At 69.4% G+C, this 115,343-nt stretch carries 97 protein-coding genes and 2 pseudogenes (2 of these 99 running past the window's edge); 52 read left to right on the forward strand and 47 right to left on the reverse strand.

Annotation, left to right across the window (positions count from 1 at the left end; translation table 11 throughout):
- The 4 genes in view from OH768_RS45865 to OH768_RS45880 are tightly spaced (at most 41 nt apart) and all read right to left on the reverse strand, a layout consistent with a single transcriptional unit that may run on beyond the window.
- On the reverse strand, positions 1-182 hold the start of the coding sequence (locus OH768_RS45865) for a nuclear transport factor 2 family protein (protein WP_406462781.1). 190 nt of this gene lie to the left of the window's left edge; 182 of the gene's 372 nt are visible here — the first part of the coding sequence; its start codon is at positions 180-182; its stop codon lies beyond the left edge, outside the window.
- A gap of 41 nt (positions 183-223) precedes the next feature.
- Positions 224-1,042: an ester cyclase gene (locus OH768_RS45870; protein ID WP_406462782.1), complete on the reverse strand. Its 819-nt coding sequence runs from the start codon at positions 1,040-1,042 to the stop codon at positions 224-226.
- A gap of 10 nt (positions 1,043-1,052) precedes the next feature.
- On the reverse strand, positions 1,053-2,672 hold the full coding sequence (locus OH768_RS45875; protein ID WP_406462784.1) for a GMC family oxidoreductase: 1,620 nt from the start codon (positions 2,670-2,672) through the stop codon (positions 1,053-1,055).
- 25 nt (positions 2,673-2,697) lie between these two features.
- The gene (locus OH768_RS45880) at positions 2,698-3,111 is read right to left on the reverse strand and encodes a nuclear transport factor 2 family protein (RefSeq protein WP_406462786.1); all 414 of its coding nucleotides are present in this window, start codon (positions 3,109-3,111) and stop codon (positions 2,698-2,700) included.
- A gap of 318 nt (positions 3,112-3,429) precedes the next feature.
- On the opposite strand from OH768_RS45880, the gene OH768_RS45885 reads away from it, so the two are divergent.
- From OH768_RS45885 to OH768_RS45905, 5 genes are read left to right on the forward strand one after another with little or no spacing between them, the layout of a single operon-like run.
- The gene (locus tag OH768_RS45885) at positions 3,430-4,269 is read left to right on the forward strand and encodes a type 1 glutamine amidotransferase domain-containing protein (RefSeq protein WP_406462787.1); all 840 of its coding nucleotides are present in this window, start codon (positions 3,430-3,432) and stop codon (positions 4,267-4,269) included.
- Positions 4,270-4,320: 51 nt separating this feature from the next.
- Positions 4,321-5,997 carry a thiamine pyrophosphate-binding protein gene (locus OH768_RS45890; RefSeq protein WP_406462788.1) on the forward strand — a complete coding sequence of 559 codons (1,677 nt, stop codon included), beginning with the start codon at positions 4,321-4,323 and terminating at the stop codon, positions 5,995-5,997.
- Positions 5,998-6,002: 5 nt separating this feature from the next.
- A complete protein-coding gene (locus tag OH768_RS45895) occupies positions 6,003-6,596 on the forward strand; it encodes a DJ-1/PfpI family protein (RefSeq protein WP_019060074.1) in 594 nt (197 codons plus the stop codon).
- 26 nt (positions 6,597-6,622) lie between these two features.
- The gene (locus OH768_RS45900) at positions 6,623-8,611 is read left to right on the forward strand and encodes an alpha-1,4-glucan--maltose-1-phosphate maltosyltransferase (RefSeq protein WP_406462790.1); all 1,989 of its coding nucleotides are present in this window, start codon (positions 6,623-6,625) and stop codon (positions 8,609-8,611) included.
- Complete coding sequence (locus OH768_RS45905; protein ID WP_406462792.1) at positions 8,608-10,032, forward strand: maltokinase N-terminal cap-like domain-containing protein; 1,425 nt, start codon at positions 8,608-8,610, stop codon at positions 10,030-10,032. Before OH768_RS45900 ends, OH768_RS45905 begins: the two co-directional genes overlap by 4 nt.
- Positions 10,033-10,359: 327 nt before the next feature.
- On the opposite strand, the gene OH768_RS45910 is transcribed toward OH768_RS45905, so the two are convergent.
- Positions 10,360-11,715: a helix-turn-helix domain-containing protein gene (locus OH768_RS45910; protein ID WP_406462794.1), complete on the reverse strand. Its 1,356-nt coding sequence runs from the start codon at positions 11,713-11,715 to the stop codon at positions 10,360-10,362.
- A gap of 277 nt (positions 11,716-11,992) precedes the next feature.
- On the opposite strand from OH768_RS45910, the gene OH768_RS45915 reads away from it, so the two are divergent.
- Positions 11,993-12,145, forward strand: coding sequence for a hypothetical protein (locus OH768_RS45915; protein ID WP_158697264.1), 153 nt, complete (start codon positions 11,993-11,995; stop codon positions 12,143-12,145).
- Positions 12,146-12,175: 30 nt separating this feature from the next.
- Here the strand turns inward: OH768_RS45915 and OH768_RS45920 are convergent, their stop codons facing one another.
- From OH768_RS45920 to OH768_RS45930, 3 genes are read right to left on the reverse strand one after another with little or no spacing between them, the layout of a single operon-like run.
- Positions 12,176-15,088, reverse strand: coding sequence for a dipeptide ABC transporter ATP-binding protein (locus OH768_RS45920; RefSeq protein WP_406462795.1), 2,913 nt, complete (start codon positions 15,086-15,088; stop codon positions 12,176-12,178).
- On the reverse strand, positions 15,085-15,981 hold the full coding sequence (locus OH768_RS45925; RefSeq protein WP_406462796.1) for an ABC transporter permease: 897 nt from the start codon (positions 15,979-15,981) through the stop codon (positions 15,085-15,087). Before OH768_RS45925 ends, OH768_RS45920 begins: the two co-directional genes overlap by 4 nt.
- The gene (locus tag OH768_RS45930; RefSeq protein WP_406462798.1) at positions 15,978-16,961 is read right to left on the reverse strand and encodes an ABC transporter permease; all 984 of its coding nucleotides are present in this window, start codon (positions 16,959-16,961) and stop codon (positions 15,978-15,980) included. The genes OH768_RS45925 and OH768_RS45930 overlap by 4 nt, the downstream gene beginning before the upstream one ends.
- 113 nt (positions 16,962-17,074) lie before the next feature.
- Between OH768_RS45930 and OH768_RS45935 the strand changes: the two genes are divergently transcribed.
- Complete coding sequence (locus OH768_RS45935) at positions 17,075-18,760, forward strand: ABC transporter family substrate-binding protein (protein ID WP_406462800.1); 1,686 nt, start codon at positions 17,075-17,077, stop codon at positions 18,758-18,760.
- A gap of 55 nt (positions 18,761-18,815) precedes the next feature.
- Here OH768_RS45935 and OH768_RS45940 read toward each other — a convergent pair whose 3' ends face one another.
- The 6 genes from OH768_RS45940 to OH768_RS45965 all read right to left on the reverse strand — a co-directional run bounded on the left by OH768_RS45940 (position 18,816) and on the right by OH768_RS45965 (position 27,595).
- Positions 18,816-20,033 carry an IS701 family transposase gene (locus OH768_RS45940; RefSeq protein ID WP_406462801.1) on the reverse strand — a complete coding sequence of 406 codons (1,218 nt, stop codon included), beginning with the start codon at positions 20,031-20,033 and terminating at the stop codon, positions 18,816-18,818.
- Positions 20,026-22,185 (reverse strand): AGE family epimerase/isomerase, encoded by a 2,160-nt coding sequence (locus OH768_RS45945; protein WP_406462802.1) that lies wholly within the window; start codon positions 22,183-22,185, stop codon positions 20,026-20,028. Before OH768_RS45945 ends, OH768_RS45940 begins: the two co-directional genes overlap by 8 nt.
- Before the next feature lies 1 nt (position 22,186).
- A complete protein-coding gene (glgX, locus tag OH768_RS45950) occupies positions 22,187-24,334 on the reverse strand; it encodes a glycogen debranching protein GlgX (RefSeq protein WP_406462803.1) in 2,148 nt (715 codons plus the stop codon).
- Between the two features lie 50 nt (positions 24,335-24,384).
- A complete protein-coding gene (locus OH768_RS45955) occupies positions 24,385-25,095 on the reverse strand; it encodes an NAD(P)H-binding protein (protein WP_406462804.1) in 711 nt (236 codons plus the stop codon).
- Between the two features lie 59 nt (positions 25,096-25,154).
- Positions 25,155-26,489, reverse strand: coding sequence for a sugar phosphate nucleotidyltransferase (locus OH768_RS45960; RefSeq protein ID WP_406462805.1), 1,335 nt, complete (start codon positions 26,487-26,489; stop codon positions 25,155-25,157).
- A gap of 173 nt (positions 26,490-26,662) precedes the next feature.
- Positions 26,663-27,595 (reverse strand): YbhN family protein, encoded by a 933-nt coding sequence (locus OH768_RS45965; RefSeq protein ID WP_406462806.1) that lies wholly within the window; start codon positions 27,593-27,595, stop codon positions 26,663-26,665.
- Between the two features lie 138 nt (positions 27,596-27,733).
- Here OH768_RS45965 and OH768_RS45970 point away from each other — a divergent pair, with 138 nt between their 5' ends.
- Complete coding sequence (locus OH768_RS45970) at positions 27,734-29,608, forward strand: ABC transporter ATP-binding protein (protein ID WP_406465707.1); 1,875 nt, start codon at positions 27,734-27,736, stop codon at positions 29,606-29,608.
- Positions 29,609-29,615: 7 nt separating this feature from the next.
- Here OH768_RS45970 and OH768_RS45975 read toward each other — a convergent pair whose 3' ends face one another.
- Positions 29,616-31,067: a purine-cytosine permease family protein gene (locus tag OH768_RS45975; RefSeq protein WP_406462808.1), complete on the reverse strand. Its 1,452-nt coding sequence runs from the start codon at positions 31,065-31,067 to the stop codon at positions 29,616-29,618.
- 322 nt (positions 31,068-31,389) lie between these two features.
- Here OH768_RS45975 and OH768_RS45980 point away from each other — a divergent pair, with 322 nt between their 5' ends.
- A complete protein-coding gene (locus OH768_RS45980; protein WP_406462810.1) occupies positions 31,390-32,190 on the forward strand; it encodes a hypothetical protein in 801 nt (266 codons plus the stop codon).
- Positions 32,187-32,525: a tyrosine-type recombinase/integrase gene (locus tag OH768_RS45985; protein WP_406462812.1), complete on the forward strand. Its 339-nt coding sequence runs from the start codon at positions 32,187-32,189 to the stop codon at positions 32,523-32,525. Before OH768_RS45980 ends, OH768_RS45985 begins: the two co-directional genes overlap by 4 nt.
- 139 nt (positions 32,526-32,664) lie before the next feature.
- Here OH768_RS45985 and OH768_RS45990 read toward each other — a convergent pair whose 3' ends face one another.
- The gene (locus OH768_RS45990) at positions 32,665-33,042 is read right to left on the reverse strand and encodes a hypothetical protein (RefSeq protein WP_406462813.1); all 378 of its coding nucleotides are present in this window, start codon (positions 33,040-33,042) and stop codon (positions 32,665-32,667) included.
- A gap of 476 nt (positions 33,043-33,518) precedes the next feature.
- Between OH768_RS45990 and OH768_RS45995 the strand changes: the two are divergent.
- Together OH768_RS45995 and OH768_RS46000 are read left to right on the forward strand one after the other, a co-directional pair.
- Positions 33,519-34,359 (forward strand): annotated as a pseudogene (locus OH768_RS45995) (aldo/keto reductase).
- 113 nt (positions 34,360-34,472) lie between these two features.
- Positions 34,473-35,357, forward strand: a complete 885-nt coding sequence (locus tag OH768_RS46000) for an alpha/beta hydrolase (RefSeq protein WP_406462815.1) — start codon at positions 34,473-34,475, stop codon at positions 35,355-35,357.
- A gap of 513 nt (positions 35,358-35,870) precedes the next feature.
- Here the strand turns inward: OH768_RS46000 and OH768_RS46005 are convergent.
- From OH768_RS46005 to OH768_RS46020, 4 genes are read right to left on the reverse strand one after another with little or no spacing between them, the layout of a single operon-like run.
- Positions 35,871-36,851 (reverse strand): ABC transporter ATP-binding protein, encoded by a 981-nt coding sequence (locus OH768_RS46005; protein WP_406462816.1) that lies wholly within the window; start codon positions 36,849-36,851, stop codon positions 35,871-35,873.
- Entirely contained in the window at positions 36,848-38,797 is a 1,950-nt protein-coding gene (locus OH768_RS46010; RefSeq protein WP_406462818.1) for a dipeptide/oligopeptide/nickel ABC transporter permease/ATP-binding protein, read from the reverse strand. The genes OH768_RS46005 and OH768_RS46010 overlap by 4 nt, the downstream gene beginning before the upstream one ends.
- Entirely contained in the window at positions 38,794-39,735 is a 942-nt protein-coding gene (locus OH768_RS46015; protein ID WP_406462820.1) for an ABC transporter permease, read from the reverse strand. Before OH768_RS46015 ends, OH768_RS46010 begins: the two co-directional genes overlap by 4 nt.
- On the reverse strand, positions 39,735-41,294 hold the full coding sequence (locus OH768_RS46020; protein ID WP_406462821.1) for an ABC transporter substrate-binding protein: 1,560 nt from the start codon (positions 41,292-41,294) through the stop codon (positions 39,735-39,737). The genes OH768_RS46015 and OH768_RS46020 overlap by 1 nt, the downstream gene beginning before the upstream one ends.
- 1,247 nt (positions 41,295-42,541) lie before the next feature.
- On the opposite strand from OH768_RS46020, the gene OH768_RS46025 reads away from it, so the two are divergent.
- From OH768_RS46025 to OH768_RS46045, 5 genes are all read left to right on the forward strand, one after another.
- Positions 42,542-44,059: a carboxylesterase/lipase family protein gene (locus tag OH768_RS46025; RefSeq protein WP_406462822.1), complete on the forward strand. Its 1,518-nt coding sequence runs from the start codon at positions 42,542-42,544 to the stop codon at positions 44,057-44,059.
- A gap of 93 nt (positions 44,060-44,152) precedes the next feature.
- Positions 44,153-44,320, forward strand: a complete 168-nt coding sequence (locus OH768_RS46030) for a hypothetical protein (protein WP_405988345.1) — start codon at positions 44,153-44,155, stop codon at positions 44,318-44,320.
- 48 nt (positions 44,321-44,368) lie between these two features.
- Entirely contained in the window at positions 44,369-45,334 is a 966-nt protein-coding gene (locus tag OH768_RS46035) for a Gfo/Idh/MocA family protein (RefSeq protein WP_406462823.1), read from the forward strand.
- Between the two features lie 15 nt (positions 45,335-45,349).
- Positions 45,350-45,817, forward strand: a complete 468-nt coding sequence (locus tag OH768_RS46040) for a fascin domain-containing protein (protein ID WP_405988343.1) — start codon at positions 45,350-45,352, stop codon at positions 45,815-45,817.
- A gap of 58 nt (positions 45,818-45,875) precedes the next feature.
- Positions 45,876-46,445: an isochorismatase family protein gene (locus tag OH768_RS46045; protein WP_329549364.1), complete on the forward strand. Its 570-nt coding sequence runs from the start codon at positions 45,876-45,878 to the stop codon at positions 46,443-46,445.
- Between the two features lie 540 nt (positions 46,446-46,985).
- Here the strand turns inward: OH768_RS46045 and OH768_RS46050 are convergent.
- From OH768_RS46050 to OH768_RS46085, 8 genes are all read right to left on the reverse strand, one after another.
- Entirely contained in the window at positions 46,986-48,530 is a 1,545-nt protein-coding gene (locus OH768_RS46050; protein ID WP_406462825.1) for a carboxylesterase/lipase family protein, read from the reverse strand.
- Between the two features lie 62 nt (positions 48,531-48,592).
- Positions 48,593-49,579: a Gfo/Idh/MocA family protein gene (locus OH768_RS46055; RefSeq protein WP_406462827.1), complete on the reverse strand. Its 987-nt coding sequence runs from the start codon at positions 49,577-49,579 to the stop codon at positions 48,593-48,595.
- 56 nt (positions 49,580-49,635) lie between these two features.
- Positions 49,636-50,553, reverse strand: coding sequence for an aldo/keto reductase (locus OH768_RS46060; RefSeq protein WP_406462829.1), 918 nt, complete (start codon positions 50,551-50,553; stop codon positions 49,636-49,638).
- A gap of 38 nt (positions 50,554-50,591) precedes the next feature.
- A complete protein-coding gene (locus tag OH768_RS46065) occupies positions 50,592-51,023 on the reverse strand; it encodes a heme-binding protein (protein WP_329257917.1) in 432 nt (143 codons plus the stop codon).
- Positions 51,024-51,056: 33 nt separating this feature from the next.
- Entirely contained in the window at positions 51,057-51,482 is a 426-nt protein-coding gene (locus OH768_RS46070) for a heme-binding protein (RefSeq protein WP_406462830.1), read from the reverse strand.
- 89 nt (positions 51,483-51,571) lie between these two features.
- Complete coding sequence (locus tag OH768_RS46075; protein WP_329257923.1) at positions 51,572-52,036, reverse strand: heme-binding protein; 465 nt, start codon at positions 52,034-52,036, stop codon at positions 51,572-51,574.
- 72 nt (positions 52,037-52,108) lie between these two features.
- On the reverse strand, positions 52,109-53,326 hold the full coding sequence (locus OH768_RS46080; protein WP_406462831.1) for an MFS transporter: 1,218 nt from the start codon (positions 53,324-53,326) through the stop codon (positions 52,109-52,111).
- 912 nt (positions 53,327-54,238) lie between these two features.
- On the reverse strand, positions 54,239-54,613 hold the full coding sequence (locus OH768_RS46085) for a nuclear transport factor 2 family protein (RefSeq protein ID WP_406462833.1): 375 nt from the start codon (positions 54,611-54,613) through the stop codon (positions 54,239-54,241).
- A gap of 829 nt (positions 54,614-55,442) precedes the next feature.
- On the opposite strand from OH768_RS46085, the gene OH768_RS46090 reads away from it, so the two are divergent.
- From OH768_RS46090 to OH768_RS46100, 3 genes are all read left to right on the forward strand, one after another.
- Positions 55,443-56,435, forward strand: coding sequence for an aldo/keto reductase (locus tag OH768_RS46090; protein ID WP_406462835.1), 993 nt, complete (start codon positions 55,443-55,445; stop codon positions 56,433-56,435).
- Positions 56,436-56,849: 414 nt separating this feature from the next.
- On the forward strand, positions 56,850-57,116 hold the full coding sequence (locus tag OH768_RS46095) for a transposase family protein (protein ID WP_406462837.1): 267 nt from the start codon (positions 56,850-56,852) through the stop codon (positions 57,114-57,116).
- 88 nt (positions 57,117-57,204) lie between these two features.
- Positions 57,205-58,107, forward strand: coding sequence for a LysR family transcriptional regulator (locus OH768_RS46100; RefSeq protein ID WP_406462838.1), 903 nt, complete (start codon positions 57,205-57,207; stop codon positions 58,105-58,107).
- A 30-nt stretch (positions 58,108-58,137) separates the two neighbouring features.
- On the opposite strand, the gene OH768_RS46105 is transcribed toward OH768_RS46100, so the two are convergent.
- The 3 genes from OH768_RS46105 to OH768_RS46115 all read right to left on the reverse strand — a co-directional run bounded on the left by OH768_RS46105 (position 58,138) and on the right by OH768_RS46115 (position 61,097).
- Positions 58,138-59,403, reverse strand: coding sequence for a hypothetical protein (locus OH768_RS46105; RefSeq protein ID WP_406462840.1), 1,266 nt, complete (start codon positions 59,401-59,403; stop codon positions 58,138-58,140).
- Positions 59,400-60,635: a neutral/alkaline non-lysosomal ceramidase N-terminal domain-containing protein gene (locus tag OH768_RS46110; RefSeq protein ID WP_406462842.1), complete on the reverse strand. Its 1,236-nt coding sequence runs from the start codon at positions 60,633-60,635 to the stop codon at positions 59,400-59,402. The genes OH768_RS46105 and OH768_RS46110 overlap by 4 nt, the downstream gene beginning before the upstream one ends.
- 66 nt (positions 60,636-60,701) lie before the next feature.
- Positions 60,702-61,097, reverse strand: a complete 396-nt coding sequence (locus tag OH768_RS46115; RefSeq protein WP_406462844.1) for a nuclear transport factor 2 family protein — start codon at positions 61,095-61,097, stop codon at positions 60,702-60,704.
- 610 nt (positions 61,098-61,707) lie between these two features.
- Here OH768_RS46115 and OH768_RS46120 point away from each other — a divergent pair.
- The 3 genes from OH768_RS46120 to OH768_RS46130 are packed head-to-tail and all read left to right on the forward strand — an operon-like array spanning position 61,708 to position 64,465.
- On the forward strand, positions 61,708-62,979 hold the full coding sequence (locus tag OH768_RS46120) for an MFS transporter (RefSeq protein WP_406462846.1): 1,272 nt from the start codon (positions 61,708-61,710) through the stop codon (positions 62,977-62,979).
- Between the two features lie 43 nt (positions 62,980-63,022).
- Positions 63,023-63,853, forward strand: coding sequence for an aldo/keto reductase (locus OH768_RS46125; RefSeq protein WP_406462847.1), 831 nt, complete (start codon positions 63,023-63,025; stop codon positions 63,851-63,853).
- Positions 63,854-63,904: 51 nt separating this feature from the next.
- A complete protein-coding gene (locus OH768_RS46130; RefSeq protein ID WP_406462849.1) occupies positions 63,905-64,465 on the forward strand; it encodes a carboxymuconolactone decarboxylase family protein in 561 nt (186 codons plus the stop codon).
- Here OH768_RS46130 and OH768_RS46135 read toward each other — a convergent pair.
- On the reverse strand, positions 64,443-64,616 hold the full coding sequence (locus tag OH768_RS46135; RefSeq protein WP_406462851.1) for a hypothetical protein: 174 nt from the start codon (positions 64,614-64,616) through the stop codon (positions 64,443-64,445). The two genes, OH768_RS46130 and OH768_RS46135, sit on opposite strands and share 23 nt — an antisense overlap.
- A 904-nt stretch (positions 64,617-65,520) precedes the next feature.
- Between OH768_RS46135 and OH768_RS46140 the strand changes: the two genes are divergently transcribed.
- Positions 65,521-66,471 carry a sugar ABC transporter substrate-binding protein gene (locus OH768_RS46140; RefSeq protein WP_406462853.1) on the forward strand — a complete coding sequence of 317 codons (951 nt, stop codon included), beginning with the start codon at positions 65,521-65,523 and terminating at the stop codon, positions 66,469-66,471.
- A gap of 426 nt (positions 66,472-66,897) precedes the next feature.
- Here OH768_RS46140 and folE read toward each other — a convergent pair whose 3' ends face one another.
- From folE to OH768_RS46160, 4 genes and pseudogenes are all read right to left on the reverse strand, one after another.
- The gene (gene folE, locus OH768_RS46145) at positions 66,898-67,500 is read right to left on the reverse strand and encodes a GTP cyclohydrolase I FolE (protein WP_359604630.1); all 603 of its coding nucleotides are present in this window, start codon (positions 67,498-67,500) and stop codon (positions 66,898-66,900) included.
- 170 nt (positions 67,501-67,670) lie between these two features.
- Positions 67,671-69,014, reverse strand: coding sequence for an aminomethyl transferase family protein (locus tag OH768_RS46150; RefSeq protein ID WP_406462855.1), 1,344 nt, complete (start codon positions 69,012-69,014; stop codon positions 67,671-67,673).
- 962 nt (positions 69,015-69,976) lie between these two features.
- Positions 69,977-70,240, reverse strand: coding sequence for a substrate-binding domain-containing protein (locus OH768_RS46155; protein WP_406462856.1), 264 nt, complete (start codon positions 70,238-70,240; stop codon positions 69,977-69,979).
- A gap of 568 nt (positions 70,241-70,808) precedes the next feature.
- Positions 70,809-70,967, reverse strand: a pseudogene (locus OH768_RS46160) (LacI family DNA-binding transcriptional regulator); the annotation flags it as partial.
- A 370-nt stretch (positions 70,968-71,337) separates the two neighbouring features.
- On the opposite strand from OH768_RS46160, the gene OH768_RS46165 reads away from it, so the two are divergent.
- From OH768_RS46165 to OH768_RS46195, 7 genes are all read left to right on the forward strand, one after another.
- Positions 71,338-72,753 (forward strand): NAD-binding protein, encoded by a 1,416-nt coding sequence (locus OH768_RS46165; protein WP_406462858.1) that lies wholly within the window; start codon positions 71,338-71,340, stop codon positions 72,751-72,753.
- A gap of 169 nt (positions 72,754-72,922) precedes the next feature.
- Positions 72,923-73,813 carry a dihydropteroate synthase gene (gene folP / locus OH768_RS46170; RefSeq protein WP_406462859.1) on the forward strand — a complete coding sequence of 297 codons (891 nt, stop codon included), beginning with the start codon at positions 72,923-72,925 and terminating at the stop codon, positions 73,811-73,813.
- Between the two features lie 109 nt (positions 73,814-73,922).
- Positions 73,923-75,266: an aminomethyl transferase family protein gene (locus OH768_RS46175; RefSeq protein WP_406462860.1), complete on the forward strand. Its 1,344-nt coding sequence runs from the start codon at positions 73,923-73,925 to the stop codon at positions 75,264-75,266.
- Between the two features lie 263 nt (positions 75,267-75,529).
- Positions 75,530-76,402, forward strand: a complete 873-nt coding sequence (locus OH768_RS46180) for a methylenetetrahydrofolate reductase (RefSeq protein ID WP_406462862.1) — start codon at positions 75,530-75,532, stop codon at positions 76,400-76,402.
- A complete protein-coding gene (gene purU / locus OH768_RS46185) occupies positions 76,399-77,307 on the forward strand; it encodes a formyltetrahydrofolate deformylase (protein ID WP_406462863.1) in 909 nt (302 codons plus the stop codon). Before OH768_RS46180 ends, purU begins: the two co-directional genes overlap by 4 nt.
- 206 nt (positions 77,308-77,513) lie before the next feature.
- The gene (locus OH768_RS46190) at positions 77,514-78,377 is read left to right on the forward strand and encodes a bifunctional 5,10-methylenetetrahydrofolate dehydrogenase/5,10-methenyltetrahydrofolate cyclohydrolase (RefSeq protein ID WP_406462865.1); all 864 of its coding nucleotides are present in this window, start codon (positions 77,514-77,516) and stop codon (positions 78,375-78,377) included.
- A gap of 74 nt (positions 78,378-78,451) precedes the next feature.
- Positions 78,452-79,519 carry a chorismate-binding protein gene (locus OH768_RS46195; RefSeq protein ID WP_406462867.1) on the forward strand — a complete coding sequence of 356 codons (1,068 nt, stop codon included), beginning with the start codon at positions 78,452-78,454 and terminating at the stop codon, positions 79,517-79,519.
- A gap of 99 nt (positions 79,520-79,618) precedes the next feature.
- Here the strand turns inward: OH768_RS46195 and OH768_RS46200 are convergent, their stop codons facing one another.
- The 5 genes from OH768_RS46200 to OH768_RS46220 form a co-directional block, all read right to left on the reverse strand.
- A complete protein-coding gene (locus tag OH768_RS46200; RefSeq protein ID WP_406462868.1) occupies positions 79,619-80,734 on the reverse strand; it encodes a cobalamin-independent methionine synthase II family protein in 1,116 nt (371 codons plus the stop codon).
- A 109-nt stretch (positions 80,735-80,843) separates the two neighbouring features.
- A complete protein-coding gene (locus OH768_RS46205; RefSeq protein ID WP_406465709.1) occupies positions 80,844-81,449 on the reverse strand; it encodes a TetR/AcrR family transcriptional regulator C-terminal domain-containing protein in 606 nt (201 codons plus the stop codon).
- 49 nt (positions 81,450-81,498) lie between these two features.
- The gene (locus OH768_RS46210) at positions 81,499-82,527 is read right to left on the reverse strand and encodes an ABC transporter permease (protein WP_406462870.1); all 1,029 of its coding nucleotides are present in this window, start codon (positions 82,525-82,527) and stop codon (positions 81,499-81,501) included.
- Complete coding sequence (locus OH768_RS46215) at positions 82,527-84,110, reverse strand: sugar ABC transporter ATP-binding protein (RefSeq protein ID WP_406462871.1); 1,584 nt, start codon at positions 84,108-84,110, stop codon at positions 82,527-82,529. The genes OH768_RS46210 and OH768_RS46215 overlap by 1 nt, the downstream gene beginning before the upstream one ends.
- 17 nt (positions 84,111-84,127) lie before the next feature.
- On the reverse strand, positions 84,128-85,294 hold the full coding sequence (locus tag OH768_RS46220) for a sugar ABC transporter substrate-binding protein (protein ID WP_406462873.1): 1,167 nt from the start codon (positions 85,292-85,294) through the stop codon (positions 84,128-84,130).
- A gap of 896 nt (positions 85,295-86,190) precedes the next feature.
- Between OH768_RS46220 and OH768_RS46225 the strand changes: the two genes are divergently transcribed.
- The 3 genes from OH768_RS46225 to OH768_RS46235 all read left to right on the forward strand — a co-directional run bounded on the left by OH768_RS46225 (position 86,191) and on the right by OH768_RS46235 (position 89,892).
- Positions 86,191-87,102, forward strand: a complete 912-nt coding sequence (locus OH768_RS46225) for a LysR family transcriptional regulator (RefSeq protein ID WP_406462875.1) — start codon at positions 86,191-86,193, stop codon at positions 87,100-87,102.
- A gap of 136 nt (positions 87,103-87,238) precedes the next feature.
- The gene (locus OH768_RS46230; protein ID WP_406462877.1) at positions 87,239-88,369 is read left to right on the forward strand and encodes an MBL fold metallo-hydrolase; all 1,131 of its coding nucleotides are present in this window, start codon (positions 87,239-87,241) and stop codon (positions 88,367-88,369) included.
- Positions 88,370-88,530: 161 nt separating this feature from the next.
- Positions 88,531-89,892, forward strand: a complete 1,362-nt coding sequence (locus OH768_RS46235; RefSeq protein ID WP_406462878.1) for an aminomethyl transferase family protein — start codon at positions 88,531-88,533, stop codon at positions 89,890-89,892.
- A gap of 414 nt (positions 89,893-90,306) precedes the next feature.
- Here the strand turns inward: OH768_RS46235 and OH768_RS46240 are convergent, their stop codons facing one another.
- A complete protein-coding gene (locus tag OH768_RS46240; protein ID WP_406462879.1) occupies positions 90,307-91,554 on the reverse strand; it encodes a M20 family metallo-hydrolase in 1,248 nt (415 codons plus the stop codon).
- Positions 91,555-91,606: 52 nt separating this feature from the next.
- Entirely contained in the window at positions 91,607-93,286 is a 1,680-nt protein-coding gene (locus OH768_RS46245) for a thiamine pyrophosphate-dependent enzyme (RefSeq protein ID WP_406462881.1), read from the reverse strand.
- A 359-nt stretch (positions 93,287-93,645) separates the two neighbouring features.
- Here OH768_RS46245 and OH768_RS46250 point away from each other — a divergent pair, with 359 nt between their 5' ends.
- The 6 genes from OH768_RS46250 (at position 93,646) to OH768_RS46275 (ending at position 99,862) form a co-directional block, all read left to right on the forward strand.
- On the forward strand, positions 93,646-95,007 hold the full coding sequence (locus tag OH768_RS46250; protein ID WP_406462883.1) for an MFS transporter: 1,362 nt from the start codon (positions 93,646-93,648) through the stop codon (positions 95,005-95,007).
- Positions 95,004-95,411 carry a RidA family protein gene (locus OH768_RS46255; RefSeq protein WP_406462884.1) on the forward strand — a complete coding sequence of 136 codons (408 nt, stop codon included), beginning with the start codon at positions 95,004-95,006 and terminating at the stop codon, positions 95,409-95,411. The genes OH768_RS46250 and OH768_RS46255 overlap by 4 nt, the downstream gene beginning before the upstream one ends.
- Positions 95,408-96,058, forward strand: coding sequence for an RraA family protein (locus OH768_RS46260; protein ID WP_406462886.1), 651 nt, complete (start codon positions 95,408-95,410; stop codon positions 96,056-96,058). The genes OH768_RS46255 and OH768_RS46260 overlap by 4 nt, the downstream gene beginning before the upstream one ends.
- A gap of 39 nt (positions 96,059-96,097) precedes the next feature.
- Positions 96,098-97,471, forward strand: a complete 1,374-nt coding sequence (locus OH768_RS46265; RefSeq protein WP_406462888.1) for an NAD-dependent succinate-semialdehyde dehydrogenase — start codon at positions 96,098-96,100, stop codon at positions 97,469-97,471.
- A 44-nt stretch (positions 97,472-97,515) separates the two neighbouring features.
- The gene (locus tag OH768_RS46270) at positions 97,516-98,706 is read left to right on the forward strand and encodes a PucR family transcriptional regulator (protein WP_406462889.1); all 1,191 of its coding nucleotides are present in this window, start codon (positions 97,516-97,518) and stop codon (positions 98,704-98,706) included.
- Between the two features lie 253 nt (positions 98,707-98,959).
- The gene (locus OH768_RS46275; protein ID WP_406462890.1) at positions 98,960-99,862 is read left to right on the forward strand and encodes a hypothetical protein; all 903 of its coding nucleotides are present in this window, start codon (positions 98,960-98,962) and stop codon (positions 99,860-99,862) included.
- Between the two features lie 73 nt (positions 99,863-99,935).
- On the opposite strand, the gene OH768_RS46280 is transcribed toward OH768_RS46275, so the two are convergent.
- Positions 99,936-100,889 carry a sugar phosphate isomerase/epimerase family protein gene (locus tag OH768_RS46280; RefSeq protein ID WP_406462892.1) on the reverse strand — a complete coding sequence of 318 codons (954 nt, stop codon included), beginning with the start codon at positions 100,887-100,889 and terminating at the stop codon, positions 99,936-99,938.
- Between the two features lie 218 nt (positions 100,890-101,107).
- Positions 101,108-102,295: a Gfo/Idh/MocA family protein gene (locus OH768_RS46285; protein ID WP_406462893.1), complete on the reverse strand. Its 1,188-nt coding sequence runs from the start codon at positions 102,293-102,295 to the stop codon at positions 101,108-101,110.
- A 162-nt stretch (positions 102,296-102,457) separates the two neighbouring features.
- On the opposite strand from OH768_RS46285, the gene OH768_RS46290 reads away from it, so the two are divergent.
- From OH768_RS46290 to OH768_RS46320, 7 genes are all read left to right on the forward strand, one after another.
- On the forward strand, positions 102,458-103,696 hold the full coding sequence (locus tag OH768_RS46290) for an ROK family protein (protein WP_406462895.1): 1,239 nt from the start codon (positions 102,458-102,460) through the stop codon (positions 103,694-103,696).
- Between the two features lie 133 nt (positions 103,697-103,829).
- On the forward strand, positions 103,830-104,948 hold the full coding sequence (locus OH768_RS46295; protein ID WP_406462897.1) for a Gfo/Idh/MocA family protein: 1,119 nt from the start codon (positions 103,830-103,832) through the stop codon (positions 104,946-104,948).
- Positions 104,949-105,024: 76 nt separating this feature from the next.
- A complete protein-coding gene (locus OH768_RS46300) occupies positions 105,025-106,356 on the forward strand; it encodes an ABC transporter substrate-binding protein (RefSeq protein WP_406462899.1) in 1,332 nt (443 codons plus the stop codon).
- 10 nt (positions 106,357-106,366) lie between these two features.
- Positions 106,367-107,353, forward strand: coding sequence for a carbohydrate ABC transporter permease (locus OH768_RS46305; protein ID WP_406462900.1), 987 nt, complete (start codon positions 106,367-106,369; stop codon positions 107,351-107,353).
- Complete coding sequence (locus tag OH768_RS46310; protein WP_406462902.1) at positions 107,343-108,185, forward strand: carbohydrate ABC transporter permease; 843 nt, start codon at positions 107,343-107,345, stop codon at positions 108,183-108,185. The genes OH768_RS46305 and OH768_RS46310 overlap by 11 nt, the downstream gene beginning before the upstream one ends.
- A gap of 41 nt (positions 108,186-108,226) precedes the next feature.
- Entirely contained in the window at positions 108,227-109,036 is an 810-nt protein-coding gene (locus tag OH768_RS46315; protein ID WP_406462903.1) for a sugar phosphate isomerase/epimerase family protein, read from the forward strand.
- A gap of 186 nt (positions 109,037-109,222) precedes the next feature.
- A complete protein-coding gene (locus tag OH768_RS46320) occupies positions 109,223-109,765 on the forward strand; it encodes a hypothetical protein (protein ID WP_406462905.1) in 543 nt (180 codons plus the stop codon).
- A 69-nt stretch (positions 109,766-109,834) separates the two neighbouring features.
- On the opposite strand, the gene OH768_RS46325 is transcribed toward OH768_RS46320, so the two are convergent.
- Entirely contained in the window at positions 109,835-110,005 is a 171-nt protein-coding gene (locus OH768_RS46325; protein WP_406465711.1) for a helix-turn-helix domain-containing protein, read from the reverse strand.
- Between the two features lie 661 nt (positions 110,006-110,666).
- Between OH768_RS46325 and panD the strand changes: the two genes are divergently transcribed.
- The 4 genes from panD to OH768_RS46345 all read left to right on the forward strand — a co-directional run bounded on the left by panD (position 110,667) and on the right by OH768_RS46345 (position 113,217).
- On the forward strand, positions 110,667-111,086 hold the full coding sequence (gene panD / locus OH768_RS46330) for an aspartate 1-decarboxylase (protein ID WP_406462907.1): 420 nt from the start codon (positions 110,667-110,669) through the stop codon (positions 111,084-111,086).
- Positions 111,087-111,108: 22 nt separating this feature from the next.
- A complete protein-coding gene (locus tag OH768_RS46335) occupies positions 111,109-111,453 on the forward strand; it encodes a GNAT family N-acetyltransferase (protein ID WP_406462909.1) in 345 nt (114 codons plus the stop codon).
- A 41-nt stretch (positions 111,454-111,494) separates the two neighbouring features.
- The gene (locus OH768_RS46340) at positions 111,495-112,133 is read left to right on the forward strand and encodes an aspartate/glutamate racemase family protein (protein WP_406462910.1); all 639 of its coding nucleotides are present in this window, start codon (positions 111,495-111,497) and stop codon (positions 112,131-112,133) included.
- A 730-nt stretch (positions 112,134-112,863) separates the two neighbouring features.
- The gene (locus OH768_RS46345) at positions 112,864-113,217 is read left to right on the forward strand and encodes a VOC family protein (RefSeq protein WP_406462911.1); all 354 of its coding nucleotides are present in this window, start codon (positions 112,864-112,866) and stop codon (positions 113,215-113,217) included.
- A 39-nt stretch (positions 113,218-113,256) separates the two neighbouring features.
- Here OH768_RS46345 and gndA read toward each other — a convergent pair whose 3' ends face one another.
- The gene (gene gndA, locus OH768_RS46350; protein ID WP_406462912.1) at positions 113,257-114,696 is read right to left on the reverse strand and encodes an NADP-dependent phosphogluconate dehydrogenase; all 1,440 of its coding nucleotides are present in this window, start codon (positions 114,694-114,696) and stop codon (positions 113,257-113,259) included.
- A gap of 245 nt (positions 114,697-114,941) precedes the next feature.
- Here gndA and OH768_RS46355 point away from each other — a divergent pair, with 245 nt between their 5' ends.
- Positions 114,942-115,343 carry the 5' end (the start) of a transglycosylase family protein gene (locus OH768_RS46355; protein WP_406462913.1) on the forward strand. 810 nt of this gene lie beyond the right edge of the window, so only the first 402 of its 1,212 coding nucleotides appear in the window; it begins with the start codon at positions 114,942-114,944; its stop codon lies beyond the right edge, outside the window.

Genomic DNA, 115,343 nt, shown 5'->3' on the forward strand with positions numbered 1-115,343 from the left:
GCGAAGGAGGCGTACATCTCCGGGAAGCCCTTCATCATCTCCCGGAGGGTCTCGCGGCCCTCGACATGTCCGGCCAGCTGCTCGTCCATGGTCTGGTCGATGGCGAACAGGTCGCACCAGGCGTCCCACTCGCCCGTGTTGGCCAGCCGGTAGTACGTGTCGACCACTTCTCGGGTGTTCATGCGCCCGTCCTTTCCTGTGGCTGTCTGGGGTAGGGGAACGGTCAGGGGAGGGGCACGCCGACCTGGCGCATCAGGCCCGCGGTGTCGGCCTGCACCCAGCGCTCGACGACCTTGCCGTCCTCCAGCCGGTAGACCTCAAGGCTGGTCCAGGAGACCTCCTTGCCGGTCGGCTCCTGGCCGAAGAACGGGGCGATGTGCCGGCCGTGGAAGGTGATGTGCATGATCACCTTGTCCGGCGCGGCCGGGTAGAGCGCGTCGAGGTGCACGCTGAAGTCGAGCCCGTCGTACGCGCCCTGGATGATGCCCTTCAGCTCCTCCAGGCTCTCGCAGCTCCACGCCGGGTTGTTGTCGTGGAACGTCGGCCCGAACAGGTCGTCGAGGTCGTCCAGGCGGCGGTGGTTGACGGCGTCGCTGACCTGCTGGACGACGGCCAGGTTCGACGCGTCCGAGGAGATCTGCCCGCGCAGCCCGAGCATGTCGTCCTGCGCCCACCGCTCCACGAACAGGCCGTCCTGGACCCGCCAGATCTCGGTGGTGGTCCACTCGACCTTGCGGCCCGTGGCCGGGAAGCCGAGCAGCTCGCCGAGATGTGTGCCGGTCAGCTTGACCCGGGTCAGGACCCGGTCCTCGCCGAGCGCCGACAGCTCCTCCAACTCACCCTTCAGATCAAGGGTGTTGTAGGCCCCGCGCAGCGCCTCCAGATAGGAGTCGAGGCCGTTGATGTCGAACCCGGGGTGGTGGTCGGTGAAGTCGGCGGCGATGACCCGGGGCATCTCCGCCTGGTCACCGGCGTTGAACGCGTCGAGGAAACGCCGGTACAGCTTCAGGTTCTCCTGCTGGGACTGGTCGAGGTCGGACATGGTGCATCCCCTAGCTCAAGTGGACGTCGGACAGGGACGGTTCGGCGAGAGCCGGGACGGCGGCCTCGCGGACGAACGCCGCCGCACGCTCGCCGATCATGACGCTGGGCGCGTGCGTGTTGCCCGCGGTGATCGACGGCATCACCGACGCGTCCGCGACCCGCAGTCCCGCGATGCCGTGCACGCGCAGCTCGGGGTCGGTGACGGCGTCCGCGCCCGTGCCCATCCGGCAGGTGCCGGCCGGGTGCCACAGGGTGGTCGCGTTCGCGGCGACGTACCGGCGCAGCTCGGCCGGCCCGGTGACGTTCTTGCCGGGGCCCAGCTCGTCGCCGCGGAACGCGTCGAAGGCACGGGTGGCGGCCAGCTCGCGCGCCAACTGCACGCCGTGGACCAGGACGTCGAGGTCGGCGGTGGAGGTGAGGTAGCCGGCGCTGACGACGGCGTTGGACTCCGGGTCGGCGTCGCGCAGCCGCACCCGGCCCCGGCTCTCCGGTCGCAGCGCGATCGGCGCGAAGGTGAAGCCGGGACCCTCCCACCGGTCGGCGGGGGCGTCGGACGGCAGGAACTTGATGGGGCCGAAGGTGAATTGGAGGTCGGGGGAGTCCTCAGGACCGGCCTCGCGGGTGTGGGTGAACAGCCCCGCCTCGGACAGCAGCGCCCCGTCCGGGTGCTCCTGGAGCGACTGGTAGCAGATGGGCGTGAACAGATGGTCCTGCAGACCGGCGCCGACCCCCGGCAGGTCCTGGACGCAGCGGATACCGTGCGCCCGCAGGTGCGCGGCCGGACCGATCCCGGACAGCATGAGCAGCTTCGGCGTCTCGAACGCCCCGGCGGACACGATGACTTCGCTCTCGGCGCGCAGTTCGTGCCGGGTGCCGTCCTGGACGTACTCGACGCCCGTGACCCGCGTCCCGGTGAGCAGCAGCCGGGTGGCCAGGGTGCCCGTCAGCACGGTCAGGTTGGGGCGCCCGAGGGCCGGCCGCAGATAGGCGTCGGCGGTGCTGCACCGGCGGCCCGCGTCGTCGCGGAACGTCTGGTACAGGAAGCCGAACCCCTCCTGCCGGGCCCCGTTGTAGTCGTCGTCGCCGTCCGCGACGTACCCGAGTTCACCGGCGCCTTCCACGAACGCCCGCGCGATCGGGGAGGGTTGATCGAGCTGCCGCACCCGGACGGGACCGCCCGCGCCACGGAACCCGTCGGCGCCGCCCGAGTAGTCCTCGGCCAGCCGGAAGAACGGCAGGACCTCGTCGTAGGACCATCCGGTCGCGCCCTCGGCGACCCAGCGGGTGTAGTCGTGGCGGCTGCCGCGCACCCACATCAGGGCGTTGACGGAACTGCATCCGCCGACGACCTTGCCACGGGCCACGGGGACTCGGCGGCCCTCCATGCCCGCCTCGGACTCGGTGACGTAGCCCCAGTCGATCTCGCTCCGCCACTCGGCGGTGAGCAGCGAGAGGACCGAGGCCGCGTCGGCCCGGTGGATCTCGGGGCGCTCGTCCCAGCCGCCCGCCTCCAGCAGGACCACGGTCGTCGACGGATCCTCGCTCAGGCGGGCCGCGACCGCGCAGCCGGCCGAGCCGGCGCCGACGACGATGTAATCGGCCCCGAGGGGCACCGACTTCGACGGCATGTCAGCCTCCAAAAGGTGACGGGAATCAGATCGCGGCCGGCTCGCCGACCCGGTAGTCGACGATCAGCGGGCGGGCGCCCGGCGCGGGCCGCTCCAGCTGCCACTTCTGGTTGATCCGGAAGGACGAGACGGTTCCGTCGGCCGTCGACTTGGCGGTCCACACCACCGTGACGTCGACGTCGACACGGGTGCCGTCCTCCTGCTCGGTGACCTCCTCGACGGTGTGGCTCTGGTCGGTGTAGGCCTCGCCGACGGCCGTGTACCAGTCGCGGAAGTCCGCGTGGCTGTACAGGGTCCGCTCCGGGAAGGCCATCACCAGGCCCTCGTCGGCGACGAAGGGCAGCAGCTCCTCGACCGGCGCGTGCTCGCTCAGCAGGTCGTACCAGCGCTGCACGAACCCGGCGATCTCCCGGTCGGAGCCGGTCTGTTCGCTCGGCATGTGTGTCTCCGCTCATCGGGGTTCCGCTCCCGGGGTCCGGAAGCGGCACGGGTCCGATGACCCCACATCCGCGCCCGCCCGGTCCGCTCGTGCGCGCGGACCGGCCGCACTGTGCGAAGTCGCGGCCCGAGCTGCGGCAACTCCCGGCGTACGCCGGTGGGTTCACGCAATGAAGACCGATGGCCACAACATGCCGTAGTGCGTTCGGCCACTTGAGGATGTGCCGCGAGCGGGGCGCCGCCGACGGCCTTGGACAACGGCCCCGACGTAGACAGGAATCCGCCAGTTGGCACCGTCCCGCCGAACGGGAGGAACCCCATGAGCAGGCGCATTCTGGTCGTCCTGTCCGAACACGGCTATTGGGGCGAGGAGTTGATCGGCCCCCTGGAGACCTTCGACCAGGCCGGCTACCACCTCACCTTCGCCACCCCCACCGGCAAGCGTCCGCAGGCGCTGCCGCCGAGCATGGACCCCGAGTACGTCGACCCGCCGCTCGGCCGCTCCGTCACCACCCCCGAGACCGCCGCCAAGGTACGGAAGGTCGAGGACTCGGACCGGCTCGACAACCCGCTCGACCTGTCGTCCTGGCTGCCCGACCGGCCCTACCGGTCCAAGCCGTACTTCCTGCGCGACTGGGAGGCCTACAACACCCGCCTGGAGCAGGTGCGTTCACAGATCGCCGACCGCTACGACGCGCTGCTGATCGTCGGCGGCAGCGGACCGATCGTCGACCTCGCCAACAACTGGCGCGTCCACGACCTGATCCTCGCCTTCCACGCACTGGACCGGCCGATCGCCGCCGAGTGCTACGGCGTCGCCTGCCTCGCCTTCGCCCGCGACCAGGAGACCCGCGAGTCCCTCATCCGCGGCAAGCACGTCACCGGCCACTGCATCGAGTACGACTACAAGGACGGCACCGGGTTCATCGGCACCGACTTCGTCATGGGGCCGCCGCCGTACCCGCTGGAGTACATCCTGCGCGACGCCACCGCACCCGGCGGCGCCTATCACGGCAACTTCGGCAAGACGACCTCCGTCATCGTCGACTACCCGTTCATCACGGGCCGTTCGACGCCCGACTCCTACCTGACCGGACAGAAGACCGTCGAGGTCCTCGAAGAGGGCCTGCGGCAGTGGGGGTTCAGGACGACCGCCTGACCCACGGCGACCGCCTGACGCTCCTCCGCCCCGACGAGAGGTGAGCACACGATGGACAGCAGGCCCGCGCGGATCGCGCTGCTCGAACAACTGCAGGCCGAAGGGGTCCGGTTCATGTTCGGCAACCCCGGCACGGTCGAGCAGGGGTTCCTCGACGAACTGCGCTCCTTCCCCTCGATCCAGTACGTCCTGGCCCTCCAGGAGTGCACGGCCGTCGGCATGGCCGACGGCTACGCACGCGCCACCCGCACCCCGGCGGTCCTGCAACTCCACTCCGGAGTAGGGCTCGGCAACGGCATCGGCATGCTCTACCAGGCGATGCGCGGCCACGCCCCGATCGTCACCCTGGTCGGCGAGGCCGGGCTGCGCTACGACAGCATGGACGCGCAAATGGCCGCCGACCTGGTCGGGATGGCCAAACCGGTGACCAAGTGGGCGACCCGGGTGGTCGACCCCGACTCCACGCTGCGGGTGCTGCGCCGCGCCTTCAAGGTCGCCGCGACCCCGCCGTACGGTCCGGTATTGGTCGTGCTGCCCGCCGACGTCATGGACCGCGACACCGCCGAACCGGTGGCGCCCGTCTCCTACCCGGAGACCCGCAGCCTGCCCGCCCCCGACACCGTGGCGAGGGCCGCCGCGCTGCTCGCCGACGCCCGCAACCCGCTCGTCATCGCCGGCGACGGCGTCCACTTCGCCGGTGCCCAGGCCGAGTTGGGGCGGCTGGCCGAGGTGTGGGGCGCCGACGTGTACGGCGCCGACTGGGCCGAGGTCAACCTGTCCGTCGAACACCCCGCCTACGCGGGCCAGTTGGGCCACATGTTCGGCGAACAGAGCCGGAAGATCACCGGCGCGGCCGACGGCGTCCTGATCGTGGGCACCTATGTGCTGCCCGAGGTGTACCCGGCCCTCGACGGTGTCTTCGGGGCGGGCGTCCCGGTCGTGCACATCGACCTCGACTCCGGCGCGATCGCCAAGAACCACCCCGTCGACCTCGGTATCGTCGCCGACCCGAAGGCCACGCTCGGCCTGCTCGCCGACGCGCTCGGCCGGGAGATGGGCCTCGGGCGGCGGACGGCGGCGGTCGAGCGGCTGCGCCGGCACGCCGCGCAGCGCTCGGCCGCGCTCGCCGCGGCCGACGCGCGGGAGGAGGCCACGGCCACCGCCCTGGAACTGCCCACCATCGCCCTCGCCCAGGAGTTCGCGCGGCGACTGCCGCCGGACGCGATCCTGTTCGACGAGGCGCTGACGGCCTCCCCGGAGATCTTCCGCAGGCTCGCGCCGACCGTGCCGGGCCAGTGGATGGCGACCCGCGGCGGCTCCCTCGGCGTCGGCATCCCCGGCGCGCTGGGCGCCCAACTCGCCCACCCCGACCGCACGGTGGTCGGCTTCACCGGCGACGGCGGCAGCATGTACACCTTCCAGGCACTGTGGACGGCGGCCCGCTACGGCCTCCCCACCAAGTTCGTCATCTGCAACAACGGCCGCTACAAGCTCCTTGAGAACAACATCGAGGAGTACTGGCGGGACCAGCACATCCCCGCCCACGAACAGCCCGAGATCTTCGACCTGAGCAGCCCGGCCGTCGACTTCGTCTCCCTCGCCGGCTCGCTCGGCGTGGCCGCCGTAAGGGTCGAGAAGCCCGGGCAGGCGGAGGAGGCGGTCGCGCAGGCGCTCGCGCACCGCGGGCCGTTCCTCATCGACCTGGTCACCGCGAAGGGGAAGGGGTAGCCGCCGTGCGACTGTCCGGTCACAAGATCGCCGTCCTGATGGAGAGCGACTTCTACGAGCCCGAGATCCTCTACTACCGCTACCGCTTCCCCGAGGAGGGAGCCGAGATCCACTTCCTGTCCCGCCTGTGGGGCAACGAGCAGATGACCTTCCAGGGCCATGAGCACCGCATGCCCTTCGAGGTCACCGAGTCCTTCGAGGACCTCGACGAGTTCGCGCTGAAGGAGTACTCCGCGGTGATCGTCCCCTCCGGGATGGTCGCCGACCGGCTGCGCTTCACCGAGGACCCCCAACTCCTGCCACCCGCCTCGCAGTTCCTGCGCCGCGCGTTCGCCGACCCGGCGATCCTCAAGGGCATCATCTGCCACGGCATGTGGCTCGCCGCGCCCGTGCAGGGACTGATGCAGGGCAGGCGCGCGGTGGTGCACAACAACCTGCTGGGCGATCTGCGCAACATGGGCGGCGAGTACGTCGACCAGGACGTCGTCATCCATGACGACCTGGTCACCGGCCGCACCGGCAACCACTGCCACCTCTTCGCACGGACCATCATCGACCTGCTCGCAGCCCGGACGCCGGCCCCGACCGGGCTCCGCTGACGGGATCCGACCGGGAGGAGTCGACCATGACACCGGTGACCGGGCGCATCCCCGTCCTCGACGTCCGACCACGGGTGCGGGACGGGGAGCTGCCCGCCAAGGCCGTGACCGGCGAACACCTCGACATCACGGCCGTAGTCTTCCGCGAGGGCCACGGCGCCGTCGCCGCGGACGTCGTCCTGCACGACCCCGCGGGGCGCCCGGCCCACCGGGTCCCGATGACCCTCGTCGACGAGGACGCCGACCGCTGGCGGGCGACCGTCGTCCCCGACACCGAGGGCCTGTGGACCTTCCGGGTCGAGGCCTGGGCCGACCCGCTGGAGAGCTGGCGGCACGATGCCACGCTGAAGATCGAGGCGGACGTCGACACCGAACTCACCCTGGCCGAGGGCGCGTTGCTGTACGAACGGGCGGCACTCGGCATCACCGCATCGGACCGCCGGGAGGCGGTCTCCGCGGCCGTGGCCGCGCTCCGCGACACCCTGGGTCCCTCTCCCGCCCGGCTGTCCGCCGTCACCGCCCCCCGGGTGACGGCCGCCCTGGGGCGCTACGCGCTGCGTGACCTCGTCACCGCCTCCCGGCCCCTGCCCCTGCGCGTCGAACGCCGGCGCGCCCTCGTCGGCTCCTGGTACGAGCTGTTCCCGCGCTCGGAGGGAGCGGTGGTCCAGGCGGGCAGCCGCCCGGTCGGCGGCACACTGCGGAGTGCCGCCGAGCGGCTGCCCGCCGTCGCCGCAATGGGCTTCGACGTCGTCTACCTGCCGCCGGTCCACCCCATCGGCACCACGCACCGCAAGGGCGCGAACAACACCCTCCACGCCGGCCCCGACGACGTCGGCTCGCCCTGGGCCATCGGCTCCCGGCACGGCGGCCACGACGCCATCCACCCCGACCTCGGCACCGAGGACGACTTCCGCCACTTCGTCGCCACAGCAAGAGAGTTGGGCCTCGAAGTCGCCCTGGATTTCGCCCTCCAATGCTCACCGGACCACCCCTGGCTCACCGAGCACCCCGAGTGGTTCCACCACCGTGCCGACGGCTCCATCGCCTACGCCGAGAACCCGCCGAAGACGTACGAGGACATCCACCAGCTCGACTTCGACGGCGACCCGGAGGGCCTGTACGCCGAGGCGCTGCGGATCGTGCGGCACTGGACGGCCCTGGGCGTGCGGATCTTCCGCGTCGACAACCCGCACACCAAACCGGTGCAGTTCTGGGAGTGGCTGATCGCGGAGGTCGACGCCACCGACCCCGATGTGCTGTTCCTGGCCGAGGCGTTCACCCGGCGGGCGATGGTGCACGCGCTGGCGCAGGCCGGCTTCCAGCAGTCCTACACCTACTTCACCTGGAAGAACACCAAGGTCGAGCTGACCCAGTACCTGCCCGAACTGGCCCAGGACAGCGCCGACTTCCTGCGGCCCAATCTGTTCGTCAACACCCCCGACATCCTGCATGCCTACCTCCAGCACGGCGGCAGGCCCGCCTTCGAGGTCCGGGCCGTGCTCGCCGCGACCGCCGCGCCGAGCTGGGGCGTCTACGCCGGCTACGAACTGTGCGAGAACACCCCGCTGGCGGAGGGCACCGAGGACTACCTCGCCTCGGAGAAGTACCAACTCCGGCCCCGGGACTGGGCGTCGGCGGAGGCCGAGGGCCGCACCATCACCCCGCTGATCACCCTGCTCAACCGGCTCCGCCGACTCCACCCGGCCCTGCAGGAGTTGCGCAACCTGCGCCTGCAGCACACCGACAACGACCAGCTCCTCGCCTATACCAAGCACGTCGAACTGCCGGACGGGTCAACCGACTTGGTGCTCGTGATCGTCAACCTCGACCCGCACCACGCCCACGAGGCCACCGTCACCTGCGACCCGGCCGTCCTCGGCCTGCCCGCCGACGGCACCCTCAAGCTGCGCGACGAACTCACCGGGGAGACCTACGCCTGGGGCGAGTCCACCTACGTACGCCTCGATCCGGCCCACCAGGTCGCCCACGTGCTCACACCCGCGGAGGGATCATGAGCGACGGCATCCTCGAACCCCTGCTGCCGGCCCTCGGACCATGGCTGGAGGGCCGCCGATGGTTCGACGCCCGTTACGGCGGAGCCCGGCTCGAAGCCAGGGCCGCCACCGTGCTCGGCACCGAACCACCCCTGCTGCTGCACGCCGTGGTCTCGGCCCGGCGCGAGGACCGGCCCGTCCTCGACTACCAACTCCTGCTCGGCCTGCGCCCCCACCTCCCCACCCGCCTCGAACCGGCCGCCATCGCCACCGTGCCCACCGGCCCCTTCCAGGGCTGGCAGGTCTACGACGCCCTCGCCGACGGCGCCCTGCTGGGGCTGCTGCTGCGCACCCTCGCGGGCCCCGGCACCGGCCCCGGCCTGCGCCTGGAACGCACCGGCCGCTATCCACTGCCCGTCGGCCTGGTGCCCCACCCGCTCGACGGCGAGATGAGCAACACGGCCGTGGCGTACGGCGGCCGGATCCTCCTCAAGATCTTCCGCCGCCCCGAACCGGGACCGCACACCGAGGTCGAGGCCCTGCACGCGCTCACCCGGCAGCACTGCGCCCGCACCCCCCACCTCTACGGCGCGCTGCACAGCGACGCCCCCGGCGCGGAGGGCCTGGTGCTCGGCCTGATCGAGGAGTTCCTGCCCGACGCCCGCGACGGCTGGGAGGAGGCGGTGCGACAGGCGGGCGACTGCATGGACGGCGCCGGCCGCACCGCGCCGGCCACCGGTGGCTTCACCGCGGACGCGCACGGGCTCGGCCGCGCCGTGGCGGACGTGCACGGCGCGCTGGGCAAGGCGTTCGGCCGCAGTCGGCTCACGGCACAGGACGTCGCCGAGGAGGCGGCACGCATGAACATGCGGCTCAAGGAGGCCGCCGAGGAGGTCCCGGCACTCGCCCGCTACAGCACCCGGCTCGGCGCCCTCTTCGACGACTACGCCCGGGTCGCCGGGCGCGGCAGCCCCGTCTTCGCCCAGCGCACCCACGGGGATCTGCACCTGGGCCAGGCGCTGCGCGCGGCGGACGGCTGGCGGATCGTCGACTTCGAGGGCGAACCGGCCCGGCCCGCCGCCGAACGCGCCCGCCCGCAGCCGGTGTTGCGCGATATCGCGGGCATGCTGCGCTCCTTCGACTACGCGGCCCGCACCGGCCTGGCCGCCCGTGAGTCCGGCGATGCGGGGGAGGACGGCTCGCCCGCGCGGCGACTGCGCCGACGACGGCGCGCCTACGCGTGGGCGGTGCGCAACCGGCGGGCCTTCATCGAGGGATACGCCTCCGCCGGACGGGAGGACCCGCGCTGCCAGCCGGTGGCTCTGCGCGCCTTCGAGGCGGACAAGGCCGTGTACGAAGCCGTATACGAATCCCGCCACCGTCCCGACCGTTTGAAGGTTCCGCTCGCCGCCGTGCACCGGCTGGCGAACACCTCCCGCTGAACTCCGCCGAATTCACCGCCACCCGCCGGAATATGAACTCCCGGGCCGTACAAGGGAATTCCGGTTGGGTGCACGCGGGAAATCCGGTGGCGGAAGGCCGAGAGGAATTCGCCGGCGGACGCCATGTCCTTGCCGCCCGTCGAACGGAGACGCGACGAACCCCCCGCCCCGGACACTCTTCCAGGCGGGGGGTTCGGAGGGCTCGGATCCGGCCGGAAACGGAACCGGGTCGCCTGCCCCGCCGGACCGCTCTACGGCGAAAGGTCCGGGCCTTTACCGGGGTGAGGGTCAAAGGTCCGTACCGGATTCGGGAATACGGCGGGCAGTTCAGGCGCGGTGCTGCTCGGAGAGGATCTGGCCGGGGTCGCGGTGCGGTGCCATACCGGCGGCCGACAGCGCCCGGTCGTACGCCTTGAGCGCCTCGGCGGTGTTGCCCTGCCGCTTCCACAGGTCGCCCAGGTAACGCCAGTTGAGGGCCACCTGGTGGGACGGGCGGAACTGGCGCAGCTGCCGGGTGGCGGCCTGCAGATACTGCGCGGCCTGCTCGTGGTTGCCGCGCATCAGCTGGATCTCGGCGAGCGTGCCGCGCGCGCCGACGGCCTGGATGCGGGACTCGGTGCCGGTCAGCCCGAGAGCCCGCTCGGCGTGCGCCGCCGCCTCGTCCCACTGCCCGAGCATCGCGTCCGCGTCGGCGAGACCGATCTCGCACTGGGCGAGCTCCGGCGCGTTGCCCACCTCGGCCAGGAGCTGCTGCGCCTCCTCCAACAGCTGCTTGCCGCGCGCCGGTTCGGGCTCGTCGACCTGGAGCAGCAGGGAGCCGTAGTTCATCTTGAGCATGGCGAGATGGCGCAGGTTGTCGTCCTCGGACATCAGCGCGAGCGCCCGCTCCACCAGGGCCAGCGCCTCGTTGAGCTGGCCGCGCGAGCGGGCCACAAGACCGGCGTTCCAGTAGACGGCGCCGCGCGCTGCCCGCGCGCCCTGCTTCTCGGCGGCGTCCAGGAGCTTGCCGCCCATCAGCTGGGCGTGGATGAGGTCGCCGCGCATGTGGAACGAGCCCATGAGCGTGGCACCGAGCTGGACGTGGTCGACCGTCACGTCCAGGCCGAGGGCGTCCAGCCGTGCCATGGCGCGCTCGCCGATCTCGATGCTGAGCGTGATGTCGCCGGCGTTGCGATAGCAGCGGCACAGGGCCACCGCGATCTGGCACCACTCGGCTGAGCCCGGCGCCAGGTCGGGGTCCCGCTGCAGCTCCTCCAGGACCGCGATGGCGGCCTCGGTCCGGTCGAGCTTCTCCAGCGCGGAGGCCTGCCCCATGCGCGCCCGCCGCGTCATCGAGACGTCCAGGAGGTTGGGCTTCGTCAGCAGCTCGCTGAGGGTCTGCAGTGCCTCGCCGTTGCTGCCGTTGCGCAGGGCCATCTCACCGAAGGCCAGCCGCAGGCGCGCCTCTTCCAGCTCGTGGTCGTCCCGTCCGCTGCGCAGGTACTCGGCGGAACATCCGAGGCGCTCCGCGAGGGCGGCGAGCACCGCGTCCGACGGTGCGCGCTTGCCGGATTCGATCAAGGAGATGTAGCTCGCCGAAATCTCGCTGGACGCGAGGTCCTGCTGCTTGAGACCACGTTTGCCGCGCAGCAGCCGGATGCGGTCGCCCAGCCCTGCGGTCGTCGTGTTTTCGAGAGGGTCCATGTGGGCTCCTAGGAGGTGGCTTTGACCACCGGGATGACAGATCAACGTTACCAGTAAGTCGTCCGCGATCCAATGAAGTTTCCTTGATCGATTCGCTGGCGCGAAGTGGCCTGGACAGGCATTTTCTGAATTTACGTCGATTCTAACTTCAATTGGGTGGGGGCATTCCGTTTTTCGAGATCGTCTTTTGCGAGATTAATACTTGACTCATTGAGTAAGTTCTTGTTGACTCAACTTGTCAACGCGTCATCCGTAAATGCTCGGAGAGGAGATTTTCATGAGTATCAAAGTATTCACGCTCATAGCAATCGTCGTCTTCGTCGGTGGGCTTGTGACGAGCGGACTCTGGTTGAACGGTTCGGGTGCCACCACCCACCCACTGCGCGAGGGCATCGCACAGTCGAGCGGTGCGAGCGGCGCCTGTTGCTGAGGCGGCCGTACGGACAACGGCACAGGAGGCTCAGCGGACCGGCGGACGGTCCGGCGGCTCGCTCCAAGGCCGGCCGGTCGTCCCCCGGTCTGTCCGTGTCTGCTCCCAGGGCAGTCCCCGGTGCGGGAAGTGGCACGCCACCGTATGGTTGCCGGCCGGAGTGACCTGCGACTGCCGCGGGATCTCGGTCTCGCAGCGCAGCCGCCGAGCCGCCGGGAGGGCCGCGGCGACGGGACAGCGGGGCCGGAAACGGCACCCCGCGACGAGCGGCGCCCCGGCCGGGGGTTCACCGGGCAGCACGATCCGGCGCCGGGCGCGCTCGGCGACCGGGTCCGGCAGCGGGACGGCCGACAGCAGCGCCCGCGCGTAGGGATGGCGGGGCCCGCCGAACACCTCGGCGACGGGCCCCGTTTCCACGACCCGTCCGGCATACATCACGCACACCCGGTCGGCGATCTGCCGGACCACCGCCAGATCGTGCGACACCAGCAGATACGCCGGCCCCAACTCCCGCTTGAGCCGCAGCAACAGATCCAGGATCTGGGCCTGCACGGACACGTCCAGCGCGGACACCGGCTCGTCGAGCAGCAACAGCGCGGGGTCCACGGCCAGGGCCCGCGCGATGGCGACCCGCTGACGCTGACCCCCGGAGAACCGATGCGGATAGCGTTCCGCGTCCGCCGGATCCAGCCCCACCTGCGCGAGCAACCGCGGAATCCGCGCCGCTACGACGTCCCGTGGCACCCGCCGGGCGTACAACGGCTCGGCGACGATGTCGCCCACCGGCATCCGCGGATCCAGACTCGACATGGGGTCCTGCGGCACGATCTGCACGGCACCGCGCAGCAGCCGCGCGGTCCGCCGGCTCAACCGCGCGACGTCCTGCCCGAGGATCTCCACGGTCCCCGCCTCCGGGGCGGCCAGCGACACGATCTCCATCAGCGCCGTCGACTTCCCGGCCCCGGACTCACCGACCAGCGCGAGGGTCTCCCCGCGACACACCTCCAGATCGACCTCCTCGACCGCCCGCACCGCCCGCTCACGGCGACGCCGACCGCTGACGGGCACGTATGTCTTGGCGAGACCGGAGACCCGGAGCACGACCTCGGGAGTGACCGGGCCGGGGCGGGACAGGGGAAACGGCGCTGGTTGCGGGGCACTTGGGAGCGCGTGGCCGGGGTGCGTACCGGCGCGCCCTTCTCCTGGGAGGGCGTGTCTTCCGCCGGGCGTGATGTGGCCTTGGCCTGGGGTGGCTGGCCTCTTGCTTGGTGGTGCGGGTGGTTCGCCCGGGGCCGTGGGCGCTTTGCCCGCTGTCGAGGGCCGCTCGTCTGGGACGTGCCTCCCATCGCCTGGGGGTGCAGGCCGCTCGCCTGGAGTGGTGGGTCCTTTGCCCGGTGCCGAGGGTCGCTCTCCCGGCGCGGTTGACGCCGAGCGGTGGACGCCGCGCGCCTCGCCCGGTCCGGCATGCTTCCCGCGCACGACGGCTGAGGCTCCGCCTGGTCCGGCCCACCGCCCGCCGGCGTCAGCCGGTGACGTACCTGGTCCGGCGTGCCTCCCGCCGGCGTCAGTTGGTGACGTATCCGGTCCGTCTCGCCTCCCGCTTGCGTCAGTTGATGCCCCGCCCGGTCCGGCCCACTTCCAGCTTGCGTCGATCGATGCCGCACCTGGTCCGGCATGCCGTGCGCCTGCGTCGGCCGATGTCCCGCCTGGTCCGGCCCACCGCCCGCCGGCGTCAGCCGCTGACGTACCTGGTCCGGCGTGCCGCCCGCCTGTGTCGGCCGATGCCGCGCTCGGTCCGTCTCGCCTCCCACTCGCGTCAATCGATGCCGCACCCGGTTCGGCGTGCCGCCCGCCTGCGTCGGCTGCGCCCGGTCCGGACCGCACCCCGCCCACGTCAGCCGCCGCCCCGCCCGGTGGAAAAAGTCCCGTAGCCGTCCGGTGGATGACCACGGGGATGCGTCGGCAGGCCGCCTCGTGGCTGGCGGGTCCGGCGAGGCCCGCCCGGGACGGGCTGTCCACGCCCAAGAGGGGGATGTCGGCGGTTTCGCACTCCGGCTGGGCCAGCGGGCAGCGGGGCGCGAAGGCGCAGCCGGGGCCAACCGTGCCCGGCGGCGGGGCCGTTCCCGGTATCGGGGTGAGGGGGACGCGGGCGTCGGCCCGGGGTACCGAGCCGACGAGTCCGACCGTGTAGGGCATCCGGGGCCGGGTGAGTACCGCCTCGACCGGGCCCGTCTCCACCACCCGGCCCGCGTACAGCACGGCGACCCGGTCCGCCGTGCCCGCGACCACACCGAGGTCGTGCGTGACCAGCAGCAGGGCCGCGCCGGTCTCCCGGCGGGCGTCGGCGAGCGCGTCCAGCACCTGGGCCTGCACGGTGACATCGAGCGCGCTGGTGGGCTCGTCCGCGACCAGGACATCGGGGCCGTTGGCCATCGCCATCGCGATCACCGCCCGTTGCAGCATCCCCCCGGACAACTGGTGCGGGTAGGCCCGCGCGGCCCGTGACGGCTCCGGCACCCCGACGAAGTCCAGCAGCTCCACCGCCCGGCGCAGCGCCGACTCCCGGCGCGGGCGCGGCCGTTGGTGGATGCGCACCGCCTCCGCGAGCTGGTCGCCGACCCGCCGCACCGGGGTGAAGGCGTGCAGCGGGTCCTGGAAGACCATGGCGATGCGGCGCCCGCGCAACCGTGCCAACTCCCGCTCCGGCAGCCCCAGTAGCTCCTCGCCCAGCAGCCGTACCGATCCGGCCACCCGTGCGTCCGGCGGCGCGAGCCCCAGGAGGGAGAGTGCGGTCAGGGTCTTGCCCGTCCCCGACTCGCCCACCAGGCCCAGTACTTCACCGCGGCGGAGGGTGAGATCGACGCCTCGTACCACGGGCACCGGCGGCTGTCGCCCGGCGCCGACGGCGACCGTCAGGTCACGGACCTCCAGGACGGCGTTCACCCGGACACCCCCGTCGACACGGTGGCGCGCGACGGTGCGACGCCGTCCGCCGTCGCCGGATCGAGCGCGTCCCGCAGGGCGCCGCCGACGAGATTGACGGCCAGCACGAACGCGATCAGCAGCCCCGTGGGGAAGAAGAACATCCACGGATACACCAGGGCCACATCCGTCGCGTCCGCGATCAGCGTGCCGAGGGACACGTCCGGGGGCTGCACTCCCAGACCGAAGTACGACAGCCCGGTCTCGCTGATCACCGCCGCGCCCACGGCCAGCGTCGCGTCCGTGATGAGGAACGACGCCGTGTGCGGCAGCACGTGCCGCCACAGGATCCGTACCGGCGAGACCCCCATCAGCCGTGCCACCACCACGAACTGACGCTCCTTCAGTGACCGGGTCATCCCGCGCACCGCCCGCGCGGTGACCATCCAGCCCAGCAGCGCCAGCAGTCCGACCAGCGCGATCCAGCTCCGGTCGCGCAGCCGGGGCGCGGCCACGGACAGCACGAGGAAGGCGGGGAGGACGAGCATGAGGTCGACGACGAACATCAGCACCCGGTCCGTCCAGCCGCCGAAGTAGCCCGCGCAGGCACCCACCACCGCGGCGAGCCCGGTCGAGAACACCGCGACGAGGAGCCCGATCAGCAGCGACTTCTGCAGTCCCCGCACCACCTGGGCGAAGACGTCCTGCCCGATCCGGTTGGTGCCCATCCAGTGCCGCGCGTCCGGCGGCTGCCGCAGCGCCGTGTAGTCGACGTCCGTGTGCGTCCACGGGCTGAGGTACGGCCCCACGAACGCCAGGGCGAACAGCACCAGCAGGACCGCGAGCCCGCACAGTGCCCCCGGCCGCCGTACCGTCCGGCGCAGTACCGCGCGCCCCCGTCCGCCGGCCCTCATGGCTGCCGTACCCGGGGATCGAGCAGTGCGTGCAGGACGTCGGCGACCAGTCCGGCGAGCAGGACGACGGCCGCGGCGAAGATGTTGACGGCCACCACCGAGTTCACATCGCCCTTCTGTACCGAGTCGACGAGCCAACTGCCCATGCCGGGCCAGCCGAAGACCGCCTCGGTGAACACGGCACCGGTGAACAGGGTCAGCATCCCGAAGGAGAAGAACACCGACACCGGGACGAGCGAGATCCGCAGCCCGTGCCGCAGCAGCGCACGGCCCGGGGTGAGCCCCTTGGCCCGGGCGGTGCGCAGATGGTCGGCGCCCAGCACGTCGAGGGTGGCGGCGCGCTGGTAGCGGCTGTAGGAGGCGATCGCGGGGATCGCCACACAGATCGCCGGCAGCAGCAAGTGGGCCGCGGTGTCCCGCAGTTGGGCGGTCCAGTCGCCCTGCAGTCCCGGTGTGTGCTCGCCCGTGTAGAGGATGACCTGGCTCCCGGCGGCCCGGTTGACCGCCAGGGCGCCGGTCTTCAGCAGCAGCGCCAGCACGAACGTGGGCACGCACAGCACCGCGAACGAGAACACCGTCAGGATCCGGTCGCCCGGCCGGCGGTGGCGGACCGCCGCCCACACTCCGGCCAGCACCCCCACCGCCGTACCCACCAGGGTGCCCACCAGCAGCAGTCGCACCGACACCCCGACCCGGCGGCCGAACTCGGCGTCCACGGACTCCCCGTCGATGGTCAGGCCCAGGTCGCCGTGGACGGCCCGCCCCGCCCAGTGCGCGAAGCGCTCCGGCAGCGGAGCGCGGTCGTCCATGCCCAGCCGGGCCAGCTCCGCGTCGACGACCCGGGCGGGCGGAGGCGGCTGACGGCCCTCGAAGTAGGCGCGCGGATCGAGCGCGGTCGAGGCGAGCGCGTAGGTGAGGACGACGGAGGTGAGGAAGAGGATCGTGCAGTGGACCAGGCGCCTGACGACCAGGGAGAGCATGGGCCCTCGTTCCGCTTCATATGGGTGACACATCGTGATGTTAAGCTCCGGCTCCGCAATGCGCAGGACAGTTCGGGCAGTTGACGGTTCGTCCGTACTGGGAGGGCCGTAGGGTGGAGCGATTACGGGGCCGGCTCGCGCGCTCGCTGGTGTGCACGCTCGTCCTCCTGGCCGTGGCCGGCTGCTCCGGTTCCCCGGGCCCCGCCCGCCGTCCGGCGCTGCCGACCTACGGCACCTACGACATCAACGCCCAGCCCTCGGACGCCCTCCGCGCGGGCGGCACGCTGACCCTGCCGATGTCGCAGATGATCACGCAGTTCAACTTCGACCATGTCGACGGCGCCCTGGACGACGTGTGGACCGTCGACAGCATGACCGAGCCCCGGCTCTTCGCCCGCGACGCCAAGGGCGTCCCGCACGCGGTGCCGGAGTACCTGCTCTCCGCGTCCGTCACCGGCACCTCGCCCCAGGTCGTCACCTACCGGCTGAACCCGAAGGCCCGCTGGTCCGACGGAACGGCCCTGAGCTGGCGGGACTTCGCCGCCCAGTGGCACGCGCTCGGCGGCGCCGACCAGCGCTACCTGGTCGCCGACACCAGCGGCTACGACCGTATCGCCGGCGTACGCCAGGGCGCCGGCGCGCACGAGGTGCGGATCACCTTCAAGCAGCCGTACGCCGACTGGCGCAGGCTGTTCACCCCGCTCTTCCCGGCCGCCGCCTACGACACCCCGCAGCGCTTCAACTCGGGCTGGCGGGGCCAACTGCCCATCAGCGCGGGCCCGTTCAAGCTCGCCTCGGTCGACCGGACCGCGCAGACCCTCACCCTCGTCCCCGACCCCCGTTGGTGGGGCACCCAACCCCGGCTCGACCGGATCGTCTTCCGCGTCCTCGACGCCGACGCCGCCCTCCAGGCCTTCCTGAACGGCGAGGTCGACGCGGTCAACGCGGCCACCAGCGAGGCCTACGCCCAGTTGAAGAACGCACAAGACAGCGAGATCCGGATCGGCTCCGCCTGGGACGAGGTGCACATCACCCTCAACGGCGCGGGCGGCCCGCTCGCCGACCGAACGGTACGCAACGCGGTCCAACAGGCCGTCGATCGCCCCGCGTTGGCCGATGTCGCGGCCGAAGGCCTCCCGGTGAAGGTGCCGTTGCTCGGCAACCACTTCTTCATGACCAACCAGCCCGGATACACCGACAACTCCCGCCCCTACGGCACCTACGACCTCAAGGCCGCCGAAGAGGCCCTGGACGCCGCCGGCTGGAAGAGCCCGGGCGCCGGCGAGACCCGCGTCAAGAACGGCCGCAGCCTCACCCTCCGCTTCGTGCTCAGCGGGGGCACCAACCGGCTCGGCGAGGACCTCGCCCAGCTCGTCCAGCACATGCTCGCCCAGGCCGGCATCCGGGTCGACATCCAGAAGGTGCCCGCGTCCGCCTACGCGCCGCAGTACCTGGAGAAGGGCAACTTCGACCTCGCCATCTTCCGCTTCACCGGCCTGACGTACCCGAGCTCCGCCTACGCCATCTACCGCCGCCCCACAGCGGGACAGCCCTACCAGAACTACGGCGGCGTCGGATCGGCGCGGGTCGACCAGCTCCTCGGCCAGGCCGTCGGCGCCCTCGACGAGCGGACCGCCCAGCGGCTCTACGACCGGGCGGACGCCGAGATCTGGCGGCTCGGCCACGACATCGAGCTCTACCAGCGCCCCCAGATCCTCGCCGTGCGCAAGGGCCTGGCCAACTACGGGGTGCCGGGACTCGGCGACGTCGACTTCAGCCGGGTCGGCTGGCAGAAGTGAGCGCACGGCGGCCCCGTACGGACGTATCCGTACGGGGCCGCCGTGGGGTGCGGGTTCAGGCACGCGGGCGGCTCAGGGCTCTCTCGTCCGCCTGCTGGCGCACCATGTCGTAGCCGAGCGCGGCCGAGGCCAGCGTCACATGGTGGTGCCAGCCCCGGAAGGAGCGGCCCTCGAAGTCGCCGAGCCCGAACTCCTCGTGCATCCGGCCGAGCGCCCCCTCGGCGAACCGCCGCAACTGCGCCAGCGGCACGATCTCCGCCAGCCGGCGGGCCGGGAGGTTCGTCAGCCAGTAGGCGCGCGGCCGGGAGCGGCCGTAGGGCCAGTCCGCGAGCAGGAGACGCGGCCGGGGGAGTGTGCCCGCGGCCGGGTCCGCGCGCAGCAGCACCGGGCCGGTCACGAACTCCGAATGCCGCATGCGTTCGGTCACCGGGTCGTGCCAGGTCACCGAGGCCCGCTCACCGTGGCGCGCCGCGTGCGCGGCGAGTTCGGCGAGCGTGCCGCGCATACCCGGGGTGGCGGCCTGCCGCCGGGGCAGCAGCACCGGGGTGTGCGGGGCCGCCTGTACGAGATAGCCCAGGCCGCGCGCCTCCAGACCGCGCAGCAGCGGGTCCGGGTCGCTCTCGCAGCGCCAGTCGGCCAGCACCGGCAGCGGCTCAAGCGACCACTCGTCGAGCATCTCGTCGAGCGCTTCCAGTACATAGCTCCAGCGCGGCCGGCACCGTTCCTGGGCCGGTACGTGGGCCTGGCCGCGCAGTCGCTCGTCCCGGTCCCAGCGGGCCGGCAGCAGCAGCCGCCAGTTCACCGGGACCCCGCCCGCCTGGCCCACCAGCGAGGCGGCGAGCGCCAGTTGGCAGTTCACCGTCCGTTCCTGGGAGGCCGCGTACTGGCGGGCCACGCCCACCGAACGGTCGCCGTTCTTGGCGAAGACGACCTCGTCGATGGACCAGGCCTCGGCGCGGAAGGCCCGCACCACCTGCCGGGCGAGCCGCCCCCGCACGGGAGCGGACGCCCATGGACTCTGGTTCACGAACTGCTGGATCTGCTGCACGGCCCGCCTGCCGAGCACCTGCTCGGAGATCCGGGCGGGTGTCTTGCGCCCGGGCACGTCCAGCAGCCCGCGCACATACACCTCGCCCCAGCGCCGCTGGTCGGCGCGGGTGAAGTCGCCGAACAGCTCGCGGCAGTAGCCGGGGAGCCCGGCGGAGGTGCCCGGCGGTGCCCCCGGGGTGCGCGTCGGGGGTAATGGGAGGGTGATGGTCGCGAGGTCACTCATGGTTGCACTCGTCACCCCCAGCCAACAGGAAGGCGTCCGTCGCGAGGAGCGCGTCCGCCACGTCCGGCAGTGCACAGCCCACGATGACGAAGTCGACGTCCAGGCCCGCCTTGGTGCGCTGGAACAGCAGCTCGTTGATGGCGGGCCGGCACATGCCCCCGACCTCGCACAGATGGAACTCCACGCGCTGCGGGGCCGCCGCCATGACCTCGGCCAGGACGCGGCGGAACTTGCCCAGTTCGGTCGCGTCGATCACGCCGTGGCAGCTGACGTGCGCGGTGCCGCCGTCGAACGAGGTACGCATCCGCAGCCGCATCGTGGCCGGCTCCAACTCGACGCGGACCCGCACCGGTTCGTCACCGCGCGGCAGCACGACCGTCAGGTCCTTGCCGTCGAAGTTGTGGTACGGCTGGTCGTCGACCCATACCCGGGTCAGCTCCACCGAGCCGGACGGCAGCAGATCGGGCGCCACCCGCAGCACGCGGCCCGGCAGGTCCTCCGGGCGCGGCTTGAAGTGCAGGGTGACCGGGTCGTCGCTGAGCAGCAGCCCGGTGTAGGCGGCCGACAGGTAGCACAGCTCCAGCGCGTGGTAACCGGCCATCGCGTGGCTGCCCTTGAGCCGCTCGGTGCCCAACAGGTACGGGATGCCGTTCGCCAGCACGTTGAAGTAGACGCCGCCGTCCTGGTAGTCGAGGAAGAAGGCGTTGTAGAACGCCGCCGCCTCGCGCGCCAGCCGCAGCTGCTCCGGGTCGCCTGTGGTGCCGGCCAGGATCAGATAGGCGAGGATCGCCTGCTCCTGCTGCCACCAGGCCTTGCGGTCGTGCCACACCATGCGGTGGATGCCGCTGTCCGGGTCGGGCTGCCGCTCGACCACGTCGTACCAGCCGCCGCGCAGCCCGTCGCTGCCCACCGGCGGCATGATCTCGGCGATGCGCTCGGCGGTCGTGGCGTAATCAGGCTTGTCGTGCAGGGACTTGATGCGGGTCAGGTTCCAGGCGATCTTGAGGTTGTGGCCGACGACCGCCCGGTCCTGCTGCCAGCCCCAGGTGCGGTCCGGGCTCCAGTCGGCGTGGAAGCGCTCCTGGACGAACGGGCTGTTCGGCTCGTCCGGGAACCGCTCCACGATGGTGTCCGCGGTCTCCTCCAGCAGCGCCGCGAAGTCCGAACGGCCCGTCGCCAGATAGGCGTTGATCAGATACGCCGGGGCGTGGTCGCCGACCGAGTTCCAGTTCTTGCGGGACCGGTTGCGGCCCAGCGAGTCGGCGTTCGGGTCCAGGGTGATCGGGTCGAGGTGGGAGAAGAACCCGCCGCGCACGGGGTCGCGGAAGTACTTCTGGAACAGCTCGACCGTGCGGTCGATGTCCTGCAGGATCCGCGGGTCGCCGGTGATGCGGAAGGTCTGGGTGGGACCGGCGAGCGCGTAGATCTGCTCGTACATCGGGATCGCGTCGAAGTCGTCGCCGAACTCCGAGGCGAAGACCGGGCGGTGGCCGGACGACGTGATGTCGATGCCGTGGTACCAGTAGGTGATCCCGTCGGCGGTGTCGTCCACCCGCATGTGCTCGCGCAGATACTCGGTGCCGGCCTCGGCCGCCTCCAGGAAGCGGTCCTTGCCGGTCAGCAGATACGCGGTGGCCAGGCCGTAGACCAGCCGGGAGATGGTGTCGGTCTCCTGGCGTACGTCCGCGCCGGCGAAGTCCGGCAGATGGGTGCCGCTGAGCGTGAGATGTGTGCGGAACCCGCGCCAGTCGTAGACGCCGTCGGGGAAGTGGCCGCGCAGGTAGAAGTCGGCGATGGCGGCGGCCTGTTGGACCCACCAGTTCGGGTGCTCGAAGACGTACTGGCCGCGGGTCTCCTCCGGGAAGGTGATCTCCTTGGCCTCGAACCGGGAGCCGCCCTCCCACTCGTAGAGGATGCCGTAGGCGAAGACGTAGCGGCCCTCGGCCAGCATGTCGGCGGTGTCCGCGGTGGTGTCGCGGTAGTCGTCGCCGAGGTTGCGGACGATGCGCGAGACCGCGTTCGCGGGCAGGTGGACCGTGAACTCCCGTTCGTCCGAGGTGCGCAGGCCGAAGCGGCGGCCGGTCGGGCTGTAGTAGGTGATGTAGCCGGCGAGCGTGTCGGATTGGATGCGTCGTTGGGCAGGTGCACTCATCTCAGGTGCCCTTCTCGTCGGGCAGGGACGCGAGCAGGACGACGCTGCGGCCCTGGGCGTGGTGGGTCGGACCGGCGACCAGCTCCTCTTCTCCGGGCGGAAGGATGTCGTAGGGGCCGGGGCGGGCCGTGTCGAGCACGCGGTGCCAGTGGTGGCCGGGGATGTCGGGCAGCTCGAAGTCGAGCCCCAGGTGGTACATGTTGAGGATCAGATGCAGGTCCGGGTCACCGTCGAAACCGCCGTACGTGCAGGCCAGCACCCGGGCGTTGGGGTCCTCCCAGCCGGGTTGGTGGAGCCGGGTGCCGTGCCAGGTGATGTCGGGCTGGGAGCGGGAGTTGAGGCGTTCGGAGAAGAACTGCGGTTCGCGCAGGGTGCGGTAGCGCTTGCGGAGCCGGACGACGCGCCGGGTGAAGGCGGTCGTCTCCTTCTCCTTCCTGGCCTGGTTCCAGTCGAGCCAGGAGGTCTGGTTGTCCTGGCAGTAGCCGTTGTTGTTGCCGCCCTGGCTGTTGCGGAACTCGTCGCCGGCCAGCAGCATCGGCACCCCGCGGCTGAGCATCAGCAGGGACAGCAGGTTCTTGATCTGCCGTACCCGCAGGCATTCGACGTCGGCGTCGTCGGTGGGTCCCTCGACTCCGCAGTTCCAGCTGTAGTTCTCGTCCGCGCCGTCGGCATTGGCCTCACCGTTGGCGTGGTTGTGCTTCGCGTTGTAGCTGACCAGGTCGTTGAGTGTGAAGCCGTCGTGGCAGGTGATGAAGTTGATGCTGTTGGTGGGGAGTTCGCCCTGGGCGGCGAACAGGTCGGCCGAGCCGCCGAGCCGGGAGGCGACCTCGCCGACCATGCCGGCGTCGCCGCGCACGAACCGCCGTACGTCGTCGCGGAACGGGCCGTTCCACTGCGCCCAGCGCTTCCCCGGGAACCGGCCGACCTGGTACAGGCCGCCGCCGTCCCACGGCTCCGCGATGATCTTCGTCTCGGACAGCACCTGCGACAGCTCGATCGCCCACAGGGCCGGCGGCACCGCCATCTCGTAGCCGAGGGGGCCGCGGGAGAGTTCGGAGGCGAGGTCGAAGCGGAAGCCGTCGATGTGGTGCTCGGTCACCCAGTACTCGAGGCACTCCACGATGAACTTGGTGACCATCGGATGGTTGGCGTTGACAGCGTTGCCGCATCCGGTGAAGTCCATGTAGTGCGAGCGGTCCTGGGGCCACAGGTGGTAGTACGCCTCGTTGGCCGCGCCCCGGAAGCTGATCGTCGGCCCGAACTCGTTGCCCTCGCTGGTGTGGTTGAAGACCACGTCGAGGATGACCTCGATGCCCGCCTGGTGGAAGGCCTTCACCATGTCGCGGAACTCGGTGATGTGCGTGGCGAGATGGGGGCTGGAGCAGTAGCCGGTGTGCGGGGCGAAGAAGCCGTAGGGGTCGTAGCCCCAGTAGTTGCGCAGCGGGGTGCCGTCGGGGCCGGTGCGCAGCACCTGGGTCTCGTCGAAGTCGAAGACCGGCAGCAACTCCACCGCGGTGACGCCGAGTTCGCGCAGATGCGGGATCTTGTCGATGACGGCGGAGAAGGTGCCGGGCCGCTCGCACTCCGAAGTGGGGGAGGCGGTCAGACCGCGCACATGCATCTCGTAGACGACGGTCTCCGCCATCGGGGTGTGCAGCGGGGTGTCGCCCTCCCAGTCGTAGTCGTCCAGGTCGACGACCAGACTGCGCATGCAGTGCTCGACGTTGTCCCCGGGGCCGATGGCGTGGGTGCGCTCCCAGCGGCTGTTGACGTTGGCCCGCGCGTAGGGGTCGATCAGCACCTTCCGCTGGTCGAACCGGCTGCCCAGCGCGCTGAGGTCGCGCGGTCCGTCGATGCGGAAGGCGTAGACCTGGCCGGCGCCGATACCGCGGACGTGGCAGTGCCAGAAGTGGAAGCTGCGGTGGCGGTCGGGGAGGAGCGGGATCGTGCGGTAGGGGTGCGGGCTGTCGCAGTGCTCGAAGAGCAACAGGTCGACGCGGGTGGCGTGTTCGGAGAAGAGCGAGAAGTTGACACCGTCGCTGTCGACGGTGGTCCCCAGCGGCTGCGGGCGGCCGGGGGTGACGTCGGAGGGATGGCCGCCGTAGGTGCCGGTGGCCTCTTCGGGGCTCAAGGTCATCTGTTCTGTCATGGCATCTGTCGCAGAGTCGGTCGGAGTGTCGTACACATCGGTGGCCACCCTCAGGCGAGTGCGGCCCGGGCCGCGGTCGGAGTGTCGGCGCGGAGGCCGGTGAACAGTTCGTCCCAGGGCGGGGAGCCGGTGCCCGGTCCCACCTCGCTGCGCATCTCGAAGGTCACGCCCCGGGCGGCGGGCGAGTACAGCGCCTCGACACAGGCGTCGGCCACATGCGGGCGGGCCACACGGCCGTCGCCGACATCGCCCTGCTCCAGGTGCAGATGGCCGTGGCCGGGCTCGTCCGTCAGCCAGCCCGGGCGGATCACCGTGTACGGCAGCCCGGAGGAGCGGACCGCGTTCTCGCCGGCCAGCCGCCAGTCCAGCATCCGGCCGTAGGCGTTCATCGGGTGGTCGCGGCGGGTCACATGGCGCTGGCTGACCAGCACGAAGTGCGGGCTTCCGGAGGTGGCGAGCAGGGCGTCCAGGACATGGCGGACCCCGGTGTGCAGGGTGGTCTCGGGGCTGTCGGGACCGGCGTCGTCGGTGCCCGGCTCCACGATGTAGACGACCGCCGAGCAGCCGTGCAGGGGCGTGCGGACGGTGGCGGGAGCGCGTACGTCGGCCGCGAAGAACTGTGCCTGCGGCGGATTGTGCCGCCGGGCGCGCTGGGTGCTGCGGCCGATGACCCGCACGCTCTCGCCACGGGCGAGCAGTTGACGGGCGACGAGCCGGCCGACTCGGCCGGTTCCTCCTATGACTGCGATCGGGCTGTCCATCGAGATCTCCACGGGGCTGCGGAAGAGCCGGAAAGGGCGGGGGAGTTGGCGGGGCGCGCTCAGATCCAGTGCAGGATGTCGTCGGAGCTGGTCAGGTGGGTGCCGGTGGGCAGGCCGGTGACGGCGGGCACCCGCAGCCGCGGATACACGCTCACCCCGGTCAGCCGGGTACCGGGACGCAGGTCGGCGGCCTCGCCGATCGCGGAGTGGAGCAGCCGGACCGGGCTGTCGCGCTCGGAGTGCACCCGGGCCAGTGGGCCGACGTACGAGTCGGTGATACGGGCGTACGGCCCGACGACGGCGCCGTCGCCGATCGCCGTCCGGCTCAGCCGGGCGCCCTCGTCCACGTCGACGCCGTCGCCGATGTCGCTGAAGCGCAGCTTCACTCCGGGACCGATCTCGGCGTTGCGCCCGATACGGACGGCGGGGCCGATGACGACACTGCCCTCGGAGATCTTCTGGGCCAGGGTGGTGCCGGTCACGCTGTCCTTGGTGCGCAGGCTCGACTCGTGGATCCAGTACCGCGGGTCGGTGCTGGTCGGTTCGCCCATGGCCCGGTTCATCCGGCGGTAGTGGCCGCCGAGCACGTCGCCGAGGGTGGCGAGGTAGTCGGGGATGCTGCCGAGGTCGCCGAGCCGGTCGATGGGGGCGACCGCGACCGGCAGCCCGCGTCCGACCAGCCAGGGCAGCAGGTCGCCGCCCCAGTCCAGGCGCTGCTGGGCCAGCCGGATCATCTCGGGGTTGCGCGCGGCCAGCCGCAGCCGGCCGCAGTCGACCAGGTACATCCCGGCGTTGGTGGGCAGGGTGCTGCGGGAGGCGGGCAGCGAGGTCTCGGGGAAGACGCGGTGGACGCGGTCCAGGTCGGGCTTCTCCAGGAATCCCGCGACCAGTCCGTCCGGGGAGGTCCGCATCACGCCGTACTTGCCGGCGATCTCCTCGGGGGTACGGCCGACCGTGGCGACGGTCACGACGGCGTCGGCGGCGTCGTGCGTGTCGGCCAGCACATCGAGGTCGAACTCGAAGACGGAGTCCACCGGCAGCACCAGGGCGCGGCCCGTCAGGTCCCACTGTTCGAGGTTGTGCAGGGTGGCGGCGCCCGATCCGACGTTGTAGCGGTCGAGCCGGGCGCGGGAGTAGTGGATCTCCACGCCGAACCGTTCGCCGTGGCCGAGCACGAGCTTGATCTGACTGTGGTTCTCGGCGCCCTGGGCGATCACGTAGAAGCGGCGGATGCCCTGGTCACGGCAGGACTCGACGAGCCATTCGACGACGGAGCGGCCGACGAACGGGATGAGGGCCTTGCTGCGGATGTAGTCGGACGAGGCGAGGGTGAGCGGCTTGGCGCGTTCGCCCCGGCCTCCCGCCAGGATGATGCCTAACGTCTCGTCCCCCATGACAGTCCTGCCTCCTCGGCTGACAAATCAACGCCCTTCAGTCAACTCGTGCTGTCATGCATAGTCAAGTAAAAAGTAAAACAAGGGAGTTGAGGCAAACGAGAATCAGCCCTGGTCGACGTTTCGACCAGGGCTGATGCTGCTTTACAAAAATGTTGCGGCAGAGTCGAGAATCAGATGACTCTCAGCCGGACCAGTGCGCCGAGCGTCAACGCGCCCGGAATGATGGGGATCCAGACCGTGATGATCCGGTACGCCAGCACCACCGCCGTGGCCACCGCGACCGGACCGCCCGCCGCGACCAGCGCCACGATCAGCGCGGCCTCCACCGAGCCGATCCCGCCGGGTGTGGGCACCAGCGCGACGGCGACCGTCGCCGCCAGATAGGCGAGCGCCATCTGTGCGGGAGGCACCGGCAGGTCCAACGCCTGCCCCACGGCCACGAGTCCGGCCGCCTGGAGCGCGGGGAACGCCAGCGAACCGCCCCACAGTGCGAGCGCCCGGGCCGGCCGGGTGTGCACGGAACGGGCCTCGCTCAGCGCGGTGCGCAGGAACGACAGGGCGGCGGTACGCAGCCGCCGCACCAGGACGAGCACCACGACCGCCGCGCACAGCACGGCGCCGATGATCAGCAGCAGCGGACCAAGTGCCCCCGCCGGAAGGAGAGTTCCCAGGCGCAGGGCGTCCGGGAAGGCGATCAGCAGACCGGTGAGCAGAGTCAGCCGGGCTACCGACTCGGCGAGCAGGAACAGTGCCAGCGCTGCCGACGAACGGGCCAGCGGCAGCCCGCACACCGTCAGGAACCGCAGGTTCACCGCACCCGCGCCAAGTCCCGTGGGCAGCAGATGATTCGCCGCGCCCGCCGCGAACTGAGTGGCCAACAGCCGCCGCGCGGGCAGCCGTTCGACCACGGCACCCTGCCGGGTGACCGCGGCGGCGACCCAGGTCAGACAGGTGGCACCGGCCGCCGCCACCAGCCAGGGCCACTCCGCCGCCCGCAGCTGGCCGAAGCCCGCGACAAGGACGGACCGGTGCTGTACGGCGACGACGGCGACCAGGAGCAGAGGAAGCAGGCACAGGATCTGCCGGACGCGGATGTGTCTCACATCCCTGGAGGTTCTCCGCGCCACGACAACTGCGGGTTGCGGCAGCGGGGACAGTTCCTTACGCGCGTCGTTACACGAGGCTGTGGCGAACGCGTTGACCTCAACGCCGCTTGAGGTCCTACGGTCTACCCCATGAGCATGGAGAGCACGGCCTGGACCCAACTGCACAGTGTCATGACCGCAGAACAGGAGCGCCGCCCGTTCGCGCGCGCCACGCTGCGCCGCATCGCGGAGTTCGCGCGGCCGCACCGCCGCGAGATCGCCCGCTTCGTCCTGCTCGGGGTGCTGACCGCCCTGCTCGCCGTCGCGACCCCCGTACTGGCCGGGCATGTCGTCGACGCGATCGTGTCGGGCGGCGACGACGGCACCGTCGTACGCCTTGCCCTGCTCATCGCCCTGATCGCGGTCGCGGAGGCCGCGCTCGGGATTCTGGGGCGGCGGCTCTCCGCGGCGCTCGGGGAGGGGCTCATCCTCGATCTGCGGACGGCTGTGTTCGATCATGTGCAGCGCATGCCGGTCGCGTTCTTCACACGTACTCGTACGGGAGCGCTCGTCTCCCGACTCAACAACGACGTCATCGGCGCCCAGCGCGCCTTCAGCAACACCCTGTCCGGAGTGGTCAGCAACGTCGTCACGCTGCTGCTCACGCTGGCCGTCATGCTCACCCTGTCCTGGCAGATCACCCTGCTCGCGCTCGTACTGCTCCCGGTCTTCGTGGTCCCGGCCCGCCGGATGGGCAGCCGGATGGCCAGCATGCAGCGCGAGGCGGCCACGCTCAACGCGGCGATGAGCACCCGGATGACCGAACGCTTCTCCGCCCCCGGCGCCACCCTCGTCAAACTCTTCGGCCGCCCCGAGGAGGAGTCCGTGGAGTTCGCCGAGCGCGCGAGCCGGGTCCGCGACATCGGCGTCCGCACGGCCACCGCCCAGTCGGTGTTCATCACCTCCCTGACCCTGGTCTCCGCCCTGGCCCTCGCCCTCGTCTACGGCCTCGGCGGCTGGTTCGCCCTGCACGGCAGCCTGGAGCCGGGCGCCGTCGTCTCCTTGGCCCTGCTCCTGACCCGCCTCTACGCCCCGCTCACCTCGCTCGCCGGAGCCCGCGTCGAGGTGATGAGCGCCCTGGTCAGCTTCGAGCGCGTCTTCGAGGTGCTGGATCTCAAACCGCTGATCGAGGAGAAGCCGGACGCCCGCGAGGTCCCCGAGGGCCCGGTCGCGGTCGAGTTCGACGAGGTCCGCTTCGCCTACCCGTCCGCCGACAAGGTCTCCCTCGCCTCACTCGAAGAGGTCGCCTCCCTCGACGCCCGCGGCGGCGCCGAGGTCCTGCACGGCGTCTCCTTCCGCGCCGAACCCGGCCAGACCATCGCCCTCGTCGGCTCCTCCGGCGCCGGCAAGTCGACCATCGCCCAACTCCTGCCCCGCCTCTACGACGTCGACGAAGGTGCCGTCCGCATCGGCGGGACCGACGTCCGCGACCTCACCGCCGCCTCCCTGCGGGCCACCCTCGGCATGGTCACCCAGGACGGCCACCTCTTCCACGACTCCGTCCGCGCCAACCTCCTGCTGGCCCAACCCGCCGCCACCGAGGACGAGTTGTGGGACGCTCTGAGCCGCTCCCGCCTCGACGATCTCGTACGGTCCCTGCCCGACGGCCTGGACACGGTCGTCGGCGAACGCGGCTACCGGCTCTCCGGAGGCGAGCGCCAACGCCTCACGATCGCCCGCCTGTTGCTGGCCCGCCAGCGCGTCGTCATCCTCGACGAGGCCACCGCGCACCTGGACAACACCTCGGAAGCCGCCGTGCAGGAGGCCCTGACGGAGGCGCTTCAGGGCCGCACGGCCGTGGTGATCGCCCACCGGCTGTCCACCGTGCGCTCCGCCGACCAGATCCTGGTCGTCGAGGCGGGCCGCGTCGTGGAACGCGGCACGCACGACGAACTCCTCGCCGCCGACGGCCGATATGCCGAGCTGTACCGCACACAGTTCGTGAAGCAGCAGCCGGAGGCGGTCGCCTGACGGAGTGTCAGGGCTCGCGGTGCTCGTGCGCCGCCTTCTCCAGCTCCTCGGCCTCCGCCTCGGCCACCCGGATCTCGGCCGCCACGTCGATGGAGCGGCTCAGCGACCAGTACAGCAGCCCGGCCACCGGCAGCCCGACGAACAGGGAGAGGTCGGCGCCGTCCATGGCGTGGGCGATGGGGCCGACGTAGAGCGTGCCGACGGAGAAGAACGGCACCATCACACCGAAGCCCACCAGGTAGGAGATGATCCCGTGCCAGCCCCAACGGCCGTAGATGCCGTGCGGGTTGAAGATCTCCGCGATGGCGTAGTGACCGCGGCGCACCACGTAGTAGTCCATCAGGTTGACCGCGGTCCACGGGATGAACAGATAGAGCACCAGCAGGAGGAAGTTGTTGAAGTTGGTGAGGAAGTCGGAGGTCGCGGCCAGCGCTCCGACCAGGGAGAGCGCGGCGGTCAGCCCGATCGTCAACGCCCTTACGCCCACGGTCGGTTGGACCCTCTTGAACGAGTCGATCGCGCTGATCAGGGTCAGCGAACCGCCGTACATGTTCAGCGCGGTCACGGACACCAGGCCGAGCGTGGCGAAGAGCAGCACGATCGCGCCGAAGCCGCTGAACACCTTGTCGCCCGCCGCGTTGATCGAGCGGATCGTGTCGAAGTCCTTGCCCGCCCAGGCGGCGAGCAGCGCGCCCAGCGTCATCAGCCACACCCCGCCGAGCGCCGAACCGAAGTAGGTCCAGTAGAAGGTCTTGCGGACGGTCACGTCCGGCGGGAGGTAGCGCGAGTAGTCCGAGACGTAGATCGCCCAGCTGATCTGGTAGCCGGCGACCACACCGAACTGGGCCAGGAACGGCGTCCAGGAGAAACCGCCGAGGTCGAAGGAGCCCGCCGGGTAGTGCAGGGTCGCCAGCACACCCACGGTGAAGATCCCGAAGACGACCAGGAAGGTGTACGTCAGGAACTGCTCCGCCTTGTGGATGACGTCGTAGCCCACCAGCGCGATCACGAAGCCGACCACGGTGACCACGGCCACCCACATCTTGGTGTTGCCGTGCACCGTGGTGTGCAGGGCCTCACCGGCCAGGATCGTGTTGAAGACGTTGAAGCCCGCGTACTGCACATAGGCGAACAGCCAGACCAGCAGCGCGCCCACGTAACCGAACTGTGGCCGCGACTGGATCATCTGCGGCAGTCCGAGCTGCGGGCCCTGGGCCGAGTGGAAGGCCATGAAGAAGGTGCCGAGCAGGGTGCCGGCGACGATCGCGATGAGCGACCAGATGAGGTTGCCGCCCTCGGTGATGCTGATCAGACCGACCGCCAGCGTGGCGATCTGCGCGTTCGACATGAACCACAGGGGGCCGAGGTGCCACAGCTTGCCGTGGCGCTCGTTGAGGGGGACGTAGTCGATGGAACGTATCTCCAGCCCCGACACCCGGGGCTCTGAGTCGGTGGTCACGGTACCTCCCAGGTGCTGATCCAGCCTCTGTGGCCACATTCATCCCCCACAGGGGACCCGGCAACCGCAACGGATACTGTGAAACCCGCCCTTGACCCGCGACTGCGGGCAGGGAGCCGAGTCCCGGGAGTGTCCGATGCTGCGCACCATGTTCAAGTCCAAGATCTAACGCTTGGTCATCTATGCAGGTCAGAGGCATCATGGGCGCGTCCAGGTCAGCAAAAGGTCAGCATGGAGTCCGGTGGGGTCCCGGCTCGCTGACCGGGGGTCGCCACGGCCGGATCTGGGCAGATGTCCGCCTGTGCCCCGGAAGGTTCGATACATGGCTCGCCAGCTCGCCCGCGGTATGGGGTCGTTCTTCAAGGACTGCGACTGCACCAAACCGACTCGGTGCCCTCACCCTTACACGATCCGCTTTCGGAACGGACTGGGCAGGCAGACCGAAGAGGGCGGCTTTCCCACGCAGGACGACGCCATTGAACGCCTCACGCAGATTTACAGGGAGAAGAAGCGGACGGCGCCGTCCGTCGCGGAGGCGCGCCGCGAGCTGGGCCAGAAAACGGTGGGGGAGTACGCGAAGCACTGGCGGCCGCGACAGCGGAAGATGACGGACTATTCCACGGGAGAGCACGTCGACAGCTCCATCAACGTCCACATAGTTCCCCGAGTCGGCTCGCGGAAGCTGAACACCGTCACGCCGATCGTGGTGGAGCGCTTCCTCGACGAATTGGAGGCCGACGGGGTCGGCCGGGGAAACCCGGTCAACATATTCCGCACCCTGAAAACGATCCTCCGGGACGCCTATGACAAGGGAGCCATGGCGGAAGATCCGGTGAAAGGCGTGCAGGAGCCGGAGTACGTCTGTCAGACGGTGGTCATCCCGAACCTTGAGTACTTGAAGCAGGCACTGACCGTCGCACGTGAGGATCTCGCGCTGGAGATCATGATGATGGCGGGGTGCGGGCTGCGCAACGGTGAGGCCCGGGCCGTGAACATGAACAACCTTGTGGCCGACGATGTCTACCGAGTGCACGAGCAGATCCACTCCAACACGCATCGGCCAGCGAAGCTGAAGCATCGGAAGGTCGGAGAGTTCCGCGAGGTCCGTTGCCTCATTCGGTGAGGGAGGCGATCGAGCGACACGAGGAGAAGCACGGCGCCACGCCGCAGGGTTACTTGTTGCGTGGACCGAGTGGGTACTTCACGGAGTCGATGGAGCGTCGGCGTGCCCGCACGCTCTTCGAGCGTCTGCCGGTGATGGGCGGGATGGGGATGTACGGATTCCGGCACTACTTCGCCTCGAACGCCCTCGGGAACGGGATACCGATCACCGACGTGGCGGAATGGATGGGCCACAAGTCCATCGAGGAGACATTTCGGACCTACCGGCACCTGATGCCGGGGAGCATCACGAAGGCAGCTCGTATTCTGGACGCCGGTCTCTGGGAAGCGGCTTGATCCGTTGTTGAGGTCAGCAGATTCTTGGTCTGCTCGTGGTGCACGAGTCCAACTGCTCCTGCGCTGCGGTAACGAGTGAGATTGCCTGATGGAGGGCGAGCTTGGTCCGCTCCTGGGCCGGGTCTTGGTGGGTGAGGGCCTACCGCACCAGGTCGATCCGCTCGTGCAGACGGTGCACCGCGACTCGGTCGTGGTGCGCGAAGCCGGCCGCGATGCAGACCATCCGCGGGTTCCGCCAGCCGATCGCCTCGGCCGCGTCGGCGCCCAGCTTCTCCTTGACCAGCGCCTCGAACTCACGGCGTGCCGAGTCCAGCCACGACAGGTACGGGACGGCCTGCGACACGACGCCGCTGTCGGAGCCCTTCTTGTACTCGACCACCACGGGGGCGTTGTTCTCGTCGAGCCCGAGCGTGTCGATCCGACCTCGATGCCACGGTCCTGTCGGGTACTCCGATGCCAGGAAACGGATGCCGAGCATCGACTCCATCCCCGCCTCGACCCGGCGTTGCAGCTCCACGAAGTCCGCCGGGAATGCGACGAAAACTTAGGATGCGCGGACTGGAAGCCAAGCACCGCTGCCGTGGTTGAACGCGTGCTCAGGCTGCTGCTACGGTTTTTTCGGTCACGAGATCTGCGCCACCACCTTGAAGGAAGGAGATGTCCGTGCATACCCGACCGGCTTGTCTCCTTCGCTCGCCCCGGTGTGCGTTCGGTGTCCCGGTCATTCGTCACGCCTTCGGATGGAGTTAGCCGATCCATTGGGCAGCAGCCCGCAGAGCGTCAGGTCCGCAACACCGTGGTGTCGACACGGGCGGGAGCCGTCGCCCGCGTTCCGGCGCTCTCCCACGCGGTGTTTCGGCGGGTGACGTCGTTAGGCGACAGGCTGCCCAGAGGATCGCAATCGCCACCCCTTTGCGCGCCTCACGACGTTCCCCCGTGCCTTGGGCACGCCGTCACCGGGACCGGCGTAACCCAGCGGATCGAGTCCTTCTCATGCCCCCTGCACCGCTTGTACCGCTTCACACGTTGAACGATGGCCATATCGTTCCCGCCATAGGTCTGGGCACCGCGCCCATGGACGACGCACAGTCAGAGGACGCCGTCCGGCACGCCCTGCGGGCCGGCTACCGCCTGATCGACACCGGCGCCGCCTACCACAACGAGCAGGGTGTCGGCCTGGCCGTCGTCACCGCGGGAGTCCCCCGAGAGGAGATCCGTGTCCTGACCAAGCTGCCCGGCCGGGACCACGGCTTCGAGGAGACTCTCGCGTCCTTCGAGCAGGCCCGCCGACGGCTGGCCCTCGACTACGTCGACCTGTACCTCATCCACTGGCCCCTGCCCCTGCCAGACCGCTACCCGGACTCCTGGCGGGCGATGATCAGACTCCGTGAGGAGGAGCTGGTCCGCTCGATCGGGGTGTCCGACTTCACCGCGGCACACATCCGGCGGCTGGAGCGGGAGACCGGTGTGGTGCCCTCGCTCGACCAGATCGAGATGCACCCCGCGTACCCGCAGGACGACCTAGGATGCCGTGCACTCCGAGCACGGCATCCTCACCGTGGCCTACAGCCCTCTCGGCCGGGGGAACGGCCTGGTCGAGGACCCGGCTGTACTGGCCGTGGCCCGCGCCCACAAGGCCACCCCGGCCCAGGTGGTGCTCCGTCGGCACGTGCAGCTGGGTGTGGTCCCCCTGCCCAGGTCAGGTGATCCGGGGCGACGGCTGGAGAACCTGGACGTGTTCGGCTTCGAACTGTCGCAGGACGATATGGCCAGGATCAGGGACCGCCCACGAGGCCGTATCGGACACGATCCCGAGACCCACGAAGAACTCTGACCGCGCAGCCGACCGGGCCCGGCACCCGGGCATCCCACATCCGGGTACCGACAACCGCTTCCTGCAAGACCACGCCCTATTACCCCCACCGGTGAAGAATGAGGACCGCATACATGACCGCGCCCACCGCACACACTCCAGAGCACATCCCGGAATACACCCCGGAAGAACTCGCCGTCTTCGAACAGCAGTGGATCGACACCGTCCAGGAGGACCAGGAGCTCACCCGGTTCGGCCTCTACCCACAGGGATCGCGCGACCGCGGCAAGGGGGAGCTCCAGGGCAGTTACCAGATCTACCTGCCGCCCGCCTACGAAGACGATCCGGATGCCCGCTTCCCGGTCGTCTACTGGCTGCACGGTGGCTTCGGCAACGCCCGCCAGGGCGGCGCCGCGGTGCAGCGGATCGACGCCGCGATCCGCGTCGGCGCCATGCCGCCGACCATCGTGGTGCTGCCGCAAGCCCTGCCCATCGGTTGGTACGTCGACTCCAAGGACGGCGCGCGCCCGGTGGAGCAGACGATCGCCGGCGACCTGGTCAACCATGTCGACGCCACCTACCGGACGATCCCCGGGCCGTGGGCGAGAACGATCGAGGGCTTCTCGATGGGAGGCTTCGGCGCACTCCACATCGGCTTCAAGTACCCCAAGATCTTCGCCTGGGTGTCAGCCATCGCTCCGCCCCTGTTGAAAGACCTCTCGCTGGAGCCCGACGAGCGGGTCGCGAACACGTTCTTCGGAGACCAGGCGTACTACGACGCGGTCAGCCCCTGGACGCTGCTTCTCGCCAACTCCCCGGAGATCAGGAACCACTCGAAGGTCCGGCTGATGGTCGGCTCCCGGGACGAGCGCCTGGTCGGCGTTGTCCGTGAGATGGACGAGATGCTCGCCACGTTCGGGGTCGAGCACGAGTACCACGTGGTGGCAGGGGCCGACCACGACTATCCGGTACTTCTCGACGGTCTCGGCGAGCGGTACGCCGCCTTCTGGCGGAAGTGACCACATGACAGCTCCCGACCTTCCCGTTCGGACCGAGCACGGGTCAGGTGACGGGAGTGGTGTCCCTGGATGTACCAGTCGAACCGTGTGCCCGTCCGTGCCGCGTATCTGCTTGCCGGGTGCGCATTCTGTCCGCCGCGCGACTGCGGCGGACACGGGATTCTTCGGCTCCGCCTGGATCACCGCCTCCGCCATGACGGGTAGAGGCCGTAGGCGACATTCACCTGGCCGGGAGCCGATCCCCGTCCCGCGAACCGCAAGTCGATCGTCCCCGCGTGCGTCTCGTCGGCGCATACCCGGCCTCGGGTCAAGGCCCAGGATCATGTCCGGGTTCGGCCTGGTCGGGCGGAGCGGTCCGTGCTCCTGGCGTCACAGCCGGTACGGCAGGTCCTGAGTGCCACATGGGCTTCCGTGCGATCGGCGCTGAGGAACCTCCGCGGTACGGATCGGCGCGGAGGCCTCGGCGTTGGCGGTGCGGTCGCAGCAGGCGTTGTGCATCCGCTTCGGTGTTCTTCACCCGGGAGGTGAATACCCGGCCAACTCCTCTGCCCGGATACAGGCGACCTGGGTTCCTCCTGGCGCCGCCACGAGCGGCGGGCGTTCGCGCCGGCACGCGTCGATGACGTGGGGGCATCGCGCGGCGAAGGGGCAGCCGGAACCGGTCGGGGGCGCCGAGACATGCTCGGCGGGGGTCGCGACTGCCCGCCGGGCGGCCTGCCGGTCCGGGTCGGCGACCGGGACCGCTTGCAACAGCGCGCGGGTGTACGGATGTCCGGGCTTGGTACAGACGGCTTCCGCCGGACCGGATTCCATGACCATGCCGCGGTAGAGGACGACGATACGGTCCGAGATGTGGCGCACGACGGAGACGTTGTGGGCGACGAACAGGTAGCCGAGCCGGTACTCGCGCTGGAGGTCCCGCAGGAGGTTGAGGACCTGGGCCTGGACCGACAGGTCGAGCGCGCTGACGGCCTCGTCGCAGACGACCAGGCGCGGTGAGGGCATCAGGGCCCGAGCGATCGCGATGCGCTGGCGCTGCCCGCCGGAGAACTCCCGGGGGTACCGGCGCAGTGCGTCGGGTTCCAGGCCCACCCGTGCCAGCATGTCGGCTGCCTGGTCGTGTGCGGTCTGCCCGGACGCGAGCCGGTGTGCGAGCAGCGGCTCTGTCAGCGTCTGCGCGACTGTTCGGGTGGGGCTGAGGGAGCCGTAGGGGTCCTGGAAGACCACCTGCATGTCCCTGCTCAGCCGGCGCCGCTGCGACCTGCCGGCATGCGTGATGTCCTCGTCCTCGAAACGTATGGTGCCCGCACGGGCCTTGGCCAGGCCGAGCACCGCGCGGGCGATCGTGGTCTTGCCCGATCCGGATTCGCCGACCAGGCCGACGGTCTCGTCGGCTCCGACGTCGAGGCTGACGTCTTCGACAGCGCATACGTGGCGCCGGCCGACGTGATAGTCGACGCTCAGTCCTTGGACCGAGAGCAAGTTCGTTGTCATGGTGTCCTCGCCGGTTGAACCTTCTGCCAGTTGACGCATCTGACCTGGTGGAGCCCCTCGTCGTCCGGTGCTGTGCTGAGGAGCGGGATCGGTTCGCGCGTGCACTCCGGGCCGGCCAGGTGGCAGCGCGGCTCGAAGCGGCAGGCCTTGGACCGGCGGCTCGGGGGCGGCACCATGCCCGGGATGGCCGGTAGTTCACCGATGCCGCTCCAGCGCTCCGGATTGCATTCCTGCAAGCCGAGTGTGTAGGGATGGTGCGGGTGGTGGAAGAGGTTGCGGATCGGTGCCTCCTCCACGATCTGGCCCGCGTACATGACGACGGCGCGGTCGCAGAGGTCGGCGACGACCCCCCAGTCGTGGGTGACGAGGATGACCGACATGCCTGTCTCGGCCTGCAAGGTGCGCAGCAGCGCGAGGATTTCGGCCTGCACCGTCACGTCGAGGGCGGTGGTGGGCTCGTCGGCGACAAGGATGCGGGGCCCGGTCGCGAGCGCTTGGGCGATGCAGACCCGCTGCGCCATGCCGCCGGACAGTTCGTGCGGGTAGCGGCGGTAGACGTCCGCGGGGTCTGGCAGGCGGACCTGCTCCAGCAACGTGAGGACCCTTTCGCGAGCCTCACGCCGTGACAGCTTCTCGTGTGCGCGGATCGTCTCCGCCAGCTGGGAGCCGACGCGGAACGACGGATCGAGACTGGACATCGGTTCCTGGAACACCATCGCGATCTCGCTGCCGCGGACATCGGCGAGCTGGCGTTCGGTCATCGCCGCGAGATCCCGGCCGCCCGACATGACGTGCCCGGAGCTGATCCGTCCGTTTTCGGGCAGCAGGCCCAGCAGGGCCAGCGAGGTGACGGACTTGCCGCAGCCGGACTCGCCGACGAGGCCGAGCACCTCACCTGGACGCAGGGTGAAGGACACTCCGTCGACCACCGTGACCGGACCGTCCGGTGTGTCGAACTCGACGCTCAGTCCCCGCACGCTCAGCGCACCCGGTTCGGTGGCGTCCAGGGAATCCGGCGCGGCGGCCTCCGTCGGGCGTGTGCGCGGCGCCGCTGGGCGCCCGGTCTGCGCGGTCCCGGACCAGCGTTCCACGGCCGCGTCCCGCACCGCGTCGCCCACCAGGCCGAACGCCATGATGGTGAGCGCGATGATGCCGCCGCTCGGGACCAGCAGCCAGGGGTCCTGGTTGATGGCGTCCGAGGCCTCCCCCACCATCCCGCCCCAGCTCGGGGCCGGGGACTGGATTCCCAGGCCGAGGAACGCCAGACCGCTTTGCAGTGCCAGCGCGATCCCGGCGTACAGCGAGGTCTGCACGATGACGGGGCCGGCGATGCGGGGGAGTACGTGGCGGCTGACGATCCGAGGGTCGGTGACCCCGGACGTTCGGGCCGCCGCCACGTACAGCTCCTCGCGCACCGCGATGACCGCGCTGCGGATGACCCGGATGACTCCGGCGGAGCCGAGGATGCCGATGGTGATCATCGCCACCGTCATCGAGGAGCCGAACACCGACAGGACCGCGAGGGCCACGACGATGGTGGGCACCGAGAGCATCAGGTCTGTCACGTTGCTGACCACCCGGTCGGTCCAGCCGCCCAGGTAGCCGGCGGCCAGGCCGACGGGCAGGCTGATGGCCAGCAGCACCGCAACGCATTCCAGAACGCCGAGCAGGGTGTCCTGGCCGCCGTACAGCAGCCGGCTGAGCACGTCACGGCCCAGCTCGTCGGTGCCGAGCAGGTTGGCTGAGCTCGGGGTGGCCAGGACGTGGTCGAGCTTCTGCGCAAGTGGCGGATAGGGGGCGACGACCGGGGCCAGTGCGCAGGCCAGGGCGAGCAGCAGGAGATACGCGGCGCTGATCACGCCGAGCGGTTTTCGCGCGACTCGCCGCAGGAAGGTGCCGGCGGCGAGTGCGCCCGGCCGCTCGGCATGGTCGGTCTGGGTGGTCACTGGTGTCTCACTTTCGGATTGAGCAGCCCGTAGAGCACGTCCAGGACCAGGTTCACGATGACGACGAGGACGGTGAAGTACAGCACCGCCCCTTCGATGATCGGTATGTCGTGCTGGTTGGTCGCGTTGACGGCGATGCTGCCGAGCCCGGGGAGCACGAAGACCGCCTCGATGAACACCGAGGCACTCAGTGCGCTGACGAACGCCAGCCCGATCACGGTGACCACAGGAATGGCGCCGTTGCGCAGCGCGTGCTTCCAGATGATGGACCGGCGCGGGATGCCGTTGGCCCGTAGCGTGCGGATGTAGTTGCTGGCCAGTGCGTCCTTCATGGAGTCCCTGGTCTGCTTCGCGATACTCGCGATGCCGACGAGTCCGAGTGCGGTGACCGGGAGGCACAGCGCCCACAGCCAGGTGCCGAACGACTGCGTGGGCGAGACGTACCCGGTGGCGGGAAAGGCGCGCAGCGCGACAGCGAACGCCTCGACCAGGACCAGCGCGACCCAGAATCCGGGAAGAGCCAGGCCGACGAGGGACAGTGCTTCCACGAAACGCCCGAGCACTCCGCCGCGTACGGCGCTGACCACGCCGAGCAGGATTCCGACCACCGCGGCGAACACGGTGGCCAGCAGCACCAGGGAAAGCGTGACCGGGAGCCGCTGGTTCAGCGTCGCCGAAACCGGCTGGCCGGTGAAAACGGATGTGCCGAGACTGCCGTGGACCAGGTTGTCGAGGTAGTGGCCGTACTGAGACCACAGGGGCTTGTCGAGGCCGAGTTGGTCCCGAAGCTTGTTGTAGGCCTCGGTGGACCCGCTCGCTCCGATGAGGGCGCGAGCGGTGTCACCGGGGACCAGCGATTCCAGCACGAACGTCACCGCGGTCACCATGACGAGCAGCGGGACCGACAGGGCGAGGCGCCGAGCTATCAGGGTCAGCATTACGGATGAAGCTCTACGACGTTGAGATGGGCGCCGGGCAGCTGGCTCGGGATGCCGTTGACCCCGTGGGAGAACACCACCGTGTCGATCTGGACGACGGGGACTGTGTACGCCTGCTTGACCGCGACCGCGGCGACGTCGGCCATCTGCGCGGCAAGCTGGGACTGCGAGGCCTTCGAGGCCTGGGCGAACTTGCTCAGGAACGAGGCGTCGGTGGCGTGGTAGGGGTTGAGGCCCCCCTTGGCCGACCACAGCACGCCCACCTGGAGGAACATCGGCTGGCCGTTCCACGCCACGGACAGGGCGCCGGCCCGGTACATGTTGGTGGACATCGCCGGGTAGCTGGCTGATGACACCAGCTTGACCTTGACCCCGATGGCGGCCCACTGCTGGGCGATTGCCTGCACCATCTGCTTGGTCTGCGGATCGAACGACGTGTACGTCAGGGACGTGGAGAAACCGTTCGGGTAGCCGGCCTGGGCCAGCAGCTGCTTCGCCTTGGCCGGGTCGTACGTGTAGTAGTTCGCCAGCGACGGCACGTACTCGTCGAAGCCCTTCGTTGTCGGCTGGGCGGTGGCCGAACCGAGCGCACCGTACACGGCCTTGGCGATGCCGGACCGGTCCACGGCGTAGTTCAGCGCCTGGCGGACCTGCGGGCTGGCCAGGGCCTTGGTCTTGGTCCCTTCGCGGTCGAGCAGGAAGACCCCGTTCCACTGCGTGGGACCGGTGTTGGTGACGGTCAGTCCTGCGGACTTGGCAGTCGGCATCTGTTGCGCCGAGCCGAACATCAGGTCGACCTGACCGGTCTGCAGGGCCGACAGCTCAGCGGTCTGGTCGGCGATGACCTTGATGACGACCTTCTTGTAGTGGACGCTCGACTTGTCGTAGTAGGCGGGGTTGGCGGTGAACGTGTAGTGCTCCCCGGACACCGTCGCGCCGGAGTCCAGGACGTAGGGGCCCGCGCCGGACGGCTTGCTGGTCAGCGAGCTCTTCGCTTTCAGGCCGGCCGGGCTGATGATGTCGCCCGCCAGGAAGTTCTGGGACAGCAGGAGCGGGAACTCCGGGTTCGCCGTCTTGCTGGTCAGGGTGACCGTGTCGGCTCCGGAGGCGGTGACTTTCACGCCCGCCAGGTTGCCCGTCGTCGGGCCGAAGCCGGTGGTGAAGTAGTTGATCGAGTCGGCCACGGCCTGCGCGGTGACCGGTGAGCCGTCGGAGAACTTGACGCCGCTGCGGATGGTCAGCTGGAAGCGCGTGTTCCCCTCACCGAGGTAGCGCCACGAGGAGGCCAGCCCCGGCGAATAGGTAGCGCTGCCGGTTTGCCTGATCAGCGGCTCGTAAGCGAGCTGCATCGGGTACAGGCCGTTGCCGTTGTCCGCGCGCGACGGGTCGAAGCTGGCCGGCGCCGAGTTCACCGCGATGGTCAGGGTGGTCGACTTGGCGCCGGAGGACGCGTTGGTGCCGCCCACCGCCCCGCCTCCGGAGCACGCGCTGAGGGCCATCAGGCCCATGGCGCCGACGGCAAACGGCCATACGGGCTTGCGGTTCGATCTTGGAAGCATCGTTGATTCCACTCCTTGATCACGATTTGCAGGTGCTGATGTAGCTGATGTACTAAAGGAGACCGGGGGATGGTCCAGTCAGTGGTGCCCGACGAGGTGGTCTGACCACCTCGTCAAGGCGCTTGCTCTCGGCCTCGGTCGGTCCGAGGCCGGCTGCCGCGAGCAGGGTCGGCATATGTGCCACCGTGCGCGCGCCGGCGGAGAGCGGTTCGCGGCGCCGTCGTGTTCCGACCGGTATCTCTGGGTGAGGAAATCCGGCCCGTGCGCCTTGTCTCCCTCCGGTAGAAGGGCGTCGGCGGTGTCTGGGGATTTGCCGCCGCTGACCCGGTAGGCGTCAAGTGGCAGATGGGATTGCGTACGGTCGGCGTTCATGCCGAGGGCCGTCCTGCCGAGGTGATGGAGAAGGCCGACGAATCGGTCGACATGGGGATACGCCGAATGCTCGGGTGAGCACAACTCCTGAAAAGCCAGGCTCTATGATCGGCCGCGACCCGCAGCCGGGACCCGCGGATATGAGGAGAACACTGCTCGGCTGTCGCGGGTGTGCCCGAGACAGCGTTCGACCTCATCGGGTGGGCTGCAAGTCGCGGTGGACGGAGGGAGTTACCCGGAGGTCGCCGCGAATGCGTGGTGTGGAGCGCGGAACCCGGTTCCTGGCAGCACGGGCCCCACCCGGATCAGCAGGGTGGTGTCAGTCCGTGTCGTGCGCGAGGGAGCGGGGTGAACACGCTGCCCTGTTTCCACTTGGGCCGCTCGCACCATCCGGCCGAGTCGTCGCCCGCCGGCCTTCCGGCTCCGCAGCGGGGGCGTCCTGGCACGTCGGCACGGCCCTCGGGGCCGGGCCGTGCGCAGCGTGAGGTGTGACCTGTGACCAGCGATCCCGTCATCATGTCCCTCCTCTGCTCGGCAGCCTGCGGGGCCGTATGCCCTGCTGAGTCAGAGGGTTACGAACACGTGACGTCGCTGTCAACAGTTTCGCCTTGAGAACCTGAGGTCTCTGCTCATCCTTAGATTGCGCGGGGGGAATGTCCACGACGGGCTCAGACACTTTACCCTCGTCGAACCGGTGCCCCGCGGGGCACCACTTCTGGCGTTCGGATGCGCCATTCAAAGGGACAGCAGCCAGTCGGCTCCGGTTCAGGGCCGCGACTGGTGCCGTCCTGTCTGCCGGCACGGGGCCACGGCGGCCACCGGTCCGGATCACCCGTCGCGGATACCCGTCGTTGACGAAAGAAATTCCGATCTTGATGAGTGAACCTCTCAACCGTCAGCCGGTTCCGACCGAGTCCGGCCTGGTGGCCGGTACCCCGGCCAAGCTGCCTGGCGTCACCGTGTTCAAGGGGATCCCCTACGCAGCGGCTCCCAGCGGTCCGCTGCGATGGCGTCCGCCGCAGCCGCCCGCGCCGTGGACAGGCGTGCGAAACGCCGCGCACTTCGGTCCGGTCTGCCCGCAGACGCCCCGCGGCCAGCAGCTCCGGATGAGCGAGGACTGCCTGTCCCTCAACGTGTGGACGGCAGCGGAACCCTCGGACCGCACTCCGGTACTGGTGTGGATTCACGGCGGCCGGTTCATCATGGGCGCGGGCTCCGAGCCCCTGTACGACGGAGCCGCGCTCGCCGGCGCCGGGCTGGTGGTCGTGACGCTCAACTACCGGCTCGGCGTACTCGGCTTCCTGGCCACCCCCGAGCTCAGCGCGGAATCCGATCACGGAAGTTCCGGCAACTACGGCCTGCTCGACCAGATCGCCGCCCTGCGCTGGGTGCGGGACAACATCGCGGCATTCGGCGGAGACCCGGACCGCGTGACGATCGCGGGCCAGTCCGCCGGCGGCGCCTGTGTCCAGGACCTGATGTACTCGCCGCCCGCGCGGGGACTGTTCCATGGCGCCATCGCCGAAAGCGGCGCTCGCCATCCGCGCGACCCGTCACTGGCCTATCTGGCCAGTTCCTACCGCACCCGGGAGCATGCCGAAGCCGAGGGAACCCGGTATCTCCAGGACCTCGGCGTCGCGACGCTCGAAGAACTGCGCGCCCTTCCGTTGCCGGACCTGCTGCGCGGCAATGACGCGGACCAGGCCGGAGGAGGCCACCAGCCTCCGCTGTTCCGGCCGGTCCGCGACGGCTGGGTGTTTCCCCACAGCTACGCCGAAGCGCTGGCCCTCGGGACGCAGGCCGATATCCCCGTCATCACCGGAACCAACAAGGACGAGGACGGCGCCTCCCCGAAACCGCACGTCAACCTGGCGGAATACACCGCCTCCGCCCGCCGCCACCTCCGCGACAGCGCCGACGACTACCTCGCCCTGTACCCCGCGTCCACCGACGCGGAAGCCGGCCGGCAGTCCAGCGAAGCCGCCCGCGACCACGCGCGCACCTCCACCTGGCTCTGGGCCACCGAATGGGCCAAACACGCCCGCAGCCCGGTCTACACCTACTACTGGACGCACGTGCCACCGGGGCCGGACGCGGAATCCGCAGGTGCCTACCACGGATCCGAGATCAACTACTTCCTGAACAACCTCTATGCCACCGACCGGCCATGGACGGCAGAAGACCACCGGATCGCCGAGACGGTATCCCGGTACGTCGTCAACTTCGCCGCCACCGGCGACCCCAACGGACCGGCACTGCCGCAGTGGGTGCCGGCCGATCCAGCAGCCCCGGCGACGATGGAGATCGGCGACCGCTTCGGTCCCGTCCCGGCCGCGGAGCCGCCCAGGCTCGACTTGCACCGTCGGCTCATGGCGGACCAACGGGCCTGGTGACGCCCGCTCACACGCCAACAGACGCACCTGGATGAACACCCTCCGGCCAAGCACCGTGACGACCACCGTCACCCCGTCATGAGGGGAAAGCCAATGGCTCAGTACTTCGACGTGCCGACGATCCCCACCGGGTCGGCCACGCAACTCGTGTCCGTCGTCATTGAGGACGGCCGGCAGCACGGCCGGTCGTTCGCCGCCACCGTCGCCGACAACCGGGCGAGCGGCTGGATGCCGCAGGAGTCCGCCGTCTTCGACTGGTAGCAGCCGGGCACCCGGCCGGCTGCCGCTTCACCTGAAAAGAGAAGATCCATGCAAACCCGAACCCGCTGGGCCGTCCTCGGCACCGGCTACCTCGCCCAGACCGCGATGCCGGACCTCCAACGCACCGAGAACGTCGAGGTGGTGGCGGTCGGCTCGCGAGATGCCGAGCGTGCCGCAGGATTCGCCCGCCGGTGGGGCATCCCCCGCCACTACGGGAGTTACGAAACGCTGCTCGCCGACGGCGGTTTCGATCTCGCCTACATCGCGACCCCGCCGAGCACGCACGCACCGCTCGCCCGCCTCGCGCTCGAATCCGGATTCCACACCCTGGTCGAAAAGCCCTTCACCCTGGACGCCGACGAGGCCGCCGGACTCGCGGACCTTGCTCGCGAACACGGCCGGTTCCTGATGGAAGCCATGTGGACCCGGTTCAACCCGGCGATCCGCGCGGTCGGCAAACTCATCGGCGACGGGGCGATCGGCGAGGTGGTCAGCGTGCACGCGGACTTCGGGCTGCGCCTGCCGGCCCACCACAACGCCTACAACCCCGCTCTCGGCGCCGGTGCCCTTTACGACCTGGGCTGCTACAACGTGGCCTTGGCTCACCACGTGCTCGGCCCTCCGACCGGTATTGAGGCCCGCGGCGCCCTCTCGCCACAGGGATTCGAGCTCACCGCTGCCGCCTACCTCGGCTATCCGGACTCCCGCTTCGCCCAGTTGGCCGTGAGCATGATCAGCCGGATGTCCCCAGTGGCCCGGATAGGCGGTACCGAGGGCGAGATCGTCATCGGCCCGACCTTCCTGAACCCAAGATCGTATGAACTGATCCGCGAACACCGGGAGTTGTTCAACGTCGAACTCGAAGGGGCCGGCTGGGTCCCGATGTTCCGCGAGGTGAGCGAAGCCGTACAAACAGGACTGACCGAACTCGGCACCAATCCGCTCGCGGACTCGATCGCCGTGATGCGCACCATGGACGCCATTCGCCGCTCCATAGCGGCACCCGCTCAGTGACCAGAGGAGACCAGCATGCCTGTCGTAGTGATTCAGTCCGCCGAATTCGGCATCTACCTCCGCATGGATGCGCGGGAGGTCACCAGCAAGGCCGATGACGGCTCCGGGACGGTCAACTGCCAGTACCAGATCGCGCCGTGGGAGATTTTCGAGATCTCAGCCGCTGACGACGACGGCGCAGTGACGATCGCCTCGGTCTCGTTCCCCGGCGTCTACCTCCGAATGGATGCCCACGGGGCGCCCCCGTTCGCCTCCGACAGCTCTGGAGGCACCGTCAACTGCCAGTACGGGGTCGGTGAGTGGGCGAAGTTCCGGCTGGAGGAGCAGGCCGACGGCACGTTCCTCATCGGCTCGGCCGCGTTCCCCGGTGCCTACCTGAGAATCGACGGGCGCGGCGTGAACGAGGCCGAACCCCACGGCGGGATCGTCAGCTGCACCTACGTCCCAGGCGGGTGGGAGAGGGTCCGCCTGATCCCGCAGTGATCCCGCCGTGCCGCTCGGTCCGGCAGTCCCGCCACACTTACCGAAACGGAGCCTTCCGGTGACCATCAGCAAGCTCGATACCAGGACCGCCCTTGTCCTCAACGACATGCAGAAGGGCGTACTCCGCTTGCCCCTTGCCCCGCAATCGAGAGACGAGGTGGTCACACGGTGTGTCAAGCTTGCCGCTGCCTTTCAGCGGCACCGGCTACCAGTGATCCTCGTGGCGATCGGGGGCCCGGCTCCGGGCCGAGTCGAGCAGGACCTCGACCTGCCGGAGCCCCCTGGTCCCGACTTCGCCGAGATCATCGATGAGTTCGCCGACCAGCTGCACGACCTTGTCATCCCCACCTTCCGATGGGGCGCCTTCCACGGAACCCACCTCGACTCGGAACTCCGGCAGCGCGGCATCACGCAACTGGTATTCGGCGGAGTTTCCACCAGCTCCGGCATCGAGTCGAGCGCCCGGTCCGCATTCGACCTCGGCTACAACGTCAGTGTCGCCGTCGACGCGGTCTCGGATTTCGATGCCGCAGCCCACCGGAATTCGATCGGGCGGGTCTTCCCCCGGATCGCCGAGTCGGATGTCACCGACCGCATCATCGAGCTGCTCGACGGCCGCGCCCCGTAGGCGAAAGATCAGCGAAGTCAGAGGGAAATGGCCCCCGATGCCAGATCCCACCGAGGAAACCCGCCGGCCCACCGCGGCCGAGACGGAGTGGATCGTCCCGGTCGCCGCGGTGAGCGGCGGCCGGGACGGGGACACGGCAGGGCCCCGGCGGTGAGGTACGCGGGGCGCTGACCGGGATGTACCACTGACGCTGGGACCTCGTCCTGGCCCGGTTCGCGTTGGTTCTCGGCCCTCCGCGTGGGCCGGGTCGGACGCGCACCGGGCCCGGCGCCTCCGCTGCGCGGATGACGCGGTCGAGGGAGGGCGACGACTGCGAGGTCGGCCAGGCTGCGTTCGACGTGCGCCCACACGCCCTCGACGGGGTTGAGGCCTGGCGAGTAGGCGGGCGGCAGGCACACCGTCAGCCATGTACGCTCAGCGATCAACTCCCGCATGGCGTGGTGGAGATGCGGGTTGAGCCGGCCCCACGCCAGCACGATCAGCGCTTTGACGAGTCGGTGGACGCCGTCGACCAGCGCCACCTCCGTCGATTCCTTGTTGTCACCGCTTGGGGCGCGCGGCGAAGAAGCGCCGGAAGAAATCCAGTTCGGTCGCGCTCGCGACCGCCCGGGGTCTGAACGCGTCACCGAGTTCCATGGTCAGCGGCGCACCGTCGAACCGCCGCCAAACGGGCAGGTGGCCGCTGTTGGGGTCACCCGTCTTGAGGAAGTTCGAGACGTACGACGACATGACCCCTGCGATCGTACGGTCGTTGTGCGTCCACGGCCTTTCGGAATTCGCCGCCAGGCTGTTGAAGACGTAGTAGATCTCCGATCCGTGAAATGCTCCCCGCGTGCCGGCGTCGTGCCCGGCCGGAGCGTGCGTCCAGTAGTACGTGCGCGGCGCGGTCCCGCCGGCTTGCGACCATGCCTCCGCCCAGAGATAGGTCGATGAACGCGAGTGCGCGCGTGCCGACTCGTTCCAGCGAGTACGCGCCTCTTCGTCGCTCTGCGCGGGGAACAGCGAGAGGAATTCCTCCGCCATCTCCCCGTACACCGTGTGCGCGTGCTCAAGGTATTGCGCCAGGGTGGTCGTCGGCAGTGGCGATGCTCCGTCTTCGTCGAGATTGCCACCCGTGATCACCGGGATGTCGCGGTGGTGAGCTCCCGCAAGCGAGTCGTCGTACGTTCGCCGGAGCACCACTTCGTCGAGCACGGGTCGGAACAACGGGGGGCGATGACCGTCCGGCCCCGGTTCGTCCGCGTCGTTGCCCACGAGCAGTTGCTCCACGGGCAGCTCACGCAACTCGGCCAGGGTGTTGACTCCGTGCTTGTGCATCCACTCCTCGCCCTGGCTCAGAGCATCGTCGCGGCGCCGGTACGACGCGGCGACGAAGTCGAGGGAAGGGTCTCCCGGGTGAAGGGCACCGCTCTCCGCGATGGCGCCGTGCAGGAGGTCCTGGGACAGCGGCGAATAGACGAGGTCCATCACGCATGCGGCACCGGCGGACTGCCCGGCGACGGTGACGCGGCCGGGGTCGCCACCGAATGTGGCGATGTTGCGTTGCACCCACTGCAGGGCCGCGATCTGATCGAGCAAGCCGTAGTTGCCCACGGTGCCCGCGGCGGCGCCGCCTCCCGCGAACGACTCCTCCAGGAGCTCGCCGGTCGCGAGGAAGCCGAAGACTCCACTGCGGTAGTTGAGGGTGATGACGACGACGCCGGTCGACGCGAGCGCCGCACCATCGAAGGTCGGGTCGCTTCCGTGTCCGGAGATGAACCTACCGCCGTAGATCCACACCAGGACGGGCCGTCGTTCGTCGTCGACCCCCGCGGTCCATACGTTCACGGCGAGGCAGTCCTCACTCATCGGGAGCGTCCCAGGCCCCGCGTTCTGAGGGCAGACCGGGCCGAATCGGGCCGCGTCCCGCACGCCCGACCAGGGCGTGGCCGGTTGCGGTGGGCGCCATCGATTCTCACCGGCGGTGCTCGCGGCGTAAGGGATGCCGCGGAAGACTGTGACACCCGGCTGTGCGGTTGAGGCGCCTCGTACGGTGCCGAGGTCGGTTACCGCGATGGGCGCGGTCGACTTCGCTGTCTGGTGCACAGCTGCTGCTCCATGGTCGTTCGGTCCACGTGGATCTGTCCGGCTGGGTTCGTGCGCCGCGCTCAGTCGGCGCCGCCCGCGAGCACCTGACGTCGGATGGCGTCGATGCTCTCCATGACGGCAACCGTGTCTTCGAGGGGGTTCTCAGCCACCTCCGTGTGTCCGCCGGAGACGGCGCGGGTCACCGCTCGGAACATCGGGGTGTATCCGGCCCCCTCCGGCTGGATCGTGACGGTCTCGCGGTCGTCGCCGATCGCGAGCTCGTAGGTCCACGGGTTCACGAAGCCCGGGAGGGTGATGGCGCCGGCGGTACCACCGATCACCGCGTGCTGGGGAAGCCAGCTGGTCATCGAGCAGGAGAGCTGTGCGAACCGGCCCTCCGAGTACTCCATGACGGCGGCACAGGATGTGTCGAAGTCGTCCGCGGACGTCCCCGACGCGCTGATCCGGATCGGCGCGCCGCCCAGGAAGTGGTGGGTGAGCGCGACGTTGTAGATGCCGAGATCCAGAAGCGCTCCTCCGCCCAGCTCGGCGCGCCACGCGTTGTGGGCGGAATCCAGGTTGCGACCGAAGTTGGTCGTGACGGTGCGGACGTCACCGATCACGCCGTTCGCGACGTGTTCCGTAGCGGCTTTGACGACCGCGTTGAAGCGCGTCCACGTCGCTTCCATGAGGAAGGCGTTCCGCGACCGGGCGAGCGAGACCAGTTCCCTGGCTTCCTGGGCGTCGAGCGTGAACGGCTTCTCGACGAGAACGGACTTGCCGGCCAGGAGAGCCGCCCGCGCGAGGGGGAAGTGCGTACTCACCGGTGTTCCCACGTAGACGACGTCGACGTCCGGATCCGCGAAGAGTGCCTCCGGGTCGTCGAACGCCCTGGGAATGGACCATTTCTGAGCGAACGCGGCAGCCCTGCCCGCGTCACGCGAGCACACCGCGGTGACGGCGAGGCCCTCGGTCGCGATCATGTCGGGCAACACGGTGTTGGCGATGTAACCGGTACCGACGACACCCCAGCGTATGACGTCGTTCCTGGGCGGTGTGGAGTACAACCTTCGTTCCTTCCGTGTGGGTGTCCCGGGGAGTCCCTCGATACTCGCGGGGCGACTCAGCGTGAGGCGGCCGAGAGCGCGTCGAGTTCCTCAGGGGTGAGATCGAGCGTTGCCGCCTCGACGAGTCCTGCGACCTGTTCGGGTGTTCGGGCGCCGGCCACGGGGGCTGTCACGGTCGGTTGGGCTATGAGCCACGCCAGTGCGACGGTGGACTGCGTGACGTGATGGTTCGAGGCCGCGGTGTCGAGTGCTCCCAGGACGCGGTCGCCGCGCTCGCCGAGGTAGCGGGCCGCGAACTCGCTGTGCTTCTCTGCCTGGGCGGTGTTCCTCACGACGCCGGCCAGGAATCCCGACGCGAGCGCCCAGTACGGCATGACGGCGAGTCCCTGCTTGGCGGCCACCGCCCCGAGTTCGCCTTCGTAGGCGCGTTCAACGAGGTTGTAGTGGGGTTGGATCGCCACGGGGGCGTGAAGATGCTCGTCCTGAGCGATCCGCAGCCACTCCTCGACTCGCTCGGCACGGAAGTTCGACACCCCGATGCTCACGATCTTCCCCGCGTCCACGAGGGACGAGAACGTCCCGGCGACGTCCGCGAGAGGAACGCTCTCGTCGTCGTAGTGGGCGTAGTAGACGTCGATGCGATCTCTGCCGAGGCGCCTCAGTGAGGCGTCGACGGCGGCGAGGATGTTCTCGTGCCGCAGGCCGGGCAGTTGCGAGTGCTTGCCGACCTTCGTCGCGATCACGAATTCGTCGTGGACCGCACGGGATGTCAGCCAGGCGCCGATGACGCTCTCGGATGCCCCGTCACCGTAGCCGTCGGCGGTGTCGAGGAAGTTCCCCCCGCCGCTGCGGTACGCGTCCAGAACCTCGAACGCCTGCTGTCGGTCTGCCGATCGCCCGAAGGGTGTACCGCCGAGGTTGACGGGAAACACCTCCAGCCCGGTCGAGGCGATCGCTCTGCGTATGGGCGCCATGCGTGTGTGCTCCTTCTTCCTTTTGTGGGCCTTGTGCGTCACGCCACGGACATCGGGTCATCGGCGTCGACACTCGACAACGCGGCCCGGGCCACCGCCTCGTTGTCATCGGGAGCCGCGCCGCCGACGCCGAGACCGCCGACCACGACGCCGTCGAACCGGATGGGCAGGCCGCCGCGCATGTTGGTCTCCTCGTTGCCCGCGGCGAGCGCGAGAACGATGGCGTCGTGGTCGCTCATCCATCCACTCGGCCGGTCGTCCGCGCACGCCGTTTTCGCCGCCCGTCGGCTCGAACCCGCGTTGAGAGGGTTCGCACCGTCCGCGCGGCAGAACGCGACGACCTGCAAGCTCGGATCGACCACCGTCGCCACCAGGCGCAGCCCGCGCCGCGAGCCCTCGGCGATCACGCTCGTGACGATCTGAAGTGCGGCCTGATGGGAAATCAGGACCGGCTGGTAGGTCTTGGACACTATGAGCTCCTTCTTCTTTGGTCTTGGCCGAAGTCAGTCGAACGCGGCGAAATCTGTCTCGAAACCGAGTTCGTCGAGCACCGCGTCGCCGATGGCCTGGTCCTCGTCTCCGCGAGCGCCGGACACCCCGAAGGCACCCAGCAGACGGCCGTCCCGCTTGATCACGAACCCTCCGGGGCCCGTCATGATCGGATAGGGGCCGAGCGACGACAGCCGCGCGAGTGCGTCGGGGGTGAGGTGTGCCCATTGCTCCAGAAGGAGGGTTGGACGCTCCATGATCGCCGCCGTGTACGCCTTCGAGGTGGCGAGTTGCAGGACGAGGTCTCGAACGCTGTCCGCGCGGCGTGCCATGACGACCCGGCCTTCGAGATCGACGACGACGGCCGCGACCGGCTTTCCGATTCGGGCCGACTGCTTCACGCAGGCGCCGATGACCTGCTCGGCGATTGCGATGTTCATTCCTTGCGCACCTCCCAGGGGGCGGCTTGTCCGTTGGGCGATGCTCGGGGTCGGGTGGCGGGACGTCCCGCCACCCGACCCCGAGGCGCTCAGTTGCGCTCCGCCGCGAACCGGTCGAGCGCTTCGGCGATGACCTCGTGATCGAGGGCGTCCTCCTCGCCCGAGGCGGAGATGGTCGCCGTCAGCACACCGTCGACGAAGATGGGGATGCTGCCGCCGGCGACGACGTACTCCTCCGGGAGTTCACTGCCGAAGCTCGGATCGGCGTCGCGCTTGAGTCGTGCGAGCAGCGAACTGTGGCCGAACTTGTTGACCGTCAGGATCTTCCGCCGGATGACGTCGGCGTTGAACTGCCCGGTGGTACCGAGTTGTGCCCGGTATGCCAGTTCGTCTCCGATGTGGACGTCGACGCAGAGGTTCACGCCCCATTCGAGGATGATGCCGACGGTGATCTCTCCCAGCCGGGTGGCGTCGTCGCGAACGAACCGGGGGAAGTCGCGATCGGGTTCCTTCTGGATCTCTTCGAGGGTGTAGGTGGGATTGGGACGGGACATGCGTGTCTCCTGCGGTAGGGAAGGTGTGCTGTCGGTGTGCATGCCGACGAGGATGGTCAGTGATCGCCGGGTCTACCCTCTGGCCCTCGACAGCAGAAGAGGGGCCCCGGCTGAACGTGCGACGGGCCTGGCACGCGTGAGTTGCGGGATGCACCGGAGCCCGAGGAGCGCCGTGACCGCGCCGCAGGCCGCCATGACCACCATCAGCGCGGTCGGGCCGTTGGCGGCGAGAGCCGGTACGAACACGCCGTATCCGGCGATGGCGAACCGGCCGATGCCGTAGGTCAGGCCCTGCGAGGTGCTGCGGATCTCGGTCGGGAAGATCTCCTGGGTCCACACGCGGAACAGGCCTTCTCCCGCCCATGCGAAGCCGACCCCGGTCGCGCAGAGCATCACGACGACCGACCAGAGGCTGAATCCGGCTGCGACTGGAACGAGGGATCCCACGACGGTGAGCGCGGTGCCGAGGATGAACAGCACCCGCCTCGCGGCGGTGCGATCGACGAGCCGCTGGAATGCGACGCCCGCCGCGATGAGCAGCAGTGTCGTCCCGACGGACACGATCGTCGCGGTGAGCACCGTCGACTTCGAGATCGTCGTGATCAGGTAGGTGCTGTACTGTCCGGTGATGTTGCCGGACACGGAGGAGAAGACGTAGAAGACGGTGATCGCGATGAGCGCGCTTCCGTAGGGTTGCCTGAGGAGCAGCCGAAGATCCCGCTTCCTCCGCGCCCGCGCATCGACGGTCACATTGGCCTGCTCCCAGGCCGGCGACTCCTTCATCTCCCGGCGCAGGAACCACACGATCAGCGAGACGACCATGGGGTGGACGAAGAGCAGGCGAGCGCCGAGACCGCCCAGGTCCGACACGCCGATACCGATGAACTGGGTGAGGACCACGCCCGAGAAGAGGAACACCTGGCTCATGGCGACGGCCGATCCGCGACGGCCCGCACTCGCCTCCTCGAACACAAGGGCGACAGAGGCGGGTATGTCGGCTCCGAGCGCGAGCCCGGTGATCACGAAGCCGACTACGAGCACCGCCGGGCTCGGCGCGATGATGATGACGAGCATCGCCATTGCGCAGATCAGGAGATCGGCCGAATAGACCGCCCGTCGGCCGAAGACGTCCCCGAGCCGGCCTCCGACGATCGCGCCGACCGCGAACGCCAACTGGAATCCGGAGACGAGTACGCCGATCATCCAGGGGCTCAGGTGGAAGACCGAGTTGAACAGAACGATCGAGACGCCGACGCTGACCGACGTCGTGCCGTCGAGGTACGACGCCATTGCGCCGAGTATGGTTGCGCGTTTTGAGTAGCGCGCTGACTCTATATCTGTCACTTGTCCGACGCCTTTGCTGTACCGCGTTGTACGCCTAGATCGGAAAAGGGGTCGCATCATTCTTTGACAGGCACATGCGGCTCCATATGCGCGACGACAAAATACTGATAGTGCGCGTCGAGACACTTGGAGCCACAATGAGCGGCCCTGCGTGTTCGATCGCGTGTGAATGCACATCGTCGCGTGTGTAATCCCCCGGGTTGGGGTGATAAATCATCGCCCACGCAAGTGAGGAAACATCGGCGGAAATCTACTGGCCGTCGACGTGATGCTCTGACCTGTGTCTTCGGTCGCGCACGAATGTGCGCCATCGCGTGGGTAACCCGCGGGAATGCATGAGAGCTGTCGCGCTACAAACCATGGCCGCATCAGCAGCATTCCAATGGCTTACTGCGCGACGCCCAGACGCAGCTGTATTTGCCCGCTCCTGACTAAGTGGGGCACAACTGCGCGGCGAAGGGTTCTACGCGGCAGGCAGACGCGGCCTCTGATTCAGCACAGAGCTGCTGCTCGCAACCATTCTCCGCCTCCTTACGATATGACAGCCAGATTAAGTCAACGTTTACTCGAAGGCAATAGCCTCCTGTGAGCAGTTCGAGCCTGTCGTCGGTGGTACCTGTTTTGCCCGGATGAGTGAACGGGTGCAACACGCTTGCGAGTTGCACCCGCGGATCGAGGCCGGGCACGGTAGGCCGATCGCCACGTGGTAACCGTTATCGTGTGCCGCGCGCCGCGCGAAGGCCGCGTCGGCGGACGGTCCCGGCGGTGCGGAACGCGGCCACGGGCAGCGAGACCGGCATGCTGCGTTTCCCTGTCGTGTCAGCGGTCTGATTCATGAAGCGCGCCGCGGTGTGCCGGCTACGGCTTCACGGGGGTCGCCTGAAAGGCGATCACCTGGATGCCGTCGTGCCGCTCCGCCCATACCGCGGTACACCGGCTCTCCGACACCACGGGCCTGGCGTCGATCACGATGCGCGCCGAGAGCCGGTACACGACGACAGCCGTGGCCGTTTGCAGTGTGACCGCCTGATCGGAGACCGACAGGTCCTCATACCGAAAGAGGCCGTCGCCGAGACTCGCCAGATAGGACTCACCTGTGTCGAGCCTGCCCGTCGTGTGAACGTAGGAGCACTGCGGGCTGATGAGCTTACGCAGACAGGCCACGTCGTTGGCCAACATGGCCTGGATGCGGGTTCTCTCCAGCGTGCGTACCGAGTCTGCCGTGATGGTCATCGGGGCTGTTCCTTTCCCACGCGGGTCGTGGCATGCGGGCGGACGAGATCGCGGCCCCGGGTTCGTCGGCGCTACGAAGCGGCATCAGGCCGCGGGCGTGCAGCGTCACAGCTGATGCGAGGAGAGAGGGGAGCCGATCACGGCTCAGAAATCAGGAAGGCAGGCCGTACGCCTGCGGTGGGTGCGTCCGAACGCCAGCGCCAGTTGGAGCCCGCGCACCACGGTGAGGACGGTAGTACGCCCGGGACGAAACCGTCCCTTCGTTGCGTACAACCTTAGATTGCGGTCGATCGAAGGCCGAACTCGTTCACCCGCTGGACACGGAGGCCGAAGCTGACCAAGCTGAGGTCTCACAGACCCGCGGCCCTCGTCGGCCGCCGCAGCGACAGGGAGGCATCGTGGAATCGGAATCGCCGATCTCATCGCGTGTCGGCTCCCGTGCTGCCGTCTGGGCCCACCATTCCGGAGTGGTCAACGTCGGCACCGCAGGCGATGACTCGGCCGGATGGTGCGAGCGTCCCAAGAAGAAATGACTCCGCGTCCCCGCTGCCGCAAGCAGAGTGGGGTTTTCGGAGCATGCCGTCATGGCCTTACGGTCCAGGTAAGGCCAGCGCCAGTCAGCGCGCTCCGTTCCACGTAAGAGGTAGGCAGGGCCGCGTTGGCGGTACCGCATGAGGCCGCCTTGTGCCGCCCCCCACGGCCGCATTCGAGTGGCCACGGCCCGCAGACGGACAATTCCGGATCCGACACCCCCACGAGCTCGGCGGCAGCTGACCGCCCACTCGTGGGGCACTGGTTCACGCCCGGACAGACGCCAGCCGACCCCCACATGGAGTTCGACATTTCAGGAGTATCGACCATGCGTGAAACTTGCCGTCCCCTGGGCTCGACCGACCTTTCGGTGTTCCCCGTGGCGCTCGGCGGGACGGCCTTCGGCATGAAGGCCGGCACCCGGGAATCACATCGACTGCTCGACACGTACCGGGCTGGTGGCGGCAACTTCCTGGACACCGCGGACTCCTACCGGCCGCCAGTAGAGGAAATCGCCGGATTCGATTCGGAATCCATCATCGGCTCCTGGCTGAAGACCTCGGGAGCCCGTGATGAGATGGTCATCGCCACGAAGGTCGGGAAGCACCCTGCGTATCCCGGCCTGCGCGCGACGAACATCCGACGCGCGGCTGAGGCTTCTCTGGGGCGGCTGCGCACCGACCGGATCGATCTGTACTTCGCGCACTTCGACGACCAGGGCGTCCCCCTCGAAGAGACCGCCTCGGCGTTCTCCGAACTGGTCGACGCCGGAATGATCCGCCATATCGGCCTGTCCGACTTCTCCGGCAAGAGAGTGTCCGAGTGGATGGACGTGGCAGCCAGGAACGGGCTGCATCCGCCCGTCGCTGTTCAGCCGCACTACAACGCCGTCGAGCGCAGCGGCTTCGAAACCGACCTGATGCCGGTCGCCCTGCACCACGCGCTGGCCACCGTCCCCTACCGGGGGCTCGCCTCTGGATTCCTCACCGGCAAGCACCGGTTGGAGCGCGACGACGCTCGTAGCCAGTTCTCTCAGGTGGCGCAGTACGTCGACGAGCGCGGCGCTCAGGTCCTCGACGCGCTGGACGAGATCGCGCAGGAACGCGGGGTGCAGATCTCGACAGTGGCCCTGGCATGGCTCACGGCCCGGCCCACCGTGGTCGCGCCGATCTTGAGCACACGTAACGCCGCGCAGCTGCCTGCGCTCCTCGCGGCTGCCGAACTCACGCTGACCGACGCCGAGAACCGACGCCTCGACGAGGCATCAGGCCGCCTCGTGCCGCAGGGCTGAATGTGGTCGGCATCCGCAGAGCACTTCGTGCAAACCGGGTTCGCAGCCGCATACACCGAGCCCTGGCATCGAGAACGACCAGTTCGCCCACTGGAGTTGCCCCGGTCCGATGGACACGGACGGGCTTGCGGACCATGCCGCAGATTGAGCGAGGCTGGCGGACGCCTCGGCGGCGTGTCGATGCTCGTATTCGGCGGGGCTGAGCCGGCCGTTCGCCGAGTGTCGCCGACACGGGTTGTGGCCAGGGGCATTGCCTGAACGGGGTTCGTCGGGTTCGCCTGTGACGCCTGGTCATTTCCAGTAGTTCGTTCTTGCCCCGGAAGGCAGTACAGGCACGACGTCGGCGATCATGTGGTTGTTGACGCCCCAGCACCACTTGTCGACGCTGTTGACCTGCGGCGATTCCTTATCGATGTGCCTGATCCCCGGGATCGGCGGGGCCGGGTATACCCGCTGAGCGCCCTGCTGTGCACGGCTGGAGCGGCTGTCCTGGCCGGAGCCCGGTCGCTGACCGCCGTCGGCGAGTGGTCGTCACGCCCGTCCTGCCGCACCGGGTCCCTGCGCCTGCGGCCATCGTGGTCCTGCTCATCACCCCTCGCCTGGCTCACTGGATGGCTGCGTCAGCGCGCCCGCAAGGGGCCCGTACCAGTCGGCCCTTCCTCGCCTTGTCGAAGCGGCTGACGACCTTCCCGGGCGACGGCCATAGCCTGGGGCTTTAGCATTCCTGTTGACCTCGGCAGGAGCGCCGGGGCATTCGTGGAGGGGCGGCATGGATCTCGGCGGTCTCGACATGAACGCGCTGACGCCGCTGCACGCGCTGCTGGAGGTGCGGCATGTGACGCGGGCCGCCGAGCGGTGCCATATGAGCCAGCCCACCATGAGCGCCTACCTGGCCCGGCTGCGCCGCTACTTCGACGACGAACTGCTGGTCAGGGGCGCCGCCGGTTACGAACTGACACCGCTGGGGCACCGGCTGCTCCCGCTGGTGGCCGAGGTGCTCACGGCGGCCGAGAGCGTCTTCCGGACCCGTGCCGGCTTCGACCCCTTGACCAGCGAACGTCGCTTTGTGATCTCCTGCTCCGGCTATGCGACCGGTGTGATCGGCCGCCCTCTGAACGCCCGCCTCGGCAGCGGTTCGCCGGCGCTGTCGATCCAGTTCTGCGCGTTGAAGGACGGGTTCGCGGAGCGCGACCTGCTGGAGGCCGATCTGGTGATCGCCCCGCTGAGCTTCAGCGTCCCGGCCGAGAGCGAGAAGCTGTTCAGCGACGACTTCGTCTGCCTGCTGGACTCCGGCAACCCGGTGGCGGCGGAAGCCGAGCTGACGGCCGAGGTGCTCTCCGGACTCCGGCACGCGGGCGTGAGCCGCAGGTCGGGCACGCCGACCGTCGCGCACCGGCTCATCGACGGGCTGGGGGTGCAGGGGCGGCTCGCGGTGCTGACCGACGAGTGGGCGAACCTGCCCTGGCTCGTCCAGGACACGGACCTGGTCGCGCTGCTTCCCCGGCGGGTCGCCGAGCGGGCCTCGCGGGCCGGCGGCTTCACCATCCGGGAGGTGCCCGGGTACGACGGGGCGCGCTTTACCGAGTCGATGCTGTGGCACTCCAGCCGCAACGCGGACCCCGGGCTGCGGTGGTTGCGCGGCGAACTGCGTGCCGCGCTGGGCGCGCGCTGACCCACCACCCGCGGACCCCGCGAGAGGCACTCAGAGACCGTCGCCGCGGAGTTCCTCCAGGATCTCACCGACCTTCGACGCGACGGCCTCGGCGGATCCGCGCGCATAGCGGGAGTTCATCGCCTCATAGGTGCTGCGGTCGTAACTCGCGGCATCCGCCATGTACTTGGCCGCTCCGTTGGCCATCGTCATGACGAGGGTGCCCGCGAACGGGGAGTCCTCCTTGATGCCGAGGCCGGTCGCGCTGGACAGTTCCGCCCGCAGGGCGACCAGCACGATGTCCCCGATCCGCACCGCGTCGATCGGCACCTCCGCCTTGCCGTCCGGCTGGAAGGGGTAGTTCCGCACCGGGCGCAGGTCCTGCATACGGGCGGGCGCGACCTGCGCGTGGACGGTGGTGCTGGTGTTGACGACCCGCAGACCCCCGCCCGTACCGGTGCACCGGATCCCCTCGCTCACCCGGACCGTCTCGGCTCCCAGTCGCTCGCCGAGCAGGTCCACCAGCAGGTGACCGGCCTCGTGGACGTCGGCTCTCGTGTACGACCCACCCCTATGGGCGACATACCGGTTCGCGGTGAGGAACGGGGCCTGGTCGCCTGCCGCGCCGATCAGGAAGAGGGCGACGGCCCCGTCCCCGTAGGACTCCTCCACATGGCGGCAGGCCGCGCCCGCCAGATCCGAGGTGACGAGCCTTTCGCCCGTCCGCGTGCGCGACTCGTTCATGACGGAGGACTGGACGGCGTAGTTCATCAGGATCGCCAGGACCCGCCCCCCGTCGTCCTCGATACGGACGACGCCCACGCTCTTGTCGGACACGCCGCTCGCGTCGGCACCGAGCCACCAGCCGTCCGTGGTGAGGACGTCCCGGTTGACGTTGACACCGCAGGTGCCGCGCCCGAAGCCCACTCGGGCGGGCCGCATGGTCCGCCGGGCCTCGGTCACGGAGCGGACCACGGCGTCCCGCACGGCCTCCCGCAGCAGGGCGTCGCTCCGTCCGCCCGTTCCCGCCGCCTGAAGATGCGGGGCGGAGAAGGTGTGGCTCGCGCACACGACGGTGTTGCCACCCGCGACGCGGCCGGCCGTGGCGGCGGCCTCCCGCAGCTCGCGCACCGCGTCGTCGGGAATCGACGTCAGCTCGACCACGACGAGGGCGACGCGCTGCGACCCGTCGTCGAGGAGGACCGCCCTCGCGTGCAGGCTGTCGTGTTCGCCGGTGAACCCGTCCAGGGGATAGACGTCGGGGGGAAGGTCGATGACCGACTTGCCGACGCCGGCCGTGATCATGGGACCGGTCACCGCAGCGTGCCCCTGATCATGCCGACCAGACCGTCGACGATGCCGGTCTCGGCGTACCCCTGCACGATGGGGCAGCCGTTGACCTCGAAGGTGTTGCGTGCGTACGACTGGTCGTCGGCGAGGTAGCCGATGCGGTCGTTGGCGATGGAGATCAGCAGGGTGTTCGCGAGTGGGGACTCCCGCTGGAGCCGCCGGTAGATGTCGGTCACCACCTCACCCGAAACGCCGGCCAGGGCGACCTCATTGATGGTGACCAGCCCCAGCCGCAGGTCAACCGAGTCGACCTTCTCCTGGATCATGTCCTCCATCACGTCCACGCCTTCCTTCATGGGACAGGCGAGCACCCGTTCCGCCGCGCCGATGCGGACCGTGGAGGTCAACTCCCGGATCCCGCCCGCCACGCGTACGGCTTCCGCGCCGACCATCAGCCCCTGGGCGGCCATCGCCTCGTAGGCGAACACCCGCTCGTCGTCGGTGGCGCCCCGCAGCTTGCCGAGGGCGACCCGGGGCGACTGGTCGCCCACCGGCCCGAGGGTCCACAACGCCACGACACCGTCGCCGAGGTGCCGCTCGACATACGCGGTGGCCGCCCCCGCGAGGTCGGCGCTGACCTCCTCCGTGCCCAGCACCACGGTGGAGTGCACCGCGTAGTTGAGCAGCACCGCGATCGGGTCGCCGGTGAGGGTCTCGAACCTGAGCACCCAGACGGTCTTGTCCGACGGGCCGTCGGGGTTGACGCCCATGGCCCACTTGCCCGCGATGTACTCGTCGCGGTTGACGTTGACATCGGCGGTCCCCTTGCCGAGGCCGAACCGGGCCGGCTGGGACGACGCCCTGGCTGCTTTCAGCGCGCTGATCATCCTGTCGTACACCCAGGCGGTGTAGGTGTCCGACTCCGGAGGTCCCCCGTGCGCGAGCGCCCCCGGGGACACCAGGCCGATCCGGGGGGCGCTGTGGGTGTGCGTCGCGGTGATGACGATGTGGTCGAAGGGGATGCCGAGTTCCCGCTCGATCCGCTCGCGGACCGGCGTCATGTCGCCGGCCTCGATCAGATCGGCCGACAGCAGGGCCACCTCGTGCGCCCCGTCGTCGAGGACGAGCGCCCGGAGGTGGATCGGGTCGTGCACACCGGTGAACGAACCGCCCAGCGGATTGAGATTGGTCAGGTCCTCGGGTGTGATGTCGACTTTGGCGACACCGATCCGCAGATTCCCTGATGCGGACGAATTCAAAGGTGACTCCTGGTCTTTCCGGGCGAGACTGAAGCCGGCCGAGACGTCAGCCGGCCGAAACCGCTGCTACGCCTTCTTCTGCTGCAGAGCCGGCTCGCGCATCGAGGTGAACTGGCAGTTGATGATCTTCGACTCGTCGCCGGCCGGTTCCCATACGACGGTGAAACGGTTACGGAGGGCCAAGACCCCTTCCGCCACCTCCACTTTCATGTCCTCGACCCCGCTGATGAAAGCCAGCCCTCCCAGGAAGCGGATGTCCTCCTCCGTGCGCTCGATCGACAGATACTTGGTCCGGGCGTTCCCAATGTAATCCAGGATTTCTTCCTTGGTGTTGATGTTGCCGTTTCCGTGTATCCAGACCACTCCGTCGTCGAGCAGAACCGCCAGGGCTTCGCCATCCGCGCCGAGCATGGCATCCCGACGGGAGCGGTCCAGTCGAAGGATGGTGCTCGCGTCCGTCATCTCAAGGCTCCTGTACAAGGGTCGAGCCGGGATTCCCCGGGATTGGTGGGAACTCTTCCATTCGCGGCGGGGAACCAGCAAGACCAGGGGAATGGCGATCCCCTATGTTCGCTATAGGGGATCCTGATGAGGCGGCGAGGCGGGCCGGCGGTGGGTTCCCGCGGGTGCCTCCCCGATCGCCCGCGATGCCGCTGAGCAGGGACGAATGCCTGTGGGTCTGTGACTGCCGGCGTCGGCTGCAAGCCCTCCGCGGCCACCTCTTGTCGATTTCCGTACGCACATCTTGCGTGACCGGAATCTTGCGTCCGTCGCGCCGGTGGTGGCACGGTCTCCCTACCCGGGCCATTTGGCCGCGGACCGCTTACCCGGGAACCCGCCGACGAGCCCGTGAGCGCCGCGCCACCACAACGAGGTTCGCCGGGTGGCCCCGCGCGGACCCTGTGCGAGGAATTCTAGCGAAAGCATTCAGCGGATATTCCGCGAATTACGGCGGTAGGCATACTGCTTGCCATCCCGGAGTGGAAAGCTCGTCGAACTCCGAATGTTTTCCCGCGTGGCCCGTCCCCGGTCAGGTTCGAACACCCCACAACGTAGTGAGGAATCAGCGAGTATGCCCAAGGACCAGAGCTCGCCCCGTCCCTGGTACATAGCCACTCTCGGCGGCATGGCGTCCTATCTCGAAGGCGCGACCATGGTGAGCCTTTCCATGGCCGTCATTCTGCTGCAGAAGCAGCTCGCACTCAGCGCCTGGAGTGTCGGCGCGCTCAGCGCCTCACTCACCCTGAGCTTCTCCACCGGGGCCATTGTCGGCGGCCGTCTCGGTGACCTCTTCGGACGCCGGGTGATCTACTCCGCCGACCTGGTGATCTACGCCCTCGGCGCGCTGATCGTCATCCTTTCCCCCAACCAGGCCGTCCTGTTCGCCGGCGTCATCGTCACCGGTCTCGCGATGGGTGCCGACATCCCGGCCTCGCTGGCCCTGGTGGCCGAGGAGGCGCCCCCCGGACGGCAGGGTTCGGCAGTGGCGTACTCCCAGACGCTGCTGATGACGGGCGTCGGGGTCTCCCTGGTCATCTCCAACTTCGTTGCGGATGCGGGCAGTCTGGGCGCGCGGCTGCTGTTCGGCCACCTTCTGGTGGTCTCGGTCATCGTGTGGGTCTTGCGCCGCGGCGTAGCAGAGTCGTCGGCCTGGCTGAAGAGTCGCGCCGGGAAGAACTCGACCGGGCCGCGGAAACTGAAGGAGGCCTTTCGCAAGCCGCACGGGACCGCTTTGCTGGCCACCACCCTGTTCTTCGTCATCGGCGGCATCATGCCGAACACGCTGACGCAGTTCGGCCCGTACCTGATCGTCAACCTCGGGCACTCCACCATGCAGGTCTTCAGCACGATCGGAACGGTCACCTTCGTGGTGGGCCTGGTGATCGCGCTCCTGCTGCAGCGCTTCGCGGACACCAAGTCCCGCACCGTGTGCCTCGCCCTCGGTCTGGTCGCCCTGGTCGTCGGCCCCCTGGTGGCCATCGTCGGCAACTTCTCCGTGGCAGCCCTGACCGCACTCTTCATCCTCAACACCATCGCCGGAAGCTGGGCTGGTGACGGCATGTACCGCATCTTCACCCAGGAGATCTTTCCCACCGAGATCCGCAGCACGTCCCAGGGGTTCACCTACGGCATGGCCCGCTACTGCATGGCCGGGTTCGGCCTGCTCACCCCCGCACTCGTGGCCTTCTCACCGACCCTGCTCATGCTGCTCCTCATCGGCCTGGGGCTGGCCGCCGCGGCCATCGGCCTGCTGTGGCTTCCGCGGATCCCGCGCCACGGTCTCAACGAGCAGACCCCGGTGACCGTCCCCGCCGACCGCGCCTCGGTGGCCGCTCACTCATAGCCCCGTACGTACACCCCCGTACAGCAGAAGGAAATGTGACCCTGTGTCTCCCGTCCCGCTCCGCACCCTGAATGACGGCGGCGTCATCCCCGCCCTTGGCCTCGGCACTGCTCCCCTGGATGACGCACGGACCGAGGAGGCGGTGGCACACGGCCTCCGTGTCGGGTACCGGCTGATCGACACAGGCGCTGTCTACGGCAACGAGGGCGGCGTCGGCCGGGCCGTCGCCGCCGCCGAAGTCCCCCGTGAGGAGATCCGGGTCCTCACCAAACTCCCTGGTCGCCACCACGGCTACGACGCGACCCTGGCCTCCTTCGAGGAATCCCGCGGCAGGCTCGGCCTGGAGTACGTCGACCTCTACCTCATCCACTGGCCGCTGCCGCGCCTGGACAAGTACGTCGACTCCTGGAAGGCGCTGATCAGGCTTCGCGGGGAGGGACTGGTCCGCTCGATCGGAGTGTCCAACTTCACCCCCGAGCACCTGGACCGCCTGGAGAAGGAGACCGGGGTGCTGCCCGCCGTCAACCAGATCGAGATGCACCCCCAGCTCCCGCAGGAGGAACTGCGCGCCGTACACGCCGAGAAGGGCATCGCCACCCTCAGCTACAGCCCTCTCGGCCGCGGCACGGGACTGGTCCAGGATCCCGCAATCGCGGCCGTCGCGGCGGCCCACCGGGTCACCCCCGCCCAGGTGATCCTGCGCTGGCACCTCCAGCTCGACACGGTCCCGCTTCCCCGGTCGGGCGATCCGACGCGGCGGCGCGACAACCTCGACGTGTTCGGCTTCGAACTCTCCACGGACGAACTCGCCCGGATCGGCGACCGCGCCCGCATCCGGATCGGCCACGACCCGGAAAGCCACGAAGAGTTCTAGCCGGTGCTCCGGCCCGGACACGAAAGACCAGACACGAAGGAGAAGACGAACATGCGTCTGTCAGCACCGACCGGGACCGGCCCGGAACAAGCTGAACTCGGAGAGCGGATCAGAAGCCGTCGCGGGGCCGTCGGCGGCCCCTTCCTGGTGTGGCTGCGCAACCCCGCGCTCGGCGACCACCTGGAAGCACTCGGTACGTATTGTCTCCGCGAGTCCTCACTGCCGCTGCGACTGCGGGAGTTGGCGTTGCTGGTCGCCGCTCGCCACTTCGACGCGCAGCACTCGTGGAACGCGCACCTGGCCAAGGCGGTCGACGCCGGGGTGGACCCGGCCGCGCTGCAACGCCTGGCCCGCGGGGAGGAGCCGCGGTTCAGCAGCCCGGACGAGGAAGTCCTCCACCGCTTCGCGTCCGAGGCGCTTGAGGGGCACTTCGTCGGCGACGAGACCTTCGCCGCCGGACTTGAGCACTTCGGGGAGCCTGGGCTGGTCGACCTGGTCGCCGCTCTGGGGACCTTCTCGATGTTCGCGATGGCCCTGAACGTCTTCCAGGTGGATCTGCAGGCCGATCATGAGCCGCCGTTCCCGGACGTCAAGGGATTCCGCCGGACATAGCGGGGTGGCGGACGAGTCGAGCTGTACGCCGGGTTCTGTCGCCGACCATCGCGATGTCCGGGACGCCTGCCGCGCCTGCGGCGAGGGCGAGTTGCTTGGCGAGTGTGTTGCCGACGGCCACGATGAGATCGACGCCGTTCTCGGCTGCCATGCGCCCGACCTCGCGGTGAGTACTCCCCAGATTCTCCCCGGGGAATGGCTCTGTGCGTGGCGGCCTAGGCGATGTCGGCGGAGAAGCGTTGGCTTCCCTGACGGGTGGTGAGGTGCAGATGCGCAAGCATGCGCAGAACGTAAGCAAAGATTGCGCTACCGTGCCCTCGCCACCCTGAGATTCACTCTGCTAGCTTCCGCCTGGGCCAATTGGGCGAGGAATTCTGCCCCCGTCTCCATCATGTCAATCACGCAGAGCAGGATTTTCTGCGTTGCCACTAGAACGTTCCAGTTTCATGGCTGGGCGAACGTCGGACGAAAGCGAGCCTCGTGAGAACGGCCGCGCTTCAGGACGGCATCGCTTTACGCAAGATCAAAGGGGCGGAACTGGGCGCGAGGGTGTCCATCGCCTTCAATGCCGACGATGTGGGTCACGTGGTCGATCGTGCCCGAGACTCGGTCTCCGTGCTCAACTACGCCGGCCACGGTGTCGAAAGGCCACCCCACTCGGTCAGCGCGACGATGAAGTGCGCGTCGATCGGCCTGGTCGGTACTGGCTTGGTGCAGATGCTGACTGGCGATGTCTACGGCGAACCGAAAGTACCGCCGGCGACGTGGGGTGGGGCGATAGTGCCTGGGCGTCAGAGCCACGCAGAGTCCGACCTCTGCTTCCTTCGCATCCGCGCCACCACCCAATTAGCCCAGTTGAGCAATACACGCGCATCCTGCGACCCGGCTGTGCCTCGTCAAGTCGACTGTTCGCCCTTGCCCAGATCCGCATCACCATCATCTGCCTCCGCGACGACAACCCCGTACCTCGTCCCCAATCGCAGGGTTTCCCTGCAACAGCCCAGCGCTGTCTGCCTCGACACCGACGTCATGCGCAGCAGAAAGGCTCCCTTCTCATGCCCGTATCCAGCAGACGACTCGCAACCGCCGTTGGCCTTGGCCTCCTGGCAACCGGATGCACTCTGGATCCCACCGACAGTGCCCATTCCGCCGGCCCTGTCGTCTTAGGGTTCATCAACGGGGGCACCACTTCGTTCCATACCTGCCTGCAGACGGCGGTCACGAAGACCACATCGAACAACCTGGCAAAAGTGCGGACGGCCGACTCGCACGGGAGCAAGTCTGCGGAACTGCGCAACGTGCGGGACATGATCGTGCACAAGGTCGACGCCATCATCCTGCTCAGCGTGGACGCCAGCGCCCTGGACGCCGACATTGCTGCAGCGCACAAGGCGAAGATACCCATCACTCTGATCGCGGTGACGCCTTCGGACGACAGCAAGATCCTCGGCGCCGTCATCAGCGACCTGCCCGGGATAGGCAAGTTGGACGCCCAATGGGTCGACGACGACGCCGCCGGAAAACCGGTCAAGGCCGGTGTTATTTCCGGCGACGGGAGTACATCGTCCAACTTGATGGTCGACGGATTCACCAAGAACCTGGCAGCCAATGTGCAAGTGGTGGGGGAGGAGCGGGGTATGTTCGACCGGGCGACGGCCAAGGCTGCCGCAACCAAGCTGATCCAGGCTCACCCCGACCTCCAGTACGCGTTTGTAGCCAACGAGGACATGGCCTTCGGTGTGCGGCAAGCGTTCGATGCGGCGGGCGCCCACAGCGTGAAGATCGTGACCGTCAACGGCACCGACCAGGGACTCGCCGCGCTCAAGGACGGGAAGTTCTCGGCGACGGTCTCCAACTCGGTCCAGGACTTGGGAGAACTGGCGGTGACACACACGCTCGCTCTGCTGCGCGGGGAGGAGAAGGACAAGATCGAACACATCAACGCCCATCTGGTGACCAAGGCCAACGCGGACACCGCGCCCCTGTATTGCGACGCGGAAGGCTGATCGGCCACGTCGAGGCGGGACGGCTCGCCGCTGCGTTGAACGGCGAGCCGCAGGCGCCCGAAGACGTTGAGGGGTGGTCGGCTTCCGCCTCGATGCCTCGCGGTATGCGAGGAGGCCGGATCGGTCGCGAGGAGTTGCCAGCCGGGTGGCGAAGCCCTTCCGGGCTCTCTTGTGGTCGTGCACACGCAGACGGCGAAAACGGCCTCGCCAACTTCCGCAGCCCGTCCGGAACGATCCATTCCACCGTGCGATCCCCGTGTCCGGCACAACTGCCAAGTGGCCATGCAGGACACAGTCCACAAGCAGGTCGCTGGTCGGGCGGAGCGGGACAGGCGTTGGTCGTGAGGTCTCCCGAGGACTGCCAGGCGAAAACAGGCGCGGCAGGCCGAGTCCGTGGCGGGCGCTCACCGATTACGAGCGCTGCGGTCAGCGAGCCAGGATGAGGCTCATCGCTTCTGCGCGCGTCGTGGACCTGCGCAGTTGGCCGCGTACGGCGGATGTCGTCGTCCGAGCCCCGGGCTTGCGGATCCCGCGGGCCGACATGCACATGTGCTCGGCCTCGACGACCACGATGGCGCCGCGTGCGTCCAGGATGCCCATCAGCGCGTCGGCGATCTGTCCGGTGAGGCGTTCCTGGACCTGGAGTCGGCGTGCGTACACCTCCACCAGCCGCGCCAGCTTGGACAGCCCGGTGATCCTTCCGTTCGCGGCGGGGATGTACCCGACGTGGACCGTGCCCCGGAAGGGCAGGAGATGGTGCTCGCACAGGCTGACGATCTCTATGTCCTTGACCAGGATCATCTCGTCGTGGCCGAGTTCGAACATGGTGGTCAGCACGTCTTCGGGCTCCTGGCGCAGCCCGGCCAGGAGTTCTCGGTACGCCTTCGCCACGCGCGCGGGGGTATCGCGCAGTCCTTCTCGGTCGGGGTCTTCACCGATGGCGATCAGCAGCTCGCGCGCGGCGTACTCGGCTCGCTTGGTGTCGAACGCGGAGACCGGTTGTCCGGGGAGTGGATCCAGGTGCGTCATTGGTGTCCCGTCTCTGCGTCGGGGCGAGTGCTCCCGCAGGTGTGGGGAGGGGCGTTGGGGAAGTGCGGGCGGGGCACCAGGCGGGAGCCGCCTGCCTGGTGCCCCGCCCTGCCCTGCGAGCCTTCCGCGGACGGGCTCGGGAGCGGGGGAGATGCCGGAGCCGGCCGTTGTCAGCGTTTGTCGCCGGCGAAGGGCCTGCGGGTGACGGTGGCGCGGATGGTGGTCTGGGAGTGGCGCTCCACGGTGGGGTTGGCGGAGCCGCCGTCGGGCTCGCCCCAGACCAGCTCGACCTGCTGTCCGTAGTGCACGTCGTCGTCGATCATGACGACGGAGATCCAGCCGCGGACGTTGGACGTGTAACTGCACAGAGTCGAGAGGCCGACGAGCCGGCCGTTGCTCTCGACGCGGTCGAACTGGGAGGCCGCGTAGAAGGCGGCGGGCATCTCGATGTACTTGAAGCGCCGGTCGCCCTGCTCGTACTGGGACGCGAAGACACGGGTGACGTCGTCGCGGTGCCAGGCCAGCCACGCCTTCCTGCGGTGCTTCTCGCCCTTCCGGCGCTCCAGGGCCTCGCGGCCGATGAAGTCGTGGTCGAACTTGAGGATGTGGCCGTAGCCGAGGTCCCAAGGGGTGACGTAGTAGTCCTCGACACGGTCGGAGGCGAAGCTGCCGCCGAGAGAGAGGTTGGCCTCGAAGGTCCTGACACCGAGCCATTCGCGGTAGGTCTTCATGCTCTCGCCCGAGTACACGGCGGGGACGGTGTTGGCGATCCAGCCGGACTCGGTGGCCACGGAGGCGTAGGCGCGGGCACCGATCTGGCGGACTCCGAAGGACTCCCCGGCTTCCAGGACGGCGTCGCGCACGTCGTCGATGTGTTCGTAGGGGCCGAAGAACTCCAGCCCGGGGAAGCCCGACATGCGGTGGTTGAGCGCGGTGACCTCGTGCTTGCCGATGTTGAACTTGCCCATGCTGAAGAACGGGATGTCGGGCATGGGCCCGCCGTTGACCTTCTCGAAGATCGCCGAGGCGTGCGGGCCTTGGAGCTGGAGTCGGAAGAACTCGCGGCCGTTCGGGTTCTGCGCGGTGCGCTCGTCGCGGCGCAGGGTGACGTCGTAGCCGCCGGTCTCGGCGTGGAACTGGACCCAGTTGAGCGCCGGTGGGCGGCCGACGAGGCGGACGTGGTTGTCGGTGAGGCAGAAGAGGATGCAGTCGCCGATCATGTAGCCGTCGTGGTTGACCGCGATGAACTGTTTGGCCTTCATCGGGCCGAAGCCCTGGAAGGTGTTCGCGCCGACATCGGCCAACAGCCGGTAGCAGTCGGGTCCTTGGACGGTGAGGTCGGTCATGTGGTGGGACAGGTCCATCAGCGCCGCGGAGTTGCGCCAACTCTCCTGCTCGTCACGCCAGTTGGTGAACTCGGCCTTGATCGGGAACGGGTAGGCGCCGGAACGGCCGCTGCGCAGCAGGCCCAACGGGCCTCCGGCCGCCTGGAGTTGGTCTTCGAGGTGTGCCATCGGTTTCTCCATGTCGTCGCGATGCGTAAGGGGGGGCGGCGGCAAAGGCGTGGCCGACCGTTCTGGTGGCGGCAGGGGCGAAGCCGTTTGCGACGCCTGGCGTCGTGAGTGACCCGGCTCGGGGATGTCGCGGCTGATGGGTGCAGCCCCGGGCGGGCACGCCGGAGGGGTGGAAGTCCCCGGCCTCCGTCGGCGTGGTGAACTGTACGGTACGGTACACCTCTGATGCACTCAAGGGCCGGGCGCGGAATTTCTGGAGCGGATAGCCGACAGCGGCGGGCCGCAGGTTACGTTCCGGATCGTACGAGCTTCGGACCTGCGCTTTTCCGGGTCGACTCCGTTGGCCCGATTGGGAAGTTACCGGCGGCGCACGACCAGCCCAGCCGTTACTTTGGGCGGGGTGTACGGAGAGTGTCTCCCTGGCTCTGCACGGCACTTGACTAGTCTTTGGATGGCGACGTCGCGTCCGCGAGACCTTCGCGTCCGACCCCTCCCCAAGGCGGATGAAAGACATGTGGGAGGCACAACCCGGCGGGCGCTGGTCTTCGCCGAGGCGTTCAGGAGGTCTTCGGCGACAGGGGAGACAGGGACGTGCGCGGCGTATTCCAGTCGCAGGAACCGAAGCTGTCGGAACTCATGGTTGTGAGGGACTGCCACTGATCGTGCCTTGGGAGGTGGCGCCGGCAGCGATCACGGCGGACGCTCTCCGGTTGTGAACGCGTGCGCGTGAAGCCGAGCCTGGCCGCAGGCCCGGAGGCAGTGCCCGACTGCGTCGGCGAGAGCGTAGGTCCTCCGGTCGGTGTAATCCACGTCGCCGTCTTCATGATCGCCGGGGGTGAAGCATGTACCTCCTGGGAGACGGCGTGCGGCGCACGGTCGTGATGCGGAGCTCCGCCCTGCGACGGAGACCGCAGTCACCACGACGGGACGGCTACGCCGCAACCGTGGCGTGTCCCGCCCCGTCAGATCGACTCGCGCACGACGACCCGCGCGGGCGGGGGCTCAAGCCCACTGGTGTCGAGCCCCAGGGCGAGCCGGGCGCTGAGCCGGCCGTGGGCCTCGCCGTCGACGTTGATCGTGGTCAGGGAGGGGACGACGTGTTCGCCGTAGCCGTTGTCGTCGAAGCCGATCACGGCCGTGTCGTCCGGCGCGCGCCGGCCCAGGTCGCGCAGGGCGGTGAGGACGCGCAGGGCCACGTCGTCGTTGAAGCCGGCGATCGCGGTCACCTCGGGGGCTTGGGAGAGGAACGCGTTGACGGCGTCGGCGCAGGCGGGCCGGTCGTGGGGGGGCGGTGAAGGAGACGGGAGTGGGGATGTCAAGGTTCTGCGCGGCGTGCTCGATGAAGCGCAGGCGGGTCGCGGCGAGCGGTGACTCGGTGTCGGGCAGTGCCACGGCGATGCGGGTGTGGCCGTGGTCGACGAGGTGGCGGAGCTGGAGGGCGGTGTGGGCGGCGAGACCGTTGCGCCAGCCGCCTCCCATGTCGTCGAGTGCGTGACCGGTGAGGTACGTCTCGCCGAAGCGGATCACCGCGCGGGGGACGATGACGTCGAGGACCTGCTGGATGGACTGCGCGGTGTGGTGGCCGTGTCGGACCAGGAGGACGTGGTCGTGGGCGGCCAGCTCCGTGTCGAGTCCGTGGATGTAGCTGCGGGAGTACGCGCCTTCCATGCCCGCGTCGATGTTCAGGACGACGACCCGCGAGGTGCCTTCGCGCAGTGCTCGCGCCACGCCGTGCGGAACGTAGCCGAGAGTTCGGGCCGCCTGCTTCACCCGGTCGCGGGTGGCTGCCGAGATCGTCTGGTGAGGGTCGTCGTTGAGAACGAAACTGACGGTGGCGCGAGAAACACCGCTCGCCGCGGCCACGTCGTTCAGCGTGACTCTTCTGGAAGTCCCCATCACCCCTGCTGACGTTGTCGTGTGCACCTGAGTCCCAGCGACACGGCGTTCACTCATTGTAGGGAGGCCGACGGGAGCCGAAGCACGGGCGGCTGCGGGATGCCGAGTGCGCCGGATCTGTCGGATCGAATTGCCTTGCTTCGTACGGCACTGAACCGTACGGTACGGCGCGGCGGGGATCAGGAGCCTGAAGCGGGCCCGTATCGGGAGCTCCGCGTCCCTCTGTGCCCTCGCGCCGAGCCGTCTTGAAGAGACGGGCGAGGGGAGGGTACGCCGCGGCGCCACCGGTAGGCCGGCCGTGGCTCCCTCATCGACGATCACCGTCGGCCGAAGGTCACTTGATGACCGGCTCGGCTCCCCGGACGGGCTCCAGCCGGTCGGCTGCCGACCGGCTCACCGTCATCCCTCAAGGCAGGACGTCGACTTCATGACCTCGAATCCAACGCATCACACGCATCGCACGGATCACGGCCCCGTCCGTTCGTACGTCGTCATCGGTGACACGCACCTGGCCGGCCGGGTGTGCAGTGCCCTGCACACCTCGTCCGACGCGGTGCGGCACCTCCCGCGTCCACGTGACCCCGAACTGCGCACGGCGCTGGCCCCGCGGCCGTCGGGCGTGGCTGTACTGCTCCACGACGACGTCGCGGCCCTGCGCTACGCGCTGGCCGTCGCGCACGTCTCGCCCGACGTACCTCTGATCGTCACGATCTTCGACCGCACGATCGCCGACGAGCTCGCGCGCCTCCTGCCGCAGTGCGATGTCACCTCGCCGGCCGACCTCGCGGCGCCGTCACTGGCCGGCCCGTGCCTGGATCCTTCCTTCGTCGCCGCTCGCCGGCGCGGAGGGTGTGTCCAGGTCGTCCGAGAGCATGGCGGCGTCCTGGAAGCAGAGGAATCGGCCCTGCCGGGGCAGTGGCGCAGCCGGTACCGCAGAAGGTGGGTCGGGTTCCAGCTGCGCTCCCACGATCCGGGCACCCGGCTGCTCGTCCTGGGCATGCTCGCGATGCTCGTCGTACTCGCCGCCGACTGGGTGTGGCTCAGGGCGGTCGGTCATCGCCCGTCCGAGGCGCTGTTCGAGGCCGCCCGGGTAGTGGCCGGCGTCGGTCCGGCCGCCGCGCCACCGGATGCCCACGCCTACCAACTCTTCGCCGCCCTCGCGATGTTGAGCACCGTCGCCTTCACCGCCTTCTTCACCGCCGGAGTGGTCGAGCGGATGCTCGGGCCGCGCCTGATCGGGCTGATCGGTCCGCGCACCCTGCCCCGCGCGGGGCACGTCATCGTGGTGGGAATGGGCCAGGTCGGCATGCGGCTCTGCGTCGAACTGCGCGCACTGGGCATCCCCGTCGTGGGCGTCGAACGCGACCCGCAGGCCGCCACCGCGCGGCTGGCACGCACTCTCGGCATTCCCGTCATGGACGGTCACGGCGGCGACCGCCATGTACTGGAACGGCTGCGCATCGGTCACGCCAGGGCGCTGGCCGCCGTCGGCTCCGACGACCTGGACAATGTGGCCGTGGCCATCGCCGCCCACGGCGTCGCGCCGCACATCCGTGTGGTGATGCGCGCGGGCGAGGACGACGCCATCGCCGAGACGCGCTCGCTGCTGCCCATGGGTGTCGTATGTGACATCACCGGCCTGGCCGCCGGTTATGTGGTCGCCCGGCTGCGCGCCGAGCCGGTCGGGGACGTGGTCGCCCATCGCCACGAGATCCGGTTGCGGGACACGTCCGGCGTCTGGCGCCGCAGCGCTCTGGTCGGTCACGACCGCTGCGCCCACGTCGAGGGGCGGCGTCGGACGACAGGCGACGAAATTGAACCGCCAAGGACTAGAACGATTTAGCCATCCGTTGTAACGTGTTCGCTATATCGATTTAGCTTTTCCAGCTCGCAGGGCGTACGGCCCGCAGGCGGAGGAGGTCGTTCGACCGATGATCGACATGCGATGCGCTGTCGCGCAGCCACCACCGAGAGGTCCCGCCGGGCTTCCACGACCCGGCCGGTGCCTGGTGATGGGCATCCTGAACGTGACTCCGGACTCGTTCTCCGACGGTGGCCGGTACGCCGAGACCGGACAGGCGGTGGAACGGGGCCTGCGGCTCGCCGAGGAGGGCGCGGACCTGGTCGACGTGGGCGGCGAGTCCACCCGGCCGGGCGCCGAACCCGTCCCGGTGGAGGCGGAGTTGGCCCGTGTGGTGCCCGTCGTGCGGGAACTGGTGCGAGCGGAGGTGGCCGTCAGTGTGGACACCATGCACGCGGCGGTCGCCCGCGCCGCGATCGAGGCCGGCGCCTGCATGGTCAACGACGTCAGCGGAGGGCTGGCCGATCCCGCCATGGCCGCCGTCGTCGCGGCGGCCGAGGTGCCGTATGTCGCGATGCACTGGCGTGCGCCCAGTCGTGAGATGGACCGCCACGCGGGCTACGACGACGTCGTCGGCGACGTCACCTCCGAACTGCTGCGCCGCGTGGAGGCACTCACCGCGGCCGGAATCGATGCGGGGCGCATCATCATTGATCCCGGACTCGGGTTCGCCAAGCGCGCCGCCCACGACTGGGAACTCCTCACGCATCTGCCCGACCTGCGGGCCACCGGCTTCCCCGTGCTGGTGGGGGCGTCCAGGAAGCGTTTCATCGGTGCCGCGTTGAGCGACCGGGCGGGGATCGACTCGGTGCCCGGCGACCGTGACGCGGCCACCGCGGCGGTGTCCGCGCTGGCCGCCGCGGCCGGCGCGTTCTGCGTGCGCGTGCATGACGTCCGCTCCAGCCTGCACGCGGTGTGTGTGGCCGCCGCCTGGGTGGGTGACCGCCGGTTGGCGGAGTCGGAGACCGTCGTTCAGGGCCTCTGCAGAAAGTCGTTGCGCGAGTCTCGCCAAGCTCGAAACTCGTCTGCTAGCTTGCGCTAGATCGTTCTAGCGATCCCCTTTTTCTCCTGAAGTGAGCCGATTGTGGCGAGCCGCGTCACTCACTAGATCGATTTAGTACTTCAGGGAGATGGCTTTGAGAGGAGCCGCAATGGCAATCCCCAGTCTTCAGGACGGCATCGACAAGGCCGGTTCGCCCATCGGTCTGCTGTGGCAGCCGAACGCCGAGCCGTGGACCCCGGAGGTGGTCGAGCGGGAGTACGCCGGATGGCGCCAGGAGCAGGCGGCCTGGCACGAGGGCGTCGCCCTGCTCAACCTCTCGCACCACATGTACGACCTGTGGATCGAGGGCCCCGACGCCACCCGCGTGCTGGCCGAGTACGGCGCCAACAACTTCGAGAAGTTCGCGATCGGCCAGGCCAAGCAGTACGTACCGGTCACCCGGGACGGCAAGATCGTCACCGACGGCATCCTCCTGCGGCGAGCCGAGAACAAGTACCTCCTCAGCGGTGTCCCCGCCGCCCAGCACTGGGTGCAGTACCACGCGGAGAAGGGCGGCTACGACGTCGGCTTCGAGACCGACACGTCCTCCGCCTTCCGGCCCGGCGGCGGTGATCCCAGGCTGTTCCGCTACCAGATCCAGGGTCCGCTGGCGCTGGAGCTGATCGAGAAGGTCTTCGGCGGACCGCTGCCGGAGACCAAGTTCTTCCACTCCACGCCGGTCACCCTGGACGGCCGCAACTTCGAGGCGCTGCGCCACGGCATGGCCGGGCAGGCCGGCTACGAGTTCATCGGCCCGTGGGAGCACGCCGCGTACGTGCACGAGGCGTTCCTCAAGGCCGGTGAACCGCTGGGCCTGATACAGGTCGGCGCGCTGGCGTACACCACGCCGAGTGTGGAGAGCGGCTGGATCCCCTCCCCGGTCCCGGGCATCTACGCCGACCCCGAACTCGCGGAATACCGTGCCTGGTTGCCCCTGTTCGGCATCGAGGGAAAGCGCCCCCTCAACGGCAGCTACTTCTCGGAGGACATCGCCGACTTCTACGTCTCCCCCTACGAGCTGGGCTACGGCAAGCTGATCCACTTCGGGCACGACTTCCACGGCCGTGACGCCCTGCTCAAGGCGAAGGACGAGCCTCGCCGCACCAAGGTCACTCTGGTCTTCGACGCGGACGACGTGCGCCGGGTGGCCGGCGGGGGAGAGGACCCCGGCTTCGTCCTCACCTACGCCCGCCACCGGGTGGAGACCTCGGCCGGGCTGGCCGGTACGACCATGCAGACCGCGTCGATCGACCCGGTCGGCACCGTGCTGGCGCAGACGCTGATCGACTCCGCGCACGCCGAGTCCGGCACCGAGGTGACCGTCGTCTGGGGCGAGCACCCGGGCCTGGGTACCGACCCCGAGGCCGACCTCGGGTTCCCGCGCATCCGCGCCACGGTTCAGGCCAGCCCCTTCGACCGGCACGCGCGTACCGAGTACCGGCGTAACGCGTAGGCGCTCCGCCGGGTGCCGGTGTGTCGTCTGCGGGTCCGTTGTGGCTGGTCGCGCCCACGCGGCGGAGCCGCATATCGACACCGCCCCGCGCCCCTATGGGGCGCGCCATGCACGGCGGGTGGCCGGAGGCAGCGTCACGCGTTTGGCCACCCGCCATCCCCCCGCCCTGCCCGTTTCCCTCTTTTCCGGGCCGAGAGCCCCACCCCGCCGCCGGTCGGGCCACGTGCCCCGCGGCCTGCCCTTCCCTATCGACAAGGAGCACGATGAACCCCCTCGGCACACCCACGGCGGCGGTGAGCACATCGCTGCTGGAGGACTTCTCCCTGGAGATGACGGGCAAGGACGTCCCGAAGCTGGAAGAGGCCCGGCACTCCATCCCGCAGGGCACCCGCATCAACGTCACCTTCCTCGGCAACGAGAACCTCGAACTGCGCCTGCAGGCGTCCCGGGCGGTGAAACGCCTCGGTTTCGTGCCGGTACCGCACATCTCCGCCCGGCGCCTCGGCTCGCAGGCCGAGTTCGAGGAGTTCCTCGCCGCGCTGCGCGCCGACGGCACCTGCGCCAACGTCTTCACCGTCGGCGGCGACCCCACCCGTCCCGAGGGCCCCTACGAGGACTCGCATGCCCTGATCGAGACCGGGCTGCTGCGGGAGTACGGCGTCCGGCACGTCAGTATCAGCGGCTACCCGGAGGGCCACCCGGACATCGCCGGGGACGCGCTGTGGTCCGCGCTGCGCGAGAAGAACGAGTCCATCGCCGCACAGGAACTCGACGGCAGCGTCATCACCCAGTTCGGCTTCGACGTGGACCCCGTCCTCGCCTGGCTGGAGCAGGTCCGCGGAGAGGGCATCACGCTCCCCGTCCGGATCGGCGTCCCCGGACCGGCCGGTGTGCGGCGCCTGATGTCGTACGCCACCCGGTTCGGCGTCGGCACCAGCGCCTCCATCGCCAAGAAGTACGGCCTGTCCATCACCAACCTGATGGGCACCGCGGGCCCGGACAAGTTCCTGCGCGCACTCGCGGACGGCTACGACCCGGCCCGCCACGGAGACATAAAGATCCACTTCTACACCTTCGGCGGCCTGCGGGCCACGTCCGAGTGGATCGCCCAGTTCAGGAAGGACAACCTCGTATGACCGTCACGCAGGCCGCACCCACCGGCACCGCCAAGAAGACCGGAGGAGCGGGGCACCAGGCGTCGCTGATCGTCCAGGGTGCCGACGCCACCGGCATCGTCGCGGCCGTGACCTCGGTGCTCGGCCGGCACGGCGCCAACATCGTCTCCCTCGACCAGTACTCCGACAACCCGCAGGGCGGCGCCTTCTTCCAGCGCACCGTCTTCGGACTGGACGGCCTGCGGGCCGAACTGCCCGGTCTGCGCGCCGACTTCGACAAGGAGCTGGTGAAGCCGTACGGCCTCAGCTGCACGCTGCGCGACCTGTCCGTGCCGAAGCGGGTGGCGATCTTCGCCTCCAAGTCCGACCACTGCCTGCTCGACCTGCTCTGGCGCCACCGCCAGGGCCAACTCCCGGTCAGCATCGCCATGGTGATCTCCAATCACCCGGACACGGCGGAGGAGGTGCGGTCGTTCGGCATCCCCTTCTTCCACGTCCCCTCCATGGGAGCGGACAAGTCGGCCGCCGAGGCCGAACATCTGCGGCTGCTCAAGGACAACGTCGACTTCGTCGTCCTCGCCCGCTACATGCAGATCCTCTCCGGCGACTTCATCGAGCGGGTCGGCGTACCGATCATCAACATCCACCACTCCTTCCTGCCCGCCTTCATCGGCGCCGGCCCCTACGCCAAGGCCAAGGAACGCGGCGTGAAGCTGGTGGGTGCCACTGCCCACTACGTCACCGAGGACCTCGACGAGGGCCCGATCATCGAGCAGGACGTCGTGCGCGTCAGCCACGCCCACACCGCCGGCGACCTCACCCGTCGCGGCGCCGACGTCGAACGCGCCGTACTGTCCCGCGCGGTGCTGTGGCACGCCGAGGACCGGGTCATCCGCAACGGCAAGCACACCATCGTCTTCGCCTGAACCACGTCTCGTCCCAACGCCCGTGCAGGGAACGGTGGTTGTGTCGCGCCCCCGGTTACCGGGGGCGGTGGACACGGCAGGCCCCCGCGTCCGGCGCGCGGTCCCGGCGCCGTACATTCGCACATCCGCGGTCGGCCCGTAGCGATCTCGGCAGGTAGTCCTCTTCGCCGGGTGCAGCGTTCACCAGCAGAAAGCGGTTCGCCATCATGACAACCACCATCGACGGGGCCCGGATCGCCCGTGACATCCGGGCCCGGGTCGCCGAACGGGTCGCCGAGAACGCGGCCTCCGGACGGGTGCCCGGTCTGGCGACCATCCTGGTCGGCGACGACCCGGCCAGCGCCGTCTACGTCGCCGCCAAACGCCGCGCCATCCGCGAGGCAGGCATGCGCGACTTCCACCGACATCTCTCCCGGCACGCTTCCGGGGACGAAGTCGCCGCGGTCATCGACGAGTTGGCGGCCGACCCGGACGTCTCCGGCATCCTCCTCCAACTGCCCCTGCCCGCCCATCTCGACGCCGCGACCCTGATCGACCGGATCCCCGCGGCCAAGGACGTCGACGGCCTGACCACGGCCAGCGCCGGCCGGCTGGCCCGCGGCGAACGAGGACTGCGCCCCTGCACCCCGAGCGGCGTCATCGAACTCCTCGACGCCGAAGGCATCGAACTCAGGGGTGCATGCGTCGCCGTCGTCGGCTGGGGCGAACTCGTCGGCCGCCCCCTGGCCCAGCTGCTGCTGCGGCGTGGCGCCACCGTCACGGTCGCCCACGAGTTCACCGCCGACCTGGCAGCCGTCACCCGCCCCGCGGACATCGTCGTCGTCGCCACCGGTGTACGGGGCCTCGTCGGACCCGAGCACGTCAAGCCCGGCGCCACCGTCATCGACGTCGGCATCCACCGCACACCCGGCGGCCTGACCGGCGACGTCCGCGCCGCCGAACTCGACGGCATCGCCGGCCGCATCACCCCCGTACCGGGCGGGGTAGGCCCGATGACCATCGCCATGCTGATGGTCAACACGCTCCGCGCGGCCGAGTGGAATGCCGTGCCCAACACCGTTCCCGCATAAGCGAGTCGGGCGGTCGGCGCCCAGGCGGTGATGCGTGCCCGCGCTGTTCGTCCGCGCTCAGGAAGGTGCCGGACATGATGGAACTCCCGCCGCTGGCCCGGCTCGGCGGCCGAGTGGCGACCGGGCTGATCGACGTCACCCATGACCCCGCCGCGCTCGACTCCGAGGGTTTCTGGGCCGTCGTGGCCGACTTCGAAGGACGCTTGACCTGCGCCCGCTTCCGTGACGTACGGCCCGCCGCGCAGCACCCCGCCCGAGCTGCCCGATGGGACGGGCCCGCGCCCGGGCTGTGGACGACCTCGCTGGACCGCGACGCGTACACGGCCGGCGTACTGCGGATCCGCGAGCACATCGCGCGCGGCGAGGTGTACCAGGCCAACCTCTGCCGTGTTCTGTCCGCGCCCGTCGGGGCGGACGCCGACATCGAGGCGCTGGCCGACCGGCTGGCGGCGCGCCACCGGGCGCCGTACGCGGGTCTGATCAGGCTGCCGGGCCTCGGACTTGAGGTGGCCACCGCGTCCCCGGAGCTCTTCCTGCGCCGCGAAGGACGCGTGATCGAGTCGGGCCCTATCAAGGGCACCGGGCTCACCGAGGCGGATCTCCTGGAGAAGGACCACGCCGAGAACGTGATGATCGTCGACCTGGTCCGCAACGACCTCGGCCGGGTGTGCGCCACCGGCAGCGTCACCGTGCCGGTGCTGTGCGCGGTGGAACGCCATCCCGGACTCGTTCACCTTGTCTCCACGGTGCAGGGGGAGCTGCGGGACGGAGCGGGGTGGCCCGAGCTGCTGGCGGCGACCTTCCCGCCGGGATCCGTCACGGGCGCTCCGAAGGAGAGGGCCCTCGCCGTCATCACCGCCCTGGAGACCGCGCCGCGCGGGCCGTACTGCGGCGGCATCGGCTGGGTCGACGCCGACCGCGGCACCGGCGAACTGGCCGTAGGCATCCGCACGTTCTGGATCGACCGGGCCCGGCAGTGTCTGAACTTCGGAGCCGGAGCGGGCATCACCTGGGGTTCGGACCCCGAACGGGAGTGGCAGGAAACCGAGTTGAAGGCGGCGAGGCTGCTGGCCATCGCGTCCAACGGCGCCTCGGCGGACCCGGAGCCGCACCGACGGCTTGCCGTCCTCGACGGTAGGTGAGGGCCCGGCCGGTGCGGCGCCGCGCCGAAGTCCGACCGGGCGGCGGCCGTTCAGCGGTGAGCCTGTCGCTGCCGTGCCCTGAGAGGTGTGGTGCCGCCGTCAGCCCCAGACCAGACGGGCGGTCTCGGCGACGAGTTCCAGCTTGCGGCGCTGGTCGCCGACGGTCAGCAGGTTGCCCTGGCTTGTCGAGGCGAATCCGCACTGCGGACTGAGGGCGAGCTGTTCCAGGGGCAGATACTGCGAGGCCTCGTCGATGCGACGGCGCAGCATGTCGACCGACTCCAGTTCGGCCACCTTGGAGGACACCAGCCCCAGGACGACGGTCTTGGCGGGCGGCACGAACCGCAGCGGCTCGAAGCCGCCGGACCGCTCCGTGTCGTACTCCAGCAGGAAGCGGTCGACCTCGACCTCGCCGAACACCCGCTCCGCGATGGGCTCATAGCCGCCCCGGGCGGACCAGGCGCTGCGCATGTTGCCCCGGCAGAAGTGCATGGCCACGGTCATGCCGGGGCGCCGCGAACGGGCGGAACGGATCAGGCCGTTGTCCGTGTCGATGATGTGGGAGAGATGCCCCTCCAGGTCCGTCACCCGGCGCATCCGCGCGGCCTCGGGATCGATGTTGGCCCAGTAGGCGAGCGAGTCGAGCTGCAGCCAGGAGACGCCGGCGTCGAGCAGGTCGGCGATGTCCTGCCGGTAGATGTCGGCCAGCGCCGCCACCGCGTCCCGCCGGGTCGGATAGACGTCCTCCGATACCCCCGGCCGCCAGAAGCCCGCCACCATCGTCGGACTGGCCATGGTGATCTTGTACGGCCCCGGTGCGTTCGCGGACAGCCATCGGGCCTCCGCGAGGGACAGCGGCGTCCGCCGGTACAGGGGCGCCGCGATGGCCACCGAGGCGACGTCGCCGTCGAGTTCGGCGCCGTCGCTGTCGCGGATCCAGCGCGGGCGGGCAGCGGACTCCCCGGCGGGCACCAGTCCGCCGACCGTCTCCACCACCGAGGCCATGAAGTCGTCCCGGCGCACCTCGCCGTCGGTGAAGACCTGGATCCCGGCGTCCTGCTGCAGTTTCACCGCGGCCGCCGCGGCCTGGTCCTCCAGCTCCGCGAGCCGCTCGTCGGTGAGCGCGCCGCGCCGGTGTGCGGCGCGCGCCGCCAGCAGATCCTCGGGGCGCAGCAGGCTTCCCACATGTTCGGCTCGGATCGTCGTCGTCGGCATCGGCCGTCCCTTCACGCCTGGCACTCGGGCGAGTGTACGGTACGGTCCAGTACGCTTTGCGGGCAAGACGTGTGCCGGACAGGCCCTGGGGCGGGTTCCGCGGGGAAGGTCAGACCGGGTCGACGGAGACGCCGTGCAGGAAGACCCGCACGGCCTCGTTGATGGACGCGTGGACCTCGGCGTCGCTCAGCTTGACCGGTGCGTCCGTCAGCAGTCGCATCTGGGCGTGGCCGAGCATGGCCTGGTAGAGCTGTTCCGCCGCTCGCACCGGGTCCTCGACCTTGATCAGCCCGTTGTCGCAGGCCTGTTGCAGACAGCGCCCGAGCACCGCGTGGCCCGCGTTCGGCCCGTGCTCGGCGAAGACCTCGCCGAGCCCGGGAATGCGTACGGCCTCCGAGGTGACCAGGCGGTGCAGGGCGATGGCCTCGGGTGTGAGGACGACACCGGCGAGGTGTTCACCGAGCGCGACCAGGGTCTCCGTGAGGTTCTCGCTGCCCGGCGTGAACGTGTGCAGCGGCTGGGACCACTCGTCGCACAGCGCCTCCACGGATGCGCGGAACAGGGCGCTCTTGTCGGTGAAATAGCGGTAGAGGGTCGCCTTGGAGCCGCCCACCGCCGTCAGGACGTCCTCCATGGAGACACCCGCGTAGCCGCGAGCGATGAACAGCTCACCCGCAGCCCGCGTGATGAGTTGTCGCCGGTCCGTCGCTGTCATCCTCACACCGGCCATGTTAGGTGTCTGCCTGCTGGTCTCGGCGAGCCGGTCATGGACCGCGGCGACGCAGCAAGGTCGAGATGGTGACCGCAGCCACCAGGACACCTCCGTAGAAGACCGAGGAGACCCACGCTTCCAGACCCAGGAGTTGGAGCCCGAGGATGCCGGTCGCCAGGAAGTAGATACCGACGAAGGTACCGACCGGGTTGAAGCGTCCGGGCAGGACGATCGCGGTGCCGAGGAAGACCGAGGCGAAGACCGGCAGCAGCAGGGTGTCGGACGTGGTGGGGTTGTAGCCACCCAGGGCCGCGACGGAGATGACCGCGCCGACACCGGACAGGGCGCCGGAGGCGACGAAGGAGCCGAAGCGGATCCGGTTGACGCGGATGCCGGAGAGCCGGCTGACCTCTCTGTTGGCTCCGACGAAGCGGATGTGGCGGCCCAGCGGTGTGAACGCCAGCAGATAGGCGAAGCCCGCCACCAGCACCACGCCGTAGTAGAACGAGATCGGCAGCCCGCCCACGGAGTACAACGCGATCTTGCCGAACCCGGTCGGCAGACCGCTGACCGTGTTGAGGTGCGACAGCCACAGGGCGATGCCGCCCAGGAAGGTGCCCATTCCCAGGGTCACCACGATGGTGTTCACCCCGACCACGACGACGAGCAGGCCGTTGACCACGCCGACCACGATCGCGCCCAGGACGGCGACGAACGCCGCCGGCCACACTCCCCATCCGTGCTCGACGACCAGAACGGGCAGGATCGTTGCGGAGAACCCGAAGACCGCCGGGACCGACAGGTCCACGAATTCCCCGACACAAACGGTGCACAGCAGGGCCATGGTGAGGAACACCAGGGCCTGTTGGGAGCCGAAGATGGTCTGGAAGGTGCCCTTGGTCAGGAACACTCCCGGCTCCGCGGCGGCATACACGGCGATCATGGCCACCCAGATGCCGATCACCGAGTAACGCGAGGCGAAATGCCCGGCAAGGGTGGAGGCCGATGTCAGCTTCCCGGTTCGCGTCGCCTTCGGCGCGGCAGAGGGTGTGTCGGTGTCTTGCCGGCTGGTGACGTCCATCAGTCTCCCTGCCCCATTTCTTGAGGTTTTGTGTCGTCGCCGAAGACCGCCTGGACGATGGCGTCCTGTTCCAGTTCGCCGCTCAGCTCCTTGGCGACCCGGCCGTCGCGGAACACCAGCACCCGGTCGCACAGCACGGCGAGGTCGACGGGGTCGATCGAGGCGAGGACGATTCCGCAGCCGTCCCGCGCGGCCTCCCGGATCGCGTCGATGATGTCGTGGCGGGCGCCGACGTCGACAGCCTGCGTCGGTTCGTGCAGCACCAGCAGGTTCGGTGCGCCGGCCAGCCACTTGCCCAGCAGGACCTTCTGCTGGTTGCCGCCGCTCAGTGTGTGGACCGGCGCTTGTGGATGGGGCGGCCGGATGTCGAGTTTCGCGATCATCGCGGCGGTCTCCTCGGCCTGCCACGCGGAGCCGGTCCGCAGCCGGCCGCCGCGGCCGCGCACGCGCGGCAGTGTCAGGTTGTCCGCCACCGAGAGTTCGCCGGCCACCCCCGCCTCCAGGCGACGCTCCGGCACGAACGCCACCCCCGCGTCCACGAACTCCTCGGTGCAGCCACGTCTGCGGTCCAGGGCGAGGTCGCGCCCGTGGACCGACAGCGTGCCGGCGTCGGCCGGGCGTGCGCCCGTCAGCGCCTCGGCCGCCTCGACGAAACCCGAGCCGATCAGCCCGGTCAGCCCGAGGATCTCGCCGCGCCGGACGTCGAGATCGAGCCCGGTCACCGGGCCGACCGCGAGACCCCGCGCCGAGGCGACGACCTCGTCCTTGACCTGGCTCCCGACCCGCCCGTGCGTGACGAGGTGACGTCCGAGCATCATGCGGGTGAGCGAGACCTCGTCCACCTCGCTCGTGCGCAGGCCTGCCTCGACCACGGAGCCGTCGCGCAACACCGTGATCCGGTCGGTCGCTTCGACGACCTCTTCCAGCTGGTGTGAGATCAGCAGGACGGAGGTGCCCTCGTCGACGAGCGACCGGACCAGCTCGAAGAAACGGGCCCGCGCGGACCTGCCCAGCGCCCGTGTCGACTCGTCGAAGACGATGAGCCCACCTCCCGGGCGGTGGTCCTGCACCGCCCGGGCGATGGCGACCACGGCCCGGTCCTCCGCGGAGAGCTGCCCGACCTGACGGCCGACCTCCAGGGGTCGGTCCAGCCGGGCCAGGACCTGCTCGGTCGCCCGCTGCTCCTCGCGGCGGTTGATCCGCCGCGAGAACCGGCCTGCCCGGTAGTGCCCCAGCCGGACGTTCTCCCACACCGTCAGGTCGTCCACCAGTCCGCTGTTCTGGTGGACGACCGAGACTCCCGCCTCGCGCTGCTGCATCGGGCGGACCGGCAGCGCCAACTGCCGTCCGTCCACCGCGATGGATGCTCCCGGGTCGGGCGCGTACACGCCCGTGAGGATCTTGACGAGGGTGGACTTCCCGCACCCGTTCTGGCCGACCAGTCCATGCAGTTCTCCGGGGGCGATCCGCAGATGGACCTCGCGAAGCGCCCGGGTCGAGCCGAACGCCTTGGACAGCTCGGCCACTTCCAGCCGATGGCGCGGTGCCGTGTCCGGCGGATCGGTCCGCGAGCCGGCGCTCACGGTGTGCGCCTCGTTCGTCACCCGATGCCCCAGAGCTTGGCGAAGTCCGCCTGGAAGGAACCGTCGCCGAACCACTCACCCGAGGCCTGGGCCGGGGCCGTCACCTTGATGCTGTCGATGTTCTGCTTGGTGAACAGCCGCATGGGCTGGGCTTCGTCGATGGGCCCGGACTTGGTCATCATGCGCAGGAGTTCGTCGGTCACGCCGAAGCCCATGTAAAGCTGGTCCGCGGCTACGACTGCCTTGACCGAACCGGTCTTGATCAGGCCCAGTCCGTTCACCGAACCGGCCGCAGTGGACACGGAGATGCGCGAAGAACGCCCCGACTGCTGGACGCCCTGGAGGGTGGCCTGGAGGCTGTCCTCGAACTCGGTGTAGTAGTAGTCGGCACTCGGGTTGCTCAGGACGTTGGAACTCGCCTTCGAGGCCAGCAGGGCCGGCGTCGAGGCGGTGATCTCCTTGACCGTGACCTTGCAGCCGGGGCAGTACTTCTTGTAGATCGGCAGCGAGTCGGCCACCATCTTGATGGCTGTGGGGCTGTCGGCATTCTGCGCGATGATCAGATTGGCCTTGCCCTTGGAGTCGGCGATGATCCACCAGGCCATCGCGGAGGCCTGAGAACTCGCACCCGGCACATAGCTCACCTCGTTGCTGTTCTCGACTCCGGCCGGTGGGTTCTGGTCCGCGATGACGATCGGGATGCCCTTGGCCTTCGCGGCGTCGAGGGCGTTCTGCGCCATGCCGTAAGGGATCGCGTCCAGGATGATCCCGGCCGCGTCCGCGGTGATCGCCTGCTGGACGCAGGAGGCGATCGCGGTCGGCTGGGCCTTGCCGTCGCACACCTGCTGCGAGAGGCCGGCCTTGGAGAGCGCCTGCTTCGTCGACCCGGCCGTGGCGACGAAGGCGGGGACCTGTTGGACGATCGGGATGTAAAAGACCTTGCGGCCCTTGAACTTGTCCACGCCCGGCACACTCGCGGTGGGGACGGGGTAGGTCTTGGCGACGGCCTGCAGGGCCGCCACGTTCTTCTCGGCCGTGGCAAGCCCCGATGCGGAACTGTCCTTGCCCGATGTGGTGGAGCCGGAACCGGAGTTGGAGCCGGGGCTGCCGCATCCTGCCAGCACCGCCGACGCGGCGAGCACAGCCGTGCACGAGGCCAGCCACCTTTTTCTGATAAGCGTCATTGCTTATGCCTCCATGGCCGAGCGTCCGTACTGTCTTGAGCGGACGCTGGTGGTGTCTGGAACCGCCCACCGTCACTGCGCGGGCGGAGAAGATACGAGAGGAGCAGCGGGTTCGGGCCCTGGTCCGCGGCTTGCGCCGCGGCGGCACCTCACACGTGAGCCAGATCGGGAAGCGGGCCGTGGCTTGGTGCGGCCGCCGAGGCGTCCTCGTCCACGTACCGCTCGTTGATCACAAAGACCGCGAACTGATTCGGATCGCGCGGTCGTCCGGTAGTCGAAGATTCCCGGCTCGGAGCCACGATGACGCCGAGCCCTTCGACGGCTCATTCCTCCGCGTCCGAACCGAGTGCTGCGCAGCGATCACGATCTGCATCGTCAATCCCTGCCTGCTGCAAAGGCCCAGTTCGCGGACCAATTCCCGTCAATGGCCGAAAGTGTGTGCATGTCGGCAGGCACGCGGAAGCGCATCGGCAACAAGTTAAGTTTGCGAGTCGCGCACGGGCCGCGGACTCCCCAGGGGCTTGTGGCGAGGCTGCCGGGGAGTCCGAAGCGCCGTCCGCGCGTGCGTAAGCCGGAAGCCGGTTGTTCGTTGGTTGCCGCGGATGTGATCCGACTCGTTCCTGGGCGAGTTCCCTTGGTCCGCCTCGCGCCCCGTGAGCCGGCCTCAGTCGAAGCCCGCAGCTCAGGCCTCGCGGTCGCGAGTGGGTTCTGTTACCTTCACTAGATCGATATAGTGAGGGTAGGCGTGTTGGCCGATGTGACCCCGACGGTCTTCCGCTCTGTCATCGTGCGCCGTCCAGGTTCGCCGCCTGCGAGATGGCTCCGCCCAACTGCATCGCCCCATGTTCGACGCGGCCCGGAGGGACACCGGTGCCGTGGACGACCGGAGGACCGCCATGGACCGTCTGCTTCTCATGCGTTGTTTCGTCATCGTTGCCGATCTCGGCAGTTTCAGCGGCGCGGCCAAAGCGCTGGGGTCGTCGGGATCACTCGTGTCCCGGCATGTCGCCGAGCTGGAGCGGCAGGTCGGCGTCCGGCTGGTCAACCGCACGGCCCGCTCGGTGAGCCTGACCGAACCCGGCCTGCGGTACGCCGAGTTCGCCTCCCGCATCATCAAGGAGATCGAGGCCGAGGACTCCAACATCGCGGATCTGCACGATCGGGCCGAGGGCGCGCTCAGCATCATCTGCCCGAAGTGGATCGGGAGCCTGGACCTCGGGGACGCCATCGCCGCGTTCTCCGCCGCGCACCCGAAGATCCAGATCCGGTTCGAGCTGGGAGGCATGTCCGACCGGACGTACGACTTCCTCGACGGCGGTTTCGACCTGGCGTTCCACACCCGGGACCTCAGGGACTCCAACGTCCGGCTGAAGAAGATCGCCTCCCTGCCCTTCGTCCTGTGTGCGTCGAAGACGTACATCGACGAACACGGCCCCCTGACACACCCCAACGACCTGGCCGCCCACGACTGCCTGGTGCACGTCAACGACCCGGTCTGGCGCATCGGGCACGGCCCCACCTCCACGCTGCACAAGATCCGCAACGTCGCCTTCTCGTCCAACTCCTACATCGCCCTGCAGAAGGCGGCCGTCCACGGTCGCGGCATCGCCCTGCTGCCGCAACGGTCCGCCTACGACGATCTCGTATCCGGGGCCCTGCAGGTCCAGCTGCCCCACCTGGCGGCACCCGACCGGCCGCTCTACGCGATCCACGGGCCCGGGCCGGGAACCCAGCGCAAGATCACGGTCTTCCTGGACTACCTCGCTCAGTGGTTCGCGGAGAACCCGATTCCCACGATCGGCCGTTGACGTCCGCCGACACGTGCGCGGAGCGAAATCTTATAGTTCGTCACGGGAACTCATATTTTGTACCGACTGATGGACAGCCGTGCTCGGTGTGGCCACTGTGGCAACGCGAATCGAGCCGCGAAGGAGCTGTCACGTCATGTGCGAACCCCTGGGTGAACCGACGTCCCGCCGGACGATGCTGGGCGCGATGGCGGCGTCAGCCGCTGCCGCCGTCGCCGTACCACTGCTCGGCGCCGAGCAGGCCGCGGCGGCGACGAACACCGGATCCGCGCCCTCCGGAACGGGCCTGTCCCTGACGCTACTTGGCACCAACGGCGGGCCACCGCCCCTGGCCACCCGTTACGGCATCTCGTCGGCGCTGACGGTGAACGACAGAACGTATGTCGTCGACTGCGGACGCGGAGCGGTGACCCAGTATCTGCGCGCCGGACTGTCGATGCCCTCGCTGGCCGGGATCTTCCTGACCCACCTGCACGCCGACCACGTCGTCGACTACTACTCGTTCCCGCTGCTGTCGGCGGGCGCCTCGGGCGCGCAGGGCTTCCAGAGCCCGATCGAGGTCTACGGCCCCGGCCCCGCCGGTATCGCCTCGACCATCGCCGGCGCCCCCGGAGCCGTGCCCGGCACCGTCGAGATGACGAAACTGGCCGGTCAGGCGTACGCGGCATCGCCGACCTTCTTCATGACCGAGCACGCCGGCATCGACCCGGCGACCATGCTCAACGTCCACGACGTACTGCCGCCGTCGGGCGCCGGCGCCTCGGCGACGGACACCGCGCCGGCCATGGCGCCGTTCACCGTCATGGAGAACGACGACATGAAGGTCACCGCCGTCCTGGTCCCGCACGGCGCGGTATTCCCCGCCTACGCCTACCGCTTCGACACCGACCACGGCAGCGTCGTCTTCTCCGGCGACACCGCACCGACCCCGAACATCATCACGCTCGCAGCGCACGCGGACGTCCTGGTGCACGAGGCCCTCTACCCAGCGGGGCTCGCGAGCCTGGGCCTGCCCCAAGCGCTGATCGACCACATCACCTCGACCCACACGGACGTGGCCCAACTCGGCCGGATCGCCGCCGAGTCGGACGCGGGAACGCTGGTCGCCACCCACCTCGGCCCGGGCCAGCAGACCGTGGTCTCCGACGCGACCTGGCGACGGCTGCTCCGCGACAGCGCCCGGCGGGCGAACTTCGGCGGGTCGATGGTGCTGGGCACCGACCTGCTGCATCTGCCGGTACGACGGCGCGGGCCCCGCCGGTCCTGACCGGTCCGGCACCGTGCAGAAGTTCCGCATTGCTTGCACCGCGCGACCGATCAACGGTGCGTCACGACTCTCGCCTCGTTCGGTACCGTCTGTTAGCTTCAACTTAATCGATCTAGCGCCGGGGCGACGCCCTGGACGATGCCCAGTCGATGGAGTGTGAAATGGACTTGGTCGCACAGCAGCGCAGTACCTACGAAGCAGTCCTCCGGCTGAACGACGCACCGTTCATCACCGAGCGGCCGGCGATGTTCAGCCCGGCCGCCGCGGCCCAGGACGAGGGCAACAGCCGGGGCACCTTCGGCCGCTTCGCGCAGATCCTGCTCCCCGAGGAGTACTCGGACTGGGCCGAGGAGAGCGCCGCCCATGTCGGCTCGTGCTACGTCGGCGACTGGACCTCACTGCACAAGATGAAGGTGCACGGCCCGCAGGCACTCGCGTTCCTGAGCCGGCTGGGGATGCGGGACCTGTCCCGTTTCGAGACCGGGCAGATCAAGCACCATGTGCAGCTCGACGAGAACGGCTGGGTCGCGTCCGAGGGCGTGCTGTGCCGGCTCGGCCCCGAGGAGTTCGTCTACACCGCGGGCAGTTGCGACTGGCTGCTGTGGCAACTGGGCCAGGGCGGTTGGGACGCGGCGGCGACCGACATCAGTCCCGACGTGTTCATCTTCGGCGTGCAGGGGCCGGCATCCCTTGCGGCTCTGGAGAAGCTGACGGGGGACGATCTGCGCGACATCGGCTTCAGTCGCAGCAGGATGTCGCGGGTCGGCGGGGTCCCGGTGCGAGTCCTGCGCACCGGGATCTCGGGTGAGCTCGGATACGAGCTGCACGGGCCGACCGAGCACGCCAACGAGATCTGGGCGGCGGTCGTGGCGAGCGGGCAGGACGTCGGCATCCGTCAACTCGGCTTCCGTGCCCAGCCTGTTCAGCACATCGAGGCCGGGATCGCGACCAACGGTCTTGACTATCTGCCGGCGTCGATCCTCACACCGGGTGCGCCGAGACAGTTCCGCAAGGGCACGCCCAGCGGCAGCTTCGTCCCGACGGGCGGGGTGACCGACTACTTCCGCAAGCCGGGCGAACTGGGCTGGGGGTTCCGCAAGAGCGTTCCCGACCGCGACTTCATCGGCCGGGACGCACTCGTCCGGGACGCCGAAAGTGGCGTACCCGCACGGCAGTTGGTCGGTCTGCGCTGGAACGAGCAGGACGTTGCCGGCATCCTCACCTCGCTCCTGAGCGAGGCCGAGCTGCCCGACCAGATGGAGATCCCCCGCTCCCGCGGTCCCCACTTCGACCAGGTACTGGTGTCGGGCACCCCGGTGGGCGTGGCCACGGGCCGGACCGTAAGCCCGACCCTGCGGGCGATGATCTCCCTGTGCGTACTCGACCCCGCACACACGACACCCGGCACGGAGGTCGCCGTCCTCTGGGGCCGACCGGGCACCCCGCAGCGCGAGATCCGGGCGACAGTCACCACGCTGCCGTTCAAGCCGGACAACCGGCGAACCGACGTCAACGCACTGTGACCGCCCCACCTCGGTCTACGATTTCCGCCGTCCCTCTCCATCACTCGCACGGACCGGTCAAGGCGGCGCTGTGCGGCGGGAGTTGGCGGCGCACATCAGATTGAGCCGCGCGTTCACGTGACGTGTGGTCACAGCGGTGAGCCCAAGAAGAGACCAGCGATGATCTTGAAGCTCAAGTGCCCCGCTTACCTATGGCAGCGGACAGTGGCCCCCGGCGCTTTGACCGAGAGCTGCCATGGTGTCGCGCACGTGTAGCGGCTTCGGGCCAGTCGAGGCGCCTGGGTCCATGCTCTCGGTCGGCTGCCTGTCGACGATGTCGGCGTTGATGTGCACGCCGAGGTCAGTGAGTTGGCGAACGGGCGGTCGGCGGCCTCCTCGCACTCTAGGGGCGTGATCCTCCTGATGCCCTACGGGTCACCGTGTGTCGTCCAGGGCGCCAAACATGAGCTGGTGGACCACCTCGGTCAGCAGATCGGTGCCCGCGCTGATGTCGTGGTCGTCCGTCAACTCGCCCTCATTGTGGGAGATTCCCTCGACGCTGGGCACGAACAGCATGATCGACGGCGCGACGTCCTTCATGTTGAGCGAGTCGTGGCCGGCGATGGTCATCATGGTCTGGTGGCTGAGCCCCAGTTCGTCGGCGACTCGGGTGGCGAGTTCGACGCCGGCCGCCGGGAACGGTGCCACGCCCCAACCATGCGTCTGTACCTGCTCGATGGAGACCGACGCGCGCTCCTCGATGCCTGGGATCGACTCGGCCAGCTTCTTGGCCGCCGCGTCGAGCAGGGCTTCGTCGGGCGAGCGCAGGTCGACGTGCATGCGCACCTCGCGGGCCACCACGACAGGGGAGTTGGGCTCGACGGTCACCTCGCTGACCGAGGTGTGCAACGGCAAGTCCGTGCTCTGCTCGGCCAGTTCACGCACCGCCACGACGAGGAGCGAGGCACCGAAGAGGGCGTCGCGCCGGTCCGCCATGATTGTGGATCCGGTGTGCGACTGCTCGCCGCGCACCACCACCTGGTACTTGCGTGCCGCCCACGTGGCGTCCACCAGGCCGATGGTGAGCCCCTTGTTCTCCAGGTCGCGGCCCTGCTCGATGTGGATCTCGGCGTACGCCGCCACGTCCGGTCCGGGGTAGTCGCCGATCGTGCCGATCTCGCGGAGGGCGGTCTCGACCGTGGTGCCCGCGGGATCGGTCGTCGCGAGGGCGGTGCCGGCGGGCAGCTTCCCGGTGAACACGGCGCTGCCCATCATGCTCGGCTTGAAGCGGGAGCCTTCCTCGTTGAACCAGTTGACCACCGCCACGTTGTACTTCGGTGCGGCGTCGGAGTCGCCGTACTGCCGCACGGCCCGGTGTGCGGCGTGCGCCGAGGCCAGTACGCCGTACGCCCCGTCGTAACGGCCGCCGAGCGGCTGGCTGTCCAGGTGGGAGCCGGTGAGGACGTACGGCGCTCCGGGCGTGACGGTGAAGAGACCGAACTGGTTGCCGACGCCGTCGTAGCGGACCTCGGCGCCACGGGCGGTGAGCCACTGGTGGAGCCAGGCACGCTGTTCTCCGTCGGCGGCGGTGGCGGCCTGGCGGTCGACTCCGCCGGCGGGGGTGGCGCCGAAGGCGGAGAGGGTCGCGAAGTCCTTCAAGAGGGTGGCGTCGGGGGTGCTCATGATCACGTCCTGTCGGGTGATGGAAGGGGAGGAGCTTGAGGGGACCAGGGGCTCAGGCGGCGGTCGCCGGTGCGCGGACCGTCGGGTCCTGGATCAGGTGCAGTACGGCCGGGAGTCCGCTCGCGCGGGCGCGGCGGAACGCCTCGCGGAAGTCGCGGTGCGAGGTCACCGTCTCGCCGTATGCGCCGTACGAGCGCGCCCATGCGGCGAAGTCCGGGTTGGTGAGCCGGGTGCCGGACGGGCGGCCGGGGTAGGCGCCTTCCTGGTGTTCGCGGATCGTCGCGTAGCAGCCGTTGTCGACGACCAGGGCGACGAAGACGGCGCCATGGCCCACGGCGGTGGCCAGTTCCTGGCCGTTCATCAGGAAGCAGCCGTCGCCCGCGACCGACACGACCTCGCGTCCCGGGAAGACCAGCGAGGCGGCGACGGCGGCCGGTATGCCCATGCCCATGGCGCCGTTGCGGGGGGCGACGAGGGAGGCCGGGGTGCGGTGCGGAAGGTGACGGGCCGGCCAGAGGGCGTGGTTTCCGGCGCCGTAGGTGATGACGGTGTCGGGGGTGAGTTCCTCGCGCAGCACGCTCATGACCGAGGTGAGGTCGACGTAGGTGTCGTCGTCCGGGGCCGTCGGTTCGGGTGAGGGAGTGGAGAAGTGCGTGTGTGCTTCCCCGGCCGCCTTGAACCATGCGACGTCGGCATCCGGTGACGCGGGTGTGGTGACGAGGTCGAGGACGAAGGTGGGTGCGTGGGCCGAGACGAACTGGTCGATACGCCCGCTGTGGCCCTGTGCGTTGCCGGGGAGGACGAGCACCGTCTCCGAGTCGAGGCCGCGGGTGTATCCGTCGCTGAGCACGTCGCCGCGAGGGGCGCCGAGGAAGACGGTGAGGTCTGCCTCGTCCAGCAGTCGGGCGGCGTGGTCGCCGCGGCCGTAGCCGAGTGAACCGGCGTAGGCACCCGTGCCTTGGGGGTCGTGGGGGACGGCGTCGTAGGCGCGGAAGTCGGCGAGGACGGGGATCGAGTGCCGGGTCGCCCAGCGCATGAGTTCCTGGCCGCTCTCGGCGGTCCAGCCCTCGCCCCCTACGACGACCAGCGGGCGGCGCGCGTGCTCGAACCGCCGCACCAGTTCCTTGAGTTCGGCTTCGGCGGCGCGGGGCCTGGGCACCGCGAGCGGCTGCACCGGGCGGGAGGGGCCCGCAGGCAGGGTGAGGATGTCCTCGGGAAGGCCGATCACCACGGGACCCTGCCGACCGCTCCGCGCCACGTGGACGCTCTCCGCGACGACACGGGCGGCAGCGGTCGGGTCGTCCAGCATGACGACCTTCTTCGCCGTGCTGCCGAACCACCCGGTGAGGTCGAACTCCTGGAAGGACTCCCGGCCCCGGTCGGGCACCGGGACCAGGCCGACGAAGAGGAGCATCGGGGTCGCGTCCTGGTACGCGGTGTGGACGGCGATGAAGGCGTTCGCGGCGCCCGGACCCCGGGTGACCATCGCGACCCCGGGCAGCCCCGTCAGCCTGCCCTCGGCCAACGCCATGAAGCCCGCGCCGCCCTCGTGCCGGGTGACGACCGTCGAGATCGGCGAGTCGTGCAGACCGTCGAGGACGTCGAGGAAGGACTCGCCGGGGACGCCGTACACCCGCCGCACGCCTTCGCGCTCCAGCTGCGCGACGAGCAGATGGCCGGCGGAGAGGGGGCGCTCGGAGGGCTCGGGAGACTCGGGTGCGACGTTCGCCATCGGGTGTGTGTTCCTTCTCTTGAGGCCGCGGTTGCCCGGTCAGTGTTGCTTTCGGGGCGGCCGGAAACACGGGTCAAAGGCCCTCGGATACGGGCTTCGAAGTGTGCAGATGAACAGAACCGGGCAGGCGGTCGACGTCCGTGCCCTGAGTGTTCTTCTGCTCGGCCCCACGTCCGTAACAAGAAGTTTTCATCCGGACCTCGAAGCGCGACGTGGCGCATTGGTCATCTGCACAGTCGGCGGCCCGTGGCGGTGTGCTTCTGCTCCTTGTGGCCGGTGAAGGGGTCGATGCACGGTGGGCCGACCCGATGGCGCCCGCACAGTCCCCAAACGCTTCCTCTGCTCAGACCGGAGTCCCCATGACCGCTCCCGCCTCCCCGCCGATCCCCGACAGCCGGCTCGACGCGACGAAGATGCGCAGGATCTCCCTCGCCAGCATGGTCGGCACCACGGTCGAGTGGTACGACCTGTTCCTGTTCGGCACCGCCTCCGCGCTGGTGTTCGGCAAGGTGTTCTTCCCCGAGTTCGACGGTGCCGTCGGCACGATCCTGTCGTTCCTGACCTTTGCCTCCGCCTATCTGGCGCGCATGGTGGGGGCCGTGCTCTTCGGTCACTTCGGGGACCGGCTCGGCCGCAAGTCCATGCTGCTGATCTCCCTGACGGCGATGGGCGTGGCCACCTTCGCCATCGGCCTCGTCCCCGGCTACGGCACCCTCGGCGTGGCCGCGCCCCTGCTGCTGCTCGGCCTCCGGGTGATCCAGGGCCTCGCGCTCGGCGGCGAGTGGGGCGGTGCCGTACTGATGACCGTCGAGCACGCGCCGGCCGATCGACGCGGGTTCTTCGGCTCCATGGTCCAGATCGGCGTGCCGATCGGGACGCTGCTCGCCAACGGGGCGTTCCTGCTGGTGGCCTCCACCACGAGCGACGACGCGCTGTACTCGTGGGGCTGGCGGATCCCCTTCCTCGCCTCGGCGCTCCTGGTCGGCATCGGCGTGTACATCCGGCTCCACATCGAGGAGACGCCTTCCTTCAAGGCCGTCCGCGACGAAGGGGCCAAGGCGAAGATCCCGTTCGTCGCCCTCATGCGCCGGTACTGGCGCCAGGTGCTGCTGGGCGGTATCGCGACGCTGTCCACGGGATCGACCTTCACCCTGATGGTGGCCTCCGGCGTGAGCTACGGCACCAACGACCTCGGACACTCCAAGAACCTGATGCTGTGGGCGGTCATGGTGTCCTGCGCCGTCGCCTTCGTGGCCATCCCGTACTTCGGGCGACTGTCCGACCGGGTCGGCCGCAAGCCCGTCATCTACGCGGGCATCGCGGCGGAGGCTGTCCTCGCCTTCCCGTTCTTCTGGCTGCTGGACACCGGTTCGGCGCCCCTGGTCTTCGTCGCCTATGCGCTGATGATGCTCGCCTTCTCCGCCAACTACGGCCCGATCGCGACCTTCCTCGCCGAACTCTTCGGCACCCACGTGCGCTACTCGGGCCTCTCGGTCGCCTACATGCTGTCGGGCCTGCTCGGGTCCGCGGCGACGCCCGCCATCACCGCGTGGCTGCTGACGGCCACCGGGAACAGTTCCTCGATCGCCTGGTACGTCCTCGGCGCGGCGACCCTGTCCCTGCTGGCCCTGTTCCTGCTCGCCGAGACCCGGTTCGGGGACATCGACGAGCCGGGCGTGGCATCCCGGTCCGCGGGCCGCCCGATCGGGGCCGTCGCATGAGCAGCGGCACGAGCGTCAGCGGGATCACGCGGATCGACTCGCCGCCGGGCGTCCCCGCCGCCGTAGGCCCCTATGTCCAGGCGACGTCCGCAGGCGGCTTCGTCTTCACCACCGGCCAGATCCCCGCCGCCCCGGGAGCGTCGACCGGCACTTTCGAGGACGACGTGCACGCGACCCTGCGCAACCTCGAAGCCGTCCTCCACGCGGCGGGCTCCGACCTCGACCACGTCGTCAAGGTCAACACCTATCTCAGCTCACCGGACCAACTCGCGCCCTACAACAAGGTCTACGAGACGTACTTCGCCGAGCGCCGGGCGGCGCGGACGACGGTGTGCGTGGGGCTGTGGGGCGTGTCCCTGGAGATCGACTGCGTCGCGGTGGTCCGGACGGAGGCGGAGCGGTGAGCGTCACGGCAACAGGTCAAGTAGCCCCCGGGCAAGCGGAGTTGCTGGAGCGCCTCACGCATGTCGACCTCCCCACCCTCGGCCACCTGCTCGAAGACGGCTTCGTCGACCCGGCCGTACGACGGCTCGGGCAGCCGCGCCGGATGGCCGGTACGGCCGCCACGCTCGCCCTCGACGCTCCGGACGCCACGGCCGTGAACCGCGCGCTCGTCGCGCTGCGCCCCGGTGAGGTGCTGGTCGTCGACATGCGCGGTGACCACACCCACGCGCCGATCGGCGCCGTCACGGTCGCGGCGGCGCGAGCGCGAGGGGCCGCGGGCATCCTCGTCGACGGCGTGGTGACCGACGTGGACGCGCTCACGGATCCGCACTCCGGCCTGCCGGTTCACGCCCGGGGCACCAGCTGCCTGACCACCAAGCGGCTGGACGGCGAAGGCGGGAAGCACCAGGTGCCCGTGCACATCGGCGGCGTCCGTGTCGCACCGGGCGACATCGTCCTCGGCGACGCCAACGGAGTGATCGCCCTGCCGCCGGGCGCGCTGGCCGCCGTAGTACGGCAGGCGGAGTTGTCGGACGCGGCCGAGCCGGAACTCCTCACGCGGATCCGGGCGGGCGAGGACCTGCGGACGCTCCTCCACCTCGGCTGATCCACCTCGGCTCCGCGAAGGAAGGAAGACGGAAGACACATGACGGAATACAAGATCGTCGACCCGGCCACGAACAGGCTCGTGCGGCGGTATCCGACGTCGGACGACGCCACGGTCGACCGCGCGGTCGAGGCGGCGGCAGCGGAGTTCGCCGACTGGCGCCGACGCCCGGTCAAGGAGCGCGCCGAACTCGTCCTCGCCGTGTCCCGGGAGTTCGAGAAGCGGCGCGAGGAACTGGCCGCGATCATCACGCGCGAGATGGGCAAGACCACCCGCGAGGCACTGGGTGAGGTGGACCTGTCGGCCGCGATCTTCGCGTACTACGCGGAGCGCGGCCCGGACTTCGCCGCCGACCAGCGGCTCGACATCCGCGGCGGCGACGACGTGGTCGTACGGTCCGAACCGCTCGGCGTGCTCCTCGGCGTCATGCCGTGGAACTACCCGTACTACCAGGTGGCCCGCTTCGCGGCGCCCAACCTCGTCCTCGGCAACACGATCGTCCTCAAGCACGCCCCGAACTGCCCCGAGTCGGCGCAGGCGATCGAGGACATGATGCGGGCGGCCGGACTGCCGGCCGGTGCGTACGTCAATGTGTACGCCACCAACGAGCAGGTCGCCCGTGTCATCGCGGACCCGCGGGTCCAGGGTGTGTCGCTGACGGGCTCGGAGCGGGCCGGGCGTGCGGTGGGCGAGGTCGCGGGCCGCCACCTCAAGAAGTACGTCCTCGAACTAGGCGGCTCCGACCCCTTCGTCGTCCTGCCCGACGCCGACCTGGAGGCCGCGGTCGGCGCGGCCGTCGAGGGCCGGATGGGCAACGCGGGCCAGGCGTGCACCGCTTCGAAGCGGTTCATCGTCGTCGACTCTGTCTACGACCGGTTCCTGGACGCCTTCACCGGCGCGGTGCGGGCCCTGGCCGTCGGGGACCCCACCGACGACGGCGTTTCCTTCGGACCCCTCTCCTCCGAGGCGGCCGCCCGGACCGTGATCGCGCAGGTGGATGACGCGGTGGCGAAGGGCGCGACGGCGGTGACCGGAGGCAAGCGGCCGGCCCGTGAGGGAGCTTTCGTCGAACCGACCGTCCTCACCGGCGTCACCCCCGGCATGCGCGCGTACCGGGAGGAGATCTTCGGTCCGGTCGCTGTCGTCCACCGCGTCCCCGACACCGCGACGGCGATCCGCCTCGCCAACGACACGCCGTACGGCCTGGGCAGTGTCGTGTTCAGCCGCGACATCGAGGCGGCGAAGGCCGTCGCCGACGCGCTCGACGTCGGCATGGTCTCGATCAACGGCCCCTCCGGAACCCAGGAGGACCTGCCCTTCGGCGGGGTCAAGCTCTCCGGTGTGGGACGGGAGCTGGGTGCGTACGGCATGAGCGAGTTCGTCAACCGGAAGGTCATCCGCGTACGGGGCTGAGCCCGTTGCTGCCGGGCGAGGAGGAGCAGGCCAGGATGGAGCACATGCACACTCCGCCCTCGCCCTCGGCGCTGCCCCCGCCGGACCCACATGTCGTCGCGCTGGCACGCCAGTGCCTGGAGGAGATCGACAGCCTGGTCGACGAATGGGCCGAGTACGTGGGGCCGCTGCGCGCCTCCTACTCGGAGCTGGTCTCTCCGCAGGACTTCCGCGACAGTGCCTGGCAGGCGTTCGAGGTGCTGCTGCGCACCGTGGCGCGGCTTCCGGTGCCGGAACACATCGCCGGTGTCTCCGAGCGGGTCGGCGAACAGCGGGCGCGGCAGGGCGTTCCGCTGGACGCGCTGTTGCAGGCCGCCCGCGTGGACTTCCGGGTCGTGTGGGCCGCGCTGGTCCGGCGCGCGGGTGACGAGGGCAGGGCACAGTTGGTCAACTCCGCCTACTACGTGTGGGAGGCGGTCGAGCACCACGTCACCGGCATCATGACCGCCTATCAGCGCACCGTGCTGGAGATGGGGCGGCGGACGGAGGACGAGCGGCGGCTGTGGTTCAGTCGGCTCCTGGACAGCGACGGCCGCAACCCCACCGTGGTGCAGGACGCGGCACGGGCGCTCGGGTTCCAGGTGTCCGGACACTTCCTGTGCGCGGTCACCCCCGGAGGCGGCGAAGCCTCCCTGCGCGGAGTCGCCAACGCACTCCGGAACCTCGGTGCCCCGCTGCAACAACAGGCGGTCGCCTCGGACATGGTCCTGGTCGTCCAGTTGAGCCCCCGGCTGACCCGGGACGCGGTGCTGGCACAGCTTCAGGGGACGCCGTGCGGTGTCTCCTCGGAGGTGACCGGGCTGACCGAGGTGCCCCGTGCGGTGACGCTGGCGATCGCCACAGCCCGTGTGCTCCCGCCCGACGCCACCGAACCGCATCGCCTGGAGGACAGCTGGCTCGACGTGCTGGTCCATCGGGCCGGGGACCTCGGCCGGGATCTGGCGGCCGATGTGTTCGGCGGCCTGCACGCGGGAGCTCCTCCGGCGGAGGTGGACCGGCTCCTGGAGACCGTCCAGACGCACCTGTCGGGCAGCGGCTCCGTCGCCGACACGGCCGCCGCCCTGTACTGCCACCGCAACACCATCCAGCAACGGCTCAACCGCTTCGCCGAACTCACCGGCCGCGACCCCAGGCGCCCCGAGGACGCGGCCCTGGTGGTCCTGGCCCTCAGCGCGAATCGTCTGCCGCTGATGTGACGCGGGTCCAGGTACCTCCGACCGACGTGTCGGCGGGGTGCAAAATCAGGCCATGAAGAGTTGATTTACCTGGTGGAAGGGGCTGCCGAATCAACTCCCGGGTGCGCAGTGTGGGTCGCGCAAGCGCTGAGCGAGCACCCGGAACCTGGAGATCAGAGCCCTGCCCAACCCAGATGTCACGGAGCCCCCCACACGGGGAACGCATCCGCATACCGCCGCCGTACCGACCCGCGGCCCCGGAGGTTCCCGTCATGTGAAGCACACGATCGCGTCCACCGTGACCGCCGCCTTGCTGGCGTTGATCGCCACCCTCTTCGGCCCCCTGGCCACCGCCCAGGCGCAGACCTACCCCTGCCCTGGCGGTCCCTCCTCGGGTGCGTCCTCCTCCGGGTCCAACTGCCCCACCCTGCACAACCGGGACATCGTGGCGGAGGCGGCCATGCCGGCCACCCTGTACCGGGGCGACTCGCGCGCCCCGATCGCCGACAACAACCAGGGCATCTTCAACACCGGCTTCTGGTCCCGGGGCACCAACTCCGACATCGTGTCCCACGTCCAGGGCGATCGCTCCCTGAACAGCGAGTACATCTCGACCTCGGGCACGCAGGACGTCGCCGACGACTTCGCGCGCAGCCAGGGCGTGAACAACCTGGCCAACATCGCCCTGAACAACCAGTGCTCCACGGGCCGGCTCGTCGCCTACGCGATCCTTCCGGGCATCGGCCCTTACCTCATGGAACGCTGCCTCCGCGGCACAATCACCGCCCGTACGTTCGTCTACACGATCGACCCGGCGTACGCGCGCAACGCGCTGTACGTCCCCGACCAGATCCGCAGCAACACGGACCTCTACAACCACTACCGCACGCAGAACGAGTGGGCGTACGTCCGGCACATCCCGAACTGGGCGATCACCGGCGCCCGCATCTATACGATGACCGCCCGGTACAACCGCGGCCTGTTCGTGCCGTCCACGATCACGTTCCACTACGACCAGTTCGTGGCCAACCCCCACCACGCCCAGACCCGCATCACCTACGACCCGGCCACCGACCGCGGCGCCGACTGGAACTACGGCACAGCCCTCAACTCGCCCACCGCGAACGGCTACTCACGCGGGTGCAGCTCGATCACCATGTGCCGGAACGGCAGCTGAGCGACGGCTCTCCGTCCGGCGGCGGGGTGGTCCACGGTGACCCATGGACCACCCCGCCGCCGGACGGGTTTATTCAGGAGGTGGGGATGTCCCGTTGCACGACTGTCTCCTCACCGATGAGCGGTCGCAGTGTCCGGTGGGCGATGCGCAGGCCCTGCTTCACCTTGTCCTCGGTTCCGGACCAGACGGGATCCTCGTGTTCCACGGAGACGGTGCCCGTGTAACCGAGTTCGTGGAAGCGGTCGACGACCCGGCGCCAGTCCACCTCGCCCAGACCGGGCACCCGGTAGCGCCACCACCCCATCTCCCAGGGGTTGTCGCCCTTGTGCACGGTCCCGAAGAAGCCGAACCGGTCGCGCTTGGCGGGGAAGAGCTCGACGTCCTTGGCCTGGGTGTGGACGATCCGGTCGATGTACGGCTCGATCGTCGTGAGGGGGTCGACGCCGATCCAAGTGAGGTGCGAGGGATCCCAGTTGAGGTAGAAGCCGAGCCCGAACATCCACTCCCACAGCTCGGGGGAGTAGGCGAGGTTGCCCGGATAGCCGTCGGGGTGCCAGCCCTCCATCACACAGTTCTCGATCACGATCTTGACGCCGCGATCCGCCGCGTAGCCGACCAACTCGGGGAGGATCTTCTCGCCCTCGCGCAGGTTCTCCACGACGGAGAGCCCCGGATCGCGTCCGATGAACGTGCCGACCGACTCCACGCCGAGCCGTGCCGCCACGTCGATCACGTGCCGGAGATGGGTTCTGATCGCTTCCCGGGTCGCGGGGTCGGGATGCAGGTTGTTCTCGTAGTAGGCGAGAGAGCTGATCTCCAGGCCGGTGCGGCGCAGAAGTTCGCGGGTCGCGTCCTCGTCGGCCGCCGAGAAGGTCGCCACGGGGAGGTGGGACGCCTCGAAGTCGCGGCCGCCGGTGTTCGGCCACACCGCGACTTCGAGGGTCTGGTAGCCCTCGGCCGCGGCCCAGTCGGCGATCTCGGCGAGCGACAGGGAGGGGAGACAGGCGGTCAGGAATCCGAGCTTCATGGCGCGGCTCCTTCGGTGGGAGGGATGGGGGAGGGCGGCCGGGGCGAGGAGTCGCACGCGTCGGTCGGTCGAGGTCTGTGGTTCGCGCGGCCGGCTGGTCGAGGACAGCGGTCCACGCGCGCCGGCCGGCCGAGGGCCGTAGTCCGCGCGCACCGGCCAGTCGGGGATCGTGGTTCATGCGCGCTGATCAGCCGGGGACCGTCGTTCATGCGTGCCGCCTATCCAGGAACCGACGTCCACGCACGCCGGTCCGCCGAGGCCAGGACCGCGTCCACGAGGTGCGCGGACCGTACACCGTCGAGCACGGTGGGCAGCCCCTCCGGTGCCTCGCCGCGCAGAGCCGCGTAGGTGTCCTTGACGAAGTTCTCGAAGCACTCCAGATAGCCCTGGGCATGTCCGGCGGGTACGAGTGAGAGCCGGGCCGCCTCACGGGTGTTGGACGTCGGATCGCGGACCAGGGTCTCGGTGCGGTTGCCGTAGCCGAGCCACAGGGACTCGGGCAGTTCCTGGTCGAAGACGGCGCTGGCGTCCGCGCCGTCGAGTTCGAACCACAGCCGGTTCTTCCGGCCGGCCGAGACCTGCGAGACGGTCGCGGAGACCAGGACCCCGTCGGTCGTCCGCCCAAGCACGCCGACCGCGTCCTCCGTGGTGACCGGGACCCGTACCGACCCGGCGAGCGGCGCACCGGAGAACGTGGGACCCCCGGCGTCGAGCCGTTCGGCCACCGTCGTGGCGGTCTCGGCCAGTACCTCGGAGATCCGGACCCCGGCCACCCACTCCACCAGGTCGAACCAGTGCGAGCCGATGTCGGCGAAGGCTCTCGACGGGCCGCCGGCCACCGGGTCCACCCGCCAACTGGTGCTCTCCGGCGGGAGCAACCAGTCCTGGAGATACGAGCCGTGCAGCAGCTGCCAGGGGCCGAAGTCGCCGGCCGCGACCCGGGCCCGCAGCTCGCGGACCATGGGGTGATAGCGGTAGACGAAGGGCACGGTGGCGATCAGGCCCGAGGCCGTGGCGGTGTCGGCGAGCAACCGGGCGTCGGCCGCCGAAGTGGCGATCGGCTTCTCGCAGACGACGTGCTTGCCCGCGAGCAGCGCGTCGCGCGCCTGGGCGACGTGGAGGTGGTTGGGCGTGCAGATGTGGACCACGTCGACGCGGTCGTCGTTCAGGACGGCGTGGACGTCCGGATAGCCGACGTCGAGCTGCCAGTCGTGTGCGACCGCCCGGCTCCGCTCGGGCGAGGAGGCCAGGACGCCGACCACGTCGGCGCCGGCCGCGCGTGCGCTGCGGACATGGACTCCCGCGATCATGCCCGCGCCGAGGACGGCGACCCGTGGGCGCGGCCTGCGGGGGTGTCGTACGGGGGTTTCGGTGACGCGTGTGGTGTGCCCAGTCGGGGCAGCCATGCAAGATCCTTTCGGCACGTGCCGTACGGGAACTCGCTGTTCCGGTCTCATCCAGGGCCAACAGTAAGAGGCATACTTCTGTCAGGAAAGCCCTTTGAATATTGTCGTTTCTGGAATATTAATCGTCCGTTGGTGTCGTCGGCCGTTCCATGGGGAGTGAACGTGGCAGCACGACTGGGCGCACCGGGCAGCGGCTCGCGCCGTCATCCCGACGCGGTGCGCAGTCAGATAGCCCGGCTGATCGCGGCCGGCGAGGCGGCGCATCGCCTGGACCTGTCCCGGCTGACCGGGCTCTCGCGGTCCTCGATCCACACGCACGTACAGGACCTGGTGGACGCGGGGCTGTTGCACGGGGAGGACGCCGGCGGCGGGGGAAGAGGCAGGCCGGCACTGCGGCTGAGCCTCGCGGGGGACGCGGGTGTCGTGCTCATCGCCGACCTCACCACCTTCTCGACGCGCTGCCTGGTGACCGACCTGACCCAGCGGGTGCTCGCCGACACGGTCGTCCCCTGGCCGCTCGCCGAGGGCCCGGAGCGCACCGTGAACCTGCTGGTGGAGCAGTTCGCCGACCTGCTCGAACAGGCGAAGGTCCCGGCGGACCGGCCCCGCGTCCTGGTCGTCGGACTGCCGGGTCCGGTGGACGTGGCGCGTGGCATGGCCGTCCGCCCGCCGATCATGCCGGGCTGGGACGGCTTCCCGGTGGCCGAGCGGCTCGGGGGTGAGCTCGGCTGTCCCGTCCTGGTGGACAACGACGTCAACCTGATGGCGCTCGGTGAGGCGCGGACGGTGCCGCCCGAGCAGTTGCCCGTGCTGTTCGTGACCGTCGGCGCCGGTATCGGCGCCGGGTTCGTGCTCGCCGACGGGACACTGCACCGGGGCGCCGACGGCGCGGCCGGAGACATCGGGCACATCCGTGTCCCCGGCGCCGAGGAGGTGGTGTGCCGGTGCGGAAAGGCCGGCTGCGTCGAGGCGGTGGCGTCCACAGCGGCGCTCGCCCGGCGCCTGGTGGCGACCGGTGAACCGCGCCTCGACGTGGCGGAGGACGGTGCCGCGATGCGGGACTTCCTGGCACGGCTGCGCGACGGCCTGCCGGACGCGCTGCACGCGGTGCGCGCCGCCGGGGTCACGCTGGGCGAGGTGATCGCCCTGTGCATCCACATGCTGAACCCCCGGCACGTCGTGGTCGGCGGCGAGATCGTCGAGGCCAGCGACGACCTGCTCTCCGCGGTGCGGGGCGTGGTGTACCGGCAGGCCCTGCCACTCGCCACCCGTGAACTGTCCATCACCCGCAGCGAGTTGGGCCGGGACGCAGCGATGGTCGGTGCCATGGTGCTGGGCATCGAGCACCTGCTCTCGCCGGCCGGGATCGGGCGCTTCCTGGGGCCGCGCACCACCCACTGAGCCGGGCGGTCCGCCCAGCGAACCGGCGGCCTTTACTGCCTCTCACCGTCGCCACTAGCTTCCATCGTGTCTCGCACGTCCGGTCTCATCCACCGGCGGACTCGCTCCGCTCGACCGCGACCTGGGAGACACGGTGAATGGATCAACCCCTCGTGCACGCATCGGCGTCGTCGGCGCCGGCATGGTCTTCGACGCCTACGCCCGGGGCCTCAACTGGTACGGCGACCTGCCGATCATCAGGATCGCCGACATCGACGTCGGCAGGGCCCGCGCCAAGGCCGAGCTCCACGGCATCCCCGCGTACGGCACGCCCGCCGAGCTCTACGCCGACCCGGACGTCGACGTCGTCGTCAACATCACGCCTCCCGTGGCCCATTGGGAGGTGACGCGAGACGCGCTCGCGGCCGGCAAGCACGTCTACAGCGAGAAGCCCCTCGCCGCGACGGTCACACTGGCCCGCGAGAACCTGGCGCAGGCCAAGGCGGCCGGGCGCGTCCTGGCCGGCGCCCCCGACACGTTCCTCGGCACGGCGGGCCAGACGGCGCGCGCCGCCATCGACGGCGGCCTGATCGGCACGCCCTTCGCCGCCACGTCCTTCGTCCGCTCGTCCAAGGTCGAGGCCAAGCACCCCAACCCCGGCTTCTTCTTCCAGCCCGGCGGCGGCCCGACCCTCGACTGGGGCCCCTACCACGTGGCCGCCCTGGTCAACCTGCTCGGACCCGTCGCCGAAGTCGTCGGCACCAGCACGATCCCGAGCCCCCGGATCACCGTGACCACCCCGGACCGCGTCGTCGACGAGGTCGAGGTCACCGTCCCCACGACCGTCGCCGCCATCCTCCGCACGACCTCCGGCGCGATCGTCTCCACCCTCTACAGCTTCGACATCTGGGACATGACCCTGCCCCACATCGAGGTCTACGGCACCGAGGGCACCCTGAACATCCCCGACCCGAACCGCCACGACGCCCCGGTCCTCATCAAGCGACGTACGGACACGGACTGGTCCGAACTCCCGCCGGTCATCGCTCCCACCCGCGCTCCGGAAGCCGGCCCGTTCCGCGGCCACGGCGTGAACGACCTCGTCGAGTCCCTGCACGGTCAACCGCTGCGTGTCCCGGGCGAGTTCGCCCTGCACGTGCTCGAAGTGCTGGAAGCCATCGAGCAGTCGACGTTCGCCGCCGGAGCCCGTGCCATCACCAGCCGGGCCGAGCGGCCCGCGCCCGCGGCCCTCCCGCAGTCCGTCTCCGCCTGAACCCCCCGGCCCCGCACGCCGGCACCGAACCCGTGCACCACCCCCATCGATCTCGCACGTCCTGAGAGGAAATCCCATGCAGCGCAGAACCCGTGCAGTCGCGCTCGCGGCTGCGGCGATGCTGGCAGGCGCCGGTGTCACAGCGTGCGGCGGCGGCTCCACCTCCGCCTCCGGTGACAAGACCATCACCTACTGGGCGACCAACCAGAGCACCAGCCTGGACGCGGACAAGAAGGTCCTCCAGCCGGAGATCGACAAGTTCACCCAACAGACCGGCGTGAAGGTCAAGTTGGAGGTCATCCCCTCCGCCGACCTGCTCAACCGCATCCTCGCGGCGACGACCAGCGGCAAGGGCCCCGACGTACTGAACATCGGCAACACCTGGTCCGCGTCACTCCAGGCGACCGGCGCCTTCGTCGCGTGGGACAAGGAGTTGATGGCCAAGGTCGGCGGCGAATCGCGCTTCCTGCCCGCGGCGTTGAAGTCCACGGGCGCCACCGGCAAGGACCCGGCGAGCCTGCCGCTCTACACCAGTTCGTACGAACTCTTCTACAACAAGAAGCTGTTCAAGGCCGCGAACATCACCTCACCGCCGAAGACGTGGAGCGAGTTCGTCGCCGACGGACACAAGCTCACCAAGGACACCAACAACGACGGCAAGACCGACCAGTGGGGTCTTGGCCTGCAGGGCGCCTCGTCCTCGTTCGCCGCGCACTTCGCGTTCATTCTCGGCACCCAGCACGGAGCCAAGGTCTTCAGCGGCCACACCCCGAAGTTCGACGACACGGGGATGGTCGACGGGATCGACCAGTGGCTGTCCTGGATCGGCAAGGACGGCATCGTCAACCCGTCCGACGCCGAGATGACCGACAAGGTCGCCCTCCTGCAGAACTTCGCCTCCGGCAAGGCCGGGATGATCCTCGCCCAGTCGTCGACCGGCAAGACCCTGGGCCAGTACAAGCTGACGACGGCCGACTACGGCGTCGTCCCGGTACCGGCCCAGGACCCGGCGGTCGCGGGCGGCAAGGACATCGGCTCGTTCGTCGGCGGCATCAACGTGGCGGTCTTCAAGAACACCGGGAACCTCGACGGCTCCACCCAGTTCGTGAAGTTCCTGACCAGCGCCAAGGAGCAGGTGTACCTCAACAAGACCTACGGGACGCTGCCCTCGGTCACCGACGCCAAGGACCCGGCGTTCGACACCCCGACTCTCGCTGTGGCCCGCGAAACTCTCAGCTCCCGAGCCGTGCCGCTGCCGCAGATCGCCGAGGAATCGCAGTTCGAGACCCTGGTCGGCCAGGCGATGAGCTCCTTCGCCGCGCAGACCGCGACCGGAAAGCAGCCCGGCAAGGCCAGGATCAAGAGCGAGATGACCGCGGCCGACCAGAAGCTCGAAGCCGGCAGCTAGGAGCAGGACGATGGCAGTCATCAGTCCTTCCGGGACCCGCGAGAGCCCCGGAACCCCCGACACGCCGAAACAGTCCGCGCGCGGCAGCCGCTTCCGGGGGCGAGGTCGCCGCTGGATCCCGTACGCCTTCCTGCTCCCCGCCCTGGCCCTCGAACTGCTGATCCACTTCGTGCCCATCGTGCTCGGTGTGGCGATGAGCGGCCTGCGTGTGACGCAGTACCAGATCAGCCACTGGTGGGACGCGCCCTTCACCGGCCTCGGGAACTTCAGGATCGTCCTGGACTTCGACGGCCCCACCGGCAAGGCACTGGCCCAGTCCTTCTTCGTCACCCTCGGCTTCACGGCCGTGGTCCTGTCCGGGGCCTGGATCGTCGGCATGGCGGCGGCGCTCGCGCTGCAACGCGGCTTCCGCGGGCGGGGGTTGCTGCGGACGCTGTTCCTCGTGCCCTACGCACTGCCCGCGTACACCGCGGTCATCACCTGGCGTTTCATCTTCCAGCGCGACAACGGCATGCTCAACCACCTGCTCAACCAGCTCGGGTTGATCGACTCCAACCCGTTCTGGCTGATCGGCCAGAACGCCTTCTGGGCCGAGTGCGTCGTCGCGATCTGGCGGATGTGGCCCTTCGCCTTCCTGATCCTCATGGCCGGTATGCAGGCGATACCGGGCGAGGTGTACGAGGCGTCGAGCATCGACGGAGCAGGGCCGTGGCGGCAGTTGCAGATGATCACCCTGCCGCTGCTGTCCTCGGTCAACAAGGTGCTGGTCCTCGTGATGTTCCTGCACACCTTCAACGACTTCAGTACCCCGTACATCCTGTTCGGCGGTTCGGCGCCGCCGGCCGGGGACCTGATCTCCGTGCACATCTACCAAAGCTCGTTCGCCACCTGGAACTTCGGCCTCGGCTCGGCCATGAGCGTGCTGCTTCTGCTGTTCCTGACCCTGGTCAGCGCCTGCTATCTCGCTCTCACCCGGAGGACCGGCCATGAATCATGACACCCCGGGCTACCGGGCCTTCCGGTACGTCACGCTGACGCTGCTGTCGGTGTTCGTCGCGGCCCCGCTGTACGTCATGCTGGCCTCGTCGCTGAAGACGCTCCCCGACGTGCAGGGCGAGTTCACCTGGTTCCCGTCCTCGCCGACGATCCAGTCCTTCATCGACATCTGGCACACCGTGCCGCTCGCCCAGTACTTCGTCACCTCGCTGATCGTGGCCGTGTCCGCCACGGTGCTGTCGGTGCTGGTGGCGGTCTTCGCCTCGTACGCGCTGAGCCGCTGGACGTTCCCCGGCAGCGCGAGCTTCAAGGGGGCGGTGCTCGCCACCCAGATGTTCCCCGGAATCCTCTTCCTGCTGCCGCTGTACCTGCTGTTCGTCTACGCCGACCAGAACCTCGGCACCGACCTGGTGGGCACCCGCACCGGGCTCATCGTCACCTACCTGACCTTCTCCCTGCCGTTCGCGGTGTGGATGCTGGTCGGCTACTTCGACACGGTGCCGCGCGACCTCGACGAGGCGGCGAAGGTGGACGGCGCAGGACCGCTGCGCACCCTGCTGCAGATCATCGTGCCCGCCGCGACACCCGGAATCGTCGCCGTGTGCATCTACGCCTTCATGACCGCCTGGGGAGAAGTGCTCTTCGCCTCGGTCCTCACCACGGAACAGACCCGCACCCTGGCCGTGGGCCTGCAGGCCTACTCCACCGAGGCGAACGTCTACTGGAACCAGGTCATGGCCGCCTCCCTGGTCGTGTCCGTCCCGGTGGTCGCCGGCTTCCTCCTCCTCCAGCGCTTCCTCATCACCGGGTTCACCGCAGGCGCGGTGAAGTGACGGTGAAGTGACCAAGTGGCCCCGACAGATTGGAACTTGGCATGCCGGACATCGGCCTGCAGCTCTACACGTTGATGAACGTCCTGGAGGACCGCCCCGCCACGCTGGCCAGGATCGCCGACCTCGGGGTGACCACGGTGGAACCCTTCCGCCTCGGCCGCACCGAACTGACCCGTGCCGCGCGCCTGGCCGAGGCACGCTCCCTGAAGGCCGACATCGACGCCGCCGGCCTCACCGTCTCCTCCACCCACGCCCGCCTGCCCGACGCGGAGGACCCCGGCTGGTTCTTCGAGGAGATGGCGGAAGCAGGCGTGCCCATCGCCATCGCCTCCACCCCCGAGGCACTCCCCGGATTCACCCGCGACGCCCTGGTCTCGGCCGAGGGAGTTGGCCGGTACGCCGACCGCCTCAACGCCCTGGCCAAGGCGGCAGCCGCCCACGACCTGCGGGTCGGCTACCACAACCACTACTGGGAGTGGACCCCGCTCGACGACGGCCGCTACGGCTACGACGTCCTGTGGGACGCCCTCAACCCGTCGATCGTCGCCGAGGTCGACCTCTACTGGGCACAGACCGCCGGCCAGGTCCCCGCCGACGTGGTCGCCAGGCTCGGCGAACGTGTCGAACTCGTCCACGTCAAGGACGGCCCGGCGGTACGCGGTGAACCCCAAGTCGCCGCCGGGCAGGGCTCGGTGGCCCTGGCGGACGCGCTCGACGCCGGCCGGGACTCGATCCGAGTGCACATCATCGAGGCGGACGGGATCGCCGAAGGGGCCGACATCTTCGACCTGGTGGCCGAGAGCGTGGCCTGGCTGAAGGAGCGGCAGGGGGTGAGTTCCGAGGCGTCATGACGGTGAGCCGTGGGCCGTCGGCGGCCACTCCCCGGGGTGTACGGAGTGACCACCGACGCGGCCTCGGGCAGCGGGATCGCGCCGGCCGTGTCGTTCTCGCGACAGCCGCTGACGCTCACGGCGAGCGGGACCAGGAGGTGACAAACCGGACCGAACGACTCGGCCACCACCAAGTACGCCTACGACGTGGCCGGGAACCTCACCACCACCACACTCCCGACCACCAACGGCTATACGGAGAGCCGCACTTACGACGGCACGGGCCGACTGGCGACCATCGCCTCGGCCAACTCCACCAGCACCCTGGCGAGTTGGTCCGCCACGCGGGACGCGAACGGCTCCCCGTCGACGGTCACGTCCACCCGCGCCGGCACCGCACAGCCCCCGACCAGCTACAGCTACGACACCAACGGCCGACTGCTGTCCGAGTGCACCGCACCCTCCGGCTCCACCGGCTGCCCCACCGGCTCCTCGAAGACCGCCTACACCTACGACAAGGCCGGCAACCGCCTCACCAAGGCGACCGCCACCGCCAGCACGGGCTACACCTACGACGCCGCCGACGAACTGACCAAGGCCGTCACCGGTTCGACCACGACCGCCTACACCTACGACGCCGACGGCGACCAGACCTCGGCGGGCACCACGACCTACAAGTACAACGCGGCGAGCCAGCCCTCCGGCGCCACCGTCGGCTCATGCAGGATCCATCGAGCTGGGGGTCGATGACGGGGCCCGCAGAGCAAGCCCTCAACGCGTGGCTGAATGACCGCAAGATCGAGGGCAGTACAACATCCATTAGCAGACCTTCTGTTGCTCCAGCCACTTGAAGACCTCGGCTCGCTTGTAGAGGATCTTGGCGTTCCTGCCTCGGCCGAGTTTGTAGCCCTTCAAGCCAAGTTTTGATGCCTCCCTGTAGACCCAGCTCGTGGACATATTGAGCATTACAGCGACCTGAGAAGTATCCATAAGGACGGGCTCGACGCTGCGACGCCGGTGCGATGAGTCGACATCAGAGCGGGTCTCGGCGAGATGCGACTGCGGTTCCACGTGCAAGATGGCTCCTTGAGGCTGGCCTGAGCCCTATGACGGCGGCGCTCGCGCTCTGCTCTGGCCCAGTTCTAAACGTTCTTGACACTCGCCCCTGTGCCAACAGCCACCGGACGAGCTGCAGACATGGTCATCAGAGACGCCGGTTTGGCTTGGCCGTGATTCAGCGCTATATGGCCCCGCCGCGTCGGCCGCTCAGGTTTCCTGGAACTGCGGTCACCTCTTCCTGCGGGCCGGAATGAGAGAGGGGTGGCCAGTTGACCGAAGGCGGCACGTGGCCCGATTTCCGGTCGTGTGACTTCGCACCTGATGACCGTCCAGACCGTCCGAGTGGCGATGCTCACTGACGTCCTTCAGATGGTGCTGGGTAGGCTCGGGCCGTCGTCGCGGTGGCGTCCGCGACAGTGATGGATGCCCTCTTCAGTCGCCTGATGGGGTGTCAGGAAAGTCAGCAAGTGGTCAGCATGAGTCCTGAAAAACCCGGGGAAAGCTGACCGTACATACGACTCGTTGTAGGGTGAGGAAACAGCCCTTGACCTGCAAAGACGCAGGCAGGGAGCCTACTCGTGGGAGTGCCTCGATGTTGCGTACCATGTTCAAGTCCAAGATCCACCGTGCCACCGTCACCCAGGCCGACCTGCACTACGTCGGCTCCGTCACCATCGACGCCGACCTGTTGGACGCCGCCGATCTGCTGCCCGGCGAGCTGGTCCACATCGTCGACATCACCAACGGCGCCCGCCTGGAGACGTACGTCATCGAGGGCGAGCGGGGCTCCGGTGTCATCGGGATCAACGGGGCCGCCGCCCACCTCGTGCATCCCGGAGACCTGGTGATCATCATCAGTTACGCTCAGGTGTCCGACGCCGAGGCGCGGGCGCTTCGGCCCCGGGTCGTGCACGTGGACTCCGCCAACCGGATCGTGGGCCTGGGCGCCGATCCGTCCGAGCCGGTGCCGGGTTCGGAGCAGGCGCGCAGCCCGCAGTCCGTCACGGCCTGACCACCACACCAGGAGAACGCCCATGAGCGAGATCGAGATCCGCGACGACCGGGCGGCGGGCCGCCTGGAGGCGATCGGGGACGGCGAAGTCGTAGGCCACATCGAGTACTTCGTCCTCGAATCCCCCCAGCGCGCCCTCGTCCCGGTCCACACCATCGTGGAACCGGCCCACGAGGGAAAGGGCATCGCGGGTTCACTGGCCCGCGAGCTGTACGGCATCGCCGCCCGCGAGGGGATCGTCGTCGCCCCGCTCTGTCCCTACGTCGTGAAGTGGGCGGCCCGCCACCCCGAGGAGGCCCCGGCCGCCGACCCCACGCTGCTGAAGGCGGCGATGGAGTGGCTGACCGCGCACCCCGGCCGGTTCTAGGGAGGCCATCGGTACCGGTTCCGGAAGAAAGGCCCGCCCGCGTGCTCGCCCTGCTGCACACCTCGCCCGCCCACGTCCCGGTCTTCGACGCCCTGCGCGACGAGGATCACCAGGGCCTGGAACTACGGCACTTCGTCGACGAGAAGCTGTTGGCGCGGGCCCGCCGCGAGGGACCGGAAGCGGTGACCGACGCGGTACGGGACGCGCTGGAGGAGGCCGTCGCCGAAGGGGCCCGGGCGGTGCTGTGCACCTGCTCGACCATCGGCGCGGTGGCGGAGTCGGCCGGGGCCGACGCCGGCGTGCCGGTGCTGCGCGGTGACCGCCCGATGGCGGCGGCGGCCGTCGCCGCCGGTGCGCGCGTCGTCGTGGCCGCCACGCTGGAGAGCACGCTGGGGCCGACCGTCGCGCTGGTCGAGGAGGAGGGCCGCCGCATCGGCCGCCCTGTCGCTGTCCGCACCCTGCTCGTCGACGGCGCCTGGGCCCGCTTCGAGGCCGGCGACACCGAGGGCTGCGCCCGTCTGGTGGCCGATGCAGTGGACGCGGTCAGGGACGCCGACGCGATCGTCCTCGCGCAGGGGTCCATGGCGGGCGCCCAGCACCTGACGACCACCTCGGTCCCGGTGCTGTCGAGCCCGCGGCTGGGGCTGTCTGCGGGGGCTCGGGCTGTGCGGGTGGGGTGAGTCCGGTGGGGCTCGGGTCACGGGTGTCGGGTGAGCCGGCAGGGCCTGGGGGCTGTGCGCCGGGGAGTCTGGCAGGGCTCGGGCCACGCGTGTGGGGTGAGTCCGGCGGGGCTCGGAGGCCCTGCGTCGGGTGAGTCCGGCAGCGTCCGGGGACTGTGCGTCGGATGAGTGCGTCGGCGCCCGGGTGGTGCATGTTGGCCGCGTCCGGCCGCGCTCCGGCGCACGGGTCGGGTGAGCCCGCCCGGGTGAGTGCGGGCGCGGGGGACGGGTAGGCGGGGGAGTAGTCCAGAGCCGACGCACCCACTGGCTGGAGGACACCATGACCAACCCGTACCCCGACCCCGTACGACCCGGACCCACCCCGGGCCCCGACCCCGTACCCCCAGGACCGACCCCGGGCCCCGGTCCCGTACCACCGAGCCCGACCCCCGGTCCCGGCCCCACACCGGGTCCGGACCCGGAACCCCCGACGCCCCGGCCCACGCCACCGCCGGGCCCCGTCCCCGGCCCGTCCCCGGTCCCACCCGGCCCGACCCCGGAGCCTTCCCCGTCCCCGATCCCACCGGGCCCGGAACCCGTGCCGAACCCGGAGCCGGGACCGCCGCTCACCTGAAGCCGACAGCATGAAGCGGGACACCTGCGAGTCGCCCATCTGAAGCCGGCCGCCGGCCATGATGCTCGCCCCTGCTGAGCCCGCCGTCCCGGCCGCCCTCCTGGCAGGATGGCCGATATGGAACGTGTGCTTGGAATCGGCGGACACTTCATGCGGGCCACCGACCCGGCGGCCCTCAGCACCTGGTACCGCGACTGCCTCGGCCTGGACGCCGACGAGCACGGTCTGTGGCAGCAGGAAGCCGGGCCGACGGTGTTCGCGGCCTTCCCGGCCGACACCGAATACTTCGGGTCCCGGACCCAGCAGACCATGCTCAACTTCCGGGTCCGCGACCTCGACGCGATGCTCGCGCAGCTGCGCGCCAAGGACGCGGACGTGGACGGGGAGACGCAGGAGATGGACGGCGTCGGCCGCTTCGGCTGGGTCACCGACCCCGAGGGCAACCGCATCGAACTGTGGCAGCCCGCCTGACCGGATCCCTGGCAGGCGGGCTCGGCACAGCGGGCGAGGTCAGCCCGAGACCTCCGAGCGGTCACCGCCCCAGAGGGTGTGGAACGAGCCGTCCTGGTCCACCCGGCGGTACGTGTGGGCCCCGAAGAAGTCCCGCTGCCCCTGCGTGAGCGCCGCGGGCAGCCGCTCGGCGCGCAGTGCGTCGTAGTAGGCGAGGGCCGCGGAGAAGCCCGGTGTCGGGACGCCCTGGCGGGTCGCTGCGACGACGACTTCGCGCCAGTCGTCCTGCGCCGCCGCGATCTCCTGCGCGAACGTCTCGTCGGACAGCAGGCTCGGCAGATCCGCGCGGGCGTCGTAGGCGGCGCGGATCCGGTCGAGGAAGGCCGCGCGGATGATGCAGCCGCCGCGCCAGATCGAGGAGACCGCGCCGAGGTCGACGTTCCAGTCGTACTCCTCGCTGCCCGCCGCGATCTCGTGGAAGCCCTGCGTGTACGACACGATCTTCGACGCGTACAGCGCCTGCTCGACCCGGTCCGCGAAGGCCGCCGCCTCGGCCTCGCCCAGCGGGGAAGCGGTCGGTCCGGCCAACCCGCGCGAGGCCTCGCGCAGCGCCGCGTGCCCGGAGAGGGAGCGGGCGAAGACCGCCTCGGCGATGCCGGAGACCGGGACGCCGAGGTCGAGGGCGATCTGCACCGTCCAGCGGCCGGTGCCCTTCTGCTCGGCCTGGTCGACGACGACGTCCACGAACGGCTTGCCGGTGGCCGCGTCCACGTGGGACAGCACCTCGGCGGTGATTTCGATCAGGTAGGAGTCCAGCCGGCCCGTGTTCCAGGTCCGGAAGATCTCCGCGATCTGCGCGGGGGAGTACCCGGCGACATCGCGCAGCAGCTGGTACGCCTCGCCGATCAGCTGCATGTCGGCGTACTCGATGCCGTTGTGCACCATCTTCACGAAGTGCCCGGCGCCATCTGGACCCACGTGCGTGACACAGGGCGCCCCGTCCTCCGCCTTCGCGGAGATCTTCTCCAGCATCGGACCGAGCGAGTCGTACGACTCCTTCGGGCCACCGGGCATGATGCTCGGCCCGTTCAGCGCGCCCTCCTCGCCGCCGGAGACGCCCATGCCGACGAAGTGGATGCCCTGTTCGCGCAGGTCGCGCTCGCGGCGGCGGGTGTCCGCGAAGTGCGCGTTGCCGCCGTCGATGATCATGTCGCCGGGTTCGAGGAGCGGGGCGAACTCCTGGATCACCGCGTCCGTCGGCTCACCGGCCTTGACCATGATGACCAGGCGGCGCGGGCGCTCCAGCGCTGTCACGAAGTCCTTGGCCGTCTCCGCCGCGATGAAGTCGCCCTCGCCGCCGAACTCCTCCACCAGGGCGTGGGTGCGGGACGCGGTCCGGTTGTGCACGGCGACCGTATAGCCGTTGCGCGCGAAGTTCCGGGCGAGGTTGCGGCCCATGACCGCGAGGCCCGTGACGCCGATCTGCGCTGAAGTGCTCATTCGGTTGGCTCCTAAAGATCAGGCCTAAAGTTCAGGAAGGTCCTGACATCGGTGGTACCGGTCGTGCTCGCCAGTATTGCCGCTCGGTCCATCCTGGCCTGCCGGTACCCCGACCGCACGTGCTCACCGCAACCGGAGCGGCCCGCTCGCCACTTGAGACACAGGGCGGCCGGTTGCCGTCTTGTCATGGCCTGTTCGGGGCGCTTACTTTTGGCCCTCCTGACGTATGTCGAGGGGGATTCTCCATGGCCGTACGCGGTCGGCACCGCCGGTATCAGCCGAACAGGATCAACCGTTCCTCGCTCCTCACGGTCACGGCGGGCGGTGCGGGCATCGCGATCCCCCTCGTCGGCGCCGGTGCCGGCAGTGCTCAGGCGGCCGATGTGAGCACCTGGAACAAGGTCGCCGCCTGCGAGTCCAGCGGCGACTGGAGCATCAACACCGGCAACGGGTACTACGGCGGGCTCCAGTTCACCCAGTCCACCTGGGAGGCTTACGGCGGCACGGCGTACGCGAGCCGCGCGGATCTGGCCACCCGGGACCAGCAGATCGCGGTCGCGGAGAAGGTGCTCAAGGGCCAGGGGCCCGGCGCCTGGCCGGTGTGCTCGGTGCGCGCCGGACTTACCCGGGGCGGCGACACACCCGAC

This window comes from Streptomyces sp. NBC_01622 (assembly GCF_045209635.1).
Classification (GTDB): domain Bacteria; phylum Actinomycetota; class Actinomycetes; order Streptomycetales; family Streptomycetaceae; genus Streptomyces.

Coding starts and splice junctions, on each gene's coding strand:
- OH768_RS46190 (WP_406462865.1), top strand. CDS start 77,514: ATGACAACCACCATCGACGGGGCCCGGATCGCCCGTGACATCCGGGCC.
- OH768_RS46235 (WP_406462878.1), top strand. CDS start 88,531: ATGGACTTGGTCGCACAGCAGCGCAGTACCTACGAAGCAGTCCTCCGG.
- OH768_RS46100 (WP_406462838.1), top strand. CDS start 57,205: ATGGATCTCGGCGGTCTCGACATGAACGCGCTGACGCCGCTGCACGCG.
- OH768_RS45900 (WP_406462790.1), top strand. CDS start 6,623: ATGACACCGGTGACCGGGCGCATCCCCGTCCTCGACGTCCGACCACGG.
- OH768_RS46085 (WP_406462833.1), bottom strand. CDS start 54,613: ATGACCATCACGGCAGACTCGGTACGCACGCTGGAGAGAACCCGCATC.
- OH768_RS46285 (WP_406462893.1), bottom strand. CDS start 102,295: ATGGCTGCCCCGACTGGGCACACCACACGCGTCACCGAAACCCCCGTA.
- OH768_RS45925 (WP_406462796.1), bottom strand. CDS start 15,981: ATGAGGGCCGGCGGACGGGGGCGCGCGGTACTGCGCCGGACGGTACGG.
- OH768_RS46250 (WP_406462883.1), top strand. CDS start 93,646: ATGACCGCTCCCGCCTCCCCGCCGATCCCCGACAGCCGGCTCGACGCG.
- OH768_RS46090 (WP_406462835.1), top strand. CDS start 55,443: ATGGAGTTCGACATTTCAGGAGTATCGACCATGCGTGAAACTTGCCGT.
- OH768_RS45890 (WP_406462788.1), top strand. CDS start 4,321: ATGGACAGCAGGCCCGCGCGGATCGCGCTGCTCGAACAACTGCAGGCC.
- folE (WP_359604630.1), bottom strand. CDS start 67,500: ATGACGCACCTGGATCCACTCCCCGGACAACCGGTCTCCGCGTTCGAC.
- OH768_RS46310 (WP_406462902.1), top strand. CDS start 107,343: ATGAATCATGACACCCCGGGCTACCGGGCCTTCCGGTACGTCACGCTG.
- OH768_RS46255 (WP_406462884.1), top strand. CDS start 95,004: ATGAGCAGCGGCACGAGCGTCAGCGGGATCACGCGGATCGACTCGCCG.
- OH768_RS46220 (WP_406462873.1), bottom strand. CDS start 85,294: ATGACGCTTATCAGAAAAAGGTGGCTGGCCTCGTGCACGGCTGTGCTC.
- OH768_RS46130 (WP_406462849.1), top strand. CDS start 63,905: ATGCGTCTGTCAGCACCGACCGGGACCGGCCCGGAACAAGCTGAACTC.
- OH768_RS46175 (WP_406462860.1), top strand. CDS start 73,923: ATGGCAATCCCCAGTCTTCAGGACGGCATCGACAAGGCCGGTTCGCCC.
- OH768_RS45870 (WP_406462782.1), bottom strand. CDS start 1,042: ATGTCCGACCTCGACCAGTCCCAGCAGGAGAACCTGAAGCTGTACCGG.
- OH768_RS45885 (WP_406462787.1), top strand. CDS start 3,430: ATGAGCAGGCGCATTCTGGTCGTCCTGTCCGAACACGGCTATTGGGGC.
- OH768_RS46150 (WP_406462855.1), bottom strand. CDS start 69,014: ATGGCACACCTCGAAGACCAACTCCAGGCGGCCGGAGGCCCGTTGGGC.
- purU (WP_406462863.1), top strand. CDS start 76,399: ATGACCGTCACGCAGGCCGCACCCACCGGCACCGCCAAGAAGACCGGA.
- OH768_RS45970 (WP_406465707.1), top strand. CDS start 27,734: ATGGAGAGCACGGCCTGGACCCAACTGCACAGTGTCATGACCGCAGAA.
- OH768_RS46300 (WP_406462899.1), top strand. CDS start 105,025: ATGCAGCGCAGAACCCGTGCAGTCGCGCTCGCGGCTGCGGCGATGCTG.
- OH768_RS46345 (WP_406462911.1), top strand. CDS start 112,864: ATGGAACGTGTGCTTGGAATCGGCGGACACTTCATGCGGGCCACCGAC.
- OH768_RS46030 (WP_405988345.1), top strand. CDS start 44,153: ATGGCTCAGTACTTCGACGTGCCGACGATCCCCACCGGGTCGGCCACG.
- OH768_RS46020 (WP_406462821.1), bottom strand. CDS start 41,294: ATGCTTCCAAGATCGAACCGCAAGCCCGTATGGCCGTTTGCCGTCGGC.
- OH768_RS46315 (WP_406462903.1), top strand. CDS start 108,227: ATGCCGGACATCGGCCTGCAGCTCTACACGTTGATGAACGTCCTGGAG.
- OH768_RS45945 (WP_406462802.1), bottom strand. CDS start 22,185: ATGAGTGCACCTGCCCAACGACGCATCCAATCCGACACGCTCGCCGGC.
- OH768_RS46230 (WP_406462877.1), top strand. CDS start 87,239: ATGTGCGAACCCCTGGGTGAACCGACGTCCCGCCGGACGATGCTGGGC.
- OH768_RS46325 (WP_406465711.1), bottom strand. CDS start 110,005: ATGGATACTTCTCAGGTCGCTGTAATGCTCAATATGTCCACGAGCTGG.
- OH768_RS46140 (WP_406462853.1), top strand. CDS start 65,521: ATGCCCGTATCCAGCAGACGACTCGCAACCGCCGTTGGCCTTGGCCTC.
- OH768_RS46240 (WP_406462879.1), bottom strand. CDS start 91,554: ATGAGCACCCCCGACGCCACCCTCTTGAAGGACTTCGCGACCCTCTCC.
- OH768_RS46210 (WP_406462870.1), bottom strand. CDS start 82,527: ATGGACGTCACCAGCCGGCAAGACACCGACACACCCTCTGCCGCGCCG.
- OH768_RS46135 (WP_406462851.1), bottom strand. CDS start 64,616: ATGGCAGCCGAGAACGGCGTCGATCTCATCGTGGCCGTCGGCAACACA.
- OH768_RS46245 (WP_406462881.1), bottom strand. CDS start 93,286: ATGGCGAACGTCGCACCCGAGTCTCCCGAGCCCTCCGAGCGCCCCCTC.
- glgX (WP_406462803.1), bottom strand. CDS start 24,334: ATGACAGAACAGATGACCTTGAGCCCCGAAGAGGCCACCGGCACCTAC.
- OH768_RS46000 (WP_406462815.1), top strand. CDS start 34,473: ATGACCGCGCCCACCGCACACACTCCAGAGCACATCCCGGAATACACC.
- OH768_RS45960 (WP_406462805.1), bottom strand. CDS start 26,489: ATGGGGGACGAGACGTTAGGCATCATCCTGGCGGGAGGCCGGGGCGAA.
- OH768_RS46180 (WP_406462862.1), top strand. CDS start 75,530: ATGAACCCCCTCGGCACACCCACGGCGGCGGTGAGCACATCGCTGCTG.
- OH768_RS46195 (WP_406462867.1), top strand. CDS start 78,452: ATGATGGAACTCCCGCCGCTGGCCCGGCTCGGCGGCCGAGTGGCGACC.
- OH768_RS46225 (WP_406462875.1), top strand. CDS start 86,191: ATGGACCGTCTGCTTCTCATGCGTTGTTTCGTCATCGTTGCCGATCTC.
- OH768_RS45930 (WP_406462798.1), bottom strand. CDS start 16,961: ATGCTCTCCCTGGTCGTCAGGCGCCTGGTCCACTGCACGATCCTCTTC.
- OH768_RS45880 (WP_406462786.1), bottom strand. CDS start 3,111: ATGCCGAGCGAACAGACCGGCTCCGACCGGGAGATCGCCGGGTTCGTG.
- OH768_RS45980 (WP_406462810.1), top strand. CDS start 31,390: ATGGCTCGCCAGCTCGCCCGCGGTATGGGGTCGTTCTTCAAGGACTGC.
- OH768_RS45875 (WP_406462784.1), bottom strand. CDS start 2,672: ATGCCGTCGAAGTCGGTGCCCCTCGGGGCCGATTACATCGTCGTCGGC.
- OH768_RS46035 (WP_406462823.1), top strand. CDS start 44,369: ATGCAAACCCGAACCCGCTGGGCCGTCCTCGGCACCGGCTACCTCGCC.
- OH768_RS46040 (WP_405988343.1), top strand. CDS start 45,350: ATGCCTGTCGTAGTGATTCAGTCCGCCGAATTCGGCATCTACCTCCGC.
- OH768_RS45955 (WP_406462804.1), bottom strand. CDS start 25,095: ATGGACAGCCCGATCGCAGTCATAGGAGGAACCGGCCGAGTCGGCCGG.
- OH768_RS45910 (WP_406462794.1), bottom strand. CDS start 11,715: ATGGACCCTCTCGAAAACACGACGACCGCAGGGCTGGGCGACCGCATC.
- OH768_RS46165 (WP_406462858.1), top strand. CDS start 71,338: ATGACCTCGAATCCAACGCATCACACGCATCGCACGGATCACGGCCCC.
- OH768_RS46060 (WP_406462829.1), bottom strand. CDS start 50,553: ATGGCGCCCATACGCAGAGCGATCGCCTCGACCGGGCTGGAGGTGTTT.
- OH768_RS46200 (WP_406462868.1), bottom strand. CDS start 80,734: ATGCCGACGACGACGATCCGAGCCGAACATGTGGGAAGCCTGCTGCGC.
- OH768_RS46270 (WP_406462889.1), top strand. CDS start 97,516: ATGCACACTCCGCCCTCGCCCTCGGCGCTGCCCCCGCCGGACCCACAT.
- OH768_RS45905 (WP_406462792.1), top strand. CDS start 8,608: ATGAGCGACGGCATCCTCGAACCCCTGCTGCCGGCCCTCGGACCATGG.
- OH768_RS46115 (WP_406462844.1), bottom strand. CDS start 61,097: ATGACGGACGCGAGCACCATCCTTCGACTGGACCGCTCCCGTCGGGAT.
- OH768_RS46070 (WP_406462830.1), bottom strand. CDS start 51,482: ATGAACATCGCAATCGCCGAGCAGGTCATCGGCGCCTGCGTGAAGCAG.
- OH768_RS46335 (WP_406462909.1), top strand. CDS start 111,109: ATGAGCGAGATCGAGATCCGCGACGACCGGGCGGCGGGCCGCCTGGAG.
- gndA (WP_406462912.1), bottom strand. CDS start 114,696: ATGAGCACTTCAGCGCAGATCGGCGTCACGGGCCTCGCGGTCATGGGC.
- OH768_RS46305 (WP_406462900.1), top strand. CDS start 106,367: ATGGCAGTCATCAGTCCTTCCGGGACCCGCGAGAGCCCCGGAACCCCC.
- OH768_RS46025 (WP_406462822.1), top strand. CDS start 42,542: ATGAGTGAACCTCTCAACCGTCAGCCGGTTCCGACCGAGTCCGGCCTG.
- OH768_RS46005 (WP_406462816.1), bottom strand. CDS start 36,851: ATGACAACGAACTTGCTCTCGGTCCAAGGACTGAGCGTCGACTATCAC.
- OH768_RS46080 (WP_406462831.1), bottom strand. CDS start 53,326: ATGGCGTCGTACCTCGACGGCACGACGTCGGTCAGCGTCGGCGTCTCG.
- OH768_RS46075 (WP_329257923.1), bottom strand. CDS start 52,036: ATGTCCCGTCCCAATCCCACCTACACCCTCGAAGAGATCCAGAAGGAA.
- OH768_RS46265 (WP_406462888.1), top strand. CDS start 96,098: ATGACGGAATACAAGATCGTCGACCCGGCCACGAACAGGCTCGTGCGG.
- OH768_RS46205 (WP_406465709.1), bottom strand. CDS start 81,449: ATGACAGCGACGGACCGGCGACAACTCATCACGCGGGCTGCGGGTGAG.
- panD (WP_406462907.1), top strand. CDS start 110,667: ATGTTGCGTACCATGTTCAAGTCCAAGATCCACCGTGCCACCGTCACC.
- OH768_RS46280 (WP_406462892.1), bottom strand. CDS start 100,889: ATGAAGCTCGGATTCCTGACCGCCTGTCTCCCCTCCCTGTCGCTCGCC.
- OH768_RS46120 (WP_406462846.1), top strand. CDS start 61,708: ATGCCCAAGGACCAGAGCTCGCCCCGTCCCTGGTACATAGCCACTCTC.
- OH768_RS45915 (WP_158697264.1), top strand. CDS start 11,993: ATGAGTATCAAAGTATTCACGCTCATAGCAATCGTCGTCTTCGTCGGT.
- OH768_RS45940 (WP_406462801.1), bottom strand. CDS start 20,033: ATGAGTGACCTCGCGACCATCACCCTCCCATTACCCCCGACGCGCACC.
- folP (WP_406462859.1), top strand. CDS start 72,923: ATGGGCATCCTGAACGTGACTCCGGACTCGTTCTCCGACGGTGGCCGG.
- OH768_RS46015 (WP_406462820.1), bottom strand. CDS start 39,735: ATGCTGACCCTGATAGCTCGGCGCCTCGCCCTGTCGGTCCCGCTGCTC.